Annotated in this window: 94 protein-coding genes, 1 other RNA gene and 1 pseudogene (2 of these 96 only partly in view); 54 read left to right on the top strand and 42 right to left on the bottom strand. The window is 71.8% G+C overall.

Translation table 11 applies throughout. From position 1 onward, the window contains the following. Positions 1–36 carry the beginning of a hypothetical protein gene (locus ABZ780_RS13855; protein ID WP_357011880.1) on the bottom strand. It extends 171 nt beyond the left edge of the window, so 36 of the gene's 207 nt are visible here — the first part of the coding sequence; the start codon lies at positions 34–36; the stop codon falls past the left edge of the window. 251 nt (positions 37–287) lie between these two features. Here ABZ780_RS13855 and ABZ780_RS13860 point away from each other — a divergent pair, with 251 nt between their 5' ends. Both ABZ780_RS13860 and ABZ780_RS13865 read left to right on the top strand, forming a co-directional pair. Then, a complete protein-coding gene (locus ABZ780_RS13860; protein ID WP_357011883.1) occupies positions 288–3,500 on the top strand; it encodes an SNF2-related protein in 3,213 nt (1,070 codons plus the stop codon). A 79-nt stretch (positions 3,501–3,579) separates the two neighbouring features. Beyond that, positions 3,580–4,488 (top strand): SWIM zinc finger family protein, encoded by a 909-nt coding sequence (locus tag ABZ780_RS13865; protein ID WP_357486153.1) that lies wholly within the window; start codon positions 3,580–3,582, stop codon positions 4,486–4,488. A gap of 4 nt (positions 4,489–4,492) precedes the next feature. Here ABZ780_RS13865 and ABZ780_RS13870 read toward each other — a convergent pair whose 3' ends face one another. Continuing rightward, positions 4,493–4,750, bottom strand: a complete 258-nt coding sequence (locus ABZ780_RS13870) for a DUF3040 domain-containing protein (RefSeq protein ID WP_357011888.1) — start codon at positions 4,748–4,750, stop codon at positions 4,493–4,495. Between the two features lie 432 nt (positions 4,751–5,182). Between ABZ780_RS13870 and ABZ780_RS13875 the strand changes: the two genes are divergently transcribed. From ABZ780_RS13875 to ABZ780_RS13895, 5 genes are read left to right on the top strand one after another with little or no spacing between them, the layout of a single operon-like run. Next, positions 5,183–7,303, top strand: a complete 2,121-nt coding sequence (locus tag ABZ780_RS13875) for a DUF1800 domain-containing protein (RefSeq protein ID WP_357011890.1) — start codon at positions 5,183–5,185, stop codon at positions 7,301–7,303. Between the two features lie 8 nt (positions 7,304–7,311). Beyond that, positions 7,312–8,694 (top strand): DUF1501 domain-containing protein, encoded by a 1,383-nt coding sequence (locus tag ABZ780_RS13880; RefSeq protein ID WP_357011893.1) that lies wholly within the window; start codon positions 7,312–7,314, stop codon positions 8,692–8,694. After that, positions 8,691–10,109, top strand: coding sequence for a ferredoxin reductase family protein (locus ABZ780_RS13885; protein WP_357486155.1), 1,419 nt, complete (start codon positions 8,691–8,693; stop codon positions 10,107–10,109). The genes ABZ780_RS13880 and ABZ780_RS13885 overlap by 4 nt, the downstream gene beginning before the upstream one ends. 11 nt (positions 10,110–10,120) lie before the next feature. Next, on the top strand, positions 10,121–10,717 hold the full coding sequence (locus ABZ780_RS13890) for an FMN-binding protein (protein WP_357486157.1): 597 nt from the start codon (positions 10,121–10,123) through the stop codon (positions 10,715–10,717). Between the two features lie 49 nt (positions 10,718–10,766). Then, positions 10,767–11,489 (top strand): FAD:protein FMN transferase, encoded by a 723-nt coding sequence (locus ABZ780_RS13895; RefSeq protein WP_357012018.1) that lies wholly within the window; start codon positions 10,767–10,769, stop codon positions 11,487–11,489. 576 nt (positions 11,490–12,065) lie between these two features. On the opposite strand, the gene ABZ780_RS13900 is transcribed toward ABZ780_RS13895, so the two are convergent. Then, positions 12,066–12,737 (bottom strand): bifunctional DNA primase/polymerase, encoded by a 672-nt coding sequence (locus tag ABZ780_RS13900; protein ID WP_357011900.1) that lies wholly within the window; start codon positions 12,735–12,737, stop codon positions 12,066–12,068. A gap of 251 nt (positions 12,738–12,988) precedes the next feature. Between ABZ780_RS13900 and ABZ780_RS13905 the strand changes: the two genes are divergently transcribed. From ABZ780_RS13905 to mctP, 9 genes are all read left to right on the top strand, one after another. Beyond that, positions 12,989–14,218, top strand: a complete 1,230-nt coding sequence (locus ABZ780_RS13905; protein WP_357011903.1) for a helix-turn-helix domain-containing protein — start codon at positions 12,989–12,991, stop codon at positions 14,216–14,218. A 16-nt stretch (positions 14,219–14,234) separates the two neighbouring features. Continuing rightward, positions 14,235–14,807 (top strand): flavoprotein, encoded by a 573-nt coding sequence (locus tag ABZ780_RS13910; protein WP_357011905.1) that lies wholly within the window; start codon positions 14,235–14,237, stop codon positions 14,805–14,807. 125 nt (positions 14,808–14,932) lie between these two features. Further along, on the top strand, positions 14,933–15,769 hold the full coding sequence (locus tag ABZ780_RS13915; protein WP_357012020.1) for a Nif3-like dinuclear metal center hexameric protein: 837 nt from the start codon (positions 14,933–14,935) through the stop codon (positions 15,767–15,769). Beyond that, the gene (locus tag ABZ780_RS13920) at positions 15,759–16,496 is read left to right on the top strand and encodes a C4-type zinc ribbon domain-containing protein (RefSeq protein ID WP_357486159.1); all 738 of its coding nucleotides are present in this window, start codon (positions 15,759–15,761) and stop codon (positions 16,494–16,496) included. The genes ABZ780_RS13915 and ABZ780_RS13920 overlap by 11 nt, the downstream gene beginning before the upstream one ends. Before the next feature lie 3 nt (positions 16,497–16,499). Further along, complete coding sequence (locus ABZ780_RS13925) at positions 16,500–17,663, top strand: bifunctional RNase H/acid phosphatase (protein ID WP_357486161.1); 1,164 nt, start codon at positions 16,500–16,502, stop codon at positions 17,661–17,663. Positions 17,664–17,752: 89 nt separating this feature from the next. Next, positions 17,753–17,833 carry a putative leader peptide gene (locus ABZ780_RS13930; RefSeq protein WP_357012022.1) on the top strand — a complete coding sequence of 27 codons (81 nt, stop codon included), beginning with the start codon at positions 17,753–17,755 and terminating at the stop codon, positions 17,831–17,833. Between the two features lie 147 nt (positions 17,834–17,980). Continuing rightward, positions 17,981–20,410 (top strand): M14 family zinc carboxypeptidase, encoded by a 2,430-nt coding sequence (locus ABZ780_RS13935; protein WP_357486163.1) that lies wholly within the window; start codon positions 17,981–17,983, stop codon positions 20,408–20,410. 216 nt (positions 20,411–20,626) lie between these two features. Further along, the gene (locus ABZ780_RS13940) at positions 20,627–20,866 is read left to right on the top strand and encodes a DUF3311 domain-containing protein (protein WP_357486165.1); all 240 of its coding nucleotides are present in this window, start codon (positions 20,627–20,629) and stop codon (positions 20,864–20,866) included. Continuing rightward, a complete protein-coding gene (mctP, locus tag ABZ780_RS13945) occupies positions 20,866–22,515 on the top strand; it encodes a monocarboxylate uptake permease MctP (protein ID WP_357486166.1) in 1,650 nt (549 codons plus the stop codon). Before ABZ780_RS13940 ends, mctP begins: the two co-directional genes overlap by 1 nt. 142 nt (positions 22,516–22,657) lie before the next feature. Here the strand turns inward: mctP and ABZ780_RS13950 are convergent, their stop codons facing one another. Beyond that, entirely contained in the window at positions 22,658–23,539 is an 882-nt protein-coding gene (locus ABZ780_RS13950) for an AraC family transcriptional regulator (protein WP_357486168.1), read from the bottom strand. Between the two features lie 90 nt (positions 23,540–23,629). On the opposite strand from ABZ780_RS13950, the gene ABZ780_RS13955 reads away from it, so the two are divergent. The 3 genes from ABZ780_RS13955 to ABZ780_RS13965 all read left to right on the top strand — a co-directional run bounded on the left by ABZ780_RS13955 (position 23,630) and on the right by ABZ780_RS13965 (position 27,018). Next, positions 23,630–24,709 (top strand): aldo/keto reductase, encoded by a 1,080-nt coding sequence (locus tag ABZ780_RS13955; protein ID WP_357486170.1) that lies wholly within the window; start codon positions 23,630–23,632, stop codon positions 24,707–24,709. Between the two features lie 118 nt (positions 24,710–24,827). Continuing rightward, entirely contained in the window at positions 24,828–26,030 is a 1,203-nt protein-coding gene (locus ABZ780_RS13960; protein WP_357011921.1) for a serine hydrolase domain-containing protein, read from the top strand. 97 nt (positions 26,031–26,127) lie between these two features. Further along, positions 26,128–27,018, top strand: a complete 891-nt coding sequence (locus tag ABZ780_RS13965) for an NmrA/HSCARG family protein (protein WP_357486172.1) — start codon at positions 26,128–26,130, stop codon at positions 27,016–27,018. A 69-nt stretch (positions 27,019–27,087) separates the two neighbouring features. Here ABZ780_RS13965 and ABZ780_RS13970 read toward each other — a convergent pair whose 3' ends face one another. Further along, complete coding sequence (locus tag ABZ780_RS13970) at positions 27,088–27,576, bottom strand: MarR family transcriptional regulator (protein ID WP_357011926.1); 489 nt, start codon at positions 27,574–27,576, stop codon at positions 27,088–27,090. A 54-nt stretch (positions 27,577–27,630) separates the two neighbouring features. On the opposite strand from ABZ780_RS13970, the gene ABZ780_RS13975 reads away from it, so the two are divergent. After that, on the top strand, positions 27,631–28,863 hold the full coding sequence (locus ABZ780_RS13975; protein WP_357011928.1) for an MFS transporter: 1,233 nt from the start codon (positions 27,631–27,633) through the stop codon (positions 28,861–28,863). Between the two features lie 27 nt (positions 28,864–28,890). On the opposite strand, the gene ABZ780_RS13980 is transcribed toward ABZ780_RS13975, so the two are convergent. Next, complete coding sequence (locus ABZ780_RS13980) at positions 28,891–29,652, bottom strand: sulfite exporter TauE/SafE family protein (protein WP_357486174.1); 762 nt, start codon at positions 29,650–29,652, stop codon at positions 28,891–28,893. Positions 29,653–29,782: 130 nt separating this feature from the next. Between ABZ780_RS13980 and rnpB the strand changes: the two genes are divergently transcribed. The 4 genes from rnpB (at position 29,783) to ABZ780_RS14000 (ending at position 33,773) form a co-directional block, all read left to right on the top strand. Then, positions 29,783–30,199: RNase P RNA component class A (gene rnpB / locus ABZ780_RS13985), an RNA gene on the top strand. 29 nt (positions 30,200–30,228) lie between these two features. Further along, a complete protein-coding gene (locus ABZ780_RS13990) occupies positions 30,229–30,477 on the top strand; it encodes a hypothetical protein (RefSeq protein WP_357486175.1) in 249 nt (82 codons plus the stop codon). A 329-nt stretch (positions 30,478–30,806) separates the two neighbouring features. Further along, positions 30,807–32,075: a PIN-like domain-containing protein gene (locus ABZ780_RS13995; protein ID WP_357486177.1), complete on the top strand. Its 1,269-nt coding sequence runs from the start codon at positions 30,807–30,809 to the stop codon at positions 32,073–32,075. 441 nt (positions 32,076–32,516) lie between these two features. Next, positions 32,517–33,773, top strand: a complete 1,257-nt coding sequence (locus ABZ780_RS14000) for a pentapeptide repeat-containing protein (protein ID WP_357486178.1) — start codon at positions 32,517–32,519, stop codon at positions 33,771–33,773. Between the two features lie 524 nt (positions 33,774–34,297). On the opposite strand, the gene ABZ780_RS14005 is transcribed toward ABZ780_RS14000, so the two are convergent. Continuing rightward, positions 34,298–36,964 (bottom strand): hypothetical protein, encoded by a 2,667-nt coding sequence (locus ABZ780_RS14005; RefSeq protein ID WP_357486180.1) that lies wholly within the window; start codon positions 36,962–36,964, stop codon positions 34,298–34,300. A gap of 282 nt (positions 36,965–37,246) precedes the next feature. Between ABZ780_RS14005 and ABZ780_RS14010 the strand changes: the two genes are divergently transcribed. Continuing rightward, on the top strand, positions 37,247–37,825 hold the full coding sequence (locus tag ABZ780_RS14010) for a DUF6346 domain-containing protein (protein WP_357486181.1): 579 nt from the start codon (positions 37,247–37,249) through the stop codon (positions 37,823–37,825). Positions 37,826–37,873: 48 nt separating this feature from the next. Here the strand turns inward: ABZ780_RS14010 and ABZ780_RS14015 are convergent, their stop codons facing one another. Both ABZ780_RS14015 and ABZ780_RS14020 read right to left on the bottom strand, forming a co-directional pair. Then, a complete protein-coding gene (locus ABZ780_RS14015) occupies positions 37,874–38,065 on the bottom strand; it encodes a DUF397 domain-containing protein (protein WP_357486182.1) in 192 nt (63 codons plus the stop codon). Further along, positions 38,052–38,858 carry a helix-turn-helix transcriptional regulator gene (locus ABZ780_RS14020; RefSeq protein WP_357486184.1) on the bottom strand — a complete coding sequence of 269 codons (807 nt, stop codon included), beginning with the start codon at positions 38,856–38,858 and terminating at the stop codon, positions 38,052–38,054. Before ABZ780_RS14020 ends, ABZ780_RS14015 begins: the two co-directional genes overlap by 14 nt. 310 nt (positions 38,859–39,168) lie before the next feature. On the opposite strand from ABZ780_RS14020, the gene ABZ780_RS14025 reads away from it, so the two are divergent. Beyond that, on the top strand, positions 39,169–39,444 hold the full coding sequence (locus ABZ780_RS14025; protein ID WP_357486186.1) for a hypothetical protein: 276 nt from the start codon (positions 39,169–39,171) through the stop codon (positions 39,442–39,444). Positions 39,445–39,701: 257 nt separating this feature from the next. Here ABZ780_RS14025 and ABZ780_RS14030 read toward each other — a convergent pair whose 3' ends face one another. Continuing rightward, on the bottom strand, positions 39,702–40,622 hold the full coding sequence (locus tag ABZ780_RS14030) for an expansin EXLX1 family cellulose-binding protein (RefSeq protein WP_357486188.1): 921 nt from the start codon (positions 40,620–40,622) through the stop codon (positions 39,702–39,704). 184 nt (positions 40,623–40,806) lie between these two features. Between ABZ780_RS14030 and ABZ780_RS14035 the strand changes: the two genes are divergently transcribed. From ABZ780_RS14035 to ABZ780_RS14050, 4 genes are all read left to right on the top strand, one after another. Beyond that, positions 40,807–41,211: a DUF3592 domain-containing protein gene (locus ABZ780_RS14035; protein WP_357486405.1), complete on the top strand. Its 405-nt coding sequence runs from the start codon at positions 40,807–40,809 to the stop codon at positions 41,209–41,211. A gap of 92 nt (positions 41,212–41,303) precedes the next feature. Further along, complete coding sequence (locus ABZ780_RS14040) at positions 41,304–41,924, top strand: hypothetical protein (RefSeq protein WP_357486190.1); 621 nt, start codon at positions 41,304–41,306, stop codon at positions 41,922–41,924. Positions 41,925–42,156: 232 nt separating this feature from the next. Continuing rightward, complete coding sequence (locus ABZ780_RS14045) at positions 42,157–43,383, top strand: epoxide hydrolase family protein (RefSeq protein ID WP_357486191.1); 1,227 nt, start codon at positions 42,157–42,159, stop codon at positions 43,381–43,383. Beyond that, a complete protein-coding gene (locus ABZ780_RS14050; protein ID WP_357486192.1) occupies positions 43,384–44,325 on the top strand; it encodes a redoxin family protein in 942 nt (313 codons plus the stop codon). 34 nt (positions 44,326–44,359) lie between these two features. On the opposite strand, the gene ABZ780_RS14055 is transcribed toward ABZ780_RS14050, so the two are convergent. After that, positions 44,360–44,857: an NUDIX domain-containing protein gene (locus ABZ780_RS14055; protein WP_357486194.1), complete on the bottom strand. Its 498-nt coding sequence runs from the start codon at positions 44,855–44,857 to the stop codon at positions 44,360–44,362. Positions 44,858–44,915: 58 nt separating this feature from the next. Further along, positions 44,916–46,118, bottom strand: coding sequence for a M48 family metallopeptidase (locus ABZ780_RS14060; RefSeq protein WP_357486196.1), 1,203 nt, complete (start codon positions 46,116–46,118; stop codon positions 44,916–44,918). Positions 46,119–46,387: 269 nt separating this feature from the next. Here ABZ780_RS14060 and ABZ780_RS14065 point away from each other — a divergent pair, with 269 nt between their 5' ends. Beyond that, positions 46,388–46,591, top strand: coding sequence for a hypothetical protein (locus ABZ780_RS14065; RefSeq protein WP_357011956.1), 204 nt, complete (start codon positions 46,388–46,390; stop codon positions 46,589–46,591). 93 nt (positions 46,592–46,684) lie between these two features. Here the strand turns inward: ABZ780_RS14065 and ABZ780_RS14070 are convergent, their stop codons facing one another. Beyond that, the gene (locus tag ABZ780_RS14070; RefSeq protein ID WP_357486198.1) at positions 46,685–47,215 is read right to left on the bottom strand and encodes a hypothetical protein; all 531 of its coding nucleotides are present in this window, start codon (positions 47,213–47,215) and stop codon (positions 46,685–46,687) included. Between the two features lie 10 nt (positions 47,216–47,225). Between ABZ780_RS14070 and ABZ780_RS14075 the strand changes: the two genes are divergently transcribed. From ABZ780_RS14075 to npdG, 3 genes are all read left to right on the top strand, one after another. After that, positions 47,226–47,546, top strand: a complete 321-nt coding sequence (locus ABZ780_RS14075) for a hypothetical protein (RefSeq protein WP_357486199.1) — start codon at positions 47,226–47,228, stop codon at positions 47,544–47,546. Between the two features lie 350 nt (positions 47,547–47,896). Then, positions 47,897–49,327 carry an RNB domain-containing ribonuclease gene (locus ABZ780_RS14080; protein ID WP_357486200.1) on the top strand — a complete coding sequence of 477 codons (1,431 nt, stop codon included), beginning with the start codon at positions 47,897–47,899 and terminating at the stop codon, positions 49,325–49,327. 575 nt (positions 49,328–49,902) lie between these two features. After that, positions 49,903–50,601 carry an NADPH-dependent F420 reductase gene (gene npdG / locus ABZ780_RS14085; RefSeq protein WP_357486202.1) on the top strand — a complete coding sequence of 233 codons (699 nt, stop codon included), beginning with the start codon at positions 49,903–49,905 and terminating at the stop codon, positions 50,599–50,601. Positions 50,602–51,140: 539 nt separating this feature from the next. Here npdG and ABZ780_RS14090 read toward each other — a convergent pair. The 3 genes from ABZ780_RS14090 to ABZ780_RS14100 form a co-directional block, all read right to left on the bottom strand. After that, positions 51,141–52,391 carry a DUF222 domain-containing protein gene (locus tag ABZ780_RS14090; RefSeq protein ID WP_357486204.1) on the bottom strand — a complete coding sequence of 417 codons (1,251 nt, stop codon included), beginning with the start codon at positions 52,389–52,391 and terminating at the stop codon, positions 51,141–51,143. Positions 52,392–53,058: 667 nt separating this feature from the next. Further along, the gene (panB, locus tag ABZ780_RS14095) at positions 53,059–53,904 is read right to left on the bottom strand and encodes a 3-methyl-2-oxobutanoate hydroxymethyltransferase (protein ID WP_357486206.1); all 846 of its coding nucleotides are present in this window, start codon (positions 53,902–53,904) and stop codon (positions 53,059–53,061) included. Positions 53,905–54,063: 159 nt separating this feature from the next. After that, positions 54,064–55,821, bottom strand: coding sequence for an NAD+ synthase (locus tag ABZ780_RS14100; RefSeq protein WP_357011973.1), 1,758 nt, complete (start codon positions 55,819–55,821; stop codon positions 54,064–54,066). A 213-nt stretch (positions 55,822–56,034) separates the two neighbouring features. Between ABZ780_RS14100 and glnA (ABZ780_RS14105) the strand changes: the two genes are divergently transcribed. The 3 genes from glnA (ABZ780_RS14105) to ABZ780_RS14115 all read left to right on the top strand — a co-directional run bounded on the left by glnA (ABZ780_RS14105) (position 56,035) and on the right by ABZ780_RS14115 (position 59,928). Next, entirely contained in the window at positions 56,035–57,384 is a 1,350-nt protein-coding gene (gene glnA / locus ABZ780_RS14105; RefSeq protein WP_357011975.1) for a type I glutamate--ammonia ligase, read from the top strand. A gap of 87 nt (positions 57,385–57,471) precedes the next feature. Then, positions 57,472–57,897 carry a DUF350 domain-containing protein gene (locus tag ABZ780_RS14110; RefSeq protein WP_357011978.1) on the top strand — a complete coding sequence of 142 codons (426 nt, stop codon included), beginning with the start codon at positions 57,472–57,474 and terminating at the stop codon, positions 57,895–57,897. 669 nt (positions 57,898–58,566) lie between these two features. Continuing rightward, positions 58,567–59,928: a M28 family peptidase gene (locus ABZ780_RS14115; RefSeq protein WP_357011980.1), complete on the top strand. Its 1,362-nt coding sequence runs from the start codon at positions 58,567–58,569 to the stop codon at positions 59,926–59,928. Between the two features lie 246 nt (positions 59,929–60,174). Here the strand turns inward: ABZ780_RS14115 and ABZ780_RS14120 are convergent, their stop codons facing one another. Further along, a complete protein-coding gene (locus tag ABZ780_RS14120; protein ID WP_357011982.1) occupies positions 60,175–60,720 on the bottom strand; it encodes a hypothetical protein in 546 nt (181 codons plus the stop codon). A gap of 180 nt (positions 60,721–60,900) precedes the next feature. Here ABZ780_RS14120 and ABZ780_RS14125 point away from each other — a divergent pair, with 180 nt between their 5' ends. Beyond that, positions 60,901–61,794, top strand: coding sequence for a virginiamycin B lyase (locus ABZ780_RS14125; protein WP_357011984.1), 894 nt, complete (start codon positions 60,901–60,903; stop codon positions 61,792–61,794). A gap of 34 nt (positions 61,795–61,828) precedes the next feature. Here ABZ780_RS14125 and ABZ780_RS14130 read toward each other — a convergent pair whose 3' ends face one another. Then, a complete protein-coding gene (locus ABZ780_RS14130) occupies positions 61,829–62,752 on the bottom strand; it encodes an LD-carboxypeptidase (RefSeq protein ID WP_357011986.1) in 924 nt (307 codons plus the stop codon). A 249-nt stretch (positions 62,753–63,001) separates the two neighbouring features. Here ABZ780_RS14130 and ABZ780_RS14135 point away from each other — a divergent pair, with 249 nt between their 5' ends. Together ABZ780_RS14135 and ABZ780_RS14140 are read left to right on the top strand one after the other, a co-directional pair. Continuing rightward, positions 63,002–63,769, top strand: a complete 768-nt coding sequence (locus ABZ780_RS14135) for a type 1 glutamine amidotransferase (RefSeq protein ID WP_357011989.1) — start codon at positions 63,002–63,004, stop codon at positions 63,767–63,769. Continuing rightward, a complete protein-coding gene (locus tag ABZ780_RS14140; RefSeq protein WP_357011992.1) occupies positions 63,769–66,810 on the top strand; it encodes a bifunctional [glutamine synthetase] adenylyltransferase/[glutamine synthetase]-adenylyl-L-tyrosine phosphorylase in 3,042 nt (1,013 codons plus the stop codon). The genes ABZ780_RS14135 and ABZ780_RS14140 overlap by 1 nt, the downstream gene beginning before the upstream one ends. Before the next feature lie 7 nt (positions 66,811–66,817). Here ABZ780_RS14140 and ABZ780_RS14145 read toward each other — a convergent pair whose 3' ends face one another. Continuing rightward, positions 66,818–68,389, bottom strand: a complete 1,572-nt coding sequence (locus ABZ780_RS14145; protein WP_357486208.1) for a hypothetical protein — start codon at positions 68,387–68,389, stop codon at positions 66,818–66,820. A gap of 44 nt (positions 68,390–68,433) precedes the next feature. On the opposite strand from ABZ780_RS14145, the gene mptB (ABZ780_RS14150) reads away from it, so the two are divergent. Both mptB (ABZ780_RS14150) and mptB (ABZ780_RS14155) read left to right on the top strand, forming a co-directional pair. Continuing rightward, positions 68,434–69,834 (top strand): polyprenol phosphomannose-dependent alpha 1,6 mannosyltransferase MptB, encoded by a 1,401-nt coding sequence (mptB, locus tag ABZ780_RS14150; RefSeq protein WP_357486210.1) that lies wholly within the window; start codon positions 68,434–68,436, stop codon positions 69,832–69,834. A 14-nt stretch (positions 69,835–69,848) separates the two neighbouring features. Then, complete coding sequence (mptB, locus tag ABZ780_RS14155) at positions 69,849–71,330, top strand: polyprenol phosphomannose-dependent alpha 1,6 mannosyltransferase MptB (RefSeq protein ID WP_357486211.1); 1,482 nt, start codon at positions 69,849–69,851, stop codon at positions 71,328–71,330. Between the two features lie 604 nt (positions 71,331–71,934). Here mptB (ABZ780_RS14155) and glnA (ABZ780_RS14160) read toward each other — a convergent pair. After that, complete coding sequence (gene glnA, locus ABZ780_RS14160) at positions 71,935–73,359, bottom strand: type I glutamate--ammonia ligase (RefSeq protein ID WP_357010745.1); 1,425 nt, start codon at positions 73,357–73,359, stop codon at positions 71,935–71,937. Positions 73,360–73,622: 263 nt separating this feature from the next. Here glnA (ABZ780_RS14160) and ABZ780_RS14165 point away from each other — a divergent pair, with 263 nt between their 5' ends. Continuing rightward, the gene (locus ABZ780_RS14165) at positions 73,623–74,021 is read left to right on the top strand and encodes an RDD family protein (protein ID WP_357010747.1); all 399 of its coding nucleotides are present in this window, start codon (positions 73,623–73,625) and stop codon (positions 74,019–74,021) included. Positions 74,022–74,155: 134 nt separating this feature from the next. Here ABZ780_RS14165 and ABZ780_RS14170 read toward each other — a convergent pair whose 3' ends face one another. Continuing rightward, positions 74,156–74,842 carry a DUF4191 domain-containing protein gene (locus ABZ780_RS14170; RefSeq protein WP_357010749.1) on the bottom strand — a complete coding sequence of 229 codons (687 nt, stop codon included), beginning with the start codon at positions 74,840–74,842 and terminating at the stop codon, positions 74,156–74,158. A 196-nt stretch (positions 74,843–75,038) separates the two neighbouring features. Here ABZ780_RS14170 and ABZ780_RS14175 point away from each other — a divergent pair, with 196 nt between their 5' ends. Beyond that, the gene (locus ABZ780_RS14175) at positions 75,039–75,209 is read left to right on the top strand and encodes a hypothetical protein (protein WP_357010751.1); all 171 of its coding nucleotides are present in this window, start codon (positions 75,039–75,041) and stop codon (positions 75,207–75,209) included. Between the two features lie 104 nt (positions 75,210–75,313). Next, positions 75,314–78,205 (top strand): AAA family ATPase, encoded by a 2,892-nt coding sequence (locus tag ABZ780_RS14180; RefSeq protein ID WP_357486213.1) that lies wholly within the window; start codon positions 75,314–75,316, stop codon positions 78,203–78,205. A 94-nt stretch (positions 78,206–78,299) separates the two neighbouring features. Here ABZ780_RS14180 and ABZ780_RS14185 read toward each other — a convergent pair whose 3' ends face one another. Together ABZ780_RS14185 and lipA are read right to left on the bottom strand one after the other, a co-directional pair. Beyond that, positions 78,300–79,967: a hypothetical protein gene (locus ABZ780_RS14185; protein ID WP_357486215.1), complete on the bottom strand. Its 1,668-nt coding sequence runs from the start codon at positions 79,965–79,967 to the stop codon at positions 78,300–78,302. Between the two features lie 54 nt (positions 79,968–80,021). Beyond that, positions 80,022–81,017: a lipoyl synthase gene (gene lipA, locus ABZ780_RS14190; RefSeq protein ID WP_357486216.1), complete on the bottom strand. Its 996-nt coding sequence runs from the start codon at positions 81,015–81,017 to the stop codon at positions 80,022–80,024. Positions 81,018–81,457: 440 nt separating this feature from the next. On the opposite strand from lipA, the pseudogene ABZ780_RS14195 reads away from it, so the two are divergent. After that, positions 81,458–82,394, top strand: a pseudogene (locus ABZ780_RS14195) (amino acid--tRNA ligase-related protein). A 38-nt stretch (positions 82,395–82,432) separates the two neighbouring features. Here the strand turns inward: ABZ780_RS14195 and lipB are convergent. Both lipB and ABZ780_RS14205 read right to left on the bottom strand, forming a co-directional pair. Next, positions 82,433–83,074: a lipoyl(octanoyl) transferase LipB gene (gene lipB / locus ABZ780_RS14200; protein ID WP_357486217.1), complete on the bottom strand. Its 642-nt coding sequence runs from the start codon at positions 83,072–83,074 to the stop codon at positions 82,433–82,435. 75 nt (positions 83,075–83,149) lie between these two features. Beyond that, positions 83,150–84,976: a DUF2079 domain-containing protein gene (locus tag ABZ780_RS14205; RefSeq protein ID WP_357486219.1), complete on the bottom strand. Its 1,827-nt coding sequence runs from the start codon at positions 84,974–84,976 to the stop codon at positions 83,150–83,152. Between the two features lie 236 nt (positions 84,977–85,212). Here ABZ780_RS14205 and ABZ780_RS14210 point away from each other — a divergent pair, with 236 nt between their 5' ends. Then, positions 85,213–86,469, top strand: coding sequence for a PHB depolymerase family esterase (locus ABZ780_RS14210; protein ID WP_357486220.1), 1,257 nt, complete (start codon positions 85,213–85,215; stop codon positions 86,467–86,469). A gap of 105 nt (positions 86,470–86,574) precedes the next feature. Here the strand turns inward: ABZ780_RS14210 and ABZ780_RS14215 are convergent, their stop codons facing one another. The 4 genes from ABZ780_RS14215 to ABZ780_RS14230 form a co-directional block, all read right to left on the bottom strand. Then, entirely contained in the window at positions 86,575–87,474 is a 900-nt protein-coding gene (locus tag ABZ780_RS14215; RefSeq protein WP_357486221.1) for a TIGR01777 family oxidoreductase, read from the bottom strand. A gap of 146 nt (positions 87,475–87,620) precedes the next feature. Further along, positions 87,621–88,619 (bottom strand): aldo/keto reductase, encoded by a 999-nt coding sequence (locus tag ABZ780_RS14220; RefSeq protein WP_357486223.1) that lies wholly within the window; start codon positions 88,617–88,619, stop codon positions 87,621–87,623. A 40-nt stretch (positions 88,620–88,659) separates the two neighbouring features. Next, complete coding sequence (locus ABZ780_RS14225; protein ID WP_357486224.1) at positions 88,660–89,583, bottom strand: LLM class flavin-dependent oxidoreductase; 924 nt, start codon at positions 89,581–89,583, stop codon at positions 88,660–88,662. 63 nt (positions 89,584–89,646) lie between these two features. Next, positions 89,647–90,984 (bottom strand): low temperature requirement protein A, encoded by a 1,338-nt coding sequence (locus ABZ780_RS14230; RefSeq protein WP_357486226.1) that lies wholly within the window; start codon positions 90,982–90,984, stop codon positions 89,647–89,649. A gap of 191 nt (positions 90,985–91,175) precedes the next feature. On the opposite strand from ABZ780_RS14230, the gene ABZ780_RS14235 reads away from it, so the two are divergent. After that, the gene (locus tag ABZ780_RS14235; RefSeq protein WP_357486227.1) at positions 91,176–92,111 is read left to right on the top strand and encodes an SDR family NAD(P)-dependent oxidoreductase; all 936 of its coding nucleotides are present in this window, start codon (positions 91,176–91,178) and stop codon (positions 92,109–92,111) included. Between the two features lie 104 nt (positions 92,112–92,215). Here the strand turns inward: ABZ780_RS14235 and sucB are convergent, their stop codons facing one another. Together sucB and lpdA are read right to left on the bottom strand one after the other, a co-directional pair. Then, entirely contained in the window at positions 92,216–94,027 is a 1,812-nt protein-coding gene (gene sucB / locus ABZ780_RS14240; protein WP_357010775.1) for a 2-oxoglutarate dehydrogenase, E2 component, dihydrolipoamide succinyltransferase, read from the bottom strand. A gap of 64 nt (positions 94,028–94,091) precedes the next feature. Beyond that, the gene (lpdA, locus tag ABZ780_RS14245) at positions 94,092–95,483 is read right to left on the bottom strand and encodes a dihydrolipoyl dehydrogenase (RefSeq protein WP_357486228.1); all 1,392 of its coding nucleotides are present in this window, start codon (positions 95,481–95,483) and stop codon (positions 94,092–94,094) included. A gap of 179 nt (positions 95,484–95,662) precedes the next feature. On the opposite strand from lpdA, the gene ABZ780_RS14250 reads away from it, so the two are divergent. Next, a complete protein-coding gene (locus ABZ780_RS14250) occupies positions 95,663–95,992 on the top strand; it encodes a hypothetical protein (RefSeq protein ID WP_357010778.1) in 330 nt (109 codons plus the stop codon). A gap of 54 nt (positions 95,993–96,046) precedes the next feature. Here ABZ780_RS14250 and ABZ780_RS14255 read toward each other — a convergent pair whose 3' ends face one another. Next, complete coding sequence (locus ABZ780_RS14255; RefSeq protein WP_357010780.1) at positions 96,047–97,621, bottom strand: leucyl aminopeptidase; 1,575 nt, start codon at positions 97,619–97,621, stop codon at positions 96,047–96,049. A gap of 163 nt (positions 97,622–97,784) precedes the next feature. Between ABZ780_RS14255 and gcvT the strand changes: the two genes are divergently transcribed. Further along, entirely contained in the window at positions 97,785–98,909 is a 1,125-nt protein-coding gene (gene gcvT / locus ABZ780_RS14260; RefSeq protein ID WP_357486230.1) for a glycine cleavage system aminomethyltransferase GcvT, read from the top strand. 183 nt (positions 98,910–99,092) lie between these two features. Here gcvT and ABZ780_RS14265 read toward each other — a convergent pair whose 3' ends face one another. The 4 genes from ABZ780_RS14265 to ABZ780_RS14280 all read right to left on the bottom strand — a co-directional run bounded on the left by ABZ780_RS14265 (position 99,093) and on the right by ABZ780_RS14280 (position 103,442). Next, positions 99,093–100,391 (bottom strand): DUF2314 domain-containing protein, encoded by a 1,299-nt coding sequence (locus ABZ780_RS14265; RefSeq protein WP_357010784.1) that lies wholly within the window; start codon positions 100,389–100,391, stop codon positions 99,093–99,095. Positions 100,392–100,457: 66 nt separating this feature from the next. Further along, positions 100,458–101,231, bottom strand: a complete 774-nt coding sequence (locus tag ABZ780_RS14270; RefSeq protein ID WP_357486231.1) for an adenosylcobinamide-GDP ribazoletransferase — start codon at positions 101,229–101,231, stop codon at positions 100,458–100,460. Next, a complete protein-coding gene (locus tag ABZ780_RS14275; RefSeq protein WP_357486232.1) occupies positions 101,221–103,173 on the bottom strand; it encodes a bifunctional adenosylcobinamide kinase/adenosylcobinamide-phosphate guanylyltransferase in 1,953 nt (650 codons plus the stop codon). Before ABZ780_RS14275 ends, ABZ780_RS14270 begins: the two co-directional genes overlap by 11 nt. A gap of 62 nt (positions 103,174–103,235) precedes the next feature. Beyond that, positions 103,236–103,442 carry a hypothetical protein gene (locus ABZ780_RS14280; protein ID WP_357010791.1) on the bottom strand — a complete coding sequence of 69 codons (207 nt, stop codon included), beginning with the start codon at positions 103,440–103,442 and terminating at the stop codon, positions 103,236–103,238. Between the two features lie 159 nt (positions 103,443–103,601). On the opposite strand from ABZ780_RS14280, the gene ABZ780_RS14285 reads away from it, so the two are divergent. Together ABZ780_RS14285 and ABZ780_RS14290 are read left to right on the top strand one after the other, a co-directional pair. Further along, positions 103,602–103,802, top strand: a complete 201-nt coding sequence (locus ABZ780_RS14285) for a hypothetical protein (RefSeq protein ID WP_357010793.1) — start codon at positions 103,602–103,604, stop codon at positions 103,800–103,802. After that, positions 103,802–104,599 carry a site-2 protease family protein gene (locus ABZ780_RS14290; protein ID WP_357010795.1) on the top strand — a complete coding sequence of 266 codons (798 nt, stop codon included), beginning with the start codon at positions 103,802–103,804 and terminating at the stop codon, positions 104,597–104,599. Before ABZ780_RS14285 ends, ABZ780_RS14290 begins: the two co-directional genes overlap by 1 nt. Before the next feature lie 48 nt (positions 104,600–104,647). Here the strand turns inward: ABZ780_RS14290 and ABZ780_RS14295 are convergent, their stop codons facing one another. From ABZ780_RS14295 to ABZ780_RS14305, 3 genes are all read right to left on the bottom strand, one after another. After that, positions 104,648–105,646 (bottom strand): aldo/keto reductase family protein, encoded by a 999-nt coding sequence (locus ABZ780_RS14295; protein WP_357486234.1) that lies wholly within the window; start codon positions 105,644–105,646, stop codon positions 104,648–104,650. Positions 105,647–105,689: 43 nt separating this feature from the next. After that, complete coding sequence (locus tag ABZ780_RS14300; RefSeq protein WP_357486235.1) at positions 105,690–110,549, bottom strand: WG repeat-containing protein; 4,860 nt, start codon at positions 110,547–110,549, stop codon at positions 105,690–105,692. A 379-nt stretch (positions 110,550–110,928) separates the two neighbouring features. Then, entirely contained in the window at positions 110,929–111,489 is a 561-nt protein-coding gene (locus tag ABZ780_RS14305) for an XRE family transcriptional regulator (RefSeq protein ID WP_357486236.1), read from the bottom strand. A 69-nt stretch (positions 111,490–111,558) separates the two neighbouring features. Here ABZ780_RS14305 and ABZ780_RS14310 point away from each other — a divergent pair, with 69 nt between their 5' ends. Next, entirely contained in the window at positions 111,559–112,305 is a 747-nt protein-coding gene (locus ABZ780_RS14310; RefSeq protein WP_357010803.1) for an AzlC family ABC transporter permease, read from the top strand. Then, entirely contained in the window at positions 112,299–112,607 is a 309-nt protein-coding gene (locus tag ABZ780_RS14315; RefSeq protein WP_357010805.1) for an AzlD domain-containing protein, read from the top strand. Before ABZ780_RS14310 ends, ABZ780_RS14315 begins: the two co-directional genes overlap by 7 nt. 7 nt (positions 112,608–112,614) lie before the next feature. Here the strand turns inward: ABZ780_RS14315 and ABZ780_RS14320 are convergent, their stop codons facing one another. From ABZ780_RS14320 to nadA, 3 genes are all read right to left on the bottom strand, one after another. Then, positions 112,615–113,208 carry a DUF3043 domain-containing protein gene (locus ABZ780_RS14320; protein ID WP_357010807.1) on the bottom strand — a complete coding sequence of 198 codons (594 nt, stop codon included), beginning with the start codon at positions 113,206–113,208 and terminating at the stop codon, positions 112,615–112,617. A 70-nt stretch (positions 113,209–113,278) separates the two neighbouring features. Next, complete coding sequence (gene murA / locus ABZ780_RS14325; protein WP_357010809.1) at positions 113,279–114,634, bottom strand: UDP-N-acetylglucosamine 1-carboxyvinyltransferase; 1,356 nt, start codon at positions 114,632–114,634, stop codon at positions 113,279–113,281. Positions 114,635–114,846: 212 nt separating this feature from the next. Next, positions 114,847–115,343 carry the 3' end of a quinolinate synthase NadA gene (gene nadA / locus ABZ780_RS14330; RefSeq protein WP_357486238.1) on the bottom strand. Its footprint extends 703 nt past the window's final position, so the window shows 497 of its 1,200 coding nt (coding positions 704–1,200); the start codon falls outside the window, past its right edge — the gene reads right to left on this strand; its stop codon occupies positions 114,847–114,849.

Below are 115,343 nucleotides of genomic sequence, written 5' to 3' on the forward strand. Positions count from 1 at the left end.
GCCGCCGACGAGGAGGATCTGCACGGAGGAAGCCATGCGCCCATCCTGCCTGCCGTGCCGCCCACGCGCAGCGGATAGCGGGGCAGCGCGACGGCTTGATCACCACGGGATCGGCGAAGTCGGGGTGTCCCGCCTACTCGGATACCGCGATATCAGCGATACCGAGTCGATCACCCCAGCAGCGTCGCGGTGAGCCCGTGCGAGCCCGCGCGTGTCGACCGGTGGTCGGGAACGCAGGCCCACCGGGGCCGCCTATCCTGGGCGCGGGCGGCGACGAGGGGGAGCACGTGCTGGTCATCCACGGGCTGTGGCTGCCCGGCGACGGCGCGTCCGCCGGCCTCGCCGTCTGGGCGGAGGACAGCGCCGCCCCGGCTGCCGTCGCACCGCGCTCCGGCCGGCCGCCCCGCGAACGCCCGCACCCGTTCGCCGCCGGGCACGCCGACCTGGCCGCCGTCCTCGCCGACGCCGCCGAGCCAGCCCGCCCCGACACCGCGCTGCTCACCCTGCCGACCCGGGCGGGCGCGCCGACCGACTCACCCGAACTGATCCGGACCGCCGTCGAACCTGCGGCCCGCGGCCGGCTCACCCTGGCCGGGTGGCGGGTCCCCATCCTGGTGTACGCCCCGGACGACGCCCTGCCCCTCCTACGCGCCCTGGACGACCTCCCGGCGGTGCCCGGGGCCACCCTGCGCCACCTCGCCGAAGTGGCCGACTTCGCCGCCGACCTGGTGACCCGGGGCCGCGTCCTGCCGGGTGTCAGCCCGACGGCGGGTATCGCGTCGTCAGGTGCCGGCGTGGCCGAGCCGCCGCGCCCACCGGCGGTCGGACGCGCGGCGCGGCCGGCGGAGGCGGGAGCGACGGTGACGGCACGTGCCGTGTGGCGTCCGCTGCTGACCGGCACCGACGCCGGCTGGGCGCGGTCGCTGGCACTGGCGCTGCCGCCGGCCGCCCGAGCCGCCGCCCCGGCGACCACCGATTCGAGCGACGCCGAGCTGACCGCTGGTGTGCTGGTCGCGGATGCGCTCGACGCGCTGACCGACGCCGCCGCCCGAGCCGCGCTCTCGACCACCACGCTGGCCCGAGGGCTGCGTCCGGGCGGGCCCGCGCCGGCCTGGCTGGCGGCGCTCACCGGCCCGAGCCGCGACTTCACCGTCGACCCGGCGGCGCTGGCCACCCTTCGCTCCGAGCTGGACAACTGGCAGCGGGACGCGGCAGGCGGCGCGGTCCGGGCCAGCTTCCGCCTGGTGGAACCGCACCCCGAAGAGGTCACCGAACCGATCCTGGCCACCCGGCACGAGCCGGCCGACCGCGTCCCGTCCGATGGCGGGCCGGCCGGTGGCGGGCGGTGGCGACTGGAGTTCGGGTTGCAGGCGGCCGACGAGCCCGGCCTGCACGTCGACGCCGGGCAGATCTGGCGGGCGCCGCACAGCCTCGGCGGCCTGGCCGGCGCTACGGCCAACCCGCAGGAGACCCTGCTCGCCGAGCTGGGCCGGGGCAGCCGCCTCTGGCCGGACCTGGACGCCGCGCTGCGCACCGCCGCACCCGAGGCGATGGAGCTGGACATCGAGGGCGCGCACCGGTTCCTCAGCGAGGGTGCCCCGGTGCTGCACGCCGCCGGCTTCGGGGTGCTGCTGCCGTCCTGGTGGCAGCGCCCGTCGGCGCGGCTCGGCGCCCGGCTGCGCGCCCGGAGCCGGACCGCGCCCGGCACGGTGGCCGGCACCGAGGCGGGCGTCGGCTTGGACGCGCTTGTCGACTACCGCTGGGAGGTGGCGCTCGGCGACCAACCGCTGTCCGCCGACGAGTTGGCGGCGCTGGCCGAGCTGAAGACCCCGCTGGTGCGGCTGCGCGGCAGGTGGGTGGAGCTGGACCCGGGGCGGCTCGCCGCCGGGCTGCGGCTGCTCCGGTCGGCCGGCGAGCTGACCGTCGCCGACCTGCTCCGCCTCGGGCTGGCCGACGGTGACGACACCGGGGCGCTGCCGGTGCTGGAGGTGACCGCCGACGGGGCGCTGGGCGACCTGCTCGCCGGTGCGGTGGAGCGCCGGCTCACCCCGCTCGATCCGCCGCCGGGCTTCGTGGGGACACTGCGGCCGTACCAGCGGCGTGGGCTGGCCTGGCTGGCCTTCCTGCGGTCGCTCGGCCTGGGTGGCGTGCTCGCCGACGACATGGGGCTGGGCAAGACCGTGCAGTTGCTCGCGCTGCTCGCCGGAGACCCACCGGAGGCCGGACCGACCCTGCTGGTCTGTCCGATGTCGCTGGTCGGCAACTGGCAGCGGGAGGCGGCCCGGTTCACGCCGGGGCTGCGTGTGCACGTACACCATGGGGCGGAGCGGGCCCGGGGGGCGGAGTTCACCGCGGCCGCGCACGGCGCGGACCTGGTCCTCACCACCTACTCGGTGGCCGCCCGCGACGCCGTCGACCTGGCCGGCATCGACTGGCACCGGGTGGTGGTGGACGAGGCGCAGGCGATCAAGAACGCCTCGACCCGGCAGGCCGAGGCGGTCCGCGCGCTGCCCGCCCGGCAGCGGGTGGCGGTCACCGGTACGCCGGTGGAGAACCGGCTCGCCGACCTCTGGTCGATCATGCAGTTCGCCAACCCCGGCCTGCTCGGGCCGGCCGCGACGTTCCGGAAGCGGTTCGCGGAGCCGATCGAGCGGCACGGCGACGCCGAGGCCGCCGAACGGCTGCGCCGGATCACCGGCCCGTTCGTGCTGCGCCGACTCAAGACCGACTCGTCGATCATCTCCGACCTGCCGGAGAAGCTGGAGATGGAGGTGCTCTGCAATCTCACCGCTGAGCAGGCCGCCCTCTACCAGGTGGTCGTCGACGACATGCTTGCCCGGATCGAGTCCAGCGACGGCATCGAACGTCGCGGGCTGGTGCTGGCCACCATGACCCGGCTCAAGCAGGTCTGCAACCACCCCGCCCAACTGCTGCGCGACGGGTCGCCGCTGGACGGCCGCTCCGGCAAGCTGGCCCGGCTGACCGAGATCGTGGAGGAAGTGCTGGCGGCGGGGGAGCGGGCGTTGCTGTTCACCCAGTACGCCGAGTTCGGCGCGATGCTGCGCGGGCACCTGTCGGCGCGGTTCGGCCGGGAGGTGTTGTTCCTGCACGGTGGGCTCGGCAAGGCCGAACGCGACGCCATGGTGCAGCGGTTCCAGTCGGCCGACGGGCCACCGCTGTTCGTCCTCTCGCTCAAGGCCGGCGGCACCGGGCTCACCCTGACCGCCGCCAACCACGTGGTGCACGTGGACCGGTGGTGGAACCCGGCGGTCGAGGACCAGGCCACGGACCGGGCGTTCCGGATCGGGCAGCGGCGGCGGGTGCAGGTCCGCAAGTTCGTCTGCGCCGGCACCGTGGAGGAGAAGGTGGCCGCGATGATCGCCGACAAGCGCAGCCTCGCCGAGCGGGTGGTCGGCACCGGCGAGCAGTGGATCACCGAGTTGTCCACCGGGCAGTTGCGGGAGCTGTTCGCCCTGGAGGCCGGCGCGGTGGTGGAGTAGTGAACGAGCGGAGCGAGCGAACCATCAAACACAGCAGCGTTGTGCCTCGCGCCAGCGCGGAGCGCAGCGGAGCGCTGGCGTGAGTACGGACCGGTTCGCCGACTACGGCCGCCCCCGGCGGGTCGACGGTGGCCTGCGGGCACGTAGCGCCCGGGGCGCGATAGGGCAGTCCTGGTGGTCGCGGCGTTTCCTGGAGGTGCTGGAGTCGTTCGCGCTCGGCACCCGGCTGACCCGTGGCCGGTCGTACGCGCGGGCCGGTCAGGTGCTCCGGCTCGACATCGCACCCGGCCGGGTCACCGCCCAGGTGCAGGGCTCCCGGCCGCGGCCGTACCAGGTCTCCATCGCGCTGGCCGCGTTCCCGGCCGCCCTCTGGTCCCGGATCGAGGCGGAGCTGGCCGGGCAGGCGTTCTTCAGTGCTCGGCTGCTCGCCGGTGACCTGCCCGACGAGCTGGAGGAGTTGTTCGCCGCTGCCGGCGCGCCGCTCTTCCCGGGCACGGTGGACGAGCTGACCCAGCGCTGCAACTGCCCCGACTTCGCGGTGCCGTGCAAGCACCTCGCGGCCACCTTCTATCTGCTGGCCGAGGCGTTCGACGCGGACCCGTTCGAGCTGCTGCACTGGCGCGGGCGGTCGCGAGCTGAGCTGCTCGACCAGTTGCGCGCCCGCCGGGCCGAGGCCACCGGGACGGCGGTCACCGCCCCGCCCGTCGACGCCGTTTCCATCCTGGACGGCGGCGGTTCCGGTGTGGATCTGCTGCCGTCGGCCGGTGCGGCGCGGGCGCTCGCCGGGCTGTCGGCGACCCCACTGGCCGAGACGACGGACCGGTTCTGGGCCCCGCCGGTGCCGCTTCCCGACCGACCGCCCCGACTGGCGACCGGGCCGGATCTCCTGCTGCGCCAGCTCGGCCCGCCGGCACCGGCCATCGGAGGGCCGGGACTACTTGAACGGCTCCGTCGCGCGTACCGGGCGTTCGGCCCGGCCGACCGGTGAGCCATCACGTCCAGCGGCGGCGGAACCGCCACATGATCGCCGCGTTGGCCACCAGCACCACCGCGCAGATCGCGCCGGCCATCCGGCCGGCGAACACGGCCATCGCCGGAAGCGACGCCCACAGCACGATGGTCAACAACATCAGATAGCGGCCCCGGCGGGCCCGGACCCGGTGGTCGAGCCGGGCGAAGAAAGCCGGGTCACTCTCCCGGAGCTGACGGGTGATCTGGTCGAACCTGCGCTGATCCTCTTTGCTGAGCATGGCGCTGCCTTCCCCTCACGCGTTCAGCGGTTCGGCGGCATACCCGCTGCTGCGGCGGCTCACGCTCGCCCGCTGCTCCTACTTTTCCCTCCGCATGAGGGCACCTCACGTCCTGCTTATCCGGACCTTAAGTTTGTCTGTGGCCGTTAACGACGCCGAATGTGTCACGTACGGCGGCGCGGTCCGATCCGTACCGGGCTGCCGGACGTCCGCCCTGCTGGGAAGGTCGGAGCCCGACCCGCGTAGGTGACCCGCCACGACGGCGGTGGTGAGGCCTGTCTTAAGTGCCCTCACGAGCGCGTTCAGGCCACCTTGAAGGCACCTGGGCGCTTGGTTACCTTCCCGTAGCAACCCCCTCAGGCAACAGTCGCCGCACCTGCCGCACCTGCTCGGTCGCAGCTTCCGGCGCTCATCAGAAATCGGGATTGGTACATGGCCGACCAGAATGTGCCACCACGTCGACCGCGGGACGACCGCGGCTGGGACGGACGCCAGCACCACAGTGCGGACGGGTACGGCGACTCCGCGTCGTACGGGTACGACTCGCCCCACCCCTACCAGGGCGGCTACCCGGCGCAGGCCGACCCGCGCGACCAGTACGGCGACGGGTACGCACACGCCGGACATCCCGCTCCCGCCCCGCGCGGGCCGCAGTGGGTCGGCCCGGAGGGGCTCGGCCGCCCGGTCCCGGCCCGCCAGGCCGGCAGTGGCCTGCCCACACTGGACGATGACGACGAGCCGGGCCGCAAGGTCGGCCGGCGCAAGGCCATGGTCGCGCTCGGCGGTACGGCCGCCGTCGTGGCCGGCGGCGCGGCGCTCGCCATGACCCCGCAGTTCCGCGGCCTCTTCGGTGACGAGGCGGTGGCCGGCGACGCGACCGGCAGCACGGTGACCGACGGCAACGCGGCGCGGCCCAGCGGCCAGCAGCCCAGCACGGTGCGCACCTACACGGAGCAGAACGAGAGCTACATGGGCTCCCGGGCCGGTGAGGCGCTGAAGAAGAACGCGCCCGCCGGTGGTCGAACGTTCTCCGGCCCGGCCGCGGCCGCCGCCGACACCCAGGTGACGGTCAAGACGGTGCTGGCCAAGGACCCGATCCTGCACCTGGCCCGGCGGGCCACCTTCGGCGCGACGCCCGCCGTGGTCGCCGACATCAAGAAGCAGGGCATCGACGCCTGGATCCGTGCCCAGCTCGACCCGGACAAGCTGGAGCCGAGCAAGGCCGAGCTGAAGATCGCCGAGCTGCCCACCCAGTCGCTCACCGTGCAGCAACTGCGCGACCAGCGGGAGAAGCTCAACGAGCAGGGCGCCCAGCCGCAGCGGGAGGTGGTCGACGCCACCCTGGCACGGCAGATCTGGTCGAAGCGCCAACTGTTCGAGGTGATGGTCGACTTCTGGAACGACTTCCTGCACGTCGCCGCCGACTTCGACGGCGGTGAGGCGTACCGCACCTCGTTCGACAAGGACGTGGTGCGCAAGCACGCGCTGGGCAGCTACCCCGAGATGCTGGTCGCCGCGAACAAGCACCCCGCGCTGCTGATCTACCTGAACCAGAAGGACTCCCGCAAGGACGCGATCAACGAGAACCTCGCCCGGGAGAACCTGGAGCTGTACTCGGTCGGCGTCGACGGCGGCTACACGGAGGGCGACGTCCGCCAGGCCGCCATGTTGCAGACCGGCCGTGGCGTCGATGACAAGGGCCAGTACCGCCTGCGCGTCAACCAGCACTACATGGGCAAGGTGAAGATCCTCGGCTTCACCCACCCGAACACCTTCAGCATCGGCGACGTCAACAACCCGACGCCGAAGGAGATCGCCGCCGTGGACGCGGCGATCGACAAGTACATCACCTACATCGCGATGCACCCGTCGACCGCGAAGTACGTGGCGCAGAGCCTGGCCACCCGGTTCGTCTCAGACACCCCGCCGAAGTCCCTGGTGGACCGGCTCGCCAAGTCGTACAGCAGCAACAACGGCATGATCAAGCCGGTGTTGATGACGCTGTTCAGCTCCTCGGAGTTCTGGGCGGCGGTGGGCCAGAAGGTGCGGCGGCCGATGGAGTACCTGGTGGCTACGTACCGGACGCTGGGCGTGGCGCCGGAGGCGTCGCCGACGCACAACAACGGCGACAACAAGCGCACCCCCTTCGCCCGGGGCCTGCGGCAGGTCCACGACAAGCTGCGGGAGTTGGGCCAGTACCCGATGGGTCAGCCCACCCCGGACGGCTACCCGGACGTCTACGTCGCGTGGACCTCGGCCGGCACCATGGTCAACGGCTGGAACGAGGCCGGCGAGATCGTCGCCGGCTACCGCACCGCCTTCACGTACACGCCGCCGCAGAAGCTGGTCGCCAAGCCGCCGGCCACCGCCGGGGCGTACGTGGACGCGCTCTCCCTGCGGCTGGTGGGCCAGAAGCTGAGCACCCGGGAGAAGAACCTGATCCTCGGCGTGGCCGGCGTGCCGGCGACCGCCAAGGTCGACGCCACGTTCAACGGGGCCATCACCGCCGTCGCGCGGGCGATCCTCGCGTCCCCCCAGCACCACCTCCGGTGAGGCACCCGATGGAGAAGACTGTGTACAACTCTTTCCCCCTGCACCCCGAATGCCCCGACCTGCGGCGGCTGGCCGACAACCCGGCCGAGGCGCTGCTGCGCGCAGAGGCGGACATCGTCGCCGCCGAGAACGCGGCCGAGGCCGACCGCTACCGCACGCTGGAGGACCTGGAGGAGGCCCAGCAGGACGGTCGCGGTGTCACCCGGCGGACCTTCGTCGCCGGTGCGGCGGCGACCGCCACCGCGCTGGCCACCGCCCAGTTCGTCACCACCTCGGCGTCGTTCGCGGCGACCAAGACCGGCACGCTGATCCACGTCTTCCTCTACGGCGGGCTGGACGGGCTGAGCCTGGTGGCACCGGACAACGACCCGGTGCTCGCCAAGGCCCGCCCCGACCTGCTGCTCGGCAACGACTCGCTCGCCCTGAGCCGGGGCTTCAAGCTGACCAGCGCGTTCAAGCCGTTGGAGCAGTGGCTCAAGGCCGGACAGTTGGGCTTCATCCCGGCGGCCTCCGACGAGCGGCTGTCCCGCAGCCACTTCCAGGCCGCGGACGCCTGCAACCTGGGCGGGCTGCCCAACGAGACCGGCGGCCGGGGCTGGCTGGACGGACTGGTCGACAACCTCGGCAAGGGCACGGCGTTCCGCAGCGTCGGCATCGGCAGCACGCTGCCCCGCTCGCTGGTCGGCAACAACGGCGCGATCTCGCTGAACAGCGTCGGCTCGCTGAAGCTCAACGGTGACGACCGGTTCCGGGCGGCCACCGAGAAGGCCATCAAGGGGCTCTTCACCGGGATCAACCACCCGGTCGAGGAGGCCGTGCAGGAGGGCATGGGTGCGCTGGCGACCGCGCAGAAGCTCGCCGCCAAGCCGTACCAGCCCGCCGAGGGCGTCACGTACGAGGGCGTCGGGCGGGCGTTCCAGCAGCTCGCCCAACTGATCAAGGGCGGCGCCAACGTCCGGGTCGCCACCGTCGGCATGGGCGGCTACGACACCCACGAGAACCAGGGCACCCGCGAGGGCGGCCAGCTGCACCGCCGGCTGGGTGAGCTGGCGAAGGCGATGGCCGCGTTCTTCACCGACCTCGGCCCGCAGGCCGCCGACGTGACGATCATGGTGTCCAGCGAGTTCGGCCGTCGGGTCGGCTCCAACGGTGGCGGCACCGACCACGGCCACGGCGGCGTGATCACCGTCCTCTCCGGCAAGAAGCTCGCCGGTTCGCTGCTCGGCACCTGGAACGGCCTGGACAAGCTGGACTCCGGTGACGTGCCGGAATACAACAACATGTTCAACGTCTACGGCTCGCTGGCCCAGGGCCGGTTCGGGCTCACCAACGCGGAGGTGCAGAAGGTGTTCCCCCGCATGAAGTATGCCCCGATGAAGCTGTACGCGTGACGTACCCGCACACCCACGCCGCCGGCCGCCGCACCGGGACCTCGTCCCGGCACGGCGGCCGGTCGGCTGAGCCCGTACCCCCGCAGATCCCGGCCCGGCGCGGACCCGGCGGCCGGCGGTTGCTGGCGGTGCTGCTCCTGGTCGGGCTGCTCGCCAGCGTGCTGCCCTGGTGGTTGGGAACCCCCGCCGGCTCGCTGAGGACCAGCGCGGCGACCGTGACCGCGGCCGGCCGGATCACCGGCCTGGTCGCCGGCTACCTGCTGCTGGTGCAGGTGCTGATGATGAGCCGGCTGTCGGTGCTGGAACGGTGGATCGGTGGCGAGCACCTGTCCCGCTGGCACCGCGACATCGGCGCGACGCTGCTGGTCGCCGTGTTGGCGCACATGTCGCTGATCCTCGTCGGCTACGCCGACCTGCGAAACCAGTCGATCATCGCCGAGGTGGGCACGCTGCTCGGCGACTACGAGGACATGGTCTCCGCGTTCGTCGCGACCGGCATCATGGTGCTGGTCGGGTTCAGCAGCATGCGGGCGATCCGGCGGGCGCTGCCCTACGAGCTGTGGCACCTGCTGCACCGGTCCAGCTACCTGGTGCTGCTGCTCGGCTACGGGCACCAGTTCACCCACGGCGCGCAGCTCTACAAGCCCGGCCCGGTCCGCACCGGCTGGATCGCCCTCTACCTGCTGGTGGTCGCCGCCCTGCTCTGGGGCCGGGTGATCGCGCCGCTGGCGTTCAACCTGCGGTACCGGCTGCGGGTCGCCGACGTGGTCGCCGAGAGCCAGGACACCATCTCGATCTACCTCACGGGCGAGCGGCTGGGCCGGTTGGAGATGCTCGGCGGGCAGCACTTCCGCTGGCGCTTCCTCACCCGGGGCTGCTGGTGGCAGTCGCACCCGTTCTCCGTCTCGGCCGCCGCGAACGGTCGCTGGCTGCGGCTCACCGTCAAGGTGGTCGGCACGCACACCGCGGACCTGCGCGACCTGGACCCGGGCACCCGGGTCTGGGCCCAGGGCCCGTCGGGCACGTTCACCGCCGCGCACCGGCTCCGCGAGCGGGCGCTGCTGATCGCCGGCGGCAGTGGCATCACGCCGATCCGGGCCATGCTGGAGGAGTTGCCGCCGGGCGCCGCCCTCATCTATCGGGCCCGCACGCCGGCCGACGTGCTGCTCAGCCGGGAACTCGACTGGCTGGCCCAGGAGCGCGACACCTCGATCTGGTACGTCATCGGCTCCCGCGACGACCCCGGCCCCCGTCAGCTCATGAGCCCGGACGGGCTACGTCAACTCGTGCCCGACGTGGCCCGGCGCGACGTCTACCTGTGCGGGCCGCCTGGGCTGGTCGAGCAGTCGGTGCGCGCGTTGCGCCGCGCCGGCGTACCGCGTCGGCAGATCCACCTGGCCACCTTCGAGTTGTAGGAAGGCATCGCATGCGCCGCGCGCTCCTCGCGATCACCGGCCTGGCCGCCAGCACCACCGCGCTCGTGGTGCTGAAGGGCTCGCCGGGCGTCACCCAGGCCGCCCCCGACCTGGCAGCCGGGCAGCCGGTCAACCCCACCCCGCAGGGCGCCGACCCGGGCCGCGCCCCGGCGGCCCCCGGCGACGACCCGGCGGGCGCGACGCCGTCGCAGAGCGCCGACGCGCCGGTGTCGCCCAAGCCCGGCAAGACCACCGCCCGCCCGTCGGGCACCCGCACCACCACGAAGGCCCCGACCGCGCCGCGCACCACCAAGGCGCCCCAGCCGACCACCCGCCGGATCACCGGGCCGGGCGTGGACAACGAGTACGGGTACGTGCAGGTGCAGATCGTGGTCTCCGGCAACCGGATCATCGACGCCACCACCCTGTCGCTGCCCAGCGGCGGCGAATCCGACATCCACAGCGGCGATGTCCGGGACGCCTACAACGGCACCGGCGGCGAGGTCGTCCGCAAGCAGAGCGCCAACCTCAACACCGTCTCCGGCGCCACCGAAACCAGCAACTCCTACAAGCAGTCGCTGCGGGCCGCCATCGAGCAGGCGTTCTGACGTGCCGGCCGCGACGACCCGACCCGGGCTGTGCCGGGTCGAGCAGATCATGGGTACGGCGATCACCGTGGACCTCGCCGACGACCTGCCGCCCGCGCGCCTGCACGAGCTGGCCGATGACGTCTTCGCCTGGATGCGCGAGGTGGACGCCCGGTTCAGCACGTACCGGGACGACAGCGAGGTGTGCCGCTTCGACCGGGGCGAGGTGCTGCTCTCCGAGGCGTCGGCGGAGCTGCGGTTCGTGTTGGAGGCGTGCGCCGACCTGTGGGGCGACACCGACGGGTTCTTCGACGCGTACGCCACCGGCCGGCTCGACCCGTCTGGTTTCGTGAAGGGCTGGGCGGCGCAGGTCGCCTCTGATCGGCTGCTCGCCGCCGGAGCGGGCAACCACTGCGTCAACGCCGGCGGCGACGTGCGCGTACGCGGTCTGTCTCCGGCGGGGGAGCCGTGGCGGATCGGCATCCGGCACCCGTGGGACGAGATGGCGACCTGCCTGGTGCTCGCCGGCACGGACCTGGCCGTCGCCACCTCCGGCGTCTACGAGCGGGGTCGGCACGTGCTGGACCCGCGCCGGGGCGCACCGGCCGACGGGCTGCGCTCGGTGACCGTGGTCGGCACCGACCTCGGGATCGCCGACGCCTACGCCACCGCAGCCCTGGCCATGGGAACCGCCGGAATCGGCTGGCTGGACCGCCGCGCCAACCACACCCACGCGGTCATCACCGACAACGCCCGCCAGTACAACTCCGCCACCCTCCCGCTAACAGACTGACCCCACCCCCACGCCACCCCACCCACCCCGCCCACCCCACCCACCCCGCCCAACGTCGTCCCCGCGCCCCCCACGACCCGCGCCGCCCCACGACCCCGCCCCACCAGCCGCGATCTTGCAGTTTCGGTCGCTGGTTCGTCCGGAATGCGGGGATTGTCGGGGCAGGAAGTGCAAGATCGCGAGGGAGGGGGGCGGGTTAGCGCACCGGGCGGTGGGTGCCGGCGGGGCGGGTGCCGGTGGGGCGGGGGCGGCCGGGGCGGGAGCCGGCGGGCCGGGTGCCGGCCCAGCGGTGCCCGGGGTGGCTGCGGCGGGGCGGCTCGGTACCGCCGGGATGCGGCGCTCTGTCGTCCGTGGACATCGTTCCCCCGATCATGGCGCGCGTTCGCGCTGTCCCTTGGTCGCTGTCCCTCTGCTCAACGAGGACCGCCGCCCCGGCGACGCTGTCGGTCACCGGATCGGGTCGGTGGCCCGGACCGGCCCAGCGACCCGACACGGCAGCGGCGCGCCGGCTCACATGCCCCGACGCGGCAGCGGCGCGCCGGCTCACATGCCCCGACATGGCCGCGGCGCACCGGCTCACATGCCCCGGCGGGGCAGCGGCAGGTGGCCGGGGAGCAGGTCGAGGGTGAGCGTCACCCCGGTGGCGCGCAGCGCCTCGATCAACGTGTTCTGCACCAGGTAGGAGTCGGGAAGCTGCCACCGGGCCTGCTCCGGGGCGACCGCCCAGCGGACCGTCCCCTCGGGCAGCCGGGTCGGCGGTGCCGGAATCCACGAGCCCGGCCCGTGCCGGACCACGTGGAAACAGTGCTCCAACTCCGGTCGGAGCGGATCGCCGGGGCGTACCAGGAACATCCACCGACCGGTCGGGGTGACCAGCACCGGCCCGCGTACGCCGGTGCCGGCCGGGTGGGTCCGCACCGCGTCGAGCACGTGCCGACCGAGGTGGGCCGGCACCTCCAGCACGTCGAAGGCCCGCCCCGTGGGCAGCAGCACGCCGTGTGGGCGCGTCCGCCACCAGGTGGCCACCCGGGCCGGGTCGGCGCTCGCGGCCAACTCCCAGTTCTCCAGGGCGGGGTGGCAGCCGACGGTGGGACAGCCGGCCCGGCCGCACACGAACCGGCTGCGGGCCAGGCAGGCGCCGGGGGTGACCTCCCATCCGTGTACGGCGTACCGGATGGCTACCCGGCGCAGCCGGACCCGTTCCAACGGCGACAGTTCGGCGACGCGCGGTCCGACGTTACGCCACATGTTGTGTCATCTCCCCTCGTCGGGCCTGGCGAACGCCAGGTCGCATGTCGAGCACCGTCACTGCCGTAACCCGCGATCGTTGAGGTTGACGAACGGCTCGTGCAACTTGCACGAAAAGTACGAGGACTGGCTATCCGGCTGACGTACAGGCTGTGCGACCAGCGGAAACCTGAAGAGCACGTTGGACCGCCGCACCCGCGGACATCGCCCCGTCCCGATGGGACGGTGGCGGCAGGGGAGGGGATGGGGAGATGGACGAGCTACCCATAGGGCGGCGAGTGGCCTACTGGCGAGGCCGACGCAAGATGTCGCAGCAGGTTTTCGCCGACCGGTTGGGCAAGTCGAAGAGCTGGGTGGACAAGGTCGAGCGTGGCGTCCGTCGGCTCGACAAGTTCTCGGTCCTCTACGAGATCGCCGACATCCTCCAGATGGACGTGCAACTGCTGATGGGCAGGGATCCGGAGCGGCGTACGGACGCGCTGAACTGCATCGACCAGGTCGAGGTGCAGGAGATCCGGGCGGCCCTGGAGCGGTACGACTCGATGAGCGCCTACTTCGACGCGGCGCCCTGCCCGCCCCCGCTGGACGACATGCGCAAGGCCGTCAACCACGCCTGGCTCACCTACCAGTACGGCCGCTACGGGATGCTCACCCGGGCGCTGCCGAAGCTGCTGCGCGACGCCCAGGCGGCCGACGCCGCCTACGACGGCGCGCAGGCTCCGGAGGCGGCCCATCTGCTCGGGCAGGTCTACCAGATCGCCTCCTCGGTGCTGCGCAAGCTCGGCGAGTGCGAGCTGGCCTGGCTGGCCGCGGACCGGTCGATGGCGGTGGCCCAGCGTGCCGACGACCCGCTGCTGGCCGGCATCGCCACCACCCGGGTCTGCAACGCCCTGGTCGCCATGGGCCGGGCCCGTCCGGCGCTGGAGTTGAACGTCCAGATCGCCAACCGGCTGGCGCCCGGCGGGAGCAACGAGGTCTCCCCGGCCCGGCTCTCGGTCTACGGGATGCTGCTGCTCCAGGGCGCGATGGCCGCCTCCCGGATCGGTGACTCGGCCAGCGTCGACGACCTGATCAACTGCGCGGAGGAGGCCGCGACGCTGCTCGGCAGCGACCAGAACCACTACTGGACGTCGTTCGGCCCGACCAACGTCGAGCTGCACCGGGCCGCCGCCGCAGTGGAGTTGGGCGACGGGGGCCGTGCGGTGGAGGTGCACCAACTGCGCATCTCGGAGCCCCTGTTCAACGCGTTGCTGCCCGAGCGCCGCGCCCACCACCTGCTCGACATCGCCCGGGGGTACGCGCAGATCGGCGACGTGGCGAACGCCGGCGAGATGCTGCTGCTCGGCGATCGGCTCGCGCCGTCGGAGATCCGCTGCCGGCCGATCGCCCACGAGGTCATGTCGGACATCCTTCGTCGCACACGTGGTGCGCCGCCTTCTCCGGTAGCGGAGTTGGCTGAGCACATGGGAGTAGGGGTATGAGCGCGGAGCCGGTCTGATGGCCGGCGGACAGCGCACCAGCGAGCACCGCGCGGTGCTCTATGTCATCGCCTGCGGTTCGCCGCTGGCCCGTCACGTCGGGCGTCTGGTCGACCTGGCCCAGCAGGACGACTGGGATGTTTGCGTGGTCACCACACCCGACGGCGCCAAGTTCGTCGACCAGTCCGCACTGACCCACCAGACCGGGCATCCCGTGCGAACGCACTACAAGAGCCCCGGTGACCCGGACGTGCTACCACCGGCAGACGCCATGATCGTCTGCCCGGCGACCGTCAACACGGTCAACAAGTGGGCGGCCGGGATCGCGGACACGCTGGCCCTCGGGTTGCTGGTCGAGGCGCAGGGCAAGGGCCTGCCCATCGTGGCGGTGCCGTACACCAACGTCGCGATGGCCGCCCACCCGGCGTTCCGGGCCGGCGTGGCCCGGCTGGCCGACTGGGGTGTCACGATGCTCTTCGGTGATCATGTCGTCGCCCTGCACCCTCCCGGGACGGGTGAGCAGCACCTGCACATGTTCCCCTGGCAGTTGCCGCTGGCCGCGCTGCGTACCGTCGCGTACCGCGCGGCCTGAGCGCCCGACGGTCGCGTCCGGCGGGTCGCCCGACCGGTCCGGCCGGGCGTCGCCGCCGGACCGCCATCGCGCCGGTAAGCTGGGCCGCCGTGAGCGTATGCGTATCCGCCCCCTCGGTGACCGACGTGGTCGCCGAGCTGGAACGGCGCTACCCGCCGGTCTGGGCCGAGGAGTGGGATCGGGTCGGCCTCGTGCTCGGGGAGCCGGCCGCCCCGGTCCGCCGAGTGCTCTGTGTGGTCGACGTGGTGCCCGAGACGGTCGCCGAGGCGCTCGCCGTCGGCGCGGACATGATCGTCTCGCATCACCCGCTGCTGCTGCGGGGCGTCTCGTCGGTCGCCCCGACGACCTTCAAGGGCCGGATCGTGCACCAGTTGATCCGGGCCGGGGTGGCGCTCTACGTGGCGCACACCAACGCCGACGTCGCGTCCCCCGGCGTCTCCGATGCCCTTGCCGCCCGGTTCGGCCTGACCGGGCTGCGCCCGTTGCAGCAGCCCGCGCCCGGTTCGGCCGCGTACGGCGACGACCGGGGCTTCGGCCGGATCGGCGAACTGCCCCGCCCGATGACCCTGGCCGAGTTGACCCGGCACGCCGCAGCCGTGCTCCCTGTCACGTCGTGGGGAGTTCGCGCGGCGGGGGATCCCGGGCGTATGGTTCGTACCCTCGCCGTCAGCGGCGGGTCGGGGGACAGTTTCCTCGGCGCCGCGACCGCCGCCGGGGTGGACGCGTTCCTCACCGCCGACCTGCGGCACCATCCGGCCGGCGAGCACCTCGCGGCCGATGGTCCCGCCCTGATCGACGCCGCCCACTGGGCGACCGAACGACCGTGGCTGGACGATCTGGCCGCCCTCCTGCGGGAGGCGCCGGGCGTCGAGACGCTGGTGTCCGACCTGGACACCGACCCGTGGACCGTGCACGCCGCCGCACCCGTTGTGGACGACAAGGAGCCCGACCGTGAAGGCTGACCCCCAGGTCCAGCGCCGCCTGCTCGACCTTCAGGCGATCGACACCAACCTCGCCCAGCTCGCGCACCGTCGACGGTCGCTGCCGGAGCGGGCCGAGCTGGAGGCGCTGGCCCGGGAGTTGTCGTCGCTGGAGGACGAGCGGGTCCGCGCCCAGGTGGCGGTCGACGACCTGGACCGGGACATCGCCCGCCTGGAGAAGGACGTCGATCAGGTCCGGGCCCGCAAGGAGAAGGACGAGAACCGGCTCGCCGCCGGCACCGGCCCGGCCCGGGAGCTGGAGGCGCTCCAGCACGAGCTGGTCTCGCTCAACCGGCGCCAGGGCGACCTGGAGGACGCCGAGCTGGAGCTGATGGAGCAGCGGGAGACCGCGCAGGGCGTGCTGGACGGCGTGGAGCAGCGGCTGGCCGACACCCGGGAGAAGCGGGCCGCCACCGAGCAGCGCCGCGACGACGCGCTGGCCGAGATCGCCAAGGAGGAGGAGTTCAAGCGGGGGGCCCGTCAGCCGCTCGCGGCCGACCTTCCGGGCGAGCTGGTCACCCTCTACGACAAGATCCGCGAGGAGACCGGGCTGGGCGCCGCGCTGCTCACGGCGGGTCGCTGCGGCGGCTGCCGGCTGGAGCTATCCGGCGCCGACCTGGCCCGGATCCGCAAGACCGCCCCGGACGACGTGGTCCGCTGCGAGGACTGCCGACGGATCATGGTCCGTACCAACGAGTCGGGCCTGTAGGTCGTGGCACCGCGCGTGGTCGTCGTCGAGGCCGACGGCGGGTCGCGGGGCAACCCGGGCCCGGCCGGCTACGGCGCGGTGGTGCGCGACTCGGAGACCGGCGAGGTGCTCGCCGAGCGCGGTGAGTCTCTGGGTACGGCAACCAACAACGTCGCCGAGTACCAGGGCCTGATCGCCGGGCTGACGGCCGCCGCCGAGTTGGGTGCCGGCGAGGTGGACGTCCGGATGGACTCGAAGCTGGTGGTCGAGCAGATGTGCGGCCGGTGGCAGATCAAGCACCCCGGCCTGCGGCCGCTCGCCGCCCAGGCGGCGACGCTGGTGGGCCGGTTCACCGCTGTCCGGTTCACCTGGATTCCCCGCGACCAGAACCGGCACGCCGACGCGCTCGCCAACGCCGCGATGGACGCCGCCGCCGGCCGACCCACGCCGCCGCCGGCTGCCGCCAACGCACCGGCCTCGGCCAGCGCGCCGGCCGGCGGTGCCTCGACCGGCAGCGACCCGGCGACCGCGCCGGCCTCCTGGGAGCCGCGGCCGAGCTTCACCGCCACCCGGCTGATCCTGGTGCGCCACGGCGAGACCGAGTACACCGAGCAGCGCCGCTACTCCGGCCGCGGTGACGTGCCGCTCTCCGAGCGCGGCCGGGCCCAGGCCCGCGCCACCGGCGCCCGGGTCGCCGCGCTGGCCCCGTCCGTCGCGGCCGTGCTCAGCTCACCGCTGTCCCGGTGTACGTCGACGGCGGCGGCGATCGCCGGGGCGCTCGGCGACGTGCCGGTCCGCATCGAGGACGACCTGATCGAGTGCGACTTCGGCCAGTGGGAGGGGCGTACCTTCGCCGAGGTCCGCCAGCAGTGGCCGGGCGAGATGGACGCCTGGCTCGCCTCCCCCCGGATCGCCCCGCCGGGTGGCGAGTCGTTCACCCAGGTGGCCGAGCGCATCCGCCGGGTCATCGCCGCGCTGCCCACGGCGTACCCCGCGGAGGCTGTGGTGGTCGTCTCCCACGTCTCGCCGATCAAGCTGGCGCTGCGCGACGCGCTCGCCGCCGGTGACGGTTTCCTGCACCGACTCTTCCTGGACGCGGCCGGCATCTCGGTGCTCGACATGTGGCCCGACGGCGGGGTCGCGGTTCGCACGGTCAACGACACCGCACACCTCGCCAAGATCGACTAATTCCCATCTAGCGGGAGGGTCTTAGCTCTGGGGCTCCTACCAGGGCGGAAACCGTTGACAGTGGAGCGTGCGCGACCCAAGATCGGTTTGTGCGAAGCGTATACCTGACGAAGCGGGGTCACATCGACCTCCTGCGCGTCGCCAGCGCAGCCTGTCGACGCTCCATCTGACGCCGGGTCCATCCCTTCCTCGCACGCTACGGGCGTTCCCCTTCACCGCTGGTCTCCGGCCCCGCGGCGCGTCCGCCTGCGTACCTCCCGACAGGAGATCTGTCCATGTTGCCCACGAGACGTCTATCCCGCCTCACCGTGACGGTGGTGAGCACCGCGTTGCTCGCCACCGTGGCCCTGACAAATCCGGCGTCCGCCAAGCCGGGGCACTCCACTCCGGGGCACCCCGCGCCGCAGCACGGCCCCGGCCACTCCGACGTTCGGGGCTACCCGCAGCAGAACACGCTCCGTCTCTGGCCGGACAATCCGGCCGACGCGTCGATCGCGATCGGTGTCGTCCCGTACGACGAGATCGCGCCGAAGCTGAACGCCCTCCAGCGGGCCAGCAACCGGGTCTCCGCCCGGGTCGCCGGTAAGTCCGCCGGCGGTTACGACCTGTACGCGGTCACCGTGACCGCGCCGGAGAGCCGCGCCGAGGCCCAGCAGCAGGAGACCTGGAAGCAGCTCATCGAGGACGATCCGGCCCGGGCGCAGCGGGACCGCAAGCTCCTGGCCGGTTACAAGACCCCGCTCTTCGTCAACGGCAACCTGCACGGCAACGAGTGGGAGGGCACTGACGCGGCGCTGCGGGTCATCGAGGACCTCGCCACCGACAGCAGCCCCGAGGTGGCGGCGCTGCTCAAGCGCAACCGGCTGGTCTTCATCGTCACCGCGAACCCGGACGGACGGGTGGCCGGGACCCGGCCCAACTCGGCGGGTTACGACCTCAACCGCGACTTCACCATCGTCTCGCAGCCCGAGACCAGGATCATCCGTGATCTGATCATCGACACCAAGCCGATCATCACGCTGGACCTGCACGGGTACGTCAACCCGACGCTGCTGCACCCCAGCACCCCGCCGCACAACGTCAACAACGAGTACGACCTGTACATCAAGCACGGCCTGCCGAACGCTCTGGCGATCGAGGAGGACCTGCGCGGTCTGGGCTACCCCGAGACCCAGCGGGCGCGGATTCCGTTCCGTGACGACGAGCCGGGCGTGTGGGACGACTTCCCGCCGATCTACGTGCCGTCATTCGCCATGCTCCAGAGCAGCATCCCGTACACCATCGAGGCGCCGCTGAACCCGCGCGGCACCAACCTCACCCCCGCCGAGCGGGTCCGTCGCTCCGGCATCAACACCGACGTGCACGAGGTGGCGATCCGTACGTCGCTGCGCTACATCCAGGACCACCGCGCGCAGGTGCTGCACGACCAGGCCGAGGTCTACCGCCGTGGCCTGGCCGGTGAGCCGCTGCGCGACATTCCCGACGGCTACGTGCCGGGCTGGGGTCCGGAGGACAACTACAACACCACCTTCCCCCGCTCGTACGTCATCCCCACCGGCACCGGGCAGCGCTCCGAGCCCGCCGCGGCGCGTCTGGTCGACCTGCTGATCGGCAGCGGTGGCCGGGTGTGGCAGGCGAAGAAGGCGTTCAAGGCCGGCGGTAAGACCTACCAGGCCGGCTCGTACGTCATCGACATGCACCAGCCCAAGCGCGGCCTGGTCAACTCGCTGCTCGAACCGGGCGCGGACATCACCGACCGGGTGAACGACCTCTACGCCGGCCCGGCCGCCTGGAGCCAGGGGCTGACCTGGGGCGCCACCGTGGACACTCTGTGGAACACCCTTCCCGGCGTGCGCCTGGAGCGGACGTACGACGCGCGGGCCGAGGGCACCCTGCCCGCCGGCAAGGTTGACCTGCGCCTGGACCTGCGGGACGCCGCCGACCTACTCGCGGTGAACTCGCTGCTGGCCAAGAACGTCGCGGTCTACCGGCTCGCGGACGGGTCGGTGGTCGTCCCCGGCACCACGGCCAACCAGAAGCTGGCCCGCGCCGAGGTGAAGGCACACGGCGTGAGCTTCGAGAAGGCGCCGAAGGGCTGGCGGGGCACTCTGCTGGACCGGGTCGTGGTCGGCTACATCGGCACGGTCGAGGAGCGGGACACCCTCGCCGCCCTGGGCTTCGAGGCGCGTGCGGTGACCGCCGCGACGCTGGCCGGCACGCTGACCAACGACGTCGACGTGCTGCTGGTCGCCAGCAACGTCAACCTGACGAACCTGACCGCCGAGAACCGGGCCGCCCTGGACAGCTTCCTGGCGCGAGGCGGCGGCGTGGTCGGCCTGGGCACCCCCGGGGCGTCCTTCGGCAACGCCACCGGGCTGTTGAGCGTGACCGCCACGGCGGCGCCGAGCCTGGCCAGTGGTGTGGCAAACATCGTGAACAACGGCGGGCCGGTCACCACCTCGGCCATCCCGCACGCGTTCATCAGCCAGCCCGTCTGGTTCACCAACCTGGGCGCCAACGTCCAGGTCGAGCAGTCCTACGCCGCTGACCCGCTGCTGTCCGGCTGGTGGGCCACCGGCGGCGCCAACGGGCAGGCCGCCGCGGCCAACCAGGCCAGCATCGTGCGGGCCGTCTCCGGCACCGGGAACGGCGTGGTGCTGTTCGGCACCGACCCGACGTTCCGACTGCACCCCAAGGGCCTGCAGTCGCAGCTCGGCCGGGCGTTGCTCTGGACAGCCCAGCGGTGACCTGACGATCTGCCCTCGTGGGGCCCGGGTGCGTACGCGCCCGGGCCCCACGCCGTCTCCGGGGCAGTCCATACCGGGTACGTCCGTCGATGCCGCTCGGCGCACTGCGGACGCCGTTCGGCGCAGCGCCATCCAGACGGGGACAGTGACGGCGATCACAAAGTCGTAGCCTCCGGCCGTTACATCGAGTGTCACGACTCCCCGGAGGTGTGTCAGATGGCTGCACCCGAACCGGAGGCGCCCACCTCGGCGCCGGCCAGGGCAAAGGACCACAGCCCCTGGAACTGGTTGCTCTTCATCCCCATCGTGGTGCCGCTGATCCCGGCGTTCTTCAATGGCGACGCGCCCCGGATCTTCGGGTTCCCGCGCTACTACTGGCTGCAACTGACCTGGATCCTGCTCGGCGTGTCCACCACGACCTTCGTCTATCAGATGACGAAGCGGAGGGACCGCTGATGTGGCGCGATCACCTCACCGAGATCATCGTCTTCTCCCTGCTGTTCCTGCTGGTCAGCGCCATGGGCTTCGTGGCCGCTCGCTGGCGGGCACCGAAGGACATGGCGCACCTGGACGAGTGGGGTCTGGGCGGGCGGAGCTTCGGCGGCTGGATCACCTGGTTCCTGGTCGGCGGTGACCTCTACACCGCGTACACCTTCGTGGCGGTGCCGGCGCTGATGTTCGGGGCCGGCGCGGCCGGGTTCTTCGCGGTGCCGTACACGATCGTCGTCTACCCGCTGGTCTTCCTCGTGCTGATCCGGCTCTGGTCGGTCTCACACCGGCACGGCTTCGTCACCCCGGCCGACTTCGTCCGCAGGCGGTTCGACTCGCCGGTGCTGGCGCTGCTGATCGCGATCACCGGCATCGTGGCCACGATGCCGTACATCGCCCTGCAACTGGTCGGCATCGAGGCGGTCCTCAAGACCATGGGCGTGACGGGGGAGAGCGCCCTGGCCCGGCACCTGCCGATCATCATCGCGTTCGCCATCCTGGCCGCATACACCTATCAGTCGGGGCTGCGCGCACCGGCGCTTATCGCGTTCGTCAAGGACAGCCTGATCTACGTCGTGATCCTGGTGGCGGTCATCTACCTGCCGTACAAGCTCGGCGGTTGGGGTGAGATCTTCGACGCGGCGGACGCGAAGTTCCAGGCGTCGCCGAACCCGAACGACGGCATCCTGCTCAACGGCAACAACCAGCTCCAGTACGTCACCCTGGCGTTCGGCTCGGCGCTGGCGCTGTTCCTCTACCCGCACAGCATCACGGGCGTGCTGGCCAGCCGGAACCGCGACGTGATCAAGCGGAACATGTCGGCGCTGCCGGCGTACAGTCTGCTGCTCGGGCTGATCGCGTTGCTCGGCTACATGGCCATCGCGGCTGGCGTGAAGCCGCTGCCGGGGGCGACGGAGGGCAGCGTCGACAACAACACGGTCGTGCCGCTGCTGTTCGACCAGCAGTTCCCGGACTGGTTCGCCGGGGTCGCCTACGCCGCCATCGGCATCGGCGCGCTGGTGCCGGCGGCGATCATGTCGATCGCGGCGGCGAACCTGTTCACCCGCAACATCTACAAGGAGTACCTGAAGCGGGACGCGACCGCCGCGCAGGAGGCGAACGTCTCGAAGATCACCTCACTGGTGGTAAAGGTCGGCGCGGTGGCCTGCATCGTCTTCCTCGACCCGCAGTTCTCGATCGACCTCCAGCTCATCGGCGGCGTGATCATCCTTCAGACGCTCCCTGCGGTGGCGCTGGGCCTCTACACCCGCTGGTTCCACCGGACCGCGCTGATCGCCGGCTGGGCCGCCGGCATGGGGCTCGGCATGTGGATGCTCTACCAGGTGGCCAGCCCGACCCGGAAGCACTTCGGCGGCTCGGCGTTCCCGCTGGAGAAGTTCGGCTTCGACACCCCCAAGACGATCTACGTCGGCATCGTGGCGGTGCTGGTCAACCTGGCGGTCGCGGCCCTGCTGACGCTGATCCTGCGGGCCGCCAAGGCACCCGAGGGCGTCGACGGCACCACGCCGGACGACTACTTCGCCGACGAGGGCGACCCCCGCGTCACCCCCGGCACCAACCGCGACGCCACCCCAACCCGAGAACCAGTCGCCTAACCCCCCCGCCCCGCCCCCGCCCCCCGCCCCGTCCCCGCGCCCTCGCCCTCTCCCCGGTCGATCATGGAGTTGTGGTGCCTGGCTGATGGCGATTTGCGTCAATCGTCCCCCACCACAACTCCATGATCGACGAGGCCGGAGCTCACACGTCGGCGAGCTGTGCGGGATCAAGCCGGGCAAGGCGGGCCGCGTCCTGGCCCGGCGGCAGCCCGAACAGTCGGCGGTACTCACGGCTGAACTGCGACGCGCTCTCGTAGCCGACCGCGAATCCGACGGCCGCCACGTCACCGGGTTCGGCGAGCAGCCGAGCCCGTGCCTCCTGGAGCCGAATCAGCTTCTGGAACTGGATTGGCGTCATCGTGGTGATCGCCCGAAAGTGGCGGTGCAGGGACGTCACGCTCATCCCGGCGACACGCGCCACGTCCTCGACCCGGAACAGGTCGGCGTGATGGTCGCGGATCCAGCGGATCGCCCGCTCGATCTGTACGACGTTGCCGCCGCCCAGCCCGATCTGCCGGACCGTGCCACCCTGCTCGCTGGTCAGCAACCGCCAGACCACCTCGCGCTCCAGGCCCGCCCACAGCACGCGCTGGTCGTGGGGACGGTCGAGTAGTCGTAGCAGCCGCACCAGCGCGTCGAGCAGGTCGTCGTCAGCGGTGCTGACCGCGATGCCCGCCGCCGGCTCGCTCCGCGCGGACGGTGTCTCCAGCAGCAGTTCGGCGATCAGCGGCGGCCGCAGCGTCAGGCCCAGCACCAGGTACGGCTCGTCGGGGGTGGCCCGGGTGACGTGGGCGATCACCGGCAACTCCAGGGACGCGACGACGAACTGCCCGGACCCGTACGCGAACACCCTCTCTCCCAGGACCGCGCGCTTCGCGCCCTGCGCGACCAGGGCGAAGGTCGGCGCGGTCTGGGCCGGCACCGGCTCGGTGGGGGAGTTGCTGCGGTGCAGGGCGAGCCCAGCCGGCGTCGGCCGTCCGGCGTAACGCCGCACCAGGTCGCGGATCTCGGACAGCGCGCTCATGAGCCCATCCTGCCCATGTTGGCAGGATCAGGCAACGCGGTGGCAGCATCGATCTACCGGCATCGGCGCCCGCGGGTGTGCACTGGACGCATGCCACTCAACAGTTTCGTCACACTGGGCCGCTCTGGCCTGCGCATCAGCCCGTACACCCTCGGTGCCATGACCTTCGGGGAGGATCATGGATGGGGAGCCTCGGTCGCCGAGTCGGAGGCGATGATCACCGAGTATCTGGAACGTGGCGGCAACTCCATCGACACCGCCAACATCTACACCAACGGCCACTCCGAGAAGATCATCGGCGACTACCTGGCCTCTCGGCCGGGCCTGCGCGACCGGATCGTCCTCGGCTCCAAGTTCTTCGGCAACCTGTTCCTCGGCGACCCCAACGGCGGCGGCGCCGGGCGCAAGGCCGTGGTGGCCCAGGTGGAGGAGTCGCTGCGCCGGCTGCGCACCGACTACCTGGACATCTACTGGCTGCACAACTGGGATCGGGGCGTACCGGTCGAGGAGACGCTGCGCGCCCTCGACGCCCTCGTCACGGCCGGCAAGATCCGGTACGTGGGCCTGTCGGATCTGCCCGCGTGGAAGGCGGCCGAGGCGCAGATTGTCGCCCACTTCCGCGGGTGGACGCCGGCGATCGGGTTGCAGCTCGAGTACTCGCTGCTCGAACGGACCGTCGAAGGGGAACTCCTCCCGATGGCGGCCGAGCACGGCCTCGGAGTGCTGCCCTGGAGCCCGCTCAAGAGCGGCTGGCTCTCCGGCAAGTTCGCCCGTGGGAACGACTCCGTGGACACGAAGCGTGGCGCACTGGTGGGCGGCCCTGCCGAGCGTGACTGGCAGGTCATCGACGTACTGCACGAGGTGGCGGCTGACGCCGGAGTGACACCGGCGGCGGCAGCGCTGGCCTGGGTCGGGGCCCGACCGGGCGTGACCTCGGTGCTGATCGGCGCGCGGCGCCTCGACCAGCTGAAGGCGAACCTGGACACGGTGGACGTGCGGTTGTCGCCGCGGCAGACGGAGCGACTCGACGAGGTGTCGACGCCCGCGTTGAACTTCCCCGCCGACAACAATCGGCACCTCGCACCGAGTCTCGCCTTCGCGGGAGCCACAGTGGACGGCCAGCCGAGCGGCACGTTGCCCTGGCTCACCTCCGACGGCGTCAGGTACTGATCACCGAACAGCCGAGGTAGTGCAGGCTGTACCAAAGGTGGGCAGCAGGGGGGATCGTCCAGGTATCGGACTTCTTGAACCATTGAGGGGCAAGCGTTTCCGACACCGAGGAGCCAATATGTCCGTGATACCGAGCGATCCCTCCCGCCGCCGCCGAACCGTGCGGATGGCCGCCGCCGCGTTGGCCGCCGTCCTTGTCGGCGCCGCCCTGGCCGTCCCGTCGGCGTTCGCCGACACCGGGTCCAGCCGGCACGACGGCCCGCGGGACGCCGTGCAGCGGCACCTGGACGGACTGGTCAACGAGAGCGGCTTCCCCGGCGCGCTCGCCTCGGTGCGGGGGGCCGACGGGCGGGTCCGCGACTACACCGCCGGGGTCAGTGATCTCCAGAAGCGGCGCCCGGTCCCCCGGGACGGCCAGGTCCGCATTGGCAGCAACACCAAGACCTTCACCGCGGTGGTCGTCCTCCAGTTGGCGGGCGAGGGTCGCATCGACCTCGACGCCACTGTCGAGCACTACCTGCCCGGGGTCGTGCGCGGCAATGGCCACGACGGCAGCAGGATCACCGTACGACAGTTGCTGCAACAGACGAGCGGCCTGCCGGACTACGACGACGTGGTGTTCACCAAGCCGCAGGACCTGATCGACAAGAGCCGCTCGTACTACCAGCCGCGCCGGGGGGTGGACGCGGCGCTCACCAAGGCACCGCACTTCGCGCCGGGCGAGAAGTGGGAGTACAGCAACACCAACTTCGTCCTCGCCGGCCTCATCGTCGAGCAGGTCACCGAACGCCCGATCGGCGAGGAGATCACCAACCGCATCATCAGGCCGCTGAAGCTGCGTGACACCTACTGGCCGGGCGTCGGGGAGCAGCGTCTTCGCGGCACCCACCCGCAGGGCTACGTCTCGGTGGCGCCGGGCACGCCGTGGGTGGACGTCACCGAGATGGACCCGTCGCTGGGCTGGGCAGCCGGTCAACTGGTGTCCACGCCGGACGAGCTGCGGACCTTCTTCGACGCGCTGGTGGGCGGCAGGTTGCTCAAGCCCGCGCAGCAGGCGGCCCTGACGACGACCGTGCCCGCGCCCGGGTTCGAGCTGACCGGTGAGTACGCGTACGGGCTGGGTGTCGCCCGGTACGAGCTGCCCTGCGGCGGCTACGCCTGGGGCCACGGCGGCGACATCCAGGGCTTCCAGACCCGCAACCTCGCCACCCGGGACGGCCGGAGCGCGGTAGTGGCCGTGACCGGCCTGCCGACCAGCGAGCAGATGCTCGCCGCGGTGAACAAGACCGTCGAGACGGCGCTGTGCGGCACGGGCCGCTGACGCGGCCCACACCCCGGCGGACGCCGTCACCCACCGTCCGGTGGACCTGTTCACGACAAGAAGTGGGGGACACCCCACGTGTTTTTCAGGAGGAATCATGGCTGTTCTCGTCATCGGTGCGACGGGCAACCAGGGCGGGGCAACGGCACGGGCGCTGCTAGACCGTGGCGTCGCGGTCCGTGCCCTGGTCCGCGATCCGGGTGCCGACAGCGCCCAGGCACTGCGGGCTCGGGGCGTCGAACTGGTCAAGGGCGACCTGGACGATGCGGAGTCGCTGTTCGCCGCAGCGGACGGAATGGACGGCCTGTTCTCCATCCCGTATCCGGACGTGACGGACATGCAGGGCAACGCCGAGGTGACCCGTGGTCGCAACGTCGTCGAGGCGGCGCGCCGGGCCGGCGTGTCGCACGTCGTGCACAGCAGCGTCTCGGGTGCTGGCGATTTCCACCGCAACCAGCCCGGATGGGCCGAGGGTCGGTGGGACAGGCACTACTGGGAGAGCAAGGCGGCCATCGACGAGATGGTGCGCTCTGCTGGCTTCGCGCACTGGACCATCCTCAAGCCCTCGACCTTCATGGAGAACCTCGTCGGCCAGACCTACTTCTTCGGCGACTGGTCCAGCGGCACGATCATCACGGGCTTCGCGGCGGACACGCGACTTCCGTTGATCGCCGTCGACGACATCGGGGAGGCCGCGGCGATCGCGTTCACGAACCCGGGGAAGTTCCACGCCCTGGACGTCGACCTGGCCAGCGACATGCTCACCATGACCGAGATCGCGGCCATCCTGAGTGAGATCACCGGCCGGGAGATCACCGCACCCGTCCTCACCCCGCAGCAGGCCGTCGAGCGCGGCATGCTGCCCTTCATGGTCAACGCGGTCGAGCAGATCAACGAGAATGGGAGCCCCGCCCGTCCGGAGACGACCCGCGCCCTCGGCCTGCCCACCACCGACTTTCGCACGTGGGCGCGACGGACGCTCTCCTGAAACCCAGCCGGCCGTAGACCGTCACCGGGCGGGCTGAAAGTCGGGCCGTAAGCGGGCAGTGGGGCGGGGTTAGGAGCGGCGGCGGTTGCGGTTCACCAGGGCCTGGTTGAAGCGGCTCAGGAGGGCTGCCAGGGTTTCGCGGTCATCGGTGGTCCAGTCGGCCAGCATGTCGCCGTAGAGCCGGGTCCGCGCGGACCGTACCGCCGCCATCCGCTGTAGGCCGGCGGCGGTGGGGGAGATGACGGTGCCCCGGCCGTCGGACGGGTCCGGGGTACGGGTGATCAGGCCGTCCCGCTGGAGCGCGGACACCTGCCGGGTCACGGTCGAGCCGTCCAGGTTGAGCCGGGCGGCGAGCGCGGAGACGTTCTGCGGGCCGGCGGCGTCCAGGTGGCGCAGGATCACGTACGCCGCCCGGTCGAGCACCCGGTGCTCGGCGGTGCCGGTGGCCCGCCGGGTCGCCTCGCCGAAGCGCATCAGCAGGGCGACCTCGGTCTCGATCCGGCCGAGGGTGGCCTCGTCCGGGGTGGCCTCGGCATCCCGGTGGGGGTCGTCGCTCATAGCTGTATGATACAGGATAAGTGTCTGTATCATACAGCTATCTTGGGAGTCCGAGTGGATCGGCGTTCCGAACCGAACCGCAGTGCCATCTACGCCACCACACTGGTGGCCTTCCTCGCCATCGCCGGCATCGCCGTCGTCGACCCGATCCTGCCGGCCATCGGCGACGCGATCGGAGTCACCGCCTGGCAGGTCGAGCTGCTGTTCACCGCGTACATCGCGGTGATGGCACTCGGCATGATCCCGGCGACGCTCGCCAGCGGCCGGTTCGGCTTCAAACCGGTGCTGATCACCGGCGTCTCCGTGGTCGGCGTGGCCGCGATCCTCGCCTCGCTCAGCGACAACATCGTGCAGCTCTCCGTGCTGCGCGGCGTCTGGGGGCTGGGCAACGCGATGTTCTTCGCCACCGCCATGGTGGTGCTGGTCAACCTGGCCGTCGACCGGGAATGGGCGGTAGGCCTCTTCGAGACCGCCCTCGGTCTGGGCTTCGCCGTCGGCCCGCTGATCGGCGGCCTGCTCGGCGAGGTCAGCTGGCGGCTGCCGTTCTTCGTCTGCGGCGTGTTCATGGTCCTCGCCCTCGGTGTGGCCGCCCGCAAGCTGCGCGAGCCGACCAACCGGCAACCCTCGGTACGCCTCGGCCAGATCTTCGCCACCTACCGCCGCCCGGCGTTCATCGTGCTCTGCGTGGTGACCGGCACGTACAACTTCGTGTTCTTCGTGGTGCTCGGCTACACGCCGCTCTTCCTGGGCCTGGACGTCATCCCGCTGGGGTTGGCGTTCACCGGCTGGGGGCTCGGCCTGGCCGCCGGCATCCTGGTGATCGGCCACCGGCTGGCCCACCGGATCGGCGCGGTGCAGACCGTCGGCGTGGCCATCGCCGGGCTGCTGGTCTGCATGGTCCTCTTCGCCACCTCGACCAGCACCGCCGAAACGCTCGTGGTGCTGGTGCTCGCCGGGCTCTGCATGGGGCTCGCCAACGCCAACCTCACCGACCTGGCGCTCGGCCTCGGTTCCAGCGACCGCCGGGTGGCCACCGGCGCGTTCAACCTCGTCCGCTGGGGTGCCGCCGCGCCAGCGCCGATCATCTCCGGCAAACTCGCCGAGCAGTCGCTGTCGCTGCCGTACTGGGTCGGCTTCGGAGTGCTCACCGTCGGTGTGCTGGTCTACCTGGCCTTCGCGCACGTGATGGCCGCCGGCTACGGCGAGCGGGTGCTCTGGTCCCGGTGGAACCGCGCCGCCGCCGACAGCGAGCACGCCGCAGAGGAGCCGGTCGGCGAGGCGTACTGACGACCGTCGGGGCTCCGGCCCCGCCGATCAGTTCAGGGCGCGCCAGAGCAGGTAGAGGCCGATCGTCGTGCCGAACACCACGATCAGCGTCTTGAGCACCACCGGCGGCAGCCGGCGGACCAGCCGGGCGCCCGCGTACCCACCGATCAGCGTGGCCGGCGCGACCACCGCGACGGCCGCCCAGTTCACCGGGCCGAACAGGGCGAACACCACAAGCGTCGTGAGCCCCACCACCGCGGAGAGCAGATTCTTGATCGCGGTCACCCGGGCCAGGGTCGCGTCCAACACCAGGGCCAACCCGGCGACCAGCATCACCCCCAACGCCGCGCCGAAGTACCCGCCGTACACGGCGCCGAGCGCGACCATCGTCTGCACCGCGACCGTCCGGCGGCGCGGCGACAGGTCGCGGGGGTGACCGACCAACCGGCGTAGCGGGTCCTGAAAGGCCAGGACCGCGGTCGCGCCGAGCACCAGGAAGGGTACGACCACCTCGAACGCGCGGGCCGGCGTGGCCAGCAGCAGCAGCGCCCCGACGATCGTGCCGACCAGGGTGGTAGGCACGAGAGTGGCCAGCGCCCGCGGGCGCGGCAGATCAGCCCGGCTGCCCGCCACGCTGGCCACGTACCCGGGGAACACGGCGACAGAGTTGCTGACGTTCGCCGGCACCGGCGGCAACCCGACCGCGATCAACGCCGGAAAGGTGATCAGGGAACCACCACCGGCCACCGCGTTGACCGTGCCAGCGGCGAGACCGGCGGCGAGCAGCAGCGCGGCGTGGGGGAGATCCATAGCCCTCAGAGGTTAGCCCTTGCCTCCCGGCACGGATTCGCCGGACCACCGCCCCTGAGCTGCGCGATCTTGCCCGGGCAGGGCGGCAATACCGGCGGCCCGCACGTCGTTAGGATGAGAGCGCGACGGACGAGTCGACCGGGCGGTCGCGTCGGCGGGCTTCGGCCCGCCGCCGAGGAACGTCCGGACTCCACAGGGCAGGGTGGTTGTTAACGGCAACCCGGGGCGACCCGCGGGACAGTGCCACAGAAAACAGACCGCCGACCCCCTCGGGGGACGGTAAGGGTGAAACGGTGGGGTAAGAGCCCACCAGCACCCCGGGTGACCGGGGTGGCTCGGTAAACCCCACCCGGAGCAAGGCCAAGCAAGGGCCGTCACCGCAAGATGACGACCCGGCGCAGACGCTTGAGGGCTGCCCGCCCGATGTCTGCGGGTAGGCCGCTGGAGCCTGCCGGCAACGGCAGGCCGAGATGGATGGCCGCCGCCGGCGCAAACCCCTTGGGGTACGCGCCGCGCACAGAATCCGGCGTACAGGTCGACTCGTCCGTCGCCCATCAGGTCAGCCACCCCGACATGGTGGCTGACCTGCTGTTTCTTCGGGCGCTGATGGTCGTCGGTGGTTGTCTCTGGTCAGCGTTTGACGGCCCGGTGACGGCCCAGACGGCCCAGGGGCGGCCCAAGAGCGGCCATCCGCCGGATGACCCCTCGACGACCAGCATCTGTCAAAGCTATTTACTGCTCGTCATCGATCAACTACAGATCCTGTATGAAGATCTTTCGGCGGTACTGGGGCTGCTCGCTCTCTTGGCGTTGATCGCCGTCTAGTGGTCCGGCAACGCCGGCCCTGAGCTTCTCTACTTCCTGTCCGCCGGAGTGGTTGTATGGTCGCTGCTGCCTCGCTGCCTGACATTTCGGCTACACGGTGTCGGCTACCTGACACCTGCGCGGCTCTGGGCTGACGAGGGCTCGGTCAGGAGCGGTAGCCTCCGCCATTGACCCGACCATTTGACCTGTGGGGCCAGCGAGGCTGGTGTAACCAGGTGTAAACCGACATGCCGGCGTCACGGCACGGCGGTTACGCCTGCCCTGGCAGTCTTCACGCCAAAAAGAAACGCCTTCCAGTGCTCGGCCGTAGCGATAGATAGGAGGTAGGCGTGTCCGGCTTCAGTGACCAGTTTACGGCGCATCTCGTTCCTAGCCAGCCCGAAATTGCGGAGGCGATGAGGGAGGGGTTAGTCGTACTGGACACGAATGTTTTGCTTAGCGCCTACCGATTCGCTCCAAAAGCACGTGAAGAATTGCTTTCCGTTCTTGAGCAGGTCGCGGATAGAGTCTGGATTCCACATCAGGTCGCATTCGAGTTTCACAAAAATCGATTCGGCGTCATCGCGGAGCATGACGCCGCATACAAAGAACTGCTTGACGCCCTGTCTGAACACCGGCGAACAATGCAGTTAGATCTTGAAACAAAGATTCGACAGCTATCGAATCGATCTGCGCTAACCGACGCAGTGAGAGACGAGCTGCTTCACCAGGCACGGCAGAGCCTAGACCCGCTCCAAAGTGAGATCGAGCGGCTACATCAAGCTCATCGGCTTGGCGAGCCGGCTGAATCCGATAACGTGTTGGAGCGACTGCAACTGATTTTCGCAGACCACGTTGGTCCGGCCTTTTCGCCCGAGGAGCAGGAGAGGGCCAACAAGGAAGCATCTCGCCGAATCGACGAAAAGGTACCCCCGGGATTCAAGGATTCGGGCAAGTCGAACCCCAGCGGCGACTACTTCCTTTGGGCGCAAACACTTATAGAGGTCGAACGTTGCAAGCCGAAGTTCTTAGTCCTCGTCACAGGTGATGTCAAAGACGATTGGTACTTGCGGGTAAAGGGTCAAACTGTCATCGGACGACCGGAGCTTGCTAATGAGTTGCAAGCCCGTACCGGGGCACGGCTGATGCTTATGCCCACCAAATCCTTCCTGCGTCACGCGCGTGAATATTTGAATGCCGCCGTCAGCAGTGACACCCTAACTCAGGCTGGCCGAGTGGCCGAGGTTCAACTCCTTCAGCGAGCAGTGGAGAGTGCGGCCAAGTTGGAAGCTCAACGTGACGCCCTATTGGGTAGCGTAGAGACGGCGCAAGCCGAAGTTGAGCTTTCTCGGGCCGAGGTTCGCAGGATTGTAAACACCCTAAGTCAAATATCCGACCGGGAAAGCTCGGCTTATAAGGAAGCTGACGCTGAGCTGCAAGAGGCAATCGGGGCTTATGAGAAGTTGCGCTCGCTCTTTACCGCGGCGCAATCGCGGTTGCAGGAATTGGACGCGCGATTAAATGAACTCCAAAACCTCGTGATACATGGAGCGGAATCAGGCGATCGAACGGATTTCGAAACGAAGCTTGCAAAATGGCTTAGATTGATCCAGCGCTGACAAAGGACCTGCTATCCCGATGGTCCTATGGATGTCAACCCCGCGACCCCTTGACCCCCAGGCAACAATCCGGAGACGTTGACCTGGATCGACCGGGCAACCTGCCTCAACGAACCGTCCCGTAGAGTCCGTCAGCGTCCGGCACGATGCGTGGTGATCGTCACCCAGTTAGTCACCCAGCAACAGCCTCAGCGCTCTCGCAACTGCTGCCGATATTCCACTCTGTCTCGCACCCCTGCGTGCCCAGACTACGAGGGCGCGAGTCGGATTGGTGACAGCAATCTTGGCAGGGCCCGACATGATCGGATGGTGATAAGCCACGCCCCTGGGCACTCGGTTAAGCCCGATCCTTTGCTGCCGGCCCACCACACCCACGGGCCCGGTTCTCTGTTACAACGGCGCGGCTTGCCGGCCATCCCGTAGCGCCAAGGCTAAGACAGGATGTCGATGGACAAAGAAGCTAGTGACGCGCGCCAGCCATCCCCGATACCTTGGGGCTTGATCATACTGATGGGCGGCGGTTTGATAGTCGCCCTCACGCTAACAGTCGTCGCCGTTCTCGGACCCTATGATCTTAACAACGACAAAAAGCTTCGCCTGGACGCATTCAAACTTGTCCTGACTGGGATTGCTGGCTACGGAGCTGCCGTTACTGTCTGGCTGGCCCTGCGAAGGCAGCATCATTTTGAACATCACAGTTGGAATCAGCATGTGCTCGAACTACGCAAGCAGGCCGCCGACGACCTTAACAACCAATCACGCAGAGCTCTTGATCTGTATTCTGCGGCCGCCGAACAATTGGGGTCGGAACACGCCGCAGTTCGCTTGGCCGGAGTCTACACATTCGAGCGACTAGCGTCCGAGGAGGCCGCATACCGCCAGACTGTAGTGGACGTGTTCTGCGCCTACTTGCGGATGGGCCGCATATACGATCACGACACGGAGCGTCAAGCCGAGCTAGAGGTTCGATCCTCAGTGCAGTCCCTCTTACTCCGACACCTACGGCCGCCAGACTCGCCCTTGAACTGGGCGAACGTGCGAGTCAACCTGTCCGGGGCAATCCTGCGCGACTTCGACGCTTCAGGTACCTACTTTACGGTGGCAAACTTCAAAGGTGCCCAGTTCTTGGGTGAGACGACTTTCGATCGTGCCGCTTTCGTCGGAAAGGCGGGGTTCGGGGGATGTAAATTCAGCGGCAGAACCAGCTTCAGGCGCGCCCAATTCGACGGTGGGGCAGATTTCGACAGCGCCGAATTCGAGGGCGTGGAGACTGGTTTTACCGGCGCAAGATTCTCCGGAAGCTCGACCCAGTTCAGGCAAGCCAAGCTGCTGAGCACTCAGGTAATCTTCCGTGCCGCGCGATTTTCCTCGGTTATGTCAACGAACTTTAGCAAGGCACTATTCGGGCCAACCTTTAATTTCAAACGAGCTAAATTCTCCAGCCGCATCACCTCGTTCAATCGGGCCGAGATGCCAGAAGGCATCACACCATTCATGATGGCCAGATTCTCCGGACCCGTTCTCGTGGACGACGCTGTTCGCTGGAATTCAGTCCTGAGGGGAGCGCATGTGCTCGGCGAGGTTAGAGGCGTCGGCGACGACGTCTCAGAGAGCGACCAGGATGATGAGCACGATCTCCAGGTAGGCAGCGATGAATCAGTAGACGAGCCCGAGCGGCATCGCTCTGACAACGAGTGATGCTCCGTGCCATCCTCACTGTCTGCCGCCGACCCGCCCTCCTGAGGAGCGGGCCGCCGCCCGGCCCGCCATGTCAAGCGGACCTTGACGCAAGTTCGGACGCTGGCGGGTCGGGTGGCGGTCTGCTCGGCTGGCCCGGGTCGGTGGCTGGCGGAATGTCCCCGCGAAACCACCCATGGACCGCAACGCGCGGACGCAGCCCCGGCCATCCTGGAGTCGTTGCGCCCCCGCCGGAGGCGCACTGACCGCGACCCGCCGACCGACGCGACCCGCCGCGCGGACCCGGCGTGCCCTTCCCTGCGCCGCGTCGCTCGGGCGCGGCGCGGCCGGCTGCCGGCGACGAACCTCCACCACTTCCAAACCGATTCCGTCTGCCGCGGCCCCCGGGCTTCCCGCTCTCCGCGCCAAGCATCAGGTGGGACTAGACACGTGGGGGTGACAGGATCGGAACATTCCTGAGTGACAGGCCCAGCTCTCATCCAACTAGATTCGGGACTGACCAAACGCCATGAGTTCCGGCAGTGTCAGGACTCATGAGCGTGCTGCTGCCGGGGTGGGTTGGCTTCGGCGTCGCTGGCTGCTGGCTTGCTCGTCCGACTGTTCAACAGGGCAACGAATTCCTCTTGGGCGGCAAGGTCGCCTGCCGCAGCCATAACACGCAGTTCGGTTTCTCGGCCCTGCTCGGCTAGTAGTTCAGCGAGCAACCTGCGAGCAGGAATGCTGCCCTCACCGGCAAGTCGTCGTAACTCACTCTCGCTGTCGGATAGCCGTTGGCGATCCTCGTCGGTCTGGTCGTCACGGAATGAAGAAGGTTTGTCCTTGCCGCCGCGGTTCAGAATCTCAGTAGCGAGGGCGCCAGCAGCGGAGCGTTCCCTGCCAATGCGGACTATCTCTCGTGGACGTGACAGCAAATCATCGATGCGGCAATTCCCGACGCCTCCGTTCGAGGTTAATTCTTGAATTTCGCTATGCCTCTCCTCCGAGAAAAGGAGCAGTGTCAGTTTCCAGCGAGCGTCCGAATCCCCTGAATCGGCAAGCTTTCGTAGGTCGTTATGGCGCCCCTGCTTTGCCAGGAGGTCGATCAAGGCTCGGCGCGCGTGATCCACGTCTCCGAGCGCAATTAGTTCTCTCAGTTGGTCTTCCTGGCTAGTTGCAGCTAGGAGTCGGGGAAGTCGTCTACGTGCTATGGGGTTCAACGCGTAAACTCGACGGTATAATTCAATGGCGCTATTCGGCAAGCCGCACTGTTCGGCATTAAGTGCGAGTTGCATCAGGGTGTCCGGGGTGTTCATGTGCGAGGAGAGGATATTGCGGAGGTCGGGGAGAGGTGGCTCATAGTAGCGATGTATTGATGCGTATTGCTGTAGATAGTCCGCTACTTCGTACCCTGCGATAGTGCCCATGTTCGGCCCCGGAATGGGAACTAGTGCTTGGACGGCGCCATGGAGTTTTTTCGTCGCATGAGCAAGGGCGGTCTGCAGCCAATCGCTGCTGGCGTCTGCAATTTGCACACCACTCAGATACGCCTGTGCGGCGGCTCCAAGTACCTGCACGGTCAGAGGTGCTCGGATGCCGATTCTCCGAATGTCGATTGCTGCCGTAAGGACGGCCCAACCATAGGGGTGGGAAATTTTTCCGTGGTTCCAGTGCGTAATCAATTGTGGAGCGCCTGCTAGATGTTGAGTGAGCCCATACTGGCTGTCGGCTAGTGCTCTCACCAAGCGACGGTCGCCGGTAGCGCTGGCGACACGGGCAGCCTGCTCGCGCTCTTGAGCGCTAAATCGGTCGGGGATGTCGATGATTGCGTGCCCAGCGAGGGAGAGAACTTCTCGCGCATCTCGCCAGATGTCGCCCCCTTGAGCCTCCAGTCCCAACTGCGGAATGGTGCTTATCTGCTGGTAGGCGGCGGGCCAGAGCATGTCAACAACCACGACCGGCCCATCAGTTTGCTGAATCAGCCTTACTGCGTCAGTCCTTGTTAGGCCGTCGGGACCTAGATAACGGATAGTGGGAGTATCGTCTAGCCAGACTACCGTCTTGCCAGGAATGCCATTTCTCGCTACTTCTCGGATGGCATCGGCGCCGTCGACGAGCAACAGTTGCCAATCGAAACAAACCTCTCGTACTGCTTCGTAGATGCTGCGCGACTTGCCTGTGGAAGACGCGCCTACTGCAACGAGAAGTCCTCCCTCCGAGGATAACTGACGAAGTTTGGAACGCAATTCTCGATCATGATCTCGCAGAATGTACGGTGGGAGACGCAGCCTTGTCTCCTCATCCAACTCGCTGCTTGTGGCATGAACTCCGACATGCTCGGCCAGGCAGTCGGCTACGGCGATCAACTGCCCAGGGTGACCTGGCTTAACGGTTCCGTTTGTTGGCTCTTCCGAGTGGTCTGGTGTATCCACCATCGGCCGCTTCTGCCTGCTCGTCCCGAAAAGGCTGAGCTGGCTAGACAGGTCGCGGGTCAGCAAATCTCTGTCGATCGTTCCTGCGGTCTGCGCATACCGGGACGATAGACTGACTAGCTTCCGCCATAAGTTGGCTGCTTGAGCGGCATTTCCGGCCATGGGCAAGAGACCAGCGATAGTGGCGTCTCGGCCGGCTGGATCATCTCCTTCTAGCCGTAAGTCGATTGTGCGCAGTGCTCTAAGCAGTTGCCAGGTTAGTCCGTCCGCTGCATGAGATGACTTCAACGTGATCCCAGCAATGCTCGCTGCGTTGGGTACCGCTTCGTCGAGCATCCGCAATCGCCCACGCACCTTCTGATTTGTGGCGCGGGGGGCTAGTACCGCAGCGCGGAAGCCCTTGTTGCTGCGGTGAGTACGTGCGAACTGTCCCAACTGCGCAACCTCTTGGCAGGCAGTGTGAGGGCCGGCGACAGCCAGGCCCAGTCTTATTCGGTCAGAATGGATATCCTCACGATGGTCGACGACCATCCGTAGATAGTCAGTGAGTAGCTTAATAAACTCGGAATTCCGAGATGTGATGGAGGGGTTGCGCCGAACACCAATGTGGAGCCTTCGCATCCCTGATTGGTACTCACCAACGACCATTAGATCATCGACAGGGTGGTTCGCCCCCTGCTGAAAGCGGACTTCTACGGGGGTGACGTCCTCGCCCAAGCCGCGCACTGGGGAGCCTTGCAGGAGGGCCGCGAGGAGGACGGCACCATAGGTATGTTCCAGCACGGTCCCTCCACCGCCAGTGGAGTATGGGCTGGCGCTTCCCTTAGTTCGGGCGACAGAGGTCACGTTTGCGCGCCTCCTCCGGTCTACGCTCAGGTTACTGGTGAGCAGGAAGGTTCATTCTCGTCCATGAGGCGTTAACTCATAGCGGTCGCAGGCGTCGAAGCCAGACCAGTGACGAAACCTATCCACCGGATACCCGGTCGCGAAAGTGAAGGCCCCCATGTATGCCCCAGGCTTCCTGGCCGGTCGGAGTCTCGGCGACACCTCGTCATGATCCGGACGATGTTCGGTGCTGACCTCATGGGCCCTGACATCTATAGCCGCGAGATGCGACTCTGGCAGTCGCTGGGGCCGGGCAGGTATCGCCTGCGATCCGCCTGCCTTGCCGTCCTGCTGGCCCTGGCCAGCGTGGTGGTCTTCCTGGGCTCCATGACGATCGCCAGCCTTTTCGGAGGGGTGCACTACGGGCACCCGGCGCGGGTGGTGGTGGGCGATTGCCAGCAGGTCGGGCCGATTAGCCGGCGAGGTTTTGGCTACTGGTGGGAATGTGATGCGGTGGTCACCGCGCCCGACGGCATGGTCTGGACGGCCCGAATACATGCGTCCGACGTCGTGCCGGAAGATCGGGGCCGGTCGGTCGAACTGCGCGAATCTTGCCACGTCAAGGGAGATGTCACCGATTGCTCGTACGGTAGGCCAACCGGGTACCTGCTTATTGTCGGCTTACAGCTCATCGTCAAGCTGGGTTGGGTGGCGTTGGTCTTCGGTGGCCTCGGGGTCGTGATGTTCCTGACCGGGGCGCTCCTCGGCGCGCCCCGGTACCTTCGCTTTCGTGGTCGCCGACCTTCAACCGCAGATTGAGCCGCTGGCGAGCCGGTCGCCGGGTGATTAGGTGCCTAGGGTGGTCGGTTACGGCCGCTCGGCGACACCCGCGACGAACGCGGCCCAGGCTGCCGGGGCGAAGGTCAGTGCGGGTCCGGTGACGTCTTTCGAGTCGCGGACGGCCACAACACCGGGCAGGTTGCTCGCCACCTCGACGCAGTTGCCACCGCTCGCGCCGCTGCGGGTGGACTTGCGCCACCGGGCGTTACTGAGGTCCATGATGGCTCTCAACTTCCTTCAGCAGGTCGATGGACTGCCGGCGTGGTAGCGCCTCGTTCCGGACGCTCTCCCACCTTGCCTGAAGCGTAGCCACCTCATCGTCCTTGTCGACGACGTCCCCGCCAAGCTGGTTTTCGAGGTGTCCGACCCACACGCCCGCGCTGGACCGGGCCAACGCGAACGGCCCGGACAGCCCGATGTGTAGGCCACTGGCGATCGGAATGATGTGGACGTGAACGTGCGGTAGCTCGGCCATCGCCACCAGGTGGGCGACCTGTTCGGCCATGATCCCGCCGAGTCCGTCACCCGTGCGCCGTATCGCGGCTTCGTCCAGCACGGCGACAAACTGTGGCCTGCGCTCTCCGGTCAGGATCGCTTGTCGGCTCATGCGGCCCTCGACGCGCTGCTCAACCTCGTCATCGGTGAGGCTTTCGACTGTTCGCAGGACGGTCCGGGCGTAGTGCTCCACCTGTAGTAGGCCGGGGATCAGGTTCGGCTCGAAGTAGCGGAGCTGCGTCGCCCCGTGCTCCGCGTCCAGCCAGGGTACGAACCACGACGGGGCACCGAACTTCGTTGCCAGGCGCTCGAACAGTCCGCCGTTGTTCAGCGCCCGATCGGCGCTCTTGATGAAGTCCATCGTCAACGCTCGCGTGCCACCCTCCACGGCGCTGACGTGGGAGGCGCTGAAGCCGGCAGCGCGGCCGAACGCCTCTTGCGTCATCCCGGAAGCGCCACGGGCGCGGCGGATCTCGCCAACGATGAACGCCGACAAGGGACCTGGGACATCAGCCACGCAACGCTCCTCAAATCAGAGATCGACTACCCGAGGCACCACACGTCGGGCACCTGTTCTGCCAGCTCAGCCCGGACGCCGTGAGCACCTTCCGAGCGTAGTGGCCTCCACAGCAGAGTGTCACCAGGCGGCAGTCGGTGGGGACCACGAGACTGGCGGCCGCGTCTGTAGCGAGGCCGCTCAGCACGCGCGGTTGCGGCCCTTTCCCAACGGCAACCAGGGGGAGCACTGTGCCCGGCGACGAGCATGAGAGCAGAAGACCAACGCCCGCGAACGACGAGTCCGGAAGCCCCGAGCAGTGATCGGGACGATGAAGGCCGGCGACGTGGTCTACCTGACCACCGCCGCGAGCGTGCAGTTCCTGCGCCCGATCTTTGTGCGCGTCATCCGTGAGCTGCCCGAGCGGCACACGTACGACGGATGGGTGTGGGTTGAGGGCTATGAGCTGGACGCGGCCGGCGACGCGGTGGCGCGGCGGGAGTTGTTCGTGATGCGCGCGGGCGTGCGGTTGCTGGCTCCGCCCGCCGTGCCGTCGGGGCCCGTGAAGCGCCGGCCCGTCCGCCGGGGTCCGGTGCGGGTCGGATGACCGCCCGGCCTCGTCCGCACCTGCCGATGCGCCCGGCGTGGTTGTGCCGCAACTGCGCCGCGCCCTGGCCGTGCGGCCCGGCTCAGCTCGACCTCATGACCGAGTTCTACGGCCACTCGATCGCGCTGGCGTTCTATCTGGCCGCGTCGATGCGCGAGGCGATCGACGATGTGTACGGCCTGGGTCTGCGTCCGAACCTGCCGGCGATGCACGCCAGGTTCCTCGGGTGGTTGTCTCTGGCCCGACGGCCACGCCGGTCAGCAGCGGGGGGCGTTGAGCGGAGCGGCACCGGCGAGCGCTTCGACGGTGGCCGTTGGTGCGACCGAGTCGGACGGGGTCGGCGAGGGCGCGATGCTGGGGGACGGCGGAGCCGAGGGTGAGCTGCTGGGCATGGGGGAGGCGAGCACGGCCGTGCTGCGTTGGACCTGCTTCGTGACCATCCGGATGGCGGTGGCGGTCGCCTGGCGTCCGTACACGTCGGTGACCCTGATGCTGTAGGGCCCGGGGCCGAGCCCGCCCTCGACGGTCCAGTAGTTGTCGCTCTGGCGGGCGGCCTTGCGGAAGCCGCCGTCAGGTTTTTTTGCCTCGACCGAGCGGAGCGGGTTGCCGTGGTTGCCGACCTGCACGGCGAACCACCACTGGGAGGCGCCGCCCTTCATCCGGAAGGTGAGCCCTCCGTCGAGCGGCGGGTTCACCACCGCCCGGTACGTCACCTGCGCGATGCCCTGCGCCCGGTCGGCTATCTTGGCGAACGCCTCGTCGGAGAGGTCGATCTTGCCGGACCCGCACCCGCCGCACTGGTCCATGACCATGACCCGGACGGTGCCCTTCGGGCCGGTCACGTCCAGGTAGCTGCCGCAGGCCGCGGCTCCGGAGTATGCCGACGAGCCGAGGGCCACGTAGAGCCGGTCCGCGGGTGGGCTCGGGAAGGAGCAGTTGCCGCCCGAGCGGCCGGCGTCGTAGAAGCTGGCCTTTGCCTTGTGGACGGTGTTTCCGGTCGGTGGCGCGGCGCAGGCCGGGGTGGCGCCGCCACGTACGGCGAGGGTGATGCCGAGTATGGCGGCCAACGCGGTGATTCCGGCGCCGGCCAACCAGTGTCTGAGCCGCCGACGCGACTGGCGTGTGCCGTTGGTGCCGGCCGGGGTGTCGTTGTTGGGGTCCGAGTCTGGCGCCGTCACGGTGCCTGATGTTGCCGCAGCGGCCTGCGGTAACGCAAAATCGTCGAGCGGACCGTCACGTGCCGCACCGGCACATTCCCGGGCATCGCAGCCCGGTGACGGCTCCACGGTCCAGGTCCTGTTGCTGATCCGCTCTAGAGTCCCGGCTGTGAACCGTCAACGGCCGAGCCGAACCTTCCTGCGGGTGTTCTCGGTGTGTGGGCTGCTCCTTGCGGTTGTCCTGACAGCTGCAGGCGTCTGGTCGGTCGCGAACGACCATCGGGGATCAGAGACGGTGGCCGAGGTGCGGGACATCGAGCATCGCGGAGTGAAGACGTTGCTGACAGTCCAGTTCACCACCGAACGCGGAGAGGCGTGTGCATCGACTCTGCGATCCGCGAGGGACCGGTCTGTGGCTGTCGGTGAGCGCATCCCCGTTCGATACGCAAAGAGCGACCCTTGCCTGAGAGTGCGCGAGCGGAACGATCAGTCCGGTTGGGTGATCCTCCTTATCGCGATGGTGCTCCTGATGGCCTTTGCCGTCCTGAGCTACGTCGCCTGGCGCCGGCCGCGACCCCCACTGCCACTCCGCTACGCGGGCATGCCCTGAGGAGCATGTGCCCCGAGCCGAGGGCCACGTAGAGCCGGCTTGGTCCACTCGGCTTCGAAGAAGCGGTTGCTCAGCGCGGCTACCCTCCGGCCATGCGGCGTGTGCGGAGGTCACGAGCCCGCCGTCCGCGGCTGAGGCATCTGCCCGCGGCGATCCGGGAGGCCGACTGGCTGGACCGTCTCGTGTCCGGCGGCCTGGTTGCGTGCGCCCTTGCGATCGCGTTGGCCTGGTGGCAGCTTGTGCTGCCGGGCGGTTGGGACGGCGTCCGGGCCACCGTTTGGGGTGTGCCCGGATCGGCCGCTGTGGTCTGCGAGGAGGATACGGCCCCAAGGGATCCCCGGTTCTGGACCCTCGGGTGGAGCTGCACCGGCCCGTTCACCTCGAATGCGGGTGATCTGCGCATCGACTCGGTCCGGTTGTTCATGCATGGCGACGAGCCGCCCGGGCCTACCGTGGCCGGTCGGATCAGCGGCCCGGGAGCGACGTGGATGTGGCCTGACGGCGAGACCGAGTGGGTGTTCGCGGTGGCGCTGGCGGTCGTTGTGCCGGTTCTCCCCGGCTATCTCCTGTTCGTGGCGGTCACTGTGCTGGAGCCCTCGAACGGCTGGCCTCGACCGCGCCGGAAACCGCGCGCCGGTCCTGCTCAGATGGGCAATCGTGCGCGGCGTCGTCGTAAACGTCGACCACGGCGTACGGCCGATCCGATGGCGTGACGACGGTCTGCCGGCCGTCGGACGCTGGCCCCGGACGGGCCTTGCTGGTATGCCCGCGATGACGGGGCGGGCCGTTCTACGCTTCGAGATGTGGCGGCGGGCGTGCCCTGGTTCGACGGGCACCGGAGCCCGGCAGTGGCCTGAGGAACGGGTTCGCGGCGGCCTCTATCCCGCCCTCCCCGGCACAGCAGACGGCACCCTCCAGTGAACTCGAACGGGAGAGGAAGCACGCATGGCTGTCAAGACCAAGACGCGTCCAGGAACCACGGAGATCCGGCCGTTCACGGTCGAAATCCCCCAGGCGGACCTTGACGACCTGCGGAGGCGCATCGCCGCCACGCGCTGGCCGGAAAAGGAGACGGTCGACGACCAGTCGCAGGGCGTGCCGCTCGCGACGATCCAGGCCGTCGCGCGCTACTGGGAGAAGGAGTACGACTGGCGCAAGGTCGAGGCGCGGCTGAACTCCGTACCGCAGTTCATGACGACCATCGACGGTCTGGACATCCACTTCATCCACGTGCGCTCGAAGCATGAGGACGCGCTGCCGCTCATCGTCACCCACGGGTGGCCCGGGTCGGTGATCGAGCAGATGAAGATCATCGAGCCGCTGACCGACCCCACCGCCCACGGCGGGAGCGCGTCGGACGCCTTCCACCTGGTGATCCCGTCGCTGCCCGGCCACGGCTTCTCGGGCAAGCCCAGCGCACCGGGCTGGAGCCCGGAGAAGACGGCGACCGCCTGGACCGAGCTGATGAAGCGCCTCGGCTACTCGCGGTTCGTCGCGCAGGGCGGCGACTGGGGTGCGGTCATCGTGGACCAGATGGGCATACAGGCGCCTCCGGAACTGCTGGGCATCCACACCAACATGCCGGGTGCGGTCCCACCCGAGATCGACCTGTTGTTCCAGGGCGACACCACCGGCGCGAACAACGCCATGGGCTCGCTGCCGTCCGGCCTGTCCGACGACGAGATGCGTGCTGCCGAGGAGGTCAACTACGTCTGGAAGCACGTCGCGTACGCCCTCATGATGGCGACGCGTCCGCAGACCCTCACCGCGCTGGCGGATTCGCCGGTCGGCCTGGCGTCCTTCCTGCTCGACCACGACGCGAAGAGTCTCGCCCTGATCGCGCAGGTCTTCGACGGGGCCAAAGCCGGCCTCACCCGCGACGACATCCTGGACAACATCTCGCTCTACTGGCTGACGAACACGGCCGTGTCCGCGTCCCGGCTGTACGCGGAGAACAAGCTCTCGTTCTTCGCCGCCAAGGGCGTCAACGTCCCGGTCGCCGTGAGCGTCTTTCCCGACGAGCTGTACGAGGCGCCGCAGAGCTGGGCCGAGCAGGCGTACTCGAACCTCATCTACTACAACAAGCTCGACGTGGGCGGGCACTTCGCGGCCTGGGAACAGCCGAAGATCTTCTCCGAAGAGCTTCGCACCGCCTTCCGGTCGCTGCGCTAGATGGCCGTGCACCTGCCCCCGCTGGGCGGGGCGGTCGAGTGGCTCAACTCCGAGCCACTCGACCCCGCCGGGCTGCGCGGGCGCGTCGTCCTGGTGAACTTCTGGACCCTGACGTGCATCAACTGGCTGCGCCAGGAGCCGTACGTCCGTGCCTGGTCCCGGGCGTACCGCGATGATGGGCTTGTCGTCGTCGGGGTGCACACGCCGGAGTTCACGTTCGAGCACCTCGGCGACTGGGTGCGGCCGGCGGTCGCGGCGCGGGGGATCGACTATCCGGTCGTGGTCGACAACGACTACGCGGTCTGGAGCGTCTTCGACAACCACTACTGGCCGGCGCTCTACTTCGTCGACCGCGACGGTGTCATCCGCGACCAGCACTTCGGTGAGGGGCGCTACGAGCAGTCCGAGCGTGTCATCCAGCAACTGCTCGGCATCGAGCGCGAGCCCGTACCCGTCGAGGGCCTCGGCGTGGAGGCGGAGGCCGACTGGGACCAGCTGCGCACGCCGGAGACGTACCTCGGCTTCGGACGCGGCGAACACTTCGCGTCGCCGAACGGCGCGGCGCTCGACGAGCGCCGCGCCTACGACCTGCCGGACAGCCTGCGCCTGAACCACTGGGCGCTGGCGGGGGAGTGGACGATCGCCCCCGAGAAGGCCGTGGCCGGCGAGGCCGGTGGGAGCATCGCGGTCCGGTTCCACGCCCGTGACGCGCACGTCGTGCTGGCGCCGGGCGCTCAGGAGTCGATCCCGTTCCGCGTGCTCCTGGACGGCGAGCCTCCCGGCCCGTCACACGGTGTCGACGTTGACGAGGACGGCAACGGTGTGCTTTGCGACGGCCGGCTCTACCAGCTCGTACGTCAGCACGACGCGGTCCGCGAACGGACCCTGGAGATTACGTTCGGCGCGCCCGGCGCCGAGGCCTACGCCTTCACCTTCGGATAGCGCACGGACGCCGCGCCGTCGTGGTCCGGGTAGCTCAGTCGGGTACGTCGTCCCACGTCGTGCCCGCCTGTAGGTACCCGGCCGACTGGTTCTCGCGCAGCGCGTAGGCGATGACCAGCAGGGCGTGCTTGTCCAGCGCGGGCAGCCGATCCAAGGGGAACCACCGCACGGCCAGCGACTCGTCGTCGTTGACCCGGGCGGTGCCGGCGGCCACGCGGCACAGGAAGCCCAGGTTCAGGTATTCGCACTGATCCCCGTTGGGGTACGTGTGCGGGTGCGAGACGGCGCTGGACAGCCGCACCGGCGTCACGTCCAGACCGGTCTCCTCCCGCACCTCGCGGACCACCGCGGTGGCCGGCTGCTCACCCGGCTCGACGAACCCGCTGATCACCGACCAGCGGCCGTCATCGGCGCGTTGGCCGAGCAGCAGCTCACCGGCGTCGTTGCGGATGACGGCGCTGACGCTCGGCAACCAGAGCAGGTCGTGACCGACGTGCTTGCGCAGCCCCACGATGTAGTCGGGTGTTCCCATTCGGGGATCATAGGCACGACCCCACCCGCCAGCGTCGTCCCGTCACGCCACGTCGGCGTCAGGCCGACCAGCTGACGGTACGGCGGAAGCGCTCGTACTCCTTGGCGAGCTCGGCGTCGATCCGCTCCATTCGGGCCTCGGTGAGCACCACCGCCGGGTCCCGCAACGGTCGGTCGGTGAGCATCCGGCGGCGCAGTCCGCTCGGTGGGTGGGCGGCGAACAACGACGCCTCGTCGCGGACCGACAGTTGACGCAGCAGCGGCAGCCGATCCGCGTTCGCGGCGCGGGCCTGGGCCAGGGCCGAACGCCACCGGTCCGGGCCGTGTCCCGCCCGGGTCTCCCGGCGCACCGCCAGCGCCATCGACTCGGCGGCGAGCAGGGCATCGAGCAGGTCGGTCGCGGCAGTCGATCCGGCCACCCGCGCGGCCAGTTCGTCAGCGAGGTACTCGGCGCGCTGGCTGTCCCGCAGCGCCACGCTCACCAACACCAGGTGGGCGGCGAACAAAAACCGGGACACCACCCACTGGAACGCCCGACCCAGCGCGTCGCCCACCATCTCCACGATCCCGCCGCCTCTGACAGTCTGCACCGGCCGGAACAGGTCGGCGGCCGAGCCGAGCATGGTGAACGCGGGCTGGGTGAGCAGGCCCCGGCGCGGGTCACCGTTGACGAAGTGCCCGAGCTCGTGGCCGAGCAACGCCACCCGCTCGCCGGCGGTGAGGGAGCCCCACAACGGCAGCCCGAGGCACAGCACCTTGCGGCGCCGCAGACCGACCGCACCCGCGTACGCGTTGATGTCGCCGTCGACGCCGACCACGTCCGGCATCGGGGCTCCGATCGCCGTGGACACCTCGTCGATCAGCGCGAACAGTTCCGGCGCGCGGTCCCGGGAGAGGACCTCCAACTCCGGGTCGAGCCGCCCGAACCGGGGCCGCAGCGCGACCGCCAGGCCGACCATCGCGACGCCCAGGAGGATCGCCAGGTTGGGAAACGGGAACGCCACGAGCAGCCAGACACCGGTGACCGCGAGCGCGGCGACCGCCGCGACCAGCACCAGCGACGCCACCGCGGTCAGCGCCCGGGCGTGACCCGAGCCGTTGGTGCCCAGCGGTCGCCCGACCAGCCGGGCGAACTGCCGTCCGGTCGCCCGGTACGCCATCCGATAGGTCCACCGGTCGACCCAGGTCCAGCCGAACTCGCGTTCGCGCCGCACCGGGTCGTACGTGTCCAGATTCCACTCGCAGCGGGGGCACCAGGGCACCGCGTCTCGTACGGACGCCGTCGTTGCCCCACACCCCGGGCACGCCCCCGTGCCGGTCCCCGTGTTGATCACGGCGACCGATGCTGCCCCGCCGCCGCTTGGGGCGGAACCGGCCATTCGGCCGATGGCGGGTGGCGGGCGAAGTGTCCCGACTTGGGGTTCTTTCGCTGTTCCGGCCCGGGAGGCCCTGACCAGCTCTACTGTGGAGAGGGTCGGCGACTTGCGCGATCCGGTGGCGGCCGGTCGGTTCGCGGTGCACAGTGATTCCCATGAGCGACAACGGACGTGGTGGGCAGTTCTACTGGTGCACCCGGCACCACCGGGTCGAGACGGACGCCGACGTGTGCCCGGCGAAGCACGTCCTCGGCCCGTACGACTCGGCGGCCGACGCGGAGAACGCGCTGCAGCGAGTGCAGGAGCGGAACGAGGCGTGGGACGCCGAGGACGCCCGTTGGGCCGGGGAGGACAGGTAGACGGCGCGGGACGGCCCGCGTCGCGGTATTTCGTGCTCCGCGAGGACGCACGCGAGAGCACGTCCCCAAGGAGGGAACCACGATGGCCGAAGCTCAGCAGGCCACCACCCGCCCGGCCGCCCGACGCACCACCGCGAAGAAGACCGCTGCGGCGGAGCGGAACACGGCAGCGAGCCGGACCACTCCCGTCCGTAAGTCCACCACGGCGAAGGCGCCGGCCAGGAAGGCCGCCGGCGGCGCGGGGCGTGCCCCGGCCAAGAAGACCACCACGGCGGCCAAGAAGGCCCCGGCGAAGAAGGCCGCGACCAAGACCACCGCTGCGGCCAGGAAGGCCCCGGCGACGACCACGGCCTCCACCCGCAAGACGACCACCACCGCGAAGCGGACCCCGGCGTCCGCGACGCGCAAGACCACCTCCGCTGCGGCGAAGACGACGGGTGCGGCGCGCAAGACCACCTCCGCTGCGGCGAAGACGACGGGTGCGGCGCGCAAGACCACCTCCGCTGCGGCGAAGACGACGGGTGCGGCGCGGAAGACCACCAGCCCCGCGAAGAAGGCCACGACGTCGGCGGCGAAGAAGACCACCGCCGCGGCGAAGGCGCCGGCACGCAAGGTCGCGACCAAGGCGTCCGCCGTGAAGAAGACAGCCGCCAAGAAGGCCCCGGCCAAGAAGACGGCCGCCAAGAAGGCCCCGGCGAAGAAGGCCGCGTCCACGCGCCCGAGCGGCGGCACCCGCAAGGCCGCCGCCAAGACGGCGCCGGCCGCGAAGGCCACCGGCACCTCGTCGGCCACCGCCCGCAAGGCGGCGGCGAAGAAGGCGCCCGCGAAGAAGACCACCACGGCCAAGGCGCCGGCCCGCAAGGTAACCGCCCGCAAGTCGCCGCCCCGTCCGGTCGCCGCACGAGCCACCGCCCCCCGGGGTACGCGCAGCACCGCGCGAAAGGCCACCGGCTGAGCTGGGCGCCCCGCTGACCCGGCCTTGGCTGACCGGGCACTGGTTGCCGGTTCGCCGGTTCGCGGGCTCGTCGTTTCGTCGCGGCGTACCCGGCGGCTTTGAGGTTCGTTCCACGGGCGCGTCTGACGCGGTCTGGCGGCCGGGTTGACGCGGGCGTCGGTGCATTTTTACCTGCTGTCGTGTCGGTCTGACGCGCGCCATCGGGTGGTTCTGACGCGTCGGACATGGCTCGTCGGCGGATCCGACAGCCACTCGTGTGGCCCTCGCTGGCGCGCTCGCGTCGCAGGCCGGTCGGAGATCTCGGCCGGTCACCGGAAGCGGATCACCGACGGCGCTGTCAGGATTGACCCGTGGTCATCCGACGCGTACTCGCGCCCCGCATCGACTTCGGCGCGCTGCGCCGCGAGCTCGGCCTGCCCGAGGGCTTTCCGGCAGCCGCCCAACGCGAGGCTGACGAGGCGGCCGCCGCGCCGCCCCGGCCGGCCGTCGACCGCACCGACGTACCGTTCGTCACGGTCGACCCGGCCACCTCGCGGGACCTGGACCAGGCGATGCACCTCGCCCGCCGTCCGGGCGGCGGCTACCGCGTGCGGTACGCGATCGCGGACGTCGCCGCGCACGTCCGCCCGGGTGGTGCCCTGGAGGAAGAGACCTGGCGGCGGGGGCAGACCGTCTACCTGCCCGACGGCCATGTGCCGCTGCACCCGCTGACCCTCAGCGAGGGCGCGGCGAGTCTGCTGCCCGACGACGACCGGGCCGCCGTGGTCTGGACCATCGACCTGGACGCCGACGGCGGCACCGTGGCCGTCGAGCTGGAACGAGCCCTGGTACGCAGCCGGGCCAAACTCGACTACACCGGGGTGCAGGCGGCGGCCGACGCCGGTCGGCTGCCCGACCCGATCGCGCTGCTGCCCGAGATCGGCGACCGGCTGACCGCCCGGGGCCTGCGTCGGGGTGCCATCAACCTGCCGCTGCCCGAACAGGACGTGGAGCCCGACGGCGAGGGCTGGCGGCTGGTGCTGCGCGGCCCGGCGCCGATGGAGGAGTACAACGCGCAGATCTCCCTGCTGACCGGGATGGCCGCCGCCGACATCATGCTGGCCGGCGGGGTCGGCCTGCTGCGCACCATGCCCGGCCCCCGCCCGGAGGCCGTACAGCGGCTGCAGGCAGCCGCCGCGCCGCTGGGCGTGCACTGGCCCGACGGCGCGGCCCCGGGCGAGGTGATCGCCGTGCTGGACCCCGCGCAGCCCCGTGCCGCCGCGTTCATCGACCAGGCAGCCGAGCTGATGCGCGGTGCCGCGTACACCGCGTTCGACGGCTCGCCGCCCGAGCAGCCGGACCACGGTGGCGTGGCCGCCGCGTACGCCCACGTCACGGCGCCGCTGCGGCGCCTGGCCGACCGGTACGCCACCGAGGTCTGCCTGGCCCTGCACGCGGGCCGGCCGGTGCCCGACTGGGCGCGCGCCGCGCTGCCCCGGCTGCCCGAGGTGATGGCCAGCACCGACCGAACCGCCTCGGCTGCCAGCCGCGGCGCCGTCGAGCTGGCCGAGGCCGTGCTGCTGGCGGACCGGGTGGGGGAAACCTTCGACGCGGCGGTACTCGACGTCGACGCCCCGCCCAACGGCAAATCCCGGCCCCGCCCGCCGGGCGGATCCGTGGCCCTGGACGCCCCGCCGGTCCGCGCCCGCTGCCTCGGCGAACTGCCGCTCGGCGAACGGGTCCGGGTCCGCCTCGTCACCGCCGACCCGGCGGCCCGCACCGTTCTGTTCGAGCTGGCTTGAGCTGCTTGTTCGAGCTGGCCCGGGCCCCTTGGCTCACCTGGCCGAGCCCTCTGATCGTCCTGGCTGAGTCCTCTTCAAGCTGGCGTGACCTTCTGGTCGCACCCGGCTGAGTCTCTTGTTCGTGCCGGCTGAGCCTCCTGTTCATGCCGGCTGAGTCTCTTGTTCGCGCCGGTCGACTCTCTTGTTTGCGTCGGCTGGGTCTCTTGTTCGGGCCGGTCGAGCCTCTTGTTTGCGTCGGCTGGGTCTCTTGTTCGCGTCGGCTGGGTTTCTTGTTCGGGCCGGTCGAGCCTCGTGTGCGCGTCGGCTGAGCCTCTGTTCGAGATGGCTGAGCGGCTGCTCAGTCCTGTTGCGCGGCTGCCGGCTGCGTATCGGCGTTGGTTCTGACCTGCTGCGTGGTCCGCAGCCGGGGGACTTCCCAGCGGTCCGGATGGAGAGCCGGATGCTGGCCCACTGGCCAGTGGGTAGTCGCATGGCGTCCTGCCGCAGGCCGGCGGGCGTGCCTGGCACGTGCGTAGCGGGGATTGTCACAGCGCCTGGCAGTGCTGACGCACCGGACGGTTTGCGAGGATGGGCACATGGCATACGACGCGAGCACGCTGCCCGACGTGTCCGGGCTGACGGTCGGCATCATCGGTGGCACCGGCGATCAGGGCCGCGGCCTTGCCTACCGGTTCGCCCGGGCCGGGCAGGCGGTGTTGATCGGCTCCCGGTCGGCAGAGCGGGCCGCCGAGTCCGCCGCCGAGATCGCCGCGCTGCCGGGGATGCCGGCCGACGCCAACATCACCGGCGCGGCCAACGACGAGGTGGCTCGCCGCAGCGATGTGGTGATCATCGCGGTGCCGTGGGACGGGCACGCCGCGACCGTCGCGGCTCTCGCCGAGCCGCTCGCCGGCACGATCGTCGTCGACTGCGTCAACCCGCTCGGCTTCGACAAGCAGGGCCCGTATGCGCTCGCCGTCGCCGAGGGCAGCGCCGTCCAGCAGGCCGCCGCGCTGCTGCCCAACTCCCGCGTCTGCGCGGCGTTCAACCACGTCAGCGCCCCGCTACTGGCCGACCCCGAGGTCGACCGGATCGACCTGGACGTGCTGATCTGCACCGAAGAGCGTGAGCTGGTCGACGTGGTCGGCGCGCTCGCCGCCCGGATCCCCGGCATGCGCGGCATCTACGCCGGCCGGCTGCGCAACGCCCACCAGATCGAGGCGTTCACCGCCAACCTGATCGCCATCAACAAGCGCTACAAGGCACACGCCGGCATCCGCGTCACCGACCTGTAAACGCCCGCTGGCCCGCAGCGGTCAGCATGCGCGACCGGCCGCAGGCCGCCGGTCGGCCTCAGGCTCCGGTTGAACGTGTGAGAGGCGCGTGCCGCTGACGCCGGCGCCGGCGCGGGCGGTTGGGCTGAGGGCTGACTGCTGGCTCTGGCCGTTGCCGCTGAACGTTGGGGACGGCCGGCGTCGCTCAGACCGGCGCGGGCAGGGCCGCCTCGGCCGCCGCCGCGAGCGAACCGAGCAGCCCCACCGCTACTGCTCGCTACTGCTGTCCGCTGCTGCTGGCTGTCCGCTGGCGCTGGCTGGTACCACTGGCGCCGCCCCTCCGGGTCCGTGGGTTGCTCGCCGGTCTGGGGTGGCTCGTAGGCTCCTGCCGTCTGCGGCCGTCTGCGGCCGTCGGTTGGCTCTGGGGTGGGCTCGCTGGTTCGCCTTGCAGACGGGCGCCGCCCGCTGGGCAGGGCTGGCCCGGGTGGGTGGTATCGGTGGCGGCCACCCACTGGGCCGGCGCGGCGGCCTGATGGGGTGAGGGTCGCTGCTGGTCATGTTCATGTCCGTCGGTGGTACTGGTTGCGGCGGGGAAGCTGGTCGGGGTCGAGCCAGGCCGGTGGGATGAATTCAGGATGGCCGTCGCCGGCCAACTGGACGGCCCAGTCGCCGTGGTGGATGTGGCGGTGGTGGTGGGGGCAGAGCAGCACCGCGTTGCGCAGGCTGGTGTCGCCGCCGTTGGCCCAGTGGTGGATGTGGTGGGCGTCGCACCAGCGGGGTGGGCGGTCGCAGCCGGGGAAGGCGCAACCACGGTCGCGCAGCACCAGGGCGCGTCGAAGAGGCCCGGTGATGAGGCGGCGTTGTCGGCCGACGTCGAGGACCTGGCCGGTGCTGCCGAGGACGGTGGGCAGGATGGCGGCGTCGCAGGCGACGCGGCGCACGGTTTCTGGGGTGAGTGTGAGGCCGGTGTCGAGGGTGCCGGCGTTGAGTTGCTGTGTGAGGCCGTCGAAGCTGGTGGTGACGACGAGTTGGGCGGGTTCGCCGCCGTGTTCGGGTAGCTGCCCGGTGCGCAGGGTGAGTCGGCACAGGTCGGCGAGGGCGTCGTGACGACGTTGCCCCGGGCTTCGTGTGTCGTCCGGGCCGGACGGCGCGGTCAACGGCTCGATGGCGGCGCGTAGGAGGCTGGCTGCTTCGGTGTCGAGGCTGCCGGCCAGCCGGAGTCGGCCGTCGGGCAGTTCGGAAAGGGTGACGTGCCGGTCCCGGGCGCAGCGTTGGGCCTCTGCTTCCAGTGCCGCGCGGGTGGCGGCCTCGGCGACCTCCGGGGCGACGTGATCGAGGATCCGGGTGCCCAGCCTGCGCAGCAGGGTCGGATCGAACTGCCCGGCCCACCCGATGAGCACGTCTACGGCCTTGTCGGCGGCCGGGGCGTCAGCGGCGGCGCGGACCGTGGCGACGGTGTCGCCGATGACGCGGGCCTGCTCCAGGGTGATGGCTCCGTCGGCGAGGGCCTGCCGGATCTCGGGGGCACCGCCATCAAGCGCAGCGGCGAGGTCGACCAGCCGGCGGGCGGCGGGGACGGTGAGCCGTAGCCGCTCGCGTAGCCACACGGGCGTGGAGGACGCGCCCTGGCTCTGGGCCGTGCCGCGGCCGTCCAACTCGCGGACCAGGGCGAGCTTGACCGCTGCGAGCCGCTGTTCGAGCCGATGCGTGGCGTCGAGTGCCGCGATCAGGTCGGGCTCGGTGAGGGCCCAGGCGGCCGTGGCGACGCACGCCGCCACGGCTTGGTCTGCCTGCGTCAGCTCCTCAACCACCACCCGAGACTAGAACAGGTGTACGACACTTTCAGTCACCAAGATCGATATGATCCCGCCGCTCCCGGCCCGCAGCTGTCGCCGCCGCTCCAGAGGGGCCCGGCGGGGCCGGCCGCCGGTGCCCGAGGGCCCGTGCCGGTGATCCCGTCGCCTCTGCGGGCTCCGGAAGCCAACGCCCTGTCAGCGCATGCCCGCACCTTCGTGCTGTCCGCGGCCGCCCGCGCCTTCGTGCTGGCCGCACCTTTCGTTCTGTGAGCCGAGCGGTCCTGCCATGGGCCGTTCGGCCGCTGATCGTGCTGGCCACGGATGTGCGGATGCCCTGAAGTGCGCAGAAGTCCCGTCCTGGCCGCGCAGCCCGCAACCGACGGCTCAAAGCTGGCGGGCACGGCCGGCAGCCCGTAGTCCACGGCCCGTAGCCCACGGCCGGCGGCCGGCGGCCGGCAGCACGGCGGGCAGCCGTAGCCGGCAGCCCGGAGCCGCCAGCCACGGCAGGCAGCCGCAGCCCACGGCCGACGGCCGCCAGCCCGCCGCCAGCCCACGGCCGGCAACCCACGACCCGCATGCGCAGCCGGCGGCCCGCAACCCCAGCCTGCGGCGCACGACCCACGGCTCCCGGCTCACGGCCCGCAGGCCCGTGCAGCCTGGCGGCTGTGCCGGTCCGTGTCTGTTAGAAGGTGTGTTCGGCTGCGGGGAACTCGCCGCCGCGGACCTCGTCGGCGAAGCGGCGGGTGGCCTCGGTCAGGGTGCCGGCCAGGTCGGCGTATCGCTTCACGAAGCGCGGGGCCTTGCCGGTACGCAGGCCGGCCATGTCCTGCCAGACCAGCACCTGGGCGTCGGTGTCCGGGCCGGCGCCGATGCCCACCGTGGGGATCGGCAGTTCGTGGGTGATCTGCTTGGCGACCTCACCCGGCACCATTTCCAGGACCACCGCGAAGGCGCCCGCCTCGGTCACCGCCCGCGCGTCGGCGAGCACCTCGTCGGCTGTGTCTCCGCGGCCCTGCACCCGGTAGCCACCCAGCGTGTGCTCACTCTGTGGGGTGAAGCCGATGTGCGCCATCACCGGAATGCCGGCGCCGACGATCGCGGCGATCTGCGCGGCGCAGCGTCGGCCACCCTCCAGCTTCACCGCGTGGCAGCCGCCCTCCTTCATGAACCGTACGGCGGTGCGCAGCGCCTGGGTCGGGCCCTCCTCGTACGAGCCGAACGGCAGGTCACCGACTATCAGGGCCTGCCGGGTCGAGCGCACCACGGCCCGTACCAGCGGGAGCATGTCGTCGGTGGTGACCGGCAGGGTGGTCTCGTAGCCGAACACGTTGTTCGCGGCCGAGTCGCCGACCAGCAGCACCGGCACGCCGGCCTGGTCGAAGATCCCCGCGGTGTACTGGTCGTAGGACGTGAGCATCGGCCACCGTTCGCCGCGCTCCTTGGCGGCGATCAGGTCCCTGGTGCGGACACGACGGGTGGCCGGTCCGCCGTACAGCGCGGTCACCTCGTTCGGAGTGGACTCCACCATCACTGTCTCCTTCCTCGAGGCCGCCTGCGCGGTCCCCGGGTTCCGTCGCGATCGTCGCACCGGGGGAGGGGGTGACGGCAGAGCGCAGTGGAAGATCTCACTCCCGTACGGTGGCGGGGCGCCGGGTCGGGTCAGCGACCCGGCGCCCCCGGGGACGACTCAGCCGTCCTCGCGCCACCGGTTGGTGATGGGGAGCCGGCGGTCCCGGCCGAACGCCTTCATCGAGATCTTCGCGCCGGGCGCGGACTGCCGTCGCTTGTACTCGGCGGTATCCACCAGGCGGAGCACCTTGTCCACCACCGCCGGGTCGTGGCCCGACTCGACCAGCCCGTCCCGGCCGAGGTCGCCGTCGACGTAACCGATGAGGATCGGGTCCAGTACGTCGTAGTCGGGCAGGCTGTCACTGTCCAGTTGGCCCGGGCTCAGTTCGGCGCTCGGTGGCTTGCCGATCGAGTTCTCCGGGATCGGTGCGGTCTCGCCCCGGCGGGCCGCGTCCGCGTTGCGCCATTTCGCCAGCCGCCAGACCAGCGTCTTCCAGACGTCCTTGATCGGGTTGAAGCCACCCACCGAGTCTCCGTACAGGGTGGAGTAGCCGACCGCGAGCTCGCTCTTGTTGCCGGTGGTGAGCACCAGGTGGCCCTCCTGGTTCGACAGGGCCATCAGGATGACGCCACGGACCCGGGCCTGGAGGTTCTCCACGGCGACACCGGACAGCGACAGGTTGGCCAGGAAGCTGTCCACCATCGGCTGGATCGGCTCGACGCGGTAATCCAGGCCGGTGCGCTTGGCCAGGTCGGCGGCGTCCTCGCGGGAGTGCTCCGAGGAGTGCTGGCTGGGCAGCGACACCCCGACCACCCGGTCCGGGCCGAGCGCGTCGACGGCGAGGGCGGCCACCACCGCCGAGTCGATGCCGCCGGAGAGGCCGAGCACCACGGACGGGAACCAGTTCTTGTTGACGTAGTCGCGCAGGCCGAGCACCAGCGCCTGCCACACCTCGGCCTCGTCGGCCACCGGCTCGATCAGCCCGCCGGAGGCGGCTGGGCCGGTCGGTGCGGGCGGGATCGTCTCCACGGTGCTGTGCACCACCCGCATGTCGTCGGCGACGCTCTGGCTGCCCGGTGCCGTGGTGGCGGCCGGCAGTTCGACGTCGTGTACGAGCAGGTGTTCGACGAACTGCGGGGCACGGGTCAGCAGTTCGCCGTCGGCCGTGACGATCATCGAGTCGCCCTCGAAGACCAGCTCGTCCTGGCCGCCGATCATGTTGACGTACGCGACGGTGGCGCCCGCCTCGGCGGCCCGGCGCCGGACCAGCGGTAGTCGGACGTCGTCCTTGTTCAGCTCGTACGGCGAGCCGTTGATGTTGACCACCAGGCCGACGCCGGCCTGCCGGGCGGCGGCGAACGGACCGCCGGCCTGCCACAGGTCCTCGCAGATGGTCAGCGCGACGTCCACGCCGCCGAGGCGCACCACCGTCAGCTCGTCGCCGGGGATGAAGTAGCGGTCCTCGTCGAAGACGCCGTAGTTGGGCAGGTGGTGCTTGAAGTAGCGGGCAGCCACCGCGCCCCGGTGCAGCAGCGCGGCGGCGTTGCGGGCACCCCGGCCCGGCTCGGCGTCCCCGCTGACCTGCGGTGGGCCGTCGGCGTCGAGGTAGCCGACCACGACTGGCAGGTCACCGAGACCGTCGGCGGCGAGGTCCGCGGCGAGCCGCTCCAGGGCGGCCCGGGACGCGGCGATGAAGGAGCGCCGGAAGACGAGGTCCTCGACCGGGTACCCGGTCAGCATCATCTCCGGGAAGAGCACCAGTTGGGCGCCGGCGTCGGCCGCCTGGCGGGTCCAGCTGCGGACCAGGTCGGCGTTGCCGGAGAGGTCGCCGACTCTCGGGTTGACCTGGGACAGGGCGAGACGCAGGGTGGGCATGTGCTCATCTTGCCCCAGCTTCGCCGGGGCAATCCGTACCCTCGAACGAGATGACGGCCACGCTGCGTCGCGCCCAGCCGCCGGGCGGGACACGAGGGGACGGGCGGCGGTGGTTCGCGTAACGTCTGCGTAACCAGGCCCGGGAACACTGGGCGATCAGGTCGGGTGCACCCGACCAAGGCGGACAAAAGAGTGTCGCGAGGGGTTGGGGAAGTGGACCGTCAGCAGGAGTTCGTCCTCCGTACGCTGGAAGAGCGGGACATCCGGTTCGTCCGGCTGTGGTTCACGGACGTGCTGGGCACGCTCAAGAGCGTCTCGGTGGCGCCCGCGGAGCTGGAGTCGGCCTTCGAGGAGGGCATCGGCTTCGACGGCTCGGCGATCGAGGGCTTCGCCCGGGTCTTCGAATCGGACATGGTGGCCATGCCCGACCCGACCACCTTCCAGGTCTTCCCGTTCGAGGGCGGGGTCAGCGGCGAGAGCGCGCGGATGTTCTGCGACATCCTGCTGCCCGACGGCGGGCCCTCCTGGGCCGACCCCCGGCACGTGCTGCGCCGCGCGCTGTCCAAGGCCGCCGAGAAGGGCTTCACCTTCTACACGCACCCCGAGATCGAGTTCTTCCTGCTGGAGAACGGTCCGCAGGACGGCTCGGTGCCCACCCCGGTCGACACCGGCGGCTACTTCGAGCACACCACCCACGCGGTGGCCCGCGACTTCCGCCGTCAGGGCGTGCTGGCGCTGGAGCGGATCGGCATCTCGGTGGAGTTCAGCCACCACGAGGTCGCCCCCGGCCAGCAGGAGATCGACCTGCGCTACGCCGACGCGCTCACCACCGCTGACAACATCATGACCTTCCGGCACGTGGTCAAGGAGGTGGCGCTCTCCACCGGCGTGCAGGCCAGCTTCATGCCGAAGCCGTTCACCGACCAGCCGGGCAGCGGCATGCACACCCACCTGTCGCTGTTCGAGGGCGAGCGCAACGCCTTCCACGACGCTGGCGACCCGATGAAGCTCTCCAAGGTGGCGAAGTCGTTCATCGCCGGCCTGCTGGTGCACGCCCGGGAGTACACGGCGGTCACCAACCAGTGGGTCAACTCGTACAAGCGGTTGTTCCCGCAGGCCCTGCCGGACCGGATCACCGAGAGCCCGGCGTACGTCTGCTGGGGTCACCTGAACCGGTCCGCGCTGGTCCGGGTGCCCGCGTACGGCAAGCCCAACTCGGCCCGGGTCGAGGTCCGCTCGCCGGACTCGGCGGCCAACCCGTACCTCGCCTTCGCGGTGCTGCTCGGCGCCGGCATGAAGGGCATCGAGGAGGGCTACGAGCTGCCGCCGGGCGCCGAGGACGACGTCTGGTCGCTGAGCAGCGCCGAGCGGCGTGCCATGGGCTACGAGGCGCTGCCGGAGAACCTCGCCGAGGCGATCGACGTGATGGCCGAGTCCGAGCTGGTCGCCGAGGTGCTCGGCGAGCACGTCTTCGACTTCTTCCTGCGCAACAAGCGGGCCGAGTGGGAGCAGTACCGCCGCGAGGTCACCCCGTACGAGCGGCAGCGCTACCTGGCGCTGTAGTGCGGGGATGACGCGGTTGCGCACTGCCGCTATCGTCTCGATCACCGCGCCGGTACCCCTCCGGGCGGAGAGTCGGGAGGCAAGTCGGTGCTGGAGGACCTGTTCAGCGGTGCCTGGCAGAGCGTCGTGTTCGGAGTCGTGGGCGTCGGGCTCATGGCGGCCGGGTTCGGGCTGGTCGACCTGCTGACTCCGGGCCGTTTGCGCGACCTGATCTGGGTCGAGCGCAACTCCAACGCGGGTCTGCTGCTCGCCGCCAACCAGCTCGGCATCGCCGGGATCGTCTTCACGGCGATCCTGACCAGCTACAGCGACTTCGGCAAGGGGCTCGCCTCCACCGTGGTCTTCGGCCTGGTCGGGCTGGCCATCATGGCGCTGGCCTTCGTGGTGCTCGACCTGCTCACCCCCGGCAAGCTCGGTGAGATCATCTGCTCGTCCGAGCCGCACCCGGCGGCCCGGGTCAGCGCCGCCACGCACTTCGGCGCGGCCCTGATCGTCTGCGCCTGCATCGCCTGAGGCTGCGCTTATCCCGGGTCCGGACGCCGAGCGCGGCGCCGGCCATCGCCGCCGAGCGCGGCGCCGGCCATCGCCGCCGAGCGCGGCGCCGGCGGTCGCCGCCGGGTGGGACTCCGGCCATCGCCGCCGGGTCGGACGCCGAGGGGCAGTGCCCGCCATCGCCCCCGCGCCGGTCGCTGCGGCGGCAGCGCGCCGCCGGGCGAGCGCTGCCGCTGCGGTACGCCGACCGCTGGTACGCCGACCGCTGGTACGCCCGATCGCGCCGTGCCGGCTCGGCGCGAGCCGCTGACCAGGGTTTCGCCCAGACGGTGAGACGCGCCGGTACCAAGTTCACTGCCGAACCCGTGAAACATCTCACTGGATCGTGCTCTTGTGGACGGCCGGGAGCGGCCCTGTCGAGGTGATCAAGGCGGGGCAAATGGTGAGGACTGCGCTCACCAGGGCGGACGTACTGGTCCCCCTGGTCAGAGGGGTGCCTGCGTGCCCTCCGGCCATCGCCCAAACGGATCTTGGAGGCATGCCGGGATATGGATAGGTTCTAGCTTCTTCGAGCCTGGTCAGCCAGTCGTCGACCGGGCTCGGCACAGTAAGGAGAGGCACATGACCAACGGCGGTTACCCCAATTCACCCGTTACCGAGTCCTCAGGCTCCACTGTGAACCGGCGTCGCATGCTGACCATCGCTCTCGGTGGTGCGGCCACTGTGGCTCTTCCGGCCCCGGCCTGGGCGGCCAACGACAAGCGCCCCGGCGCCCACCGGCCGCCGAAGCTCACGCCGGACGATCGCAAGATCATCGCTCAGGCCTCGGCCGTGCGGGCGCTGAAGCACCTGCGTGTCCTCAGCGAGGACATCGGACCGCGCATCGGTGGGACGCCCTCCGAGCGTCGCGCCGCGGACTACATCGCCAAGGAGTTGGGCCGCCTCGGCTACCGCGTCAAGCTGGAGCCGTTCGCGGTGGCGGACAAGTTCCTCGCCCAGCTCTCCTCGCCGACTCCGCTGCCCCGCGACCTGAACTGGCAGGCAGGTGCCTCGGCGCACGGCGCGCTGAACACCACGGTTCGTGGCGATGTGGTGGACGCGGGCGCGGGCGCGCCGGAGAACTACCCCGCGAACGCGGCCGGCAAGATTGTCCTGGTCGACTACGTGGCCGCCCGGCGTGAGCAGTTGGTCGCCACCGCACTGGCCCAGGGCGCGGTCGCCGTGGTTCTCCTCGCCGCCGACGGCGTACCGCCCCGGCGTAGCGGGACGTTCTCGCCGACCCTGCCGGGCTCGGCCAACTCGCCGGTGCCGATCCCGGTGGTCGGTGTCGCGCAGGCGCAGAAGGAGCGGCTGCGTGCCCTGCTCGCCCAGCGGCGGCGGCTCACGCTCACCATCTCCACCGTGGCGCACCGCAACTTGACGTCCAACAACGTCATCGCCGAGCGGGTCGGGCGCTCCGGCGCCAACGGGCCGGTCGTGATGGTCAGCGCCCACTACGACACGGTCATCGGCGCTCCCGGTGCCAACGACGACGGCTCCGGCACGGTGCTCTGCCTCGAGCTGGCCCGCGTGATGAAGGCGATCCCGCTCAACGCCACCCTCCGGTTCGCCCTGTGGGGCTCGGAGGAGCAGGGGCTGCTCGGCTCGCGTCACCACGTCCGGCAGCTGCCGCAGGCAGAGCGGGACCGGTTCCTCGCCGTGTACCAGAACGACATGGTCGCCACCAGCTGGGACCCGGCGACCCTCTACTGGCTGCTCTCCTTCACCGGGCAGGCCAACCGCGCCACCGACGAGGTGTCGGCCGCGGGCCTGCGCCTCGGCTACGACCCGCGCATGTCGCCGGTGACGCAGCGCGGCGCCAGCGACCACCAGTCCTTCCAGGAGGTCGGCATCGCCAGCGCCAACTTCTCCTGGCGTGGCGAGGAGAGCCCGGCGCTGCTGGAGCCTCCGTACCACACGCCCGAGGACACGATCGCCAAGAACATCAGCCTTGAGCGGCTTCAGGTCTCGCTCGAGCTGATCGGTTGCGCCGCGTACGCGACGGCTCGCTGAGGACTGTCCCGCACCTGGTGACGCGCCAGTGACGGGACAGGACGACGGGCGCCGCATCCGGGTACGTCCCGGTGCGGCGCCCGTTCGCATGTGGAGCTTCAACGTGGTCCGTCCGACGGACTCCGGGCGCGTTCGTTGTCGTCAGGACGGCAACGAACGCACCCGAGCCGGTCGGTGCGGGGGTGGCGGCCCCGCCGGTGCCGGCCGGGAGGAGGTTCGGCCGGCGAGGGGCGGCGGGGCCACCTGTCACTTGCCGGTCTGGCCGGACTCGGCGTCCTGACCGGGCTCGCCCTTCGGGGCGTCCTGACCGGGCTTGCTGTCCTGACCGGGCTTGCCGTGCGGGCCGCCGTGGCCGGGCTTGCCGTCGTGGCCGCCCTTGCCCGGGCCCGGGAACACGCCGGCCTCGGCGGCCTTGAGCACCGCGTCGGCTTGCTCCTGGGTCAGCTTGCCGTCCGTGACGGCCTGGTCCAGCCGCTCCTTCAGGGCGTCCTGCCGGTCCTGCGTCGAGGGCCGTTCCGGCCGGTCGCCCTGCCGCTGCTCGTGCAGCTTCTCCAGCGCCGCGGTGACCTGGTCGGTCGACACACCCAACTCCTTGGCAAGGGCCTCGGCGAACTCGGCCTGCCGGTCGGCGTGCCGCTGCTGGCGGTCGCCGCCCTGGTCGGTGGTGCTGGCGCTCGGGGACGGGGTCTTGTCGTCGGCGAGAGCCACCGTCGGGGCGGCGATCCCGACGCCGAGCACTCCCGCGGCGGCGAAGCCGGCCAGCAGGTGCTTCTTCGACATCTTGCGGATCATGCGAATCTCCTATTCGGTGGTGATGCGATGACGTCACCGACAGTGACCGCCGGAGCTGAGGGTCACCCATGGCGAACCTGTCAGCGGGCTGGCAATTCGCGGGAAAGGCCGGATTTATTCGGGTTGCGTCACCCTCGGGGAGGCCGGAAGGCTGGGCGAAACCCGACGAAAGGGCACTCCATGACGCAGCCCGCTATCCGCGAGGTCGCGCTCACCGGGCCGGGCTCCGGGCCGTACGCGATCACGGTCGGTCCCGACGGCGCGCTCTGGCTGACGCTGGCCGGCTCCGGCGGCGTCGCCCGGCTCGGCCTCGACGGCGAGGTACGCACCTACCGCGCCGACCCTCCGCAGAGCCGACCTCTGATCATCGTCGCCGGCCCGGACGACGCGCTCTGGTACACCCGCTCGGGTGACGACCGGCTCGGCCGGGTGACCGTCGACGGCCGGGTCGACTCGGTGGAGCTGCCTGCGGGCTGTGCGCCCTGCGGCCTGGCCGTCGGTCCGGACGGCGCCCTCTGGTACGCCGGCATGGGTGACGACACGGTCGGCCGGGTGACCGTCGACGGGGCCGTCACCACCTACCCGCTGCCGGTCGCCAAGGGCTTCCCGTCGATGCTGGCCGCAGGCCCGGACGACGCGCTCTGGCTCACGCTCAACCAGGCGAACGCCATCGCCCGGGTGGACCTCGACGGTGCGATGACTGTGCACCCGCTGCCCACCGAGGCCGCCGGGCCGGTCGGCATCACGCTCGGCGGCGACGGCGCGCTGTGGTTCGTCGAGATCGCCGCCGGGCAACTGGGCCGGATCACACCTGAGGGGCGGATCGACGAGTTCCCGCTGCCGGACCGCACGGCCCGCCCGCACGCGATCGTCGCCGACCCGGACGGCGGCTGCTGGTTCACCGAGTGGGGCGCCAACCGGATCGGCCACATCGACCCGGACGGCGGCATCACCGGCCACGACCTGCCGACCCCCGCCTCCGAACCGCACGGCCTCACGGTCACCCCGGACGGCGCGGTCTGGGCCGCCCTGGAAACCGGCGCCGTGGCCCACCTGACCCCCGTCCGACCTTGACCCCCCTGCCCCGCCAACCAGGGTCGGGGAGGGGTTACTGGACCGCTGAGGCGACTGTGAGGGTTGCGGTTGTTGTGTCAAGGGTGGCGGCAGTGCCCACCGGGACGGTGAGCTGGCCGGGGCCGTGGCCGACCGGCAGGCCGCCGAGCACCGGTACGCCGAGGTCACCGAGCCGTTCGCTGAGCACGTCGGTGACCGTGGTGTCCCACCCGTCGGCGCAGTTGGTGAACTGCCCCACCGCCACCCCGGCCAGCCCGTCGAGCGCACCCGCCCGGCGCAGTTGGGTGAGCATCCGGTCGACCTTGTACGGGGGCTCCTGCACGTCCTCGATCAACAGCACCGCTCCGGTCAGGTCGGGCAGGTCCGGCGTGCCGACCGACGCGACGATCATGCACAGGTTGCCGCCGAGCAGGGTGCCGGTGGCCCGACCCGGCACGCGTACGCCGAAGGTGTCCTCGCCGGGCACCGCCGTGACCGTCACCGGTTCGGTGGTCATCAGCGCGGCGTGCAGCGACTCGGCCGACCGCAGCGGGGTCCGCTCGTCCCGCCAGGCGGCCCCCGGGCCGTGCACGCCGGCCAGCCGGGCGCCCCGCCAGAGCGCGAACTGCAACGCGGTGATGTCGGAGAAGCCGGCCACCACCTTCGGGTCGCGGCGGACGGCGGCCAGGTCGAGGGCGTCCACGATCCGCTGCACGCCGTACCCGCCCCGGGTGCAGATCACCCCGCGCACCTGCGGGTCGGTGAACGCCGCGTTCAGGTCGGCGGCGCGCAGCTCGTCCGTGCCGGCCAGGTAACCCCGCCGTGCGTACGCGTTCGGCGCCAGCACCGGCCGCAACCCCCAGCCGGTGAGCAGCTCCACCCCACGGGCCACCCGCTCCGGCGAGGTCGGCCCGGACGGCGACACCAGCAGCACCGTGTCGCCCGGGCGCAGCACTGGCGGGCGGACGACGCCGTTCACGGCACGATCATCGGGCACAGCGGCAGAGCTTAGCCGCGCTAACGACCCGCGTGTCGGCGTACCGTCCGGGCCGGTCGGGACGCCGGCCGACCCGCGCCGGGCCGGTGCCGCGCCGGCCGCCCCGCGAACCGGCTGGGCCGCCGGCCGGGACGCCGACCGACCCGCGCCGGGCCGGTGCGTCGGCCGCCGCGCGAACACGACGGGTGGCGCGACTCGGGACATCCGGCGCCCACCGGCTAGCCTCGACGGGTGGCAACCGCGCTGGTGATCGAGAACGACCCGACGGACGACGCGCGCCGGCTGGGTGAGTGGCTGACCGAGGCCGGGCTGGAGCTGTGGGTGGTTCGCCCGCACGCCGGTGACGAGCTCCCCGCCGACCTGGAGGGGTACGCGGCGCTGGTGGTGCTCGGCGGCGACCAGCAGGCGTACCCGCTGCCGGACGGCTCGCCCGGTGCGCCCTGGTTCCCGGCGGTGGAGGGCCTGCTGCGCAAGGCGGTCCGGTACCGGGTGCCCACCCTGGCCGTCTGCCTGGGCGCGCAACTGCTCGCCACCGCGCACGCCGGCCTGGTGGAGCGTAGCCCGTCCGGGCCGGAGATCGGCCCCGGCGTGGTCGGCCGCCGCGACGCCGCCGAGAGTGATCCACTGTTCCGGTACGTGCCGTTGATCCCGGACGTGCTCCAGTGGCACTCCGACGAGATCACCGAGCTGCCCCGGGGCGCCACCCTGCTGGCGGCCTCCACCCGCTACCCGCATCAGGCGTTCCGGCTCGGCGACCGGGCCTGGGGTCTCCAGTTCCACATCGAGTGCGACACCGCGATGATCGCCGACTGGGCCACCGACTCGACCCAGCTCGCCGAGCTGGGCTACGACCCGGAGCTGGTGGTGGCGGCCTGCGACGCGGTGATGGTCGACGTCGAGGAGGTCTGGCAGCCGTTCGCCGCCCGGTTCGCCGCGCTGGCCCTCGGCGAACTGGACGACAGCATGATGCGGCGCGGCCTGCCGCTGCTCGGGCACTGATGAGTCGGCCGACCAGGACGCCCGGGCGGCTCGCGCGCTACGGCTTCGGCGTCGCGGACGGCGACGGTGGGGCACGCGCCGCCGACCTGCTCGGCCCGGACGGGCTGAACCTGTGGCGGCTGGCCGAGCAGGAACCGGTTGACGAGGCGGCCGGGGAGCTGCTCGCCGTGCTGTCCCGGGCCGCCGACCCGGATCTGGCGCTGCGTCAACTGCACCGCATCGTCGAGGCCGAACGTCGCGTCGACGGCGGCACCGAACGCACCGACGGCGTCACCGCCGGGCCAGGGCTGTTGGCGGAGCTGCACACCGACCCCGGGCTGCGGCGGCGACTGATCGCGGTGCTCGGCGCCTCGGCGGCGCTCGGCGATCACCTGGTTGCCCACCCCGAGCACTGCCTGACGTTGCGTACCGCCCCGGACGGGCTCGCGCCGATCGCCGAGGGCCGGCTGGAGCCGACCGACGGTGGCAACCCCGTGGCGGTGCTGCGGACCGCGTACCGGCTGGCGTTGCTGCGGATCGCGGCGGCCGACCTGACCGGCGGGCGCGCCCTGGAACAGACCATGGCCGCGCTGTCCGCGCTGGCTGACGCGACACTGGCCGCAGCGTACGAGATCGCCGTCGCGGAGCTGGCGGACGGCACCGAGCGGCCCCGGCTCGCGGTGGTCGCGATGGGCAAGTGCGGCGGCGGCGAGCTGAACTACGTCTCCGACGTGGACGTCATCTTCGTGGCCGCCGAGGACGTCGACCTGTCCGCCGCGACCCTGGTGGCGACCCGGCTGATCCACATCTGTGGGCTTGTCGCGTGGCCGGTGGACGCCGCGCTGCGCCCCGAGGGCAACCGGGGCCCACTGGTGCGGACCCTCGCCAGTCACCTCGCCTACTACCGGCGGTGGGCGCGCACCTGGGAGTTCCAGGCGCTGCTCAAGGCCCGCCCGGCCGCCGGTGACCTGCCGCTGGCCCAGGAGTGGATCGACCAGCTCGCGCCGCTGGTCTGGCGGGCGGCCGAACGTCCCGAGGCGGTCGAGGACGTCCGCGCGATGCGGCGTCGGATCATCGACCACATCCCGCCGAAGGAGTTGGAACGCGAGATCAAGCGCGGTCCGGGCGGGTTGCGCGACATCGAGTTCGCCGTCCAGTTGCTGCAACTCGTGCACGGTCGCGGTGACGAGACGCTGCGGGCGCCCGGCACCATCCCGGCGCTGCGTGCGCTCGTCGCCGGTGGCTACGTCGGTCGGGCCGACGGCGAGGCGCTGCTGCGCGGCTACCGCTTCCTGCGCAGCGTCGAGCACCGCCTCCAACTACAGGCCCTGCGCCGCACGCACACCGTGCCCACCGAGCCGGGCGCGCTGCGCTGGCTCGCCGCCGCGCTGGGCTTCACGGCCGCGCCGGGGCGCAGCGCCGTGGAGAGCTTCCGGGCCGAGTGGGTCACCCACGCCGCAGAGGTACGACGGCTGCACGCCAAACTGCTCTACCGGCCGCTGCTGGAGTCGGTGGCCCGGGTGCCGGCCGACGGGCTGCGGCTCACCCCGGAGGCGGCCAGGCACCGGCTGGAGATCCTCGGCTTCGCCGACCCGGCCGGGGCGCTGCGCCACCTGCAGGCGCTCACCGGCGGGGTGAGTCGCACGGCGGCCATCCAGCGGACCCTGCTGCCGGTGCTGCTCAGCGAGTTCGCTGACGCGCCGGAGCCGGACCGGGGGCTGCTCAACTACCGCAAGGTCTCCGACAAGCTGGGCAGCACCCCCTGGTACCTGCGGCTGCTGCGCGACGGCGGCCCGGTCGCCCGGCGGCTCGCCCGGGTCCTCGCCCTGTCCCGGTACGTCGCCGACCTGCTCGCCCGGGACCCGGAGGCGCTGCGGCTGCTGGCCGAGGAGAACGAGCTGGCGCCGCGCCCGCGCGAGGTCCTCCGGGAGGGTTTCCTGGCGGCGGCGGCCCGGCACACCGATCCGGTCGAGGCAACCCGGGCGGTACGCGCGCTGCGCTGCCGGGAGCTGGTCCGGGTGGCCTGCGCCGACGTGCTCTGCCGGGCGGGCGCGCTCGCACCCACCCCCACCGGGCCGGACGGCGCGAACCGGCCCGCCCCGGGGCTGGCCGACATCACCGGGGTGGGGACAGCGCTCGCCGACGTCACCGACGCCACCCTGGCCGCCGCGTTGCGCGCCGCCCGGGCCAGCCAGTCGGCGCCCTCCGGGCTGCGGTTCGCGGTGATCGGCGTGGGACGGCTCGGCGGGTACGAGTCGAACTACCTCTCCGACGCCGACGTGCTCTTCGTCTACGACGCGCCCGCCGGCAGCGGCGACGGCGCGGCCAGCGCCGCCGCGCACGCGATCGCCGAGGAGCTGCGCCGGCTGCTCGGCGTGCCCGCCCCCGACCCGCCGCTGGGCGTCGACGCCGACCTGCGCCCCGAGGGCCGGCAGGGTCCGCTGGTGCGCAGCCTCGCCGCCTACGCGCAGTACTACGCCCGCTGGTCGCGGGTGTGGGAGGCGCAGGCGCTGCTGCGCGCCCGGTTCGTCTGCGGTGACGCCGACCTGGGCGCCGAGTTCGAGGCGATGATCGACCCGGTGCGCTACCCGGCCGACGGGCTGACCCGCGAGCAGGTCGTCGAGATCCGCCGGATCAAGGCCCGGGTGGAGACCGAACGGCTGCCCCGGGGCGCCGACCCGGCCACCCACACCAAGCTGGGCCGCGGTGGGCTGGCCGACGTGGAGTGGGCGGTGCAGCTCGTCCAGCTCCGGCACGCGGGGGCCGTCCCGGCGCTGCGTGGCACGCGTACCCTCGACGCCCTCGCGGCCGCCGAGCGGGCCGGCCTGATCGACCCGGCGGACGCCGCGGAGATGGCCGCCGGATGGTCCCTGGCCGCGCAGGTCCGCAACGCGCTGATGCTGGTGCGCGGCCGGGACGGCGACCAACTGCCCCGGCACGGGGTGGAGTTGGCCGGGGTCGTCCGGCTGCTCGGCCGCGACGACCCGGGGGAGTTCCTCGACGAGTACCTGCGCGTCGGCCGCCGCTCCCGCGCCGCCGTCCAACGCGTCCTGGAGGCGTAGGGCCCTCTCAGCTGCCGAGGGTGTACTCGCCGGGGCGGGGGACCGTGACGGTGGTCCAGTCGCCGTCGGCGGTGACGGTGGCGCCACCGGACGCGGCCAGCCAGCGGCTGTGCCGGACCCGGACCGCCACCGGGCCGGCGGCCGGTGCCCGGAAGGTCACCGCCGCGCCGTCGGCGCGGACCAGTTCGGCGGGTGCGGCGACCAGCGGCGTCGGGTCGGCCACCGCCCAGACCCGCCAGTGCGCGCCCGACCAGACCGGCGTCAGGTACGGCAGCCCGCCCTCCACCAGCTCCGCCTCGGCCCGCCCCACCCAGGACAGGGGTGCGTCCGGCACGGCCACGAACTGCACGGCGTTCTCCGCCAGCCAGGCCCGGTAGGTGGCCGCGGTCAGCGGTACGCCGGTGCCGTCCGCGCCGGGCACCGTCGTGAAGAACAGCGGGTTGCGGTCGATGTCGGCCTGCCGCAGCCACCCCCGGGCGAGCGGCACCTCACCCAGCCGGGCCGCCTCCCAGTAGTTGCGCGTCGGCGGCACCTCGACCCGGCCGGTGACCCGCTGCCCGGCGAGGAACGCGCGCAGCGGCGCGTGGTAGCCGGGCGCGCTTGTCGGATCGCCGATGCCCCGCAGGTCGGCGGGGACCACCGGCGGCTGCCAGACGCAGACCGCCACCAGCAGCGCGGCCAGACCGACGCCCCCGACGAGCCGGGCGCGGGCGGGTCGTGCCGCCCGTGGGGCCAGCCAGGCCGGCGGGCGGGCGGCAGCGGCCAGCACCGGCAGCGCGAACATCGTCGCCAGCCGGCTCGCGTTCAACCCGACCGGCGTGTGCACCAGGGCGGCGGCGAGCACCCCGGCGGCGGAGAGCAGCGCGCCGAACCGCACCGGCCGGTACGCCACCAACGCGGCCACCACCAGACTGGTCAGCGTCGCGCGCACCGTGTCGGTGCGGCTGATGTTCATCCAACCGCCGTCGCCGAAGAACAGCGCCGTCGCGGCGAGCGGCACGGCCGCCGCGACGCCGAGCGCCAAGCCGTCGGCGTACCGGCGGCTGAGCAGCAGCGCGACACCCGCGAGGCCGACGAAGAGGCCCGCCACCGGGCTCGTCGCCGAGGCCAGCAGCGCGCCGGCGGCGGCCAGCCCGATCCTTCGACCCGGGGGTACGCCCCGAGTCAGCGCGAGCAGCGCGGCCAGCCCGAACGCCACACCCAGGGCGTAGGTGACCCGGCCGGAGACCAGGTTGCCGGCCAGCGTGACCACCCCGACCAGGCTGCCCAGCAGCGGCCGGGGCACCGGGCTGCGAACCAGCAGCGCGGCAAGCGCGGCGGCCGACGCCACCAGCGCCAGGGCGCCGGTCACCCGCACGCCGAGCAGCGCCATCACCGGCTGGGACACCAGGCTGTAGCCGAACTGCTGCACCCCGCCGTACCAGCGCAGATCGACCGGAGTGGGACCGTGCGCGGCGAAGAAGTCCGCCCGTGCGACCTGCGCGGCGAGGTCCGAACCCATCAGCGGCAGAGCCAGCCAGAGCGCGCCGAGCACGGCGGCGGCACCGGTGGACACCGCCACCACCCGACTGCGCCGCATGCCCACCTCCGTACCGCGACCACCGTACTGGCAGCATGTCCGGCGTGCCTCACCACCTCGCGCGTTGGACCGGACTGGCAGGATCAGCCCTGCTCGCCGTCGCCGCGTTCCTCGGCGGCGCCCTGCCCGACTCACCCCTGCGGCCCACCCCGGTAAGCATCTGGCAGGGCCCGAACGGGCCGCTGGTGATCGCCACCTGGCTGGTCGGTACCGGGCTGATGGCGTACGCCTGGTGGGCGCTGCGCGACGGCGTGCCGTCGACCCGCTGGGCGCTGGTCACCGTCGGGCTGTGGCTGCTGCCGCTGCTGATCGCGCCGCCGCTGGCCAGCCGAGACGTCTACGCGTACGCCTGCCAGGGCGCCAGCTACGCCGCTGGGCTCAACCCCTACGAGCAGGGCGTCTCCGTGCTGCCCTGCCCCTGGCTGGACAGCATCTCCTACATCTGGCGGGACACCCCGGCACCGTACGGGCCGCTGTTCGTGGTGCTGTCCGGCGCGGTGGTGAAGGCCACCGGATCGCTGACCGCCGCGATCGTGGCGTTCCGGCTGATCGCGGTGGCGGGGGTGGCGCTGACCGCGGTCAGTCTGCCGGTGCTGGCGCGACGGGCCGGCGTACCGGCCGGTCGGGCGGTCTGGCTGACGCTGGCCTGCCCGCTGGTCGCCGTGCACCTCGTCGCCGGCGCGCACAACGACGCCCTGATGGTCGGCCTGCTGGTCGCCGGGCTGGCCCTGATCGCGTCCCGGCCCGGCCGCCCCGGCCCGCTGCTCGCCGGTGGGGCGCTGCTCGGCCTGGCTGCCGCGATCAAGGTGACCGCGCTGGTCGTGGTGCCGTTCGCCGCGCTGGCCGCGATCGTCGGCGGGTACTCGATCCGAGCGCTGATCCGGCACGGCGGGTGGGTGGTCGGCAGTTCGATCGCCGTCGTGGCCGGCGTGACAGTCGCCGCCGGGCTGGACTTCGGCTGGGTCGGTGGGCTGGCCCGGGGTGGCGACGTGATCGCCTGGACGTCGCCGTCCACCGCCGTCGGGCAGACCGTCGGCTACCTGGCGGTGCCGTTCGGCGGGCACATCGACGCGCTGCCGGTCACCCGGGCGATCGGCATGGCGGTGCTGGCGGTGCTGCTGGTCTGGCTCTGGTGGCGGGCCCGCACCCGGGAGCCACTGTGGCACGCCGGCCTGGCGCTGGCCGCCACGGTCGCCCTCGCGCCGCTGTTCCACCCCTGGTACTGGATCTGGCCGCTGGCCGTGCTGGCGGCGACCGCCCGACGGACCGGCTGGTTCACCGTGATCGCCCTGGTGTCGTCGTTCCTGGTGCTGCCCGACGGCACGGGCCTGCCCCGGTTCACCAAGTCCGTCGGTGCGCCACTGATGACGCTGTTGGTGATCGTGCTGGTCGTCCGGTTGGTACGGTCGGCTCGGGCGGCCCGTCAGCCGGTCGCCGCCGACTGAGGGAAGGTGCGCCGGTGACCGCTCCCGGCGCACCCCCGCCGCCGGCTGGTCCACAGATCCCACGCCTCGCCCGGTACGTGGGGCTGGCCGGCGCGGTCCTGCTGGCCGTCGCCGGGTATCTCGGCGGTGCGCTGCCTGACTCCCCGCTGGGCGCGACGCCGACGTCGATCTGGCGAGCCCCGGGTGGCCCGGCGACGCTGATCTGCTGGCTGGTCGGCACCGCGCTGCTGGTCGGCGCGTGGTGGTCGCTGCGCGAGGGGGCGCCGTCGACCCGCTGGGCGTACGTCACCGCTGGGCTGTGGATGCTGCCGCTGCTGGTCGCGCCGCCGCTGGGCAGCCGGGACGTCTACTCGTACGCCTGCCAGGGCTGGACGTACGCGCACGGCGTCGACCCGTACGCGACGTCTGTGGCGGCGGCGGGCTGTCCGTGGCTGGACACGGTGGCGCCGATCTGGCGGGACACCCCGGCACCGTACGGGCCGCTGTTCGTGCTGCTCGCGGCGCTCGCGGTCGGCCTCGGCGGCGGGCTCACCGGAACGGCCGTCGCGCTGCGGGTGATCGCCGTGGCGGGGCTGCTGCTGGCCGCGCTCTGCCTGCCCGGCCTGGCCCGGGCGGCCGGGGTGCCGACCCGGCGGGCAGCCTGGCTGGCATTGGCCAGCCCGCTGGTCGGAGTGCACCTGGTGGCCGGGGCGCACAACGACGCGCTGATGCTCGGGCTGCTGCTGTGCGGCCTGCTGATTGTGGTCCGCCGACCGGGCCGGCCGTCGGCGTTGCTGTTCGCCGGAGCGCTGCTCGGGCTCGCGGTGACGGTGAAGGCCAGTGCCGTGGTGGTGGCGCCGTTCGCCGCGCTGGCTGCCGTGCACGGTCGCTACACCGTACGGGCGCTGCTGCGTGACGGCGGCTGGCTGGCCGGCGGGCTGCTCGCCGCGCTGCTGGTCGCCTCGGCGGTGTCCGGACTCGGCTTCGGCTGGGTCGGTGGGTTGACCCACAGCGGGGACTCCGAGCAGTGGACGTCGCCGCCCACCGCCGTCGGCCTGGTGGCGGACTACGCGGGCGCGCTGGTCGGTCGGGACCCACAGGCCGTGCCGGTGGTCCGGGCGACCGCGCTGCTGCTGCTCGCCGGGGTGCTGGTGGTGCTCTGGTGGCGGGGCTGGCAGGCGCTGCGCGCGTTGAACGACGTCCGGCAGTGGGTGACCCGGATCGAGGCGGCACGCCCCCGGGTGGCGCTGCACGGCGCGGCGCTGGCGCTGGTCGCCACCGTCGTTCTGTCCCCGGTCTTCCACCCCTGGTACGCCACCTGGCCCCTGGCCCTGCTCGCGCTCACCGCATCTCGGACGACGTGGTTCGTGCTGCCGGCCTCTGCGGCGGCCTTCCTCGCCCTACCCGACGGCACCAACCTGGCCCGCTTCACCAAGGCCCCCGGCGCCCTGGCGATGACCGCCCTGCTCCTGGTGCTGCTCCTGCTGCGCGTCCGCCCGCGCCGCCCGCACCGCTGATGCGCCCCGCACCGCTGATGCGCCCCGCACCGCTGATGCGCCCCGCACCGCTGATGCGCCCCGCGCCGCCGATGCTCCCCGCGCCGCTCGCACCGCTCGCATCGCTGATGCTCCCCGCGCTGCCGCCCGCCCCGCCGATGGTGCCCGTGCCGCCGATGGTGCCCGCAGCGTCCGTGCCGCCGATGCTCCCTGCGGTGCCGCCCGCCCCGCCGCGCCGCCGACGGTGCCCGTGCCGCCGAAGGTGCCGATGGTGCCCGCGCTAGCCGCGACCCGCGCCAGCGCCGGTGATCAAGCGGCTTGGCGGCTGTGCAAAACGGACAAAATGTCTCCCTAGTTGCGTGTCCAACGCAGCCCACGGTCATGATCGTGCTTGATCCAGGATCGAGTGGTGTCGGCGCGTCGGTGAGGCCACTACATCGTGGATCGAGCACGATCTTGGCGCAGGGGCGCAGGGGCGCAGGGGCGCAGGGGCGCAGGGGCGCAGGGGCGCAGGGGCGCAGGGGCGCAGGGGCGCAGGGGCGCAGGGGCGCAGGGCGCGGAAACGGCTGGGCCGGCTCCGCGACACGCGGAGCCGGCCCAGCCGGTGAATCGAGTGAGTGACTGCTCAGCAGTCGTAGTACATGGCGAACTCGTGCGGGGTCGGGCGCAGACGCACCGGGTCGACCTCGTTGGCGCGCTTCCACTCGACCCAGGTGGAGATCAGGTCGGGGGTGAAGACGCCACCGTCGAGCAGGTAGTCGTGGTCGGCCTCCAGCGAGTCGAGCACGGCCGACAACGAGCCCGGCACCTGCTTGACGTCGCCCCACTCCTCCGGCGGGAGGTCGTAGAGGTCCTTGTCGATCGGCGTCGGCGGCTCGATCTTGCTCTTGATGCCGTCCAGGCCGGCCATCATCATCGCCGAGAAGGCGAGGTAGACGTTGGCCGACGGGTCCGGCACGCGGAACTCGACGCGCTTGGCCTTCGGGTTGCTGCCGGTCACCGGGATGCGGGTGCAGGCGGAGCGGTTGCGCTGCGAGTAGACCAGGTTGACCGGCGCCTCGAAGCCCGGCACCAGGCGACGGTACGAGTTGACCGTCGGGTTGGTGAAGGCCAGCAGCGACGGCGCGTGGTGCAGCAGACCACCGATGTACCAGCGGGCCATGTCGGACAGGCCCGCGTAGCCGGTCTCGTCGTAGAAGAGCGGCTCACCGTTGAGCCACAGGCTCTGGTGGGTGTGCATGCCGGAGCCGTTGTCGCCGAAGAGCGGCTTGGGCATGAAGGTGGCGGTCTTGCCGTTGGCCCAGGCCTCGTTCTTCACGATGTACTTGAAGAGCTGAAGCTGGTCGGCGGCGTGCAGCAGCGTCGAGAACCTGTAGTTGATCTCGGACTGGCCGGCGGTGCCCACCTCGTGGTGCGAGCGCTCCACGGTGAAGCCGCCGTCGACGAGCCGGCGCACGATCGAGTCGCGCAGGTCGGCGTAGTGGTCGACCGGCGGCACCGGGAAGTAGCCGCCCTTGTACGCGGTCTTGTAACCGCGGTTGCCGCCCGCCTCTTCGCGGCCGGTGTTCCAGGCGCCCTCGATCGAGTCGATGTAGTAGAACGACTGGTGCGCCGACGTCTCGTGGCGGATCGAGTCGAAGATGTAGAACTCCGCCTCGGCGCCGAAGTAGGCGGTGTCGGCGATGCCGCTCGCCGCCAGGTACGCCTCGGCCTTCTTCGCGACATTGCGCGGGTCGCGGGTGTAGGCCTCACGGGTGAACGGGTCGTGAATGAAGAAGTTGAGGGCGAGGGTCTTCTGCGCCCGGAACGGATCGATGAAAGCGGTGGCGACATCCGGGAGCAGGAGCATGTCCGACTCGTGGATCGCCTGGAAACCGCGGATCGACGAGCCGTCGAACGCGAGGCCGTCGGTGAAGAGGTCGTCGTTGACAGACTCGACCGGCAGGTTGAAGTGCTGCATCACGCCGGGCAGGTCACAGAAACGAACGTCGACGAACTTCACGTCCTCGTTCTTGAGGTATCGCAGCAGTTCCTCGGGATTGGCGAACACACATCCTCCTGGCACGTCCAACGGGGTGGCTAGGCTTTCGGCGACGCTATGGCCGGGGGGTTGCCCGGCCATGTCTCCTGTGTTTCTGCCGTGTTACGTCACTCCCTGAGTGTCAGCAACACTCCTGTTCACGCACTCAGTCCGCGTGATTCACGGTACCGGCTGTGCCAGTGTAATGACATCTGATGCCAATAGCCCGATTCGGCACGCAGTGGTGGCGGCACTCGTAGGACTGATTCCTGACGCGGATACCCTTGATCACTGTGACCAATCCGCACGCCCCGGCAGCGCCGGCCAACGACCCCACCTTCACCCCACCGACTCTGGGACGACGGTTCGGGGCGCTGATCATCGACTGGGTGCTCTGCCTGCTGGTGGCCAACATCTTCGCCGACCCGGTGCGCGACGGCTGGGCGCCGGTGCTGGTGCTGGTGCTGGAGTACGCCATCTTCCTCGGCCTGTTCGCGCAGACGCCGGGCATGTACATCACGAAGATCCGTTGCGTGAACTGGTTCAACGGGGGCCGGATCGGGCTGCTCCGGGCGCTGGGCCGGGGAGTGCTGCTGGCCCTGGTCGTTCCCGCGCTGATCATGGACGAGCACCGTCGCGGCCTGCACGACCGGCTCACCGACTCGGTCATCGTCGACGCGCCCCGCCCCTGACCCCGCGAGGGCGGTGCCGCCGACGAGAGCACGCAGGTTCGTGACTCCGCCGGGGCGGGCTTGGGTGCCCGGGTGCAACGCGCAAGAGCCGGGCCCGTGCGGGGCCCGGCTCTTTGAGGCGTACGGCGTGGGTGTCAGCGCCGCGACTGGCGGAACGAGCCGCCCGGAGGCCGCATGTTCTTCGGGATCGCGCCCTTGGGCATCTGTGGCCGCGCGGTGAGCGCCTTGAGCCGCTTGTCCAGCGCGTTGACGTCCTTGCCGCTGAGCGCGCGGGGCAGCCGCAGCAGCGTGGTCCGCAGCTTGCGGATCGGCAGCTCGCCCTCTTCCTGCCCGATCACGTAGTCGTGCAGGGGGGCGGAGCCGATCACCTTGGCCAGCCGCCGCTTCTCCTGCCCGAGCAGGCCGCGCACCCGCTGCGGGTTGCCCTCGGCCAGCAGGATCACGCCGGCCCGGCCGATCACCAGGTGGACCATGTCCATCTGGGTGGTCGAACTGACGGCCGGGGTCACCCGCCAGTCGCCGCGCATGTTCTCCATGATCTGCGCCGCCGCGCCGGGTTGTCCCTCGGCGGCGTTCATCATCGCCTTGTTGGACCGCAGGTTCAGCACGATCAGCACCGCGAGCAGGATGAACATGATGCCTAGCGGCAGCCAGATCCAGCTCCAGAGGATGACCGCGACCACGGTGAGGGCGAGGGGGATGAGCACCGCGGCGGCGACCAGTGGCGCGAACCACCGATCCTGCTTGGCGGTGAACTTGAACACCATCCCGATCTGCTTCAGCCGCTGGCCGAACGAGACCTTCTCCTGGGGCTTTGCCATGCCGCCGAGTCTAGTGGTCGCCGTCGGCCTCGTTGATCCGCGTCCGGCTGAGTACCTTACGTCGCCTCAGCCACCCGGACCGGGCGGGTAAGGAGGGTGCTGCCGAGGAAGATGAGGCGCTGTGCCCATGCCCGGCGGGGGCCTTCGCGCGAAGAGTCGTCAGCAGAAGGACGACGACGCTACGAAGGAGCCCGACATGTTCGGCAACGACGCGGATTTCCTGCTCTCCCTGCACCGTATCCATGCCGCTGAGCTGCGCGCCGAGGCCGCCGCGGACCGGCTCGCCCGGTCGGTGCCGGCCCGCCCCGGCCGCACCTGGCTGGGCCGCCGCCAGCACGCTGGCCGCACCGGCGACGAGCGGCGGTGACCGCGACCGTCGGGCCCGCGCCGCCCGATCAGGCGCGACCCACCCCGGCGCACCGGCTGATCGGCCAAGCCGGCGGTCGGGCCGGTCATGGCATGCTCGATCCTGTGACCGTACGTGCCGCGAGTTCCGTTCTCGTCGGGCGCCAGCGCGAGATCGCGGCGCTGCGGGCCGCGCTGGGTCGCGCCCGCGCGGGCGAGCCGGCCACGGTGCTGGTCGGTGGCGAGGCGGGAGTGGGCAAGACCCGGCTGCTGGAGGAGTTCGCCGACTCGGCCACCGGCGGTGGAGCGCGGGTGCTGGTGGGCCAGTGCCTGGAGTTGGGCGAGGCGGGCCTGCCGTTCGCCCCGTTCGCCGCCGCCCTGCGCGCGGTGCTGCGTGCCGACGGCGCCGAGGTCTTCGCCGGTTACGAGGCGGACTTCGCCCGGCTGCTGCCGGAGCTGGGCCGTGCTTCGTCCGCGCTGGCCGAGCCGAGCACCCGACTGCTGACCGACGCCCCGCGCGGATACCTGTTCGACCTGGTCGCCGAGCTGTTCCAGCGGCTCGCCGACGCCCGTCCGCTGGTGCTGGTGATCGAGGATCTGCACTGGGCGGACCGCTCCACCCGGGATCTGATCGGTTTCCTGGTTCGGGCGGCCCGGCCGGGCCGGCTGCTGTTGGTCTGCACCTACCGCACGGACGAGTTGCAGCGTGGCCATCCGCTGCGACCGTTCCTGGCCGAACTGGACCGGGCGCGCGGCGTCGAGCGCGTCGAGCTTGGCCGGCTGGACCGCGACGGCACCCGCGCGATCCTCGCCGACCTGCTCGGCGCCGAACCGGCCGCCCGTGCCGTCGACGACATCCACGACCGTACCCACGGCAACCCCTTCTTCATCGAGGAGCTGGCGGTGGCCGGCGACCCGCTCGGCTGCGCGGCGCTGCCCGAGACGCTGCGCGATCTGCTGCTGACCCGGGTGGACCGGCTGCCCGACCCGGCCCAGCGGGTGCTGCGGATCGCCGCGGCGGGCGGCACCCGGTTCGCCCACGACCTGCTCGCCGAGGTCGCGGAGCTGCCCGAGGGCGAGCTGGAGGACGCGTTGCGCGCCGCCGTCGCCGCGCAGTTGGTGGTGGCCGACCCGGACGGTGACTACGAGTTCCGGCACGCGTTGGTCCGCGAGGCCGTACACGACGAGCTGCTGCCCGGCGAACATGCCCGGCTGCACGCCCGTTTCGCCGCCGCGATCGAGGCCCAGCCACACCTGGTCGCCGCCGGGCGCGCCCCGGCCGAGATCGCCCACCACTGGTACGCCGCGCACCACCACTCGCGCGCCCTGGTCGCCGCGCGGGTCGCGGCCTGCGCCGCCGCCGACCGGTACGCGTACGCCGAGCAGCGCCGGTTGCTGGAGCGGGCGTTGGAGCTGTGGGAGTTGGTGCCCGACGCCGCCGACCTGCTCGGCATGGACCATCTGGCGCTCCTGGAGCAGACTCTGGACGCCGCCGTCACGGCCGGTGACTTCAGCCGGGCCATCACGTTGACCCGGGCCGGTCTGGCCGAAGTGGACGCCGATGCGACACCGCTGCGCGCCGCCCGCCTACTGGACCAGCGGGGCCGGCTGCTGGCGTTGCTCGGCAAGAGCGACGGCCGCCGGGAGTTGGGTGAGGCGTACCGGCTGGCAGCCGCCGGCCCGTTCGGGGTGGAGCGGGTCCGGCTGCTCGCCGACATCGCCGCCCACCTCGTCAAGATCGATCCTGAGCAGGCGACGCGGGTGGCCGCCGAGGCGGGTACGGATGCCGAGGCGCTCGGCGAGGAGCTGGCCCTGCTGCCGACGCGGATCGCCCTGCTCTGCCACGTCGAGCGGGAGCGCGGGCTGGCCGAGCTGGACCGGGCCGAGGCCGTCGCCCGGGCGGCCGGGGACACGTCGGCCCTCGTGCTCGCCAAGGTGTTCCAGTCGGACGTGCTGTGCGAGCTGGGCCGCTACGTCGAATCCGCCGAGGCGGCCGAGGCCGGGGTGGCCGAGGCGCGTCGGGTGGGGATCAGCCGCTCGACCGGGGCGTACCTGCTGTCCAACCGGGCCGAGGCGCTCATCGCCCTCGGCCGGTGGGACGAGGCCGAGGCGGTGTGCGCGGAGGCCGCCCGGATCGACCTTTCGGGCGTAACCGGGCTGCACTGGCTCCAGTTGGGCGCCGGGCTGCGGCTGGCCCGTGGGCACCCGGGCGCCGACGAGCTGGTCGGCCGGGCACTGGCCTTCCTGGGCCGGCCCTACCTCTGGCCAAACCACCGGCTGCCCCTGCACGAGCTGGCGATCGAGGCGGCGTTGGCCGCCGACGACAAGGTCGAGGCGGTCCGCGCGACTCGCGTCGCGCTGGCCGACGAGTGTCTGCCGCAACTGCCTCGCGAGGGCTGGCCGGTGCTGAGCGCCGCCGCGCGTACCGCCGCCCGGGTGGGTGACCGGGAGCTGGCCGCGGCCGTCGCCGCCCTCGCCGCCGGTCTGCCGGCCCGGCACCCGGCCGCGCGGGCGCACGCCGCCCAGGTCACCGCCCTGCTGGCCGCCGGCGACCAGGGGCTGCCGGCGTGGCGGGCGGCGGTGGCCGCGTGGCGCGCCGACGGGCAGCCGTACCCGCTCGGTCGGGCTTTGCTGGCGCTGGCCGAGGCGGCTGCCGCCGCGGGCGAGCGGGACGAGGTGTCGGCCGCGGTCACCGAGGCCGCGGAGATCGCGCGGCGGCTGGGTGCGGCACCCCTGGCCGAGACGGCCGCGACCCTGGCGCGCCGGGTCGGCCTGCGCGGGGCGGGCCCGGCCGGGCCCGGCACCGACCTGCTGACCGCCCGGGAACGGGAGGTGCTGCTCCTGGTCGCCGAGGGGCACAGCAACAGTCAGATCGCCGGGCGGCTGTTCATCTCCCCGAAGACGGCAAGCGTGCACGTCTCCCGGATCATCGCCAAGCTGGGCGTGACCAACCGGGTCGAGGCCGCCGCCCTGGCCCACCGGCTGGGCCTGCTCGGCGAGCCCGCCGTGCCCCGCTGACGGGCCGTGTCGAGCGCGCCGTACCCCCGCTGACGAGCCGTACCCGACCGGGCGCGGGACATGCCGCCGACCAGCGCGGCGCGGCGGCGGGTCCTCAGGCGCGGGGCAGATAGATCCGCCAACCGTCGGTGGTGAGCACGTCCAGACTGCCGGGGGCCGCGCGGAGTTGCTCGTCGAGTCGGGCCGCCAGCGGCGACCCGGTCGGCGCCACCCAGGCCGGCACCGTCGCGCGTTCGACCTCCCGGCGGTACGCGGGGTAGCGGTCGAAGCCGGGACGCAGCGTGTCGTCGACGACGGCGCAGACCACGTCCTCCGCGCTGGCGAAGGTGAGCCGGTTGCAGGTCCAGTAGCCGGCCTGGACGTGTCGTACGCCGAGCTGACGCAGCGTGCTCACCAGCTCGGCGTGCCGGGCCTCGGCGGCCCGGGTCGCCGGGGCGGTCTGCGTGGCCCGCCAGGTGGCGTGTGCGGCGGTGCCCAGCGTGGCGACGAGCACGACCAGCGCGACCGGCCGGGCCACCGTCCACCCCAGACCACGACCACGGCGGGCGACAGGCGATCCCGCACCGAGCCGGGCTGTCGTCCCGCCCGCGCCGCGCCGGGCCGTCGTCCACACCGGCCAGAGCAGGGCTGGCAGCGATATGAGCAGGCAGGACAGGTAGCGCGAACTCTCCACCGGGGTGAGCCCGGAGGCGCTGCTCAGGGTGTACGCGGCGAGGGTCGCCGCCGCGGCCAGCACGAGGACCAACCGCATCGCGGCTGCCGCCCGGGGTGCCGGGTCGGCCGGAGCGTTCGACGGCCGGCGCAGCGCCCGCCAGGCCGTGGCGGCGGCGAGGGCCAGCAGCACCGGCAGCGCGAGCGCCCACCAAAGCTGCCACGAGGCGCACGAACCGGGATCGCAGAACCCCATGCCCAGTGGCGGCCCGAGCAGCAGCCCGCCGTGCAGCCGGTCGGCCCAGCCCGCGCTGGCGTCCGCGCCACCGGCGGCGAGCACCGCGTGCAGCGGGTTCCGGCCGGTGAGCAGACTGTGCGCCAGCAGCGGGGCGGCCCCCAGCACGGCGGCCGACCCGAGTAGCGCGCCGGCCCGCCCGCGCAGCTCCCGATGGCGGAAACCGACCAGCACCGCCCCGGTCGCCAGGACGTACGGCAGCACCAGCGGGTCGACCCAGAGCATCAGGCCGGACAGGAACCCCCAGGCCGCCCAGCGCGCGAGGCGTCGCTGCGGTCGGCCGGCGGCCAGGTCCACGGCGAGCAGGGCGAGCGCCACCCCGGCCACGTTCATCTCGGGGTAGCCGCCGCCGGCTATCAGTTGGTTCTTCACCACCCGGTCGGAGCCGAGAGCAAGCAGTGCCACCACCAGCAGCCCGAACCAGCGGTCCCCGGTCAGCCGCAGCGTCAACCGCCAGGCCAGCAGCAGGAACACCGCGTACAGCGCCAGGGTGGGCAGTCGCAGGCCGAGCAGGGACGGCCCGCCGGCCAGCGCGAAGATCGGCGCGGCGAGGTACGCCTCCAGGGTGCCCATGTACTGCTGGCCGTAGAACCAGACCGGGAAACCCTCGCCCCGGGCGATGTGCAACGCGGCCAACCCCATGGTGGCCTCGTCGCTGTTCGTCGGCGGTGTGGCGTGGGCCAGCAGCCAGAGCCGGTAACCGATCCCGGTGAGCAGGGTCAGGCCGGTGAGCCAGCCGACCAGCCCGAGGCGCGCAGCGCGCCGCGGACGCGGTCGACCCGCGTCGCGCGGCTGCTGGCGTACCCCGGCGGTCATCGCACGATCATGACACCCGGGTGCCGGACGGTCGTGCTCCGTGCTGCCGGCGGGTCAGCTGGCGGCGGCGACCGGGGTGGCGGCGCGGGCGTCGAGCGCCTGCCGGTAGAGCCGGCCGGCCCGGTACGACGAGCGCACCAGCGGCCCGCTCATCACCCCGGCGAAGCCGATCTCCTCGGCCTCCTCGCGCAGCTCCACGAACTCCTCCGGCTTGACCCAGCGGGTCACCGGGTGGTGCCGGGGGGAGGGGCGCAGGTACTGCGTGATGGTGATCAGCTCGCAGCCCGCCTCGTGCAGGTCGCGCAGGGCCTGGGACACCTCGGCCCGCTCCTCGCCCATGCCCAGGATGAGGTTGCTCTTGGTGACCAGACCGTCGGCACGGGCCTGCCGGATCACGTCCAGCGAGCGGTCGTAGCGGAACGCCGGCCGGATCCGCTTGAAGATGCGCGGCACGGTCTCCACGTTGTGCGCCAGCACCTCGGGGCGGGAGCCGAAGACCTCGGCCAGCTGCTCGGGGACGGCGTTGAAGTCCGGAATCAGCAGCTCGACGCCGCAGCCGGGCTGCAGCGCGTGGATCTGCCGGACGGTCTCGGCGTACAGCCAGGCGCCGCCGTCGGGCAGGTCGTCGCGGGCGACGCCGGTGATGGTGGCGTAGCGCAGCCCCATCGAGACCACCGACTCGGCGACCCGGCGCGGCTCGTCGGCGTCGAACTCGGCCGGCTTTCCGGTGTCGATCTGGCAGAAGTCGCAGCGCCGGGTGCACTGGTCGCCACCGATGAGGAAGGTGGCCTCGCGGTCTTCCCAGCACTCGTAGATGTTGGGGCAGCCGGCCTCCTGGCAGACGGTGTGCAGCCCTTCGCGCGAGACGAGCCCGCGCAGTTGGGTGTACTCCGGCCCCATCTTGGCCTTGACCTTGATCCATGGCGGTTTGCGCTCGATCGGCGTCTCGGCGTTGCGCGCCTCGATCCGCAGCAGTCGACGCCCCTCGGGGGCCGCCGTTGCGGTGCGGGCTGCCTGGCCGGTCGTCGGCGCGGAGTGCTCGATCGTCACGAAAACGAGCCTACGCCCGACGGCACCTGTCTATGCGCGCCAGGCGACCGCCGTCACGCCGTGAATGTTGTGACGCCCGACACCGGAGTGCCGAAAAATGGCGTCACACTCGGCGGGAGCGGGTGCTACGGTCGCCGCCAACAGCGACGACGGAGCCGAGTAGCGCCCCGACCCGCCAGTGCAGAGAGCCGCCGGTGCTGAGAGGCGGTCTGACGCCGGGGCGCGAAGACCCTCCCGAGCTGCGGGCAGAACGGCGGGAACGCCCAGTAGAGCCCGCCCGGCTGGCCCCGGTCACCAGGCGACGAACGAGGCTCCCGCCGCGGCGGGAGCGAAGGTGTGGTGGCACCGCGAGGTTCCCGCTCGCCCACACCTCCCTGGGGCCTGATACGAACTCGCCGCCCCGGTGGCGTGGTCGCGATCGACCGAGGAGCAGCCCGCCCGTGCAACGAACCCTGTCCCACCACCTGCCCGCCCATCTCGGCGTGACCGTGCGGATCGCCGGCTGGGTACACCGCCGACGGATGCTCAAGTCGGTGGCCTTCCTCATCGTGCGGGACGCCGCCGGCCTGGCCCAGGTGGTCGTCACCGACCCGGCTATCCGCGCCGAGCTGGAGAAACTCACCGAGGAGACGGTTGTCGAGGTCACCGCGACGGTGACCGCGAACGCCGCAGCGCCCGCCGGGGTCGAGCTGACCGATCCGACGGTACGTCCCCTCGGCCCGCCCGCCGTGCCACCGCCGTTCGACCTGTACCGGCCGACGCTCACCGCGAGCCTGCCCACCCAGCTCGACAACGCGCCGACCGCGCTGCGCCACCCGAGAAGGTCGGCCGCGCTGCGCGTCTCGGCGGCGGCGGTTGCGGGGTTCCGGGCCGCCCTCGACATCCGCGACTTCGTGGAGATCCACACGCCGAAGGTGGTCAGCTCCTGCACGGAGAGCGGCGCGAACGTGTTCACCCTGGACTGGTTCGGCCAATCCGCGTACCTACGAACGGGCACTGGGGGAGTGGGTCTGCCGCGAACACGCCTCGGACTTCCTCTTCGTCACCGGCTACCCGATGGCGAAGCGACCGTTCTACACCCACCCGGACCCGGCGCGGCCGGCGTACTCGAACGGTTTTGACCTGCTCTTTCGTGGTCTGGAGCTGGTCACCGGCGGGCAGCGGCTGCACCGGCACGCCGACTACCTGGCGGCGCTGGCGGCCCGCGGCGAGCCGGTCGGGCCGGTCGCCGAGTACCTGGACGCGTTCCGGCACGGCATGCCGCCGCACGGCGGCTTCGCCATCGGCCTGGAACGCTTCGTGGCCCGCCTGGTCGGCGCGGCCAACGTCCGGGAGGTCACCGCGTTCCCGCGCGACATGCACCGCCTGACGCCGTGAGCGTCGCGGCCCTCGGCGTCGTCGCCGGGGGCCGCCGCTCAGACCTCGACGAGGGTGGCGAGCCGACGCTCGACCACCGGCAGCACGTCGGCCACGGTGATCGGGCGGCCCAGCTCGGCGGTGAGCGAGGTGACGCCGGCGTCGCGGATGCCGCACGGCACGATCCGGTCGAAGAACGTCAGGTCGCAGTCGCAGTTGATCGAGAAGCCGTGCAGGGTGACACCCCGGGCCACCCGGATGCCGATGGCGGCCACCTTGCGGGCCGGCCCCCGGTCGTCCTCGGGCACCCAGACGCCACTGCGCCCCTCGACCCGGCCGGCGGCCAGCCCGAACTCGGCGCACACGTCGATGAGCAGTTGCTCGGTGCGGCGGACGTAGGCGACCACGTCCACCGGGTCGGGCAGCCGCAGGATCGGGTAGCCGACGAGCTGCCCCGGCCCGTGCCAGGTGATCTTGCCGCCGCGGTCCACGTCGACGACGGGCGTGCCGTCCATCGGTCGGTCCCAGGGTTCGGTGCGCTTGCCCGCGGTGTAGACGCTCGGGTGCTCCAGCAGCAGCACGGTGTCACCGCGCTCGCCAGCCACCACCGACTCGTGCAGGCGACGCTGCTCGTCCCAGGCGGCCCGGTAGTCGAGCAGGCCGGCGCGGACGGCCGTCAGGCCGGAGATCGTCGTTGTCACGCCCTTCAGCGTAGTCCCGCGCGCGGCGATGATCGCTGGTGAGCCGCCTCACGAGGTGCCCGGCTCGGCCCGGCGTCAGGCCGGCGGGATGCGCCAGACCCAGACGTCGTCGACCCGTTGCGGTTCGCCGAACAGCTCGGTGGCGGTACGCCGGACCGCCTCCTCGTCGACCTCGAACTTCGCGCCGTGCACCGCGTCCGGCAGGATCACCGCCTCGATCCGCCAGTGCCGCAGGTCGTCCGCCACGTCCCGCCTCGTGCCGTCGGTGATGATCGGCACCAGTCCGGTGCGGCCGGCCTGGTCCATCAGCGCGCTCAGCGGGCGGGGCACGGGCCCGATCCGGCCGCGCCCGTCCGGCCCGCCGGGTCCGAGGAAGAATCCGCCCGGGATCCTGAACTCACCCTGCCGGTGCGACAGCGCGTACGCCTGCCAGCGTTGGCCGTCCGGATAGATGTCCACCGCCAGCGGCACCGGGGTCAGCACCCCGCTGGGGGAGACGTACTCCCGCCAGGTGCCGGACGTGATGAACTGCGGGATCGGCTCCCGCTCGTCGGTCAGCAGCGGCGTGGGCAGCAGCGGCAGCAGGGCCACCACGAAACCGACCGACCAGGCCAGCTCCGCGGAGCGGTGCCGGGGCGGGGCGGCGCGCAGCTGGTCGAGGGTGTACGCCAGCAGCACCCCGATCACCGGTGCGACCACCAACGCCAGCCGGGCGGGCAGCGCGGCGTTCACCACCGGCAGTTGGCCGAGCAGGTCGAACGGCATCGGCAGGTCGGTCCGCCGTCCGTCGATCTTCGCGACCGGCCCGAACGAGAGCACCGTGAAGATCACCGCGACGACGCCCAGCGCCCAGAGGGTGGCCCGACGGCCGGAGTCGGCCCGCCGCCAGAGCGCGACGAAGCAGACCACGGTGAGCACCAGCAGGGGTATGCCGAAGAACGAGTTCTCCTCGGTCGGGTTCGGTGCCAGGGAGGTGCCCAACCCGACCTCGCCGGCCAGCGAGCGGCGCGGGAAGGCGGCGAACGCGGCGATGTCCTCAGAGTGGATCACCGGGTCGAAGCCGGTGCCGTGGAACCGCTGCGGCCCGGCGAAGTGCAGCCACAGCGGGTACGACAGCAGCACGCCGGCGACCACGGCGGTCACCCCGAGCCCTCGCAGGAAATTGGGCAGCGCGGCGCGTGCCTCGGCCCGGTTGGCCGGGTGCAACGCCCAGACGGCGACGAACACCCCGAGCGCGAGCGCGGTGAAGAAGAGCCCCTCGGCGGCGATCGAGAAGGCCACCGCGACGAGCACGCCGAGGATCACCCCGTCGCGGAGCCAGCGCCCGGACCGGCGCAACGCGAACACCCGCCAGATCAGCAGCGGCACCAGCCAGCCGGCGGTCCAGTTCAGGTGGGCGTTGGCGTGCGAGACCATGCCGGGGGAGTAGGCGATGAACAGGGCGCCGACCCCGGCGGCCAGCCGGCTGCGCACCAGGTGCCGGGAGAGCAGCCAGTACCAGGCCAGCGCGGTGGCGAGCAGGTTCAGGGTGAGGATCACCAGGAACGTCGCCGGCGGCCCGATCAGGTACGTGAGTGGGGCGAAGACCACCGCGTACACCGTGATCGAGGTGTTGACCGCGAGGTTCACGCCGTCCGGAACGTTGATCAGGTTCGTGAAGAGCGGGTTGTCCCCGTGGGTGACCGCGTGCCCGCCGAAGGCCAGCAACCACTCGAAGAGCGCCTGGTCGCTGGAGTTGACGGTGATGGCGCGCCCGTTCGGGTCCCGCCACAGACCACTGGTCACCCAGACGGCGAGCGCGAGCGCCACCAGCACGACGAGCAGGTCGGCCCGGCGGTCCCGGACGGCGCGCGGCGGTGACGTGGGTGCGGGGCCGGTGGCCAGCGACGGGGAGGACGGCACGCAGCGGACGTTACCAACCGGACCTGGACGGGCCGGTCATACGTGCAAGGAGGGGACCGGTGTTATCGCCTGAGGTAGGGGAGGGCGCCCCTCTCGCCACGTCGACGGTGTGGCGTACACAGCGGTGGTGGTGAATGTGTGCGTGCGCCCCATGTCATGGCGGCGACACATCGTCGTAACGTCTCGGCAATTCGACCGTGACCCAGTTCACAGTCTGCCCCTCTCAGGAGGCCGCCGTGCGCCGCTCCTCGTCCCCCCTCACCCGGCTGCTCGGTGCGGTCGCCGGGCTCGTCCTCGCCGCAGCCGGCGCGGTCGCCGTCGCCGCACCCGCCCAGGCCGCCACCCTCACCCAGGTCGCCAGCTTCGGCTCCAACCCCGGCAACCTCGCCATGTACGCCTACCGGCCGGACAACCTGCCGGCCAACGCCCCGGCCGTGGTGCTGCTGCACGGATGCGTCCAGAACGCCTCCGGCTACTTCGCCAACTCCGGCTGGCAGAAGTATGCCGACCAGTGGAAGTTCACCCTGATCGTCGCCCAGCAGCCCGCCGGCAACAACGCCAACTCCTGCTTCAACTTCTTCGAGTTGGGGGACACCGCCCGGGGCCAGGGCGAGGCGCTGTCGATCAAGCAGATGGTCGACCACGCCAAGGCGAACTTCGGGGTCAACTCCTCCCGGGTCTACGTCAGTGGTCTCTCCGCCGGCGGGGCGATGAGCGCGGTCATGCTCGCCACCTACCCGGACGTCTTCGCCGCCGGCTCGATCATCGCCGGCATCCCGTACCGCTGCGCCACCGGCATGGTCAACGCGTTCAGCTGCATGAACCCTGGCGCGGACAAGACTCCGGCCGCCTGGGGCGACCTGGTCCGTGGCGCGTACCCCGGCTACACCGGCCCGCGACCCCGGGTGGCCATCTGGCACGGCACCTCGGACACCACTGTCACCCCGCTCAACGGCACCGAGTCCCGGGACCAGTGGACCAACGTGCGGGGGGTCTCACAGACCCCGACCAGCACCTCGTCGCTGCCCGCCAACACCAGCCTGGAGGTGTACGGCAACGACGACGTGCGGCTCTACCGCGTCTCCGGGATGGGCCACGGCACGCCCGTCGACCCGGGTTCCGGGGCTGACCAGTGCGGCACCGCTGCCGCCTACTTCCTGGACACCATCTGCTCGACGTACCGCGATGCGCTCTTCTTCGGCCTGAACGGCGGCACCACCCCGACCCCGACCCCGACCCCGACCCCGACCCCGACGGCCACGCCCACGGCCAGCCCCAGGCCGACCGCCAGCCCCACGCCGACCCCGACCCCGACCGCACCGCCGACCTGCGTAACGGCCAGCAACTACGCGCACGTGGTGGCCGGCCGGGCGTACCAGTCAGGCGGCTACGCCTACGCGAACGGCTCCAACCAGCGAATGGGCCTCTACAACACCTTCTACACCACCACCCTCAAACAAACCGCCCCCAACCATTGGGTAATCGGCTGCTAAACCCCACCCCACCCCCACCGTTGATCATGAAGTTATTGCCGGCGACACGCGAGGCGATGGGCAATAACTTCATGATCAACGGTGGGAGGGCGGGGGTCGGTGGGGTTAGGGGGTTAGGGCGGCGGTTAGGGCTGTGGGCAGGGTTGGGTGGTGGTAGTTGTAGCCGGCGCGGGTTAGGACGCCGGGCAGGACCCTCGTGCTGGTGAGGGCCTCGTGGGAGAAGCCGCCGAGCGCCACCTTGAGCGCCAGCGCGGGGATCGGGATGATCGCCGGCCGGTGCAGTTGGCGGGCCAGTTCCCGGGTGAACTCGGCGTTGGTCACCGGGTTCGGCCCCACCACGTTCACCGGGCCGGCGATCTCGTCGTGGGCCAGCAGGAAGACTGTCGCGTCCAGCCAGTCGACCATGGAGATCCACGGTAGCCACTGCCGGCCGCTGCCCAGCCGGCCGGCGATGCCCAGCCGGAACGGCAGCAGCTGTGGCTTGAGCAGCCCACCGTCACGGTGCAGTGGCAGGCCGATCCGCAGCCGCACCACGCGTACCCCGGCGTCCTCGGCCGGCCGGGTCGCGGCCTCCCACACCCGGCAGACGTCGGCCAGGAAGCCCTCGCCGGCCGGCGCGTCCTCCTCGACCACCCGGTCGCCGGTGTTGCCGTACCAGCCGACGGCCGACGAGTTGAGCAGCGCCCGGGGACGGTCGGCGGCGGGCAGGCCAGCGATCGTGGTCGCCAGCGTGCCGCTGGTGTCCACCCGGCTCGTGCGGATCAGCCGCCGGTAGTCGTCGTTCCAGCGCTTGTCGGCGACGCCCGCGCCGGCCAGGTTGACCACCGCGTCCGACTCGGCGACCACGGCCGGGTCGAGTTGCCCGGCGGCTGGGTCCCACCGTCGCTCCTGCGGATCGCGCGGCGGCCGACGCACCAGCCGGGTGATCTGATGCCCGTCGGCCGCGAGTCGGTCAGCCAACCGGGTGCCGAGGAAGCCGGACGCGCCGGCCAGAAGGATCCGCATGCCCCCATCCTTGCCCAGAACGCCGTCCACGGACGCGCCCCGCCCCCACCCCTCGCCGATCTTGCACTTCGTGTCGCCGTTCTGCCCAGGCAAGTCCGTTCTGTCGGGGCAGCAAGTGCAAGATCGACGAAGGTGGGTGGAGCGCGTCAGGCCGCAGGGGTTGGGCGTAGGTCTGCTAGCAGTTTCTCCACCTCGGCGTACGCGTCGGGGCTCAGCGGGCCGAGCGCCAGGGTGGCCAGGTTCTCCTCCGCCTGGGCCACCGTGCGCAGGCCGGGGATCGGCACCGTGCGCGGGCTGCGCGCCGGCAGCCAGCCGAGCGCGCCCTGGGCCAGGGTGCGCCCGTCGGCGGTGAGCGCCGCCCGGACCTGCTCGACCCGGGCCGCCCAGCGGGGCGTGGGTCGGCCGTCGGTGAACCACCGCAACCACTCGGGTGCCCTACCGCGTACGTCGTCCGCGCCGACCGCCCGGGTCGAGCCGGTGAGCAGCCCCATCGCCAGCGGCCCCCGGTTGAGGCTGGCCAGGTCGTATTCGTCGCAGACCGCCAGCACCGCCGCGTTGTCGCTCAGCACCGACTCGTCGTGCTGGACGGCGACGCAGTGCGGGCCGGCAGCCGCGAACGCCTCCGCCGAGGCCGGGTTGTCGGTGCTCCAGCCGTACCCCCGGATCTTGCCCTGGTCGACCAGGGCCTCCAGGGTGCCGACCAGGTCGAGCGCGGCGGGCATCGGCAGGTCGTTGAGGTGCAGTTGGTAGAGGTCCACGTGGTCGGTGCCGAGCCGGCGCAGCGAGTCCTCCAGGCTGCGCACGGCGAACGCCGGGCTGGCGTCGGTGCCGAGCGCCCGCCGGGTGGCCTCGTCGCTGACGTTGCCGAATTTGGTGGCGATGACCACATCGTCGCGGCGACCGGCCAGGGCCCGACCGAGGACCAGCTCACTGTGCCCGGCGCCGTAGTTGCTGGCCGTGTCGAACAGCGTCACCCCCAGGTCCAGCGCCCGGTGGATGGTGCGGATCGACTCGTCGTCGTCCACCTCACCCCACCCGAACGGCTGCCCGTCGTCACCCCAGAGCGGGCCGCCGATCGCCCAGCAACCCATCCCGATCGCGCTCACCTCGATGCCGCCGCGTCCCAGGGTCCGTGTCGTCGTCATGCGCCAAGCCTCCAACCTGGAGTGCACTCCATGTCAAGGGTCAGCCGATGGCAGCCAGCCGGGGCAGCAGCGGGGTCAGCGGATCGAGCGCGTCGGCCCGTACCACGTAGCGGGTGACGCCGCACCGCCGCCGGTGTTCCGCCACCGCCGCGACGATCTCGTCCGGGCTGCCGATCAGCACGAACGGGCTGGCCAGCAGCTCGTCGACCCGCAGGCCGGTCTCCTCGGCCATCTGCTCCGCGGCGGCCCGCGCGCCGTCGCCCACGGCCACCCGCTGCACCAACGCCTCCAACGCCGGTGGCTCGGCCCGGCCGGCCGCGCCGGCCGCGACCGCGGCCAATTGCGCGTCGAGCTGCGCGGCCCGCCAGCGCACGCCGTGGCTGTGGCCGTCGGCGAGGGTACGGCCGAAGCCGGTCAGTCCGACCACGTCGGCGTACGCCCCGGCCCAGCGCAGCAGCTCGGTGTTGGCCGTGCCGACGGTCAGCGGGATGTGGGGCCGCACCGGGTGGGGCCGGTCCAGCCGGGCGGCACGCATCACCAGGTCGGCGGAGTCGACGGTGACCTCGTTGCCGGCCAGCAGCGCGCGTACCGCCTCGGTCACCGCGATGCAGCGGCGTACCCGGCCGGCGACGTCGGGGCGCTCCCGTCCGACGGCCCGCCACTCGGCCGGGGTGTGACCGGCTCCGATGCCGAGCCGGGCCCGGCCGCCGGAGACCAGGTCGAGGGTGGCCACGTCGGTGGCGAGCAGGGCCGGTTCGCGGACGCCGGCGTTGGAGACGTACGAGCCGAGCCCGAGGGTCGAGGTGACCGACGCGGCGGCGGCCAGCGCGACGAACGGCGCGGGCACCCCGCCCGGATGGTCGCCGACCAGCAGCGCGTCGTAGCCGGCGGACTCGGCCCGGCGGGCCAGCTCGCACCAGCTGGCGGCATCGGACGGGCTCGCCTGCACCGAGAAGGTGATCACGCGCCCAGCGTGCCCGCCACCGGAGAGGGACGGCCAGCGATTCTGCCACGGGCAGATGCCCTGTCAGGGGGTGGTGGGGTCGTCCGGCTCGTGGACGTCGTGCCAGCGGGCCCGCCAGGCGGCATCGCTGGCCTCGTGGGTGGTCCGCTCCTGGAAGACGGCCGCCCGCAGCGCGTGCCGGGAACTCGACATCACCAGCACCTCGACGGCCACCAGGCCGACGCAGATCACGGTGGCGAGGGCGAGCGCGCCCAGCGCCGGCAGGTACTGGCCGAGCGGCAGGGCCACCGCCAACGCCACGATCACGCCGACGCGGGTCCAGGTGACGGTGTGCAGGGTGCGGAGCTGGAACAGCATGTTGACGGCGAAGTAGCAGATCAACCCACCGAAGAGCATCGGCACGGCGGGTCCATGGATCTGTTGGGCGGGCCCGCCGGCCGGGTCGGTGACCTGGTGCAGGATCTCCTCGCTGCCGATGGAGAAGAGGATGATCCCGGCGATCATCGGCAGGTAGAGGTACGCGTACGCGTCCCGGGCCATCGCCACCCGGGGGCTGCCCTCGGCCGCGTGCAGGGCGATCCGGGCGGCCGGCCCGATGAAGTCGAAGTGCGCCCACCACAGGGCGGCGGTGAGCACGATGCCGAGCGTCGCGGCCGTCACCGCCGGCCAGGTGACCGGCTGGCCGAGCAGGTTGCCGCCCACGCCCGTGGAGATCACCGACTCGCCCAGAGCGATGATCAGGATGAGGTCGTACCGCTCGGTCCAGTGTTCGGCGCTTGTCACACCCCAGCCCCAGGTGCCCACGATGAAGCCGGTGGCGTACTGGAACAGCACCACGGTGATCCACAGCCCGTCCCGAACCAGCGCGGCCCGGTCGGTGTCGGCGATCTGCGGGGGGATCAGCGCGGCGGCCAGCAACAGCACGATGCTCGCCACCAGCTCCGGGGCGAAGCGGCGCAGCTGGCGGCGCTCCTGCGGGCTGTCCCGCACCACATGTTGATACAAGATCATGTGGACGCCCCGGACCACGACGTAGCTGACGGCCACCAGCATCGGGCCGGCGGCACCTCCCCTCGGGTCGCTGAACGCCTGCGGCAGCCCCAGCGCGAACGAGAACAGGGCGGCCATCGCGACCACCATCAGCACCGGCACGTAGCCCTCGCCGAGCCGGACCCGGGTGGCGACGAGGCTGTGCACCACCCAGCACCACCAGAGCACGGCGAGCACCAGGCCGGCGTGCAGCAGCTGCCGGCCGGAGATGTTCGCGGCGGTGGCCCGGGTGATGATGAAGAACGAGAAGACGAAGACCAGGTCGAAGAAGACCTCGAACTTGTCCACCCGGGCGCCGGGGGCGATCGGGACAGCAGGCCCCAGATGCCCACGTCGTCGGAAGCCGCCCACAAACCCACTCTGGCAGCGTCCGGCCTGGTCGGAGGCCGAACGGGTCAGCCGGCAGCCGGCGCCGGCGCCGCGCGTTCCGGCGCGACGGCGTCGAGCGTTACCTCCGGCCCGGGGCGGGAAAACGCCTGGACCGCGGCCTCCAGCAGCCGCTCGTGGTTGCGACGGCCGCCCCACCCGGACAAGGATGGACAATGACGACGAGCAACCCGATCACCACCCCTTTCACCCATGAATCCACCGCGATGGACGTGATCCAGGGCGTGGACCTCGGCGGGCGGCGGGCCATCGTCACCGGCGGGTCGTCCGGCATCGGCGTGGAGACCGCCCGTGCCCTGGCCAGCGTCGGCGCCCAGGTCACGCTGGCCGTGCGCAACACCGACGCCGGGCAGCGCGCCGCCGACGACATCACCGCCACCACGGGCAACGACCAGGTCCTGGTCGCTCCGCTCGACCTCGCCGACCAGGGTTCGATCGCCGACTTCGTGGCCAACTGGGACGGCCCGCTGCGCATCCTGGTCGACAACGCCGGCATCATGGCCGCACCGGAGACGCGTACCCCGCAGGGCTGGGAGATGCAGTTCGCCACCAACCACCTGGGGCACTTCGCGCTCGCCACCGGGCTGCGACCTGCCCTCTCCGCGGCGGACGGGGCCCGGATCGTCTCGGTCAGCTCCGCCGCCCACCTGCGCTCCCCGGTGGTCTTCGACGACATCCAGTACGAGCGCCGGCCGTACGAGCCGTGGGAGGCGTACGGGCAGTCCAAGACGGCCAACGTGCTCTTCGCGGTGGAGGTGAGCCGCCGCTGGGCCGACGACGGCATCCTGGCCAACTCGCTGATGCCCGGCGCGATCCAGACCAACCTCCAGCGGTACGTCACCGAGGAGGAGCTGAACCGGATGCGCGCCGGCAACGCGGCGGCCTGGAAGACCGTCGAACAGGGTGCCGCCACCTCGGTGCTGGTCGCCACCTCGCCGCTGCTCGACGGGGTCGGTGGGCGCTACTTCGAGGACTGCCAGGAGGCCGGCCTGGCCCAGCCTGGTGAGCGGCGCGGCGTCGCCGGGTACGCGCTGGACCCGGAGGCCGCCGAGCGGCTCTGGCAGGCGTCGACGGCCCTCCTGAAGGGCTGAGAGCCCGACCGCGGGCTCCGGCCGGTGCGAGCGGCCCGGACACCAGCCGAACGAAGAGGCGCCCCGGTCAACGACCGGGGCGCCTCTCGGCGTTGCTACGGAGATCAGGCCAGGCCCAGCTCCGACTCGAAGTTGCCGGCCTCCAGCCGCTCCTTGACCGCCGCCAGGAAACGGGCCGCGTCGGCGCCGTCGATCAGCCGGTGGTCGTAGGACATGGCCAGGTAGACCATCGACCGGACCGCGATGACCTCACCCAGGTCCGGGTCGTTGACCACGACCGGCCGCTTCACCACGGCACCCGTGCCGAGCATCGCCGACTGCGGCGACGGCACGATCGGGGTGTCGAAGAGCGCGCCCCGGCTGCCCGTGTTGGTCAGCGTGAAGGTCGCCCCGGCGATCTCGTCCGGGCTGATCTTGTTGGTCCGGGTGCGCTCGGCCAGGTCGGCGACCCGCTTGGCGATGCCGCCCAGGTTGAGGTCGCCCGCGTTGTGGATGACCGGCGTCAACAGCCCACGCTCGGTGTCCACGGCGATGCCGAGGTGCTCGGCCTCCGGGTAGGTGATCGTCCCGCCCTCAAGATCCATGCGGGCGTTGACGATCGGGTACGTCTGCAGCGCCTCGATCGCCGCGAGCGCGAAGAACGGCAGGAAGGACAGCTTCACGCCGTGCCGCTGGACGAAGGAGTCCTTCGCCTGCGCCCGCAGCTTGGCGATCCGGGTGACGTCCACCTCGACGACCGTGGTGAGCTGCGCCATCTCGTGCAGCGACTCGTGCAGCCGCGTGGCGATGGCCTTGCGGATGCGCGGCAGCTTCTCGGTGGTGCCCCGCTTACCGCTGGGCTGCGGCTTCGCGGCCGGCTTGGCCGGAGCCGCCGACGGCGCGGCGGTCGGCTGCGCGGCAGCGGGAGCGGCCTTGGCCTTCTCGGCCGCGTCGAGGACGTCCTGCTTGCGGATCCGGCCACCCACGCCGGTGCCGTTGAGCGAGGCCAGGTCGACACCGTGCTCGCTGGCCAGCTTGCGCACCAGCGGGGTGACGTACCCGGCGGCCTCCTCGCCGCCACCCTGCGCCGGGCGCTGCGGTGCGGCGGTCGGCGCGGATGGCTGCGCGGCCTGCTCGGTCTTCGCCGGCTCCGGGGAGGTCTCCGCCTCCGCGGCCGGCTCGTTGTACGACGTGCCCGGGGTCGGCTCCTCGACCTTCGGCTCCGGCTTCGGCTCAGCCTTCGGCGCGGCCTGCGCCTTCGGCTCGGGCTTCGCCTGGGCGGGGGCCCCGCCGGCGGCACCGATGATCACCAGCTCGGCGCCGACGCCGGCGGTCTCGTCCTCGGCGACCTTGATCTCCAGAACGGTGCCGGCGACCGGCGACGGGATCTCGGTGTCCACCTTGTCGGTGGAGACCTCCAGCAGCGGCTCGTCCACCTCGACGGTGTCGCCGACCTGCTTGAGCCAGCGCGTGACCGTACCCTCGGTGACGCTCTCGCCCAGGGCCGGCATCTTCACCGCGGTGCCCTCGCCAGACGGCGCGGCGGCCGCAGCCGGCGCCTCGTCCTGGGCCGGGGCCTCGTCCTGCGCGACCTGGTCGGCGGTGCCCTCGGCGGCGGCCGTCGGCTCGGTGGCCGGCTCGACCGCCTCGGCCGGTGCCTGCTCCTGCGGGGCGGCCTCGCCGCCGCCGGTCGACTCGCCCTCACCGGCGATGACGGCGAGTTCGCTGCCGACCTCGGCGGTCTCGTCCTCGCCGACCACGATCCGGCTCAGCACGCCCGCCGCGGGCGACGGGATCTCGGTGTCGACCTTGTCGGTGGAGACCTCGAGCAGGGGCTCGTCGACCTCGACCGTGTCGCCCTCCTGCTTGAGCCAGCGAGTGACGGTGCCCTCGGTGACGCTCTCGCCGAGCCGGGGCATGGTGACCGATACCGGCATTTTCTGAGACTCCTTCATTCCCCTGGTGGGATCTTCGCCCGTCGCCGGACGCCGCGGTTGATTGTCAGGCGTGCGCGTGCAGCGGCTTGCCGGCGAGGGCCAGGTGCGCCTCGCCCAGGGCCTCGTTCTGGGTCGGGTGGGCGTGCACGAGCTGGGCGACCTCGGCCGGGTAGGCCTCCCAGTTGTAGATGAGCTGAGCCTCACCGATCAGCTCACCGACCCGGGCGCCGATCATGTGCACGCCGACCACCGGGCCGTCCTCCACCCGGACCAGCTTCACGAAGCCGGTGGTCTTGAGGATCTGGCTCTTGCCGTTGCCACCCAGGTTGTAGTTGTACGTCTTGACCTTGTCGGCGCCGTACTGCTCCTTGGCCTTCGCCTCGGTCAGGCCCACCGACGCCAGCTCCGGGTCGCAGTAGGTGACGCGCGGGATGCCGACCTCGTCGATCACGGCCGGGGTCTGCCCGGCGATCTCCTCGGCCACGAAGATGCCCTGCTGGAAGCCCCGGTGCGCGAGCTGGAGGCCGGGCACGATGTCGCCGACCGCGTAGACGTTCGGCACGCTGGTGCGCAGCCGCTCGTCGGTCAGCACGTAGCCGCGGTCCATCTTGACGCCCTGCTCCTCGTACCCGAGGTTGGCGGTGTTGGGGCCGCGACCGACGGCGACCAGCAGCAGCTCGGCCTCGACGGTCTCGCCGCCCTGGATGGTGAGCTTGACGCCCTTCTCGGTCTTCTCGACCTTCTCGAAGGGCTTGCCGACCTTGAAGTTGATCTTCCGCTTGCGGAACGCCCGCTCCAGCGCCTTCGACGACTCCTCGTCCTCGGCGGCCACCAGCCGGGGCAGCGCCTCGACGATCGTGACGTCCACACCGAAGGACTTCCACACGCTGGCGAACTCGACGCCGATGACGCCGCCACCCAGCACGATCACCGACGACGGCACGCGGTCCATGGTGAGCGCGTGGTCGCTGGTGATGATCCGCTCACCGTCGACCTCCAGGCCGGGCAGGCTCTTCGCGTACGAGCCGGAGGCCAGCACGATGTTGCGGCCGGTGTAGCGCTTGCCGTCCACCTCGACCACGTTCTTGCCGACCAGCTTGCCAGCGCCCGCCACGAAGGTGATGTTCTTCGAGCCGCCCACCAGGCCCTGCAGGCCCTTGTACAGGCGGGCGATCACGCCGTCCTTGTACGCGTTGACGCCGGCCATGTCGATGCCGATCAGTTCGGCCTTCACACCGAACTGCTCCGACTCGCGGGCCTGGTCGGCGATCTCCGCCGCGTGCAGCAGGGCCTTGGTCGGGATGCAGCCGTTGTGCAGGCAGGTCCCGCCGAGCTTGCCCTTTTCGACCAGCGCGACCTTCAGGCCCAGCTGGACGGCGCGCAGCGCGGTCGCGTAACCGCCGCTGCCACCTCCGAGAATGACGATGTCGAAGGTCGCTTCGTTCGGCTCGCTCACGTCCAACTCCCAGGTCGCGTCGCTGCATCGGGGGTCACGGGGTTGTAACACGGACACACCCCACCTCGGTCATCTTGTCACCACTGGGCACAGGGCGCGTACCGAGGTGCCCAACGACACGTCATCGACACGTACCCTTGGCACCGTTGTCGACAACGGGGCATTGGGGGAGATGATCGGTGGGGTTGTTCCGACGCCGCAAGCAGGAGCGTGTGCCGAGCCACGACCGCGCGGCCGATCGTGGCGATCTGGAGCACCTCGAAACCTTCATCCGCAGCCGGCGTGGCGTCGAGGCGTTCATCGAGCCGCGGACGACGGTCACCGAGACCACTGTCATCCTGATCGCCGACGACGGTGAGTGGACCCGCCGGCGCATCGACGGCCCGGACGGCGCGCGGCGCTTCGCGTACCGGATGGGCATCCCGGTGTACGACGTCCGGCTGATGGGCTACCCGCAGCGGATGCGTGACTTCAACGAGCGTCGCAAGCGCCGCCCCGAGCGGTACTGAGAACGCGAACCGGGGCGCCCCCACGTGGGGACGCCCCGGAAACCCGCGCGACGGTCAGCCGTTGGCGGCGACGTCCTCCACCAGCTGCACCAGGGTGCGGACGGGGACACCCGTGCCGCCCTTGGTCCAGTAGCCGGTCGGCTCACCCGAGTGGTAACCCGGCCCGGCGATGTCGATGTGCGCCCAGGCCACGCCGTCGGCCACGAACTCCCGCAGGAACACGCCGCCCTGCAACATGTGCCCGGCGCGGTCCATCCCGGCGTTGACCTGCGAGATGTCCGCCACCTCGGACTCCATGCCCTTGCGCACGTCGTCCGGCAGCGGCATCGGCCAGGCCGGCTCGCCGACGGCGTCGCCGACCGTCCGGACCCGCTCACACAACTCCGGGGTGCCCATCACGCCGGCCATCTTCTTGCCGAGCGCGATCACCTGGCCGCCGGTCAGCGTGGACGTCTCGAACAGGTAGTCCGTGCCGTCCTCGCAGGCGCGGGCGATGGCGTCGGCCAGGACCATCCGGCCCTCGGCGTCGGTGTTGAGCACCTCCACCTTCTTGCCGTTGTACATGCTGATCACGTCGCCCGGCCGGTAGCTGCTGCCCGAGGGCATGTTCTCCGCCATCGGCAGGTAGGCGCTGACCGCCACCGCCGGCTTGAGCGCGGCGATCGCCAGCATGGCGGCACCCACCGCGGCGGCGCCCGCCATGTCGGACTTCATCTCCCACATGCCCTGCGCGGGCTTGATCGAGATGCCACCGGTGTCGAAGGTGATGCCCTTGCCGACCAGCGCGACCCGCTTGCCGTTGCCGCCGCCCTGCGGGGTGTAGGTGAGCTTCACCAGCCGCGGCGGAGCCTCCGAACCCTGCCCGACCGCGACGATGCCGCCGTACCCGCCAGCGACCAGCGCCGCCTCGTCGAGCACCTCGACGTCGAGGCCCGCGTCACGGGCGGCACCGGCTACGGCGTCGGCGAACGACGGCGGACGCAGCTCGTTCGGGGCGGTGTTCACCCAGTCCCGGCTGAGTCGAACCGCGCCGGCCACCGCCTGCGCCCGGGTGATCTCCGCCTGGGCGCCCGCGTCGGCGGCGTCCGGCACGCTGATCAGCGCCTCGGCCACCGGCTCCCGCCGGGTCGGCTGCGGCCGGGTCTTGTAACCGGCGAACCGGTACCCGCCGAGCAGCGCTCCCTCAGCGACCGCGCGCAGCGCGGCCGGAGCGTCGGCGTCGTCCGGCAGCGGCATGGCCAGCGCCACCTTCGACGCGCCCGCCACGGCCCGGATCGCCGAGCCGGCCGCGCGGCGCAGCGCCTCCGGCGCCGGGGCGGCGCCCGACGGCTCCGGACCCAGCCCGACGGCGGCGACCAGCGGGGCGGTGACCGTCCCGAGCGTGGCCAGCTTGATCACTTCGCCCGGGGCGCCGGTCGCGCCGAGCAGCGCCAGCGTCTCGGTCAGCTTGCCGTCGAACGCGGCGGCGATGCTCTCCGCGCCGCTGGCGAGCAGCAGGGTGCCGGCGAGGCCGCTGGTGGCGCCCTGCTCTCCGGTCTGGCTGTGCACGCCGATCACGATCGCGTCGACGGCGAGCTCCGCCGGGTCGGTGTCGACCAGGCTCAGGATGGTGGTGCGGGGGGATGTCACTGAAGCTACTCCGGGCGGGCCGGGCCGGTCGCGGCGTCGCGTACCGGCGGTGAAGGTCTCCGACGGAACCTACCCGCCGGACATCAGGGCTGTCCCGTCGATGACGCCGACGGGGTCGCCGCCGATGCTAACCAGCGGTGTTGTCCCCGGTAAGTTGCCACCCATGACCGACGTGACCTCCGCCGCCGCCGTGACCCGGCTGCGCCGATCCCCGCTGCACGAGCGGCACACCGCCGCCGGCGCCAAGTTCGCCCCCTTCGGGGGCTGGGAAATGCCACTGGAGTACGCCGGCGGCGGGGTGCTCAAGGAGCACACCGCGGTGCGTACCGCGGTGGGGGTCTTCGACGTGTCGCACCTGGGCAAGGCCCGTGTGACGGGGCCTGGCGCGGCCGACTTCGTCAACGCCTGCCTCAGCAACGACCTCGGCCGGATCGGGCCGGGGCGGGCGCAGTACACGCTCTGCTGCGACGACGCCACCGGCGGCGTGGTGGACGACATCATCGCCTACCTGTACGCCGACGACCACGTCTTCCTCATCCCGAACGCCGCCAACACCGCCGAGGTGGTGCGCCGGCTGCGCGCCGCCGCGCCGGAGCGGGTCACCGTCACCGACGAGCACGAGGCGTACGCGGTGCTGGCCGTGCAGGGCCCCCGCTCGGGCGAGCTGCTGGCCGCACTCGGCCTGCCCACCGAGCACGGCTACATGAGCTTCTCCGCCGCCAGCCTGGCCGGGGTGAAACTGACCGTCTGTCGGACCGGCTACACGGGCGAGTTGGGCTTCGAGCTGGTGGTGCCGGCCGAGCACGCGGTGACCGTGTGGGACGCGCTCTTCGGTGCGGGCTTCGACCTGCGCGCCTGCGGACTGGCCGCGCGGGACACCCTGCGCACCGAGATGGGTTACCCGCTGCACGGGCAGGACCTCTCGCTGGACATCACCCCGGTGCAGGCCCGCTCGGGCTGGGCGGTGGGCTGGGACAAGCCGGCCTTCTGGGGCCGCGACGCGCTGCTCGCCGAGAAGGCCGCCGGTCCCCGACGTACGCTGCGCGGCCTGGTGGCCGTCGACCGCGCCATTCCGCGCCCCGGGATGACCCTGCACGTCGGCGACACGCAGGTCGGCACGGTGACCAGCGGCACCTTCAGCCCGACGAGAAAGCAGGGCATCGCGCTGGCCCTACTGAACACCGACGCCAACCTAACCGACGGCGACGAGGTCGAAATCGACATCCGCGGCCGCAAAGCCCCCCTGAAGCTGACGAAACCCCCCTTCGTAACCCCCTCAGTCAAGTAACACCCCCACCCCACCCCCGCTGACCCCCGTTGATCATGAAGTTATTGGCGCGACTCGCCGACGGCGGAGGCAATAACTTCATGATCACCCGGGCTGGCGGGCTGGCGGGCTGGCGGGCTGGCGGGCTGGCGGGCTGGCGGGCTGGCGGGCTGGCGGGCTGGCGGGTGGGCAGGGGAGTGGGGGTTAGGGGGTTTTGGGGGTTGGGGGTTCGCCGGAGTCGAGGACGGCTTGGGTCCAGCCGCCCTCGATGACGCCTGTGGCGTCCAGGACGGCCCAGTCGACCACGTCGGTCGCCTCCACCACCACGGGAGCGCCGATCCGCACGCTCGGATCGGTGGCCGCGTCGCTGGCGCTCACGCCGACGATCCGCTCCGGGGCCTCCCACGAGGTGACGCCCGCCCAGACGTACTCCGGGCCGTCGTCGCCGGGCAGGCCGTACTTGACCACCAGCTGCGACTCCGGCGGCAGGTGACCGGCGACGAGCCGAGCCCGGGCGTCACCCAGTGCCGCCCGGGCGGTGGCGACCGCCCGGCTCATCGCGTCGCCGGAGCGGGCGTAGCGCACGTCCGGCTGGATGCCGGAGAACAACGTCGCGCAGGCGGCGGCGTAGTAGCGCCCGTCCGAACCCGGATGCCCGGCCGGCGGGCGCAGGCTCAGGAACGAGTCGGCCTCCGGGTCGGTCGCCGGGTCCAGCTCCAGGCGCAGCAGCACCGGCGCGGTCGCGCCGTGCTGCTCCGGATTGCCGTACGCCACGGCGATGTCGTGCCCGGTCACCGTCGCCAGCACCGGGAGCTGCACGAACGCGGGCACCTCCGAGCCGGCGAGGCCGTCGGTCCAGTCCCGCAGCAGCCGGCGAGCCGCACCGGTCATCACCGCACCCCAGGCGCGGGTGAGGTGGTCGGGCACCCCCTGGGTCTGCAACTCCAGCAGGCCGAAACGGCGTAGCCCCTTGGTGGTGAACCACAGCCCCTCGGTGTCCGAGGAGTACGGCACCAGCACCCAGTCGACCAGCCGGATCCGGCCGTGCTCGTCGGGGAGCGAGCGCAGCGCCGTCGCCGGGTCGAGGAACTGCAGGCCGAAGACGTCCACCACGTCGCTGTCGACGGACTCGGCCACCGCCGCCGCCACCGCCCGCGCCGCCCACTCGTGCGCGGGCGGCCAACCGGGCCGGTATTCGGCCTGCACCACGACCAGGTGGGTCGCCGCGGCCAGCCGGGCCAACTGCGCCTCGGTGGCGCCGAACGCGGTGAGCAGATCGGGCGGAAGCTCCGGGAACTCGCTGATCGGCCGGGTGTCCACGCTCATCAGCGGGCTGTCCAGCATCTGCCGGGCGAGACCGTGCACCGGCTCGGCCAGCCGGCCGGTCAGCGCCGCCACCGCGGTCTTGGCGCTGACCTTCGGCAGCCCTGCCATCGGCACCAGGTAGGTCGCGCTGAGCGACTCCGGGACCGGTACGGGCAGGAAGTCGTCCGTGATGAGCATGTGGGTTCCCCCGGTGGCGGCGCCGGTGCTGTCGAGCCGAACGCTACCCGGCCGGCCCAGCCCGGTTCAGCCGGACAGCACCAGACCCAGGTAGACCAGCGTGGTGACCACCTCGACGGTCGCGCCGAGCACGTCGCCGGTGATCCCGCCGAGCCGGCGTACCACGTGGGCCAGCAGCGGCACCGCGACGGCGAGCGCGGCCACGACGGCCAGTGGCCCCTGCCACGGCCGGCCCGGCACCGCGGGCACCGCCAGCAGCACGACGGCGACCGCGCCGACGGCGAGCGCCACCGGCCCGACCGTGCCGGCCACCAGGGCGCCCAGCCCGTCCGGCCGGGCCGCCGGCACGCCCCGGCGGCAGGCCATCGTCACGCCGAGCCGCCCGGCGGCGGTCGCGGCCACCACCGCCGCGAGACACGCCGGCAACGAACGACCGGCCAGCTCGGCGAGTGCCGCGGCCTGCACCAGGAGTACGACCACCAGGGCGACCACGCCGAACGGCCCGACGTCCGGTTTCTTCATGATCTCCAGGGCGGCAGCGCCCCGCCGGTACGAGCCGAGCGCGTCCACGGTGTCGGCCAGCCCGTCCAGGTGCAGGCCCCGGGTCAGCAGGGCGGCGGCGCCCACCGTCACACCGGCGGCCACCAGCGCGGGAGCGAGGGCGCCGACCAGCAGCAGGACGGCGGCCAGCAGGGCACCGAGCAGCGCGCCGACGGCCGGGGCGAGTGCCATCGCGGTGCCCGCCACCGGGCGGTCGATCCTCCCGGCGCGCACCGGCAGCGTGCTGAAGGTGGTGACCGCCAGCCGGGCCCCCGCGACGAGCCGCGACTCAGCCGGCACGCCAGCCCGACGCCGGCTGCTCGTCCGGCGCGGTGCTGGTCGGACCCGGCCCGGCCGGCTCCGGCTCGGCGAAGTCCGGTTCGGTGAAGTCCGGCTCGGCGGCAAGATCGGTGTCGTCCGGCTCGGTGTCGTCGGGGTCGGTCGCCGGCGACTCCGGCTCGTCGAGGGCCGCGTCGCCGGCCAGCGACGGGTGGACGGGCAGCGCGGCGGCCAGCGCCAGCACCGAGCGCAGCAGCGGGAGCGCGACCAGCGCGTTGGCCCCCTCGCCGAGGTCGAGTCGCAGGTCGAGCAGCGGGGTGAGGCCGAGCACGTCGGCGGCGAGCCGCGCCGCCGGGTGCCCACCGTGGTCGGCCAGCAGGCACCAGTGTCGCGCCTGCCCGGCCAGGTCACGGCTGACCATGCCGGCGGCCAGCCCGACCGGCCCGTCCAGCAGCACCGGCACCCGCCGGGCGGTCGCGCCGAGCAGCACGCCGGTGGCGACCGCCACGTCGCCGCCGCCCAGCTCGGACAGGATGTCCTTGGCGCCGCGCGGGGAGCTGCGGGTGCGGTGCAGCGCGTCGCGTACCGCCGCGCAGCGGATCATCCAGGCCGCGTCGTCGATCTCGCCGGAGTCGGTGATCACCCGGCCCAGCACGGCCGGTGGCTCCGCGCCCGCCGTGGCCGCCAGCACCGCCGCCGCTGCCGCCTCGGTGCCGGCGCCGCACGCCCCCAGAACCAACAGTTGTACGCCCGCGTCGGCCGCCTGTTCGGCCAGCCGCCAGCCGTAGCGCAGCGCCGACTCCACCTGCTGGGGGGTGAGCGCCGGCTCGTGCTCCATCGGCGCGGCGGCGGGAGTGTCCACCACCTGCAGGCTGGCGCCGCTCTCGGCGGCCAGCCGGGCCAGCGCGCCCTGGCCGGCACGGGCCTGCGCGGCCCGGCGCGCCGACTCGCCGGCGACGGTGCCGGCGGACGCCCCGCCAGCGTGGTCGCCGTGCAGCAGCAGCACCCGCACCGACCCCCAGGCGAGCGGGGTCGAGGTGCCCTGGGTGGCGGCGGCGAAGCCGACCACCCGGTCCAGCACGCCCAGCCCGGCACCCGGTACGTCCAACGTCGCCAGACGGTCCACCGCCTGCGGGCCGGCGTACTCGTCGGGCATCGGCAGCTCCATGCCCGGCTGGATGACCAGGCCGGTGGCGACCATCGGCAGTGCCATGGTCGGCGCGGCCCACGGGTTGCCGGGCTCCTGGTTCGGGGCGACCGGCGGCGTGTGGGTCAACACGTCGGGCAACTGCACCTCGGGGGTGGGCTCGGCGTCGACCGGGCGCACCGGGGCCGACCCGACCGACGCGGCCACCGTCGCGGCGGCGGTAGGAGCGGTAGCGGTGGTGGCGGTGGTGGCGGCCGTGGGCGCGCTGGCGGCCGGCTTCAGCCAGGCCGGCTGGCCGGCGACCACCAGCACCACCGCGTCGCAGGCGTCGGCGACCGCGCGGTTGGCCGCGCCGAGCGCGTCGGTGAACGCCCGGCCCAGCGGGGTGGTCGGCACCAGCGACAGACCCACCTCGGGGCTCACCAGCACCACCCGTGCCGGGCAGGTGCGGATCGCCTCGGCCAGCTCGGCGATCGTTGCCAGGTCGTCGGCGGGCTGGTGGTCCGGGTCGAGCAGCACCGTCACCCAGCCGCCCAGGTCGTCCACGAGCAGCGTCTCGTTGGGCTCGGCGGACGCGAGCACGTCCGCCAGCCGCCGAGGCTCCCCGGCGGTCTCCTCGGTGGTCCAGCTGCCCGGCCGCCGGGCGCGGTGCGCCGCCAGCCGGGTCGCCCACTCGGTGTCCTCCGGGTCGCCCTCCGGCGCGGTGGCCACGTAACGGACCACCGGCGCGTCGGTGACCAGAGACTCGGCGAACTCGGACTTGCCGGACCGGATCCCGCCGAGCACCAGGATCGTCTTCCACCCGTCAACGGACATGCTCGTACCTTAGAGCCACCCGGAAGGCGTCGACAGCACAGGTGTGCTGTCCCGGCTAGGTCTCAGTGCTCGTCGGGTGCCCGATACATGTAGTCGTTCGGGTTGACGTCCGCAGGCTTCGGATCCTCCTGCCAGAGGCCTTCGCCGGGCCGGGCGAGCAGAGAATCGACCAGATCCTCCCGGTCCATCTCCCGCGCGCCCTCGATGCCACCCCGTACCGCGATGTTCCGCAGCTCATCGGTGTCCCACTCCCGCAACGGCCTGCTCATCCGCTCGCCCCCCGTCGTACGTCGCCGGTCCGTGCCGATGCCGCCGGCATACCCTCAGGTGCGCGCGGTGGAACCTCCGCGCGGTCCGGCCGTCGGCGCGGCCGACTACGCTTGCGAGGTTCGTCCCAGCGGGACTCAGCGGCGAGGGGAGACGCGCAGATGGCGTGGAGCTGGCGGTACGAGGGCACGGACGGCCAGACGGTCGAGGGACCGGCGGAGTCGTTCAGCAGCCAGGCCGACGCCGAATCGTGGATCGGTCAGACCTGGCGTGAGCTCGCGGCGTCCGGCGTCACCTCGGTCGCGCTCGTGGAGGACGACCGGGTGGACTACCGGATGAGTCTGCTGCCCACGGCCGAGTGATGGGCTACGACCGGCCGGGCGGAGAGGGGCTGGTGCTCGGCGTGCCCAGGGCGGCGTTCCGGCCCAGCCCGGTCTTCCTCGGCCTGGTCGCCCTCTTCGCCGCCACCGGCGTGCTGACCTGGAACGGGTACGGCAACGTCCGGTTCAACGTGTTCGTCTTCGTGGTCACCGGCTGGCTGGTTTCGCTCTGCCTGCACGAGTACGCCCACGCGGTGGTCGCCTACCGGGCCGGCGACCGGGACATCGCCCACCGGGGCTATCTGACGCTCAACCCGTTCAAGTACACCCACCCGCTGCTGTCGATCGTGCTGCCGGTGGTGGTGGTGCTGCTCGGCGGCATCGGCCTGCCCGGCGGCGCGGTGTGGGTGGACCGGCACGCCATCCCGGGTCGGCTGCGGCACACCCTGGTCAGCCTCGCCGGCCCGGCGACGAACGTGCTGTTCACGCTGGTGCTGGTGGCTGCGGTGCGTTTCGGCACCCAGTCGGGCGGCCCGGTGGAGTTCTGGGCCGGGGTGGCGCTGCTGGGCTTCCTGCAACTCACCGCCAGCGTGCTGAACCTGCTGCCGGTGCCCGGCCTGGACGGCGGCAACATGATCCAGCCGTGGCTCAACCCGCAGTGGCGCAAGATGTACGACCTGTTCGCCCCGTACGGCTTCATTCTGCTCTTCGCGCTGCTGTGGAACCCGCGCATCGGAGGCTGGTTCTTCGATGCCGTCTTCGCCGTCGGTGACCTGCTCGGTCTGCCGTCGTGGCTCTACGCCACCGGCCTCGACCTGATCCGCTTCTGGCAGAGCTGACCGGCCCGGCCGGCGTGTGGGGCACGCGCCGACCGGACCGGGCCGACCTCAGGGCCGCTGGGCGGGGGACTCGGTCTTGGCCGGGTCCCGCTCGGTGATCGGCTCGATGATCTCGTCGATCGCCTTGAGCAGCTCGGCGTCGAGCTTCACGCCGGCCGCCTTCACGTTGTCCTGCACCTGCTCGGGGCGGGACGCGCCGATGATCGCCGAGGAGACGTTCGGGTTCTGCAGCACCCAGGCCACGGCGAGCTGGGCCATGCTCAGCCCGGCCTGCTCGGCGAGGGGCTTGAGCTGCTGCACCCGGGTCAGCACGTCGTCGCGCATGAACCGGGAGATGAAGCTCGCGCCGGACTTCTCGTCGGTGGCCCGGGAACCGGCCGGCGGCGGCTGCCCCGGCAGGTACTTGCCGGAGAGCACGCCCTGCCCCAGCGGCGACCAGACGATCTGCCCGATGCCCAGCTCCTCGCTGGCCGGTACGACCTCGGCCTCGATGACCCGCCACAGCATCGAGTACTGCGGCTGGTTGGAGACCAGCGGGATGTGCAGCTCCCGGGCGAGCGGGTGGGCGGCGCGCAGCTGCGCGGCCGTCCACTCGGAGACGCCGATGTAGTGCGCCTTGCCGGAGTGCACGACGTCGGCGAACGCCTCCATCGTCTCTTCCAGCGGCGTGCTGTGGTCGTACCGGTGGGCCTGGTAGAGGTCCACGTAGTCGGTGCGCAGCCGGCGCAGCGAGCCGTTGATCGACTCCATGATGTGCTTGCGGGACAGGCCGCGGTCGTTGCGGCCCGGCCCGGTCGGCCAGTAGACCTTGGTGAAGATCTCCAGGCCCTCGCGACGCTCGCTCTGCAGCGCCCGGCCGAGCACGTCCTCGGCCCGGGTGCCGGCGTACACGTCGGCGGTGTCGAAGGTGGTGATCCCCGCGTCGAGGGCGGCCCGGACGCACGCGAACGCGGCGTCCTCCTCGACCTGTGAACCATGGGTGATCCAGTTGCCGTACGAGATCTCGCTGACCATCAGGCCGGAGCGGCCCAGGTGTCGGAATTCCATACGCCGACCCTAGACCTGGCGGATCATCGCCGCTGACCGGCGGTCAGAGCACCGGGTTGGCGTCGGTGAGCAGCCGGTCGATCTCCGCCAGCACCTCGGCGCGATCGCGGTGCACCGGATCGATCAGCGGCTCACCCCGCCGGTCCAGCGCGCCCCACCGGCCGCTGCCGCTGCCGACCAGGAACGCCACCGGGTGGATGACCAGCATCGGGTACGCCGGCGGCACGAGCACCGCACCGGCCCGATCCACCACACCGCGTCGACCGGCCACGTCGACCACCGCGAGGCCCTCGTCGGTGAAGCCGTCGACCGGTCCACCGTCGCTCAGCTCGGTGACGAAGCCGTGGTAGCGGGTGGGCACCACGATCCGCCCGGTCCGGTCGACCGCCCCCCACCCCTCGCGGCGTACCGCGGCCAACCCCCGGCGGAACGGCCGTACCTCGGCGAAGTTCGGTGGGACCTGCACCGCGCCGGTGGGGTCGATCGCCGTCCACCCGCCGTCGGTGACCACCCAGGCCAGGCCGTCGCTGAACGGGCGCGCCGCGCGGTACGACGGCGGGATCACCGTCGTGCCGAGCAGGTTGATCAGGGACCACCGGTCGGTGTCCGGCCGCCGGACCCAGGCCAGGCCGTCGTGGAACGGCTGCGCCTCGGCGTACCGGGCGGGGATGACCACGTCACCGTCCTGGTCGGCGTACCCCCACAGCGGTCCGTCCCGGTCCGGCTGCGGGGGCCGGTCACGGTCGAGCACCTCGTCCCGACTCCGGGGGTACGGGCCGAAGCCGTCGGCGGACGCCCGTTCGGTGACCGCGTCGAGCGCCACCCGGATCCGGTCCAGCAGTTCGGCGTCGCCAGCGCCACGCAGGTCGAGGGCCCGCTCGAAGTGCTGGCAGGCCTCCATCAGCCGGCCCTGGTCGTAGCAGGTCCGCCCGGCGTGCTCGTGCAGGGCGGCCCGCAGCCGGTCGGGCAGCTCGACCGAGTTGGCCTCGGCGAAGAGCTGGTCGGCCTCGGCGAAGTCGCCACGCCAGCGCAGCACGTGGGCCAGCCGCGCCTGGGCCAGCGCGGTCCGCCGCAACTCGCCGGTCGCCTCGGCGTAGGTGAGGGCGAGCCGACCGTCGGCCAGCGCGTCGTCCAGGTCGCCGAGGATCCGGGAGGCCACCGCCCGCAGGCTGAGCAGCCGGGCTCGGGCGCGGTTGTCCAGGGCCGAACCCAGCTTCTCGGTCAGCCGCCGCCGGAGAGCCCGCATGTTGTCCGGCTCCGTCAGCTCCTCCCGCAGGCTCACCGGGTCCAGTCGCCAGCGGTACGCCGCCAGCACCTGCTCCGGGTCGCCCGGGTCGGCCAGGGACGGGCGGGTCGTCTCCGGCGCGGCGGGTGGCGCCGACACCGGCAGGTCCGCGTCCAACGACCCGGTCCGTGGCCCGGGAACAAGACCAGCGGGTACGCCGGACACGGGCGGCGCGGACACGGGCACGGCTTCGGTGAGGGCTGGTGGCGCGGAGATGGGTGGTGCGGAGATGGGTGGTGCGGAGACGGGCGCGGCGGCCGGTGGTGCGGACACGGGCACGGCTTCGGTGAGGGCCGGTGGCGCGGAGACGGGTGGTGCCGAGACGGGCGGTGCCGAGACGGGCCGCTCGGCGTCGTGCTCAGCTGGTCCGGAGGCGGGTGGTGCGGAGACGGGTGCGGTGAAGGCCGGTGGCGCGGTGACGGGCGCTCCTGAGACGGGCCGCTCGGTGTCGTGGTCAGGCGGCGCGGAGGTCGCGCCTACCGACGGGTGGTGTTCGCGCGGCTCCGAGTCCACCGTGGCTGGTGCGAGGGCTTGCCGGTGCGCCTCGACCGGTGCCGACGTCGGCCGGTCCGGTGGCTCGGGGTCGGCGTGATCGTCCATCGCCGACTCGCTGAGGTCCTGGAAGGTCGGTGCGCTCAGGGTGTCCGCGCCCGTGTGGTCGGTGTCGAGGGCGAATTCGGTGTGGCCCCGCGCGTCGGTGTCCTCCCGGACCGGGCGATATGCCTCGCTCGATGTCGACTCGACAGTCGACGGCGCCTCGTCGAAGAGGTCGTCCGCCCAGGTGCGCGGGACACCGGAGACGGGGCGTGCCGGTGGCCCCGAGGTCGGTTGGAGAGCGTCGGTCAGCGTCGAGCCGACTGAGGGCTCGCGGTAGGTGGCGTCGTCGTCGGTCCAGGCATCGCGGTCGTCGACGTCCACCTCGGCTGGTGGCGCGGATACCGGCCGGGCCGGTGGTGCGGATACCGGTGCCGTGACCGTGACGTCGGGCCGCTGGTCGGTCGCGGGGTCAGCGGCAGTGGGTTCGGCGTCCGCCGTGGACGGGTCGTGCTCGTCCACGGCCCGGGACAGGGAGGTGGCCGAACTGCCGTAGGCCGCCCGATCCTCGGTCGCTTCGGTCGCTTCGGTCGTCTCGGTCGGCCGGCGTTCGGTCGTCGTCTCGTCCTGGTGGGACTCGACCGGCTGGTGGGACTCGACCGGCGTGGCCGGGCTGAACCAGGCGTCCTGCTGCTGAGCCGGAGCCTCGACCGGCGCGGGAGCGGACGCCACGGGCGGTTCCGAGGGCGGCGGCGGTACGTAACGACGTGGCACGCCGGGGGCGATGGGAAGCGCCGGCTCGACATCCGCCGTGGGCGCTGGTGACGTGGGTGCCGAGGCCGGACGGGTGGCCGGCGGATCCGGGCGCTGCCAGGTGGGCGGCGGCGCGACCGGTGGGCGGCCGTCCGCCCCGGACGGCCGGTCCTGCGGTGCGGGCCGGTCCTGCTGTGCGTGGCGGTCCTGCGGTGCGGGCCGCTGGACGGGTGGGCGGTCCTGCGGCACCGACCGGTCCGGTGGGGCCGGGCGGCGATCAGCCGGCGGGGTGGGGCCGAGCGGCTCTGAACCGTACCGTCGGTCCCCAGTGGGTTCGGCGTCCCGCCGCCGCTCGGCCGGGCCATCACCCGTGCTCGGGCCGGCGTAGCGCGGTGGCGCGGTGGACGGGGTAGTGGCGGTCGGTGCCGGCCCGGCAGGCGCCCGCCGCTCGGGCGGCGGTGGCGGCTCGCGCCGATCGGCCGGCGGAGACAGGTCCTGCCGGTGGGGCGGCAGGGGCGGCTCCGGCTGCTCGTCGGGTTGCGGGGGGTCCACCGGGGCGGGCAGGAACTCCAGCCGGAGCCGGGCGGCGGGCGGGCCGGAGACGGGTACGTCCGCCGCTGGGGAGATCGGCATGGCCGACACCGGTCGGTCCCGGTCGTGACCGGGGGGAGTGGACGGTCGGTGCTCGTGTTCGGCCGGGGCCGGCGAGATCGGGGCCGGCGAGATCGGGGCTGCGGACACCGGGCGGTCCCGGCTGGGCGCGGCCGGCGATACGGGTGCCGGCGATACCGGTCGTTGGGGGGAATCCGGGCGAACCGGAGCGGCGCGGCCGGTGCCCGGCCCGGCCGGTGAGACGGGTGTGGGCGGGACCGGCGCGGCTCGGCCGGGGGCGGTCGGTGCCGTTGCGGCGGGACGCGCCCGCCGGTCGTCATACCGGGAGGGCTCGGTCGGTGCCTGTTCGGGCCGAGTGGCCGGCCGCGACGGGACGCCCGGCTCGGCACTGCGGTGCGGCTCGGTTCGGTGGCCGGGTTCCCGGGTGCGGTCCGGGCGCACCGGCCCGGGTGGCGGCCACGGAAGGGTGCCGTCCGGCCGGGGGTCGGGCTGCACCCGTGGCTCGCGGTAGGTGTCCTCGCGGTACGCCGCCGGCCGGGTCTCCTCGCGCGGGCGTCTCTCCGGGTACGCCTCAGCGCGGGCCGCTGCCTCGCGGGGTTGCTGCCGGTGCTGCTCGGCGTCCGGGCGGCGGCGCTCGTCCCGGCGTGGCTGCTCCGCTGGCTCCGGTTCGGGGCGGCGTCGCCATCCGCCGTCGGAGGCCGGTGGCGTGCCGTACCCCTCGTCCGGCCGGTACCGCCGCTCGGTGGACGCACCGGCGCCCCCGTCCGCGCGGGATCGGCCGGCCGGCCCGGCGTCGTCGACGCCCCGCTCCGAACGGCGGCCGTCGTCGGGCAGTCGGTCGGCCCGGCGGCCGTCGTCGGGCAGTCGGTCGGTCCGGCGGCTGTCGTCGGGCAGCCTGTCAGGGCGGCCGTCGTCGCGGTACCGCGATCCGCCGTCCACGGGCGCCCACTGGCCCGCCCCATCGGCGGCCCAACTGTTGGCGGGGCGGCCGTCGTGCCCCCGGGTCGGCGGGGTGCCGTACCCGTCGGAGGAACGTCGGTCGTGGCCGGCGGGTGTGCCCCGTCGGCGCGGCGTCTCGTCAGGCTCAGGCACCCAGCCGGCGTCGACCCGGGGTGCGGGGGAGACCGGCGGTGCGGTCGGATACCCCCGGTCGGTCGGCGGGGGCCGGCGGCTGTCGTACCGCTCGGAGGCGGGCTGCTCGCGGTGCCAGGCGGCTTCCCGGCCCGGCCCGCGCTCGTCGCTGGGGCGCCGCTCGGACCAGGCGGTCCGTCGGTCCGACTCGGGGGAGCGGCGCTCCTCGCGCCGGGGCGGCTCGGGGAGCGGACGCCGGTACGGCTCGTGGTCGTAGTGGGGGGTGTCGGGCCGGCCGCGCGGGGGTGTCTCCACCGGGCGGTCGTCGCCCCGGGACCAGCCGTAGGCCGGTGTCCCGCCCGGCTCCTCGTCCGGCCAGGAACGGTCGTGGGCCTGCTCGGCAGGGGGTTCGTCGGACCAGGAACGGCCGAGGTAGGTGCCGTCCGGGCGGGTCGGCGCGAGCGGTGGCACCTCGGTGCGACCGACCACGGTCGCCCGCCCGCGCGGTGGCGGGGGCGGCTGGTGGGATGCGCCGATGTCACCGGGGTAGCGCTGGCCAGGGAACTGGGGATGCCACTCGGTGGTCGGTTCGACCACCCAGGACGGTTCGTTCGGGTCCCGCCACCGGTCGGTGTAACGACCGTTCATCCGTCGAGCCCGTCGCCACACCCGGCCGCTCGGCCGATCCCCGTCGGCGGTGACGTGTCCGGGGCCGGGCCCCCGCCGGGCGTCCGGTCGCCGCCTGCCACGCTCCAGTGGCCGGCTCGCGTCCGCTCGCTCACGGCGTTGTCACCTCGTTGCAAGTTGTCGCGCTGGGGCCTCGCGTGCCGGTCAGGTCGCCCGTTCCGGCAGGGCGTGGCTGCGGATGGAGGGTAACGGCGTGGGCTCGGTCACCGCCACTATGGCACCGCCCACGAGCGCAAACGTTATCCGATGGTTCCGGACATTTGGGTCGATAACCGTATCTGGTCTCCGACGATACCCCACCCGCTGGCGGGTCGGTCCGGGCGGGACCGCCCGTGCCCGGTCAGGGATGTTCCATGACGAGTACGGCGAAGGTGCCGGGGAGTAGCGCCTCGTAGCGGTGCGGGATGTCGCCGGGGAACGTCGCGTAGTCGCCGGGGTTCAGGTCGACGGGGCTCCCCTCGGGGCCGACACGCAGCCGGCCGGCGGCCACCACCACGTGCTCGACGCTGCGGGGGGTGTGCCCGTCCGCCTCCCGGATGGCGCCGGGCTCCAACTCGATCAGGTAGACGTCCCGCCGCAGGTGGGCCGCCCCGGCGCTGAGCAGCGTGCCGGTGAAGTCGGCCTGCTCGGAGCGGACCCGTGGCCCCTCCCCGGCGCGGATCACCCGGATGTCGTCGTCCACCGGTTCCACGAGCCGGCCGAACGGTACGCCGAGCGCCACGCCGAGCGCCCAGAGTGTCTCCACGCTCGGGTTGCCGGTGCCCGACTCCAGTTGGGAGAGGGTGGACTTGGCCACACCGGCCCGGCGGGCGAGTTCGGTCAGCGAGATGCCGACGCGCTCCCTTTCGCGGCGTAGGGCGGTGGCGATGGTGGCCAGCGGGGCGGCCGGTTCCGGCGGCATGTGTTCGCTCCATTGGATCAATGTTCGGTTTGACGAACGGGGGCGAGCTGCTGTTCACTATGATGAACCATGCGTACGGTACAACGAACAGCCGGCGCCCGGGTTCTCCGCGATGTGCTTGCCCTGGGCGCGGCGATGGTCGCCGTGGGCGCCTCCTTCGGGGCGGTCGCGGTGGCCGCCGGGATCCCGGTGTGGGCGATCCTGACGATGTCCGCGGTCCTCTACGCCGGCGGCGCGCAGTTCATGGCGGTCGGCCTCGTGGCCGCCGGCAGTCCACTGGCCGCCGTGCTGGCCGGGCTCCTGCTCAACGCCCGGCACCTGCCGTTCGGGCTCGCCCTCGGTGACAGCCTCGGCCCCCGGCTGCGGCACCGGCTGCTCGGCAGTCACCTGCTGACCGACGAGGCGACCGCCTTCACGCTGGCCCAACCCGAGGGCGCCGCCCGCCGACGGGCGTTCTGGCTGGCCGGCACGCTGCTCTTCCTCGCCTGGAACGCGGGCACCCTGGTCGGCGTACTCGCCGGTGGCGCGGTTGGCGACCCGGCCGCGCTGGGCCTGGACGCCGCCTTCCCGGCCGGGCTGATCGCGTTGCTGTTGCCGTCCATGCGCGACCGGGACACCCGCCACGCGGCGCTGGGCGGGGCCGCCCTCGCGGTCATCGCCACCCCGCTGCTGCCGGCCGGGTTGCCGGTGTTGCTCGCGCTCGCCGGCCCGGCCGCCATCGCCCTGCGTCGTCGCTCCACACCGCCCGGCGGCGCCGGTCCCGACCTGCCCGCACCCGCTGGCGCGGGGCGCACCGGGGAGGGGGCGGCGTGCTGATCGTCGTGATCCTGACGTTGGCCGCCGGCACCTACGGCTTCCGGGTGGCCGGTGTGCTCCTGCGGGACCGGCTCGACCTGCCCGAGTGGGCCCGGCTGCTGCTGCCGGTGGGTGCCGCCGCGCTGCTCGCCGCGCTGGCGGCGACGGCGGCGTTCACCGAGGCCGGCCGGTTCGCCGGCTGGGCCAGGCCGGCCGGAGTGCTCGTCGGCCTGCTGCTCGCCTGGCGGCGGGCGCCGTTCCTGCTGGTGGTGGCCGGTGCGGCTGGTACGGCCGCCGTGCTGCGCCTGCTCGGTGTGCCGTGAGCCGGGATCAGACCTTGTCGCCGAGCTTTACCTGGGGGGCCGGGGCGCGCATCCGCCGGAAGGTGATCGACCGCATCACCGCGTAGAGGTAGAGCGAGCCCATCCGCTGGTCGGTCTTCGGGAAGCGCTGCCGGACCAACTTGCCGATCTTGCGGCAGATCAGCAGCGAGTCGATGACCACGCCCAGCGCCAGCGCGCCCCAGAGCAGGTTGGAGACCAGCCGGACCACCGGCGGCATCGCCGCGTTCGAGCCGATCAGCACGATCAGCGCGCCACCGAAGAACCAGGTGCCGACGGTACGGCGTGAGTCGACCACGTTGCGGGCCAGCAGCCGCTCCGGGCCACGGTCGCGGGGGCCGCCCTCACGGCGGAACTCCGCGGCGGCCTCGGCGCGCAGCTTGCGTCGGCGCTCCCGCTCCTCCTCCTTGCTGAGGGGGCGGGTGGGGCCGGCGGGGCGCCGGCCGACGGTCGGTCGCTTGGGCGTCTCCCGACCCTTGGCCGGGGTGTAGCCCCGGGACCGCTCGGCGGACTCCTCGGGAGTCACCTGGGAGGCGGCCTCGTCGACGAGGTCGGTGGACTTGCGGCGAAAGAGCGACGGCACGCGGCAAGGGTAGCCAACGGTTCGCGCCCGGTGCACATCGCGGTGCACCGGGCGCGAGAAGTGGTCGAGGTTACGGACGCTCGGCGTGCGCGCCCAGGTCGGCGAGCTTCGCCTCGAAGTCCTCGTAGCCCCGGTTGATCAGGTCGACGCCGTACACCCGGGAGGTGCCCTCGGCGGCGAGTGCCGCGATCAGGTGGCTGAAACCGGCCCGCAGGTCCGGGATGACCAGGTCGGCGGCGTGCAGTTTGCTCGGCCCGGCGATCACCGCCGAGTGCTTGAAGTTGCGCCGGCCGAAGCGGCACGGGGTGCCGCCGAGGCAGTCCCGGTAGACCTGGATGTTGGCGCCCATCGAGTTGAGCGCGTCGGTGTAGCCGAGCCGCTGCTCGTAGACCGTCTCGTGGACGATCGACAGGCCGCGGGCCTGGGTCAGCGCCACGACCAGCGGCTGCTGCCAGTCGGTCATGAAGCCGGGATGCACGTCGGTCTCCAGCGCCACCGCGTTCAGCTCGCCACCCGGGTGCCAGAAGCGGATGCCGCCCTCCTGGCCCGGGTCGCCCAGCTTCGGCGGACGCGCGTCGGTGACCTCGTACTCGCCGCCGACGGACCGGAAGATGTTCAGGAAGGTCATCATGTCGGCCTGCTGCGCGCCGAGCACCTCGACGTGACCGCGGGTGGCCAGCGCGGCCGCCGCCCAGCTGGCCGCCTCGATCCGGTCCGGGATCGGCCGGTGGGTGTAGCCGTGCAGCTTCGGCACGCCCTGGATCTCGATCACCCGGTCGGTGTGGACCTTGATGATCGCGCCCATCTTCTGCAGGATGCAGATCAGGTCGATGATCTCCGGCTCCACCGCGGCGTTGCGCAGCTCGGTGACGCCCTCGGCCATCACGGCGGTCAGCAGCACCTGCTCGGTGGCGCCGACGCTCGGGTACGGCAGGGCGAACTTGGTGCCGTGCAGCCCGTTCGGCGCGGAGAGGTGCAGACCCTCGGGCCGCTTGTCGACCGTGGCGCCGAACTCCCGCAGCGCCTGCAGGTGGAAGTCGATCGGGCGCGGGCCGATGTGGCAACCGCCCAGGTCGGGGATGAACGCGTGCCCCAGCCGGTGCAGCAGCGGCCCGCAGAACAGGATCGGAATCCGGCTTGAGCCCGCGTGCACGTTGATCTGGTCGGTGCTGGCGCTCTCCACGTTCACCGGGTCGAAGACGAGCTCGCCGTCCTCGACGCCATCGGTCACCTTGACGCCGTGCAGACCGAGCAGACCCCGGACCACCTCGACGTCGCGGATCTTCGGCACGTCGAACAGTCGGCTCGGGCTGTCGCCGAGTAGCGCGGCGACCATCGCCTTCGAAACCAGGTTCTTCGCGCCGCGCACCCGGATCCGCCCTTCAAGCGGAGTCCCTCCGTGCACGACCAGGACGTCGTCGGTCAACGCAACCTCCAGCGCGTCGGTGCTGCTGTGTTGATGGTGGGGAGCACGAAAACTGTCGTTACCCCGGATGCGGCCATATCGAAACGGCCCGCTTGCGTCGTCGCTCCGGCAGCATAGCCCTCGGTGACGAAAAAGGACTCGGTCACACCGGCGTGTGCGGCATTAATCGGTGATCCGGCACTTTTGTGTACCAGGGGCGCTACGGAACGTGATCAGGTCGCCGCCGGTGGTGGGGTGACCCCGCCGGGCAGGGCGAGCATCTGATCGAGCGCCACCCGGGCGTGGTGGGCGGTGTCGGCGTCCACGGTGATCTGGTTGACCACCCGACCCGCGACCAGCTCCTCCAGGGCCCAGACCAGGTGCGGCAGGTCGATCCGGTTCATGGTCGAGCAGTAGCAGACCGCCTTGTCCAGGAACATGATCTGCTTGTCCGGGTGGGCCAGCGCCAGCCGGCGGACCAGGTTCAGCTCGGTGCCCAGCGCCCACGCCGAACCGGCCGGAGCCGCCTCGATCGTCTTGATGATGTATTCGGTGGAGCCGACGTAGTCGGAGGCAGTGACCACCTCGTGCCGGCACTCCGGGTGGACCAGCACGTTGACCCCGGGCACCCGCTCGCGTACGTCGTTGACGCTCTCCAGGGTGAACCGACCGTGCACCGAGCAGTGCCCCCGCCAGAGGATCATCTTGGCGTCGCGCAGCTGCTCGGGGG

The organism is Micromonospora sp. NPDC047467 (assembly GCF_040643095.1).
Classification (GTDB): Bacteria; Actinomycetota; Actinomycetes; order Mycobacteriales; family Micromonosporaceae; genus Micromonospora.

What these genes read in the sequence shown, in the direction of transcription:
- ABZ780_RS14265 (WP_357010784.1), bottom strand. Translation starts at nt 100,391, where the DNA reads ATGCTCATCACGGACGACTTCCTGCCCGTACCGGTCCCGGAGTCGCTC.
- ABZ780_RS13950 (WP_357486168.1), bottom strand. Translation starts at nt 23,539, where the DNA reads ATGAGCGCGCTGTCCGAGATCCGCGACCTGGTGCGGCGTTACGCCGGA.
- mctP (WP_357486166.1), top strand. Translation starts at nt 20,866, where the DNA reads ATGTGGCGCGATCACCTCACCGAGATCATCGTCTTCTCCCTGCTGTTC.
- ABZ780_RS13890 (WP_357486157.1), top strand. Translation starts at nt 10,121, where the DNA reads ATGCGCCGCGCGCTCCTCGCGATCACCGGCCTGGCCGCCAGCACCACC.
- ABZ780_RS14185 (WP_357486215.1), bottom strand. Translation starts at nt 79,967, where the DNA reads ATGACCGCCGGGGTACGCCAGCAGCCGCGCGACGCGGGTCGACCGCGT.
- ABZ780_RS13900 (WP_357011900.1), bottom strand. Translation starts at nt 12,737, where the DNA reads ATGTGGCGTAACGTCGGACCGCGCGTCGCCGAACTGTCGCCGTTGGAA.
- sucB (WP_357010775.1), bottom strand. Translation starts at nt 94,027, where the DNA reads ATGCCGGTATCGGTCACCATGCCCCGGCTCGGCGAGAGCGTCACCGAG.
- ABZ780_RS14000 (WP_357486178.1), top strand. Translation starts at nt 32,517, where the DNA reads ATGTCGATGGACAAAGAAGCTAGTGACGCGCGCCAGCCATCCCCGATA.
- ABZ780_RS14175 (WP_357010751.1), top strand. Translation starts at nt 75,039, where the DNA reads ATGTTCGGCAACGACGCGGATTTCCTGCTCTCCCTGCACCGTATCCAT.
- ABZ780_RS14010 (WP_357486181.1), top strand. Translation starts at nt 37,247, where the DNA reads ATGTTCGGTGCTGACCTCATGGGCCCTGACATCTATAGCCGCGAGATG.
- ABZ780_RS14170 (WP_357010749.1), bottom strand. Translation starts at nt 74,842, where the DNA reads ATGGCAAAGCCCCAGGAGAAGGTCTCGTTCGGCCAGCGGCTGAAGCAG.
- ABZ780_RS13895 (WP_357012018.1), top strand. Translation starts at nt 10,767, where the DNA reads ATGGGTACGGCGATCACCGTGGACCTCGCCGACGACCTGCCGCCCGCG.
- ABZ780_RS14115 (WP_357011980.1), top strand. Translation starts at nt 58,567, where the DNA reads ATGCTGACCATCGCTCTCGGTGGTGCGGCCACTGTGGCTCTTCCGGCC.
- ABZ780_RS14275 (WP_357486232.1), bottom strand. Translation starts at nt 103,173, where the DNA reads ATGTCCGTTGACGGGTGGAAGACGATCCTGGTGCTCGGCGGGATCCGG.
- ABZ780_RS13960 (WP_357011921.1), top strand. Translation starts at nt 24,828, where the DNA reads ATGTCCGTGATACCGAGCGATCCCTCCCGCCGCCGCCGAACCGTGCGG.
- ABZ780_RS14300 (WP_357486235.1), bottom strand. Translation starts at nt 110,549, where the DNA reads ATGAACGGTCGTTACACCGACCGGTGGCGGGACCCGAACGAACCGTCC.
- ABZ780_RS13910 (WP_357011905.1), top strand. Translation starts at nt 14,235, where the DNA reads ATGGCCGGCGGACAGCGCACCAGCGAGCACCGCGCGGTGCTCTATGTC.
- ABZ780_RS13955 (WP_357486170.1), top strand. Translation starts at nt 23,630, where the DNA reads ATGCCACTCAACAGTTTCGTCACACTGGGCCGCTCTGGCCTGCGCATC.
- ABZ780_RS14065 (WP_357011956.1), top strand. Translation starts at nt 46,388, where the DNA reads ATGAGCGACAACGGACGTGGTGGGCAGTTCTACTGGTGCACCCGGCAC.
- ABZ780_RS14040 (WP_357486190.1), top strand. Translation starts at nt 41,304, where the DNA reads ATGCGGCGTGTGCGGAGGTCACGAGCCCGCCGTCCGCGGCTGAGGCAT.
- ABZ780_RS14015 (WP_357486182.1), bottom strand. Translation starts at nt 38,065, where the DNA reads ATGGACCTCAGTAACGCCCGGTGGCGCAAGTCCACCCGCAGCGGCGCG.
- ABZ780_RS14140 (WP_357011992.1), top strand. Translation starts at nt 63,769, where the DNA reads ATGAGTCGGCCGACCAGGACGCCCGGGCGGCTCGCGCGCTACGGCTTC.
- ABZ780_RS14310 (WP_357010803.1), top strand. Translation starts at nt 111,559, where the DNA reads ATGCGTACGGTACAACGAACAGCCGGCGCCCGGGTTCTCCGCGATGTG.
- ABZ780_RS13940 (WP_357486165.1), top strand. Translation starts at nt 20,627, where the DNA reads ATGGCTGCACCCGAACCGGAGGCGCCCACCTCGGCGCCGGCCAGGGCA.
- ABZ780_RS13970 (WP_357011926.1), bottom strand. Translation starts at nt 27,576, where the DNA reads ATGAGCGACGACCCCCACCGGGATGCCGAGGCCACCCCGGACGAGGCC.
- npdG (WP_357486202.1), top strand. Translation starts at nt 49,903, where the DNA reads ATGGCATACGACGCGAGCACGCTGCCCGACGTGTCCGGGCTGACGGTC.
- ABZ780_RS14280 (WP_357010791.1), bottom strand. Translation starts at nt 103,442, where the DNA reads ATGAGCAGGCCGTTGCGGGAGTGGGACACCGATGAGCTGCGGAACATC.
- ABZ780_RS14290 (WP_357010795.1), top strand. Translation starts at nt 103,802, where the DNA reads ATGGGCTACGACCGGCCGGGCGGAGAGGGGCTGGTGCTCGGCGTGCCC.
- ABZ780_RS14145 (WP_357486208.1), bottom strand. Translation starts at nt 68,389, where the DNA reads ATGCGGCGCAGTCGGGTGGTGGCGGTGTCCACCGGTGCCGCCGCCGTG.
- ABZ780_RS14125 (WP_357011984.1), top strand. Translation starts at nt 60,901, where the DNA reads ATGACGCAGCCCGCTATCCGCGAGGTCGCGCTCACCGGGCCGGGCTCC.
- panB (WP_357486206.1), bottom strand. Translation starts at nt 53,904, where the DNA reads ATGGTGGAGTCCACTCCGAACGAGGTGACCGCGCTGTACGGCGGACCG.
- gcvT (WP_357486230.1), top strand. Translation starts at nt 97,785, where the DNA reads ATGACCGACGTGACCTCCGCCGCCGCCGTGACCCGGCTGCGCCGATCC.
- ABZ780_RS14050 (WP_357486192.1), top strand. Translation starts at nt 43,384, where the DNA reads ATGGCCGTGCACCTGCCCCCGCTGGGCGGGGCGGTCGAGTGGCTCAAC.
- ABZ780_RS13980 (WP_357486174.1), bottom strand. Translation starts at nt 29,652, where the DNA reads ATGGATCTCCCCCACGCCGCGCTGCTGCTCGCCGCCGGTCTCGCCGCT.
- ABZ780_RS14055 (WP_357486194.1), bottom strand. Translation starts at nt 44,857, where the DNA reads ATGGGAACACCCGACTACATCGTGGGGCTGCGCAAGCACGTCGGTCAC.
- ABZ780_RS13905 (WP_357011903.1), top strand. Translation starts at nt 12,989, where the DNA reads ATGGACGAGCTACCCATAGGGCGGCGAGTGGCCTACTGGCGAGGCCGA.
- ABZ780_RS13870 (WP_357011888.1), bottom strand. Translation starts at nt 4,750, where the DNA reads ATGCTCAGCAAAGAGGATCAGCGCAGGTTCGACCAGATCACCCGTCAG.
- ABZ780_RS14305 (WP_357486236.1), bottom strand. Translation starts at nt 111,489, where the DNA reads ATGCCGCCGGAACCGGCCGCCCCGCTGGCCACCATCGCCACCGCCCTA.
- ABZ780_RS14100 (WP_357011973.1), bottom strand. Translation starts at nt 55,821, where the DNA reads ATGCCCACCCTGCGTCTCGCCCTGTCCCAGGTCAACCCGAGAGTCGGC.
- ABZ780_RS13880 (WP_357011893.1), top strand. Translation starts at nt 7,312, where the DNA reads ATGGAGAAGACTGTGTACAACTCTTTCCCCCTGCACCCCGAATGCCCC.
- ABZ780_RS14045 (WP_357486191.1), top strand. Translation starts at nt 42,157, where the DNA reads ATGGCTGTCAAGACCAAGACGCGTCCAGGAACCACGGAGATCCGGCCG.
- ABZ780_RS14025 (WP_357486186.1), top strand. Translation starts at nt 39,169, where the DNA reads ATGAAGGCCGGCGACGTGGTCTACCTGACCACCGCCGCGAGCGTGCAG.
- ABZ780_RS13965 (WP_357486172.1), top strand. Translation starts at nt 26,128, where the DNA reads ATGGCTGTTCTCGTCATCGGTGCGACGGGCAACCAGGGCGGGGCAACG.
- ABZ780_RS13875 (WP_357011890.1), top strand. Translation starts at nt 5,183, where the DNA reads ATGGCCGACCAGAATGTGCCACCACGTCGACCGCGGGACGACCGCGGC.
- ABZ780_RS14285 (WP_357010793.1), top strand. Translation starts at nt 103,602, where the DNA reads ATGGCGTGGAGCTGGCGGTACGAGGGCACGGACGGCCAGACGGTCGAG.
- ABZ780_RS14235 (WP_357486227.1), top strand. Translation starts at nt 91,176, where the DNA reads ATGACGACGAGCAACCCGATCACCACCCCTTTCACCCATGAATCCACC.
- ABZ780_RS14220 (WP_357486223.1), bottom strand. Translation starts at nt 88,619, where the DNA reads ATGACGACGACACGGACCCTGGGACGCGGCGGCATCGAGGTGAGCGCG.
- ABZ780_RS14215 (WP_357486221.1), bottom strand. Translation starts at nt 87,474, where the DNA reads ATGCGGATCCTTCTGGCCGGCGCGTCCGGCTTCCTCGGCACCCGGTTG.
- ABZ780_RS14120 (WP_357011982.1), bottom strand. Translation starts at nt 60,720, where the DNA reads ATGATCCGCAAGATGTCGAAGAAGCACCTGCTGGCCGGCTTCGCCGCC.
- ABZ780_RS14295 (WP_357486234.1), bottom strand. Translation starts at nt 105,646, where the DNA reads ATGGAATTCCGACACCTGGGCCGCTCCGGCCTGATGGTCAGCGAGATC.